The 112,062-nt window shown below is 58.4% G+C and carries 111 protein-coding genes, 6 tRNA genes, 3 rRNA genes and 3 pseudogenes (2 of these 123 cut by a window edge); 36 read left to right on the forward strand and 87 right to left on the reverse strand.

Annotated features, from left to right (window positions below):
• Both ribD and nrdR read right to left on the reverse strand, forming a co-directional pair.
• Positions 1-1,046, reverse strand: partial view of a bifunctional diaminohydroxyphosphoribosylaminopyrimidine deaminase/5-amino-6-(5-phosphoribosylamino)uracil reductase RibD gene (ribD, locus tag AYR47_RS03500; RefSeq protein WP_033897962.1) — the 5' portion only. Its footprint begins 91 nt before the window's first position; only the first 1,046 of its 1,137 coding nucleotides appear in the window; it begins with the start codon at positions 1,044-1,046; the stop codon falls past the left edge of the window.
• The gene (nrdR, locus tag AYR47_RS03505; protein ID WP_010206843.1) at positions 1,043-1,507 is read right to left on the reverse strand and encodes a transcriptional regulator NrdR; all 465 of its coding nucleotides are present in this window, start codon (positions 1,505-1,507) and stop codon (positions 1,043-1,045) included. Before nrdR ends, ribD begins: the two co-directional genes overlap by 4 nt.
• Before the next feature lie 140 nt (positions 1,508-1,647).
• On the opposite strand from nrdR, the gene AYR47_RS03510 reads away from it, so the two are divergent.
• The 3 genes from AYR47_RS03510 (at position 1,648) to trxA (ending at position 3,778) form a co-directional block, all read left to right on the forward strand.
• Positions 1,648-2,103: a YbaY family lipoprotein gene (locus tag AYR47_RS03510; RefSeq protein ID WP_033897963.1), complete on the forward strand. Its 456-nt coding sequence runs from the start codon at positions 1,648-1,650 to the stop codon at positions 2,101-2,103.
• Positions 2,100-2,756 carry a class I SAM-dependent methyltransferase gene (locus tag AYR47_RS03515; protein ID WP_061434328.1) on the forward strand — a complete coding sequence of 219 codons (657 nt, stop codon included), beginning with the start codon at positions 2,100-2,102 and terminating at the stop codon, positions 2,754-2,756. The genes AYR47_RS03510 and AYR47_RS03515 overlap by 4 nt, the downstream gene beginning before the upstream one ends.
• Before the next feature lie 149 nt (positions 2,757-2,905).
• Complete coding sequence (gene trxA / locus AYR47_RS03520; protein WP_061434330.1) at positions 2,906-3,778, forward strand: thioredoxin; 873 nt, start codon at positions 2,906-2,908, stop codon at positions 3,776-3,778.
• On the opposite strand, the gene AYR47_RS03525 is transcribed toward trxA, so the two are convergent.
• Entirely contained in the window at positions 3,775-4,116 is a 342-nt protein-coding gene (locus AYR47_RS03525; protein ID WP_038850113.1) for a hypothetical protein, read from the reverse strand. The genes trxA and AYR47_RS03525 overlap by 4 nt on opposite strands.
• 131 nt (positions 4,117-4,247) lie before the next feature.
• On the opposite strand from AYR47_RS03525, the gene AYR47_RS03530 reads away from it, so the two are divergent.
• From AYR47_RS03530 to AYR47_RS03550, 5 genes are all read left to right on the forward strand, one after another.
• Positions 4,248-4,847: a DUF2796 domain-containing protein gene (locus AYR47_RS03530; protein ID WP_033897968.1), complete on the forward strand. Its 600-nt coding sequence runs from the start codon at positions 4,248-4,250 to the stop codon at positions 4,845-4,847.
• Positions 4,848-4,853: 6 nt separating this feature from the next.
• Positions 4,854-5,564 carry an ABC transporter ATP-binding protein gene (locus AYR47_RS03535; RefSeq protein WP_061434332.1) on the forward strand — a complete coding sequence of 237 codons (711 nt, stop codon included), beginning with the start codon at positions 4,854-4,856 and terminating at the stop codon, positions 5,562-5,564.
• A gap of 1 nt (position 5,565) precedes the next feature.
• The gene (locus tag AYR47_RS03540; RefSeq protein WP_061434334.1) at positions 5,566-6,831 is read left to right on the forward strand and encodes an ABC transporter permease; all 1,266 of its coding nucleotides are present in this window, start codon (positions 5,566-5,568) and stop codon (positions 6,829-6,831) included.
• A gap of 11 nt (positions 6,832-6,842) precedes the next feature.
• Positions 6,843-7,364 (forward strand): DUF3299 domain-containing protein, encoded by a 522-nt coding sequence (locus AYR47_RS03545; RefSeq protein WP_061434336.1) that lies wholly within the window; start codon positions 6,843-6,845, stop codon positions 7,362-7,364.
• Positions 7,365-7,458: 94 nt separating this feature from the next.
• Positions 7,459-8,157 (forward strand): OmpW/AlkL family protein, encoded by a 699-nt coding sequence (locus AYR47_RS03550; RefSeq protein WP_016978527.1) that lies wholly within the window; start codon positions 7,459-7,461, stop codon positions 8,155-8,157.
• Between the two features lie 42 nt (positions 8,158-8,199).
• Here the strand turns inward: AYR47_RS03550 and AYR47_RS03555 are convergent, their stop codons facing one another.
• Complete coding sequence (locus AYR47_RS03555) at positions 8,200-9,087, reverse strand: sugar nucleotide-binding protein (RefSeq protein ID WP_082461511.1); 888 nt, start codon at positions 9,085-9,087, stop codon at positions 8,200-8,202.
• A gap of 86 nt (positions 9,088-9,173) precedes the next feature.
• Complete coding sequence (locus AYR47_RS03560) at positions 9,174-11,258, reverse strand: mechanosensitive ion channel family protein (protein ID WP_061434337.1); 2,085 nt, start codon at positions 11,256-11,258, stop codon at positions 9,174-9,176.
• Positions 11,259-11,428: 170 nt separating this feature from the next.
• Here AYR47_RS03560 and AYR47_RS03565 point away from each other — a divergent pair, with 170 nt between their 5' ends.
• From AYR47_RS03565 to AYR47_RS03575, 3 genes are read left to right on the forward strand one after another with little or no spacing between them, the layout of a single operon-like run.
• Positions 11,429-12,208, forward strand: coding sequence for an endonuclease/exonuclease/phosphatase family protein (locus AYR47_RS03565; RefSeq protein ID WP_033897975.1), 780 nt, complete (start codon positions 11,429-11,431; stop codon positions 12,206-12,208).
• A complete protein-coding gene (clsB, locus tag AYR47_RS03570; protein ID WP_033897976.1) occupies positions 12,205-13,467 on the forward strand; it encodes a cardiolipin synthase ClsB in 1,263 nt (420 codons plus the stop codon). The genes AYR47_RS03565 and clsB overlap by 4 nt, the downstream gene beginning before the upstream one ends.
• Complete coding sequence (locus AYR47_RS03575; protein ID WP_061434338.1) at positions 13,457-14,404, forward strand: lysylphosphatidylglycerol synthase domain-containing protein; 948 nt, start codon at positions 13,457-13,459, stop codon at positions 14,402-14,404. The genes clsB and AYR47_RS03575 overlap by 11 nt, the downstream gene beginning before the upstream one ends.
• A 5-nt stretch (positions 14,405-14,409) precedes the next feature.
• On the opposite strand, the gene AYR47_RS03580 is transcribed toward AYR47_RS03575, so the two are convergent.
• The 3 genes from AYR47_RS03580 to AYR47_RS03590 form a co-directional block, all read right to left on the reverse strand.
• Positions 14,410-15,165: an alpha/beta hydrolase family protein gene (locus AYR47_RS03580; protein WP_033897979.1), complete on the reverse strand. Its 756-nt coding sequence runs from the start codon at positions 15,163-15,165 to the stop codon at positions 14,410-14,412.
• Positions 15,155-16,264 (reverse strand): DUF3182 family protein, encoded by a 1,110-nt coding sequence (locus AYR47_RS03585; RefSeq protein WP_033897980.1) that lies wholly within the window; start codon positions 16,262-16,264, stop codon positions 15,155-15,157. Before AYR47_RS03585 ends, AYR47_RS03580 begins: the two co-directional genes overlap by 11 nt.
• Positions 16,265-16,435: 171 nt before the next feature.
• On the reverse strand, positions 16,436-17,395 hold the full coding sequence (locus AYR47_RS03590; RefSeq protein ID WP_061434339.1) for a GlxA family transcriptional regulator: 960 nt from the start codon (positions 17,393-17,395) through the stop codon (positions 16,436-16,438).
• Positions 17,396-17,491: 96 nt separating this feature from the next.
• On the opposite strand from AYR47_RS03590, the gene AYR47_RS03595 reads away from it, so the two are divergent.
• On the forward strand, positions 17,492-18,052 hold the full coding sequence (locus AYR47_RS03595; RefSeq protein WP_061434340.1) for a cysteine hydrolase family protein: 561 nt from the start codon (positions 17,492-17,494) through the stop codon (positions 18,050-18,052).
• A 21-nt stretch (positions 18,053-18,073) separates the two neighbouring features.
• On the opposite strand, the gene tam is transcribed toward AYR47_RS03595, so the two are convergent.
• Positions 18,074-18,835, reverse strand: coding sequence for a trans-aconitate 2-methyltransferase (tam, locus tag AYR47_RS03600; RefSeq protein WP_061434341.1), 762 nt, complete (start codon positions 18,833-18,835; stop codon positions 18,074-18,076).
• A gap of 101 nt (positions 18,836-18,936) precedes the next feature.
• Between tam and AYR47_RS03605 the strand changes: the two genes are divergently transcribed.
• Positions 18,937-19,857 carry a LysR family transcriptional regulator gene (locus AYR47_RS03605; RefSeq protein WP_033897986.1) on the forward strand — a complete coding sequence of 307 codons (921 nt, stop codon included), beginning with the start codon at positions 18,937-18,939 and terminating at the stop codon, positions 19,855-19,857.
• 54 nt (positions 19,858-19,911) lie between these two features.
• Here the strand turns inward: AYR47_RS03605 and AYR47_RS03610 are convergent, their stop codons facing one another.
• Together AYR47_RS03610 and AYR47_RS03615 are read right to left on the reverse strand one after the other, a co-directional pair.
• A complete protein-coding gene (locus AYR47_RS03610) occupies positions 19,912-20,427 on the reverse strand; it encodes a single-stranded DNA-binding protein (protein WP_017849542.1) in 516 nt (171 codons plus the stop codon).
• Between the two features lie 9 nt (positions 20,428-20,436).
• Positions 20,437-21,831, reverse strand: a complete 1,395-nt coding sequence (locus AYR47_RS03615) for an MFS transporter (RefSeq protein WP_010206876.1) — start codon at positions 21,829-21,831, stop codon at positions 20,437-20,439.
• Between the two features lie 178 nt (positions 21,832-22,009).
• Here AYR47_RS03615 and uvrA point away from each other — a divergent pair, with 178 nt between their 5' ends.
• Entirely contained in the window at positions 22,010-24,844 is a 2,835-nt protein-coding gene (gene uvrA / locus AYR47_RS03620) for an excinuclease ABC subunit UvrA (RefSeq protein ID WP_033900046.1), read from the forward strand.
• 66 nt (positions 24,845-24,910) lie between these two features.
• Here the strand turns inward: uvrA and bfr are convergent, their stop codons facing one another.
• From bfr to tyrS, 55 genes and pseudogenes are all read right to left on the reverse strand, one after another.
• Positions 24,911-25,375 carry a bacterioferritin gene (bfr, locus tag AYR47_RS03625; protein WP_033900044.1) on the reverse strand — a complete coding sequence of 155 codons (465 nt, stop codon included), beginning with the start codon at positions 25,373-25,375 and terminating at the stop codon, positions 24,911-24,913.
• A 155-nt stretch (positions 25,376-25,530) separates the two neighbouring features.
• A complete protein-coding gene (locus tag AYR47_RS03630) occupies positions 25,531-26,979 on the reverse strand; it encodes a catalase (protein WP_061434343.1) in 1,449 nt (482 codons plus the stop codon).
• Positions 26,980-27,218: 239 nt separating this feature from the next.
• Positions 27,219-27,605, reverse strand: coding sequence for a 50S ribosomal protein L17 (gene rplQ / locus AYR47_RS03635; protein WP_003176402.1), 387 nt, complete (start codon positions 27,603-27,605; stop codon positions 27,219-27,221).
• Between the two features lie 41 nt (positions 27,606-27,646).
• Complete coding sequence (locus AYR47_RS03640; RefSeq protein WP_003176403.1) at positions 27,647-28,648, reverse strand: DNA-directed RNA polymerase subunit alpha; 1,002 nt, start codon at positions 28,646-28,648, stop codon at positions 27,647-27,649.
• Between the two features lie 22 nt (positions 28,649-28,670).
• Positions 28,671-29,291, reverse strand: a complete 621-nt coding sequence (gene rpsD / locus AYR47_RS03645; RefSeq protein ID WP_003176404.1) for a 30S ribosomal protein S4 — start codon at positions 29,289-29,291, stop codon at positions 28,671-28,673.
• 18 nt (positions 29,292-29,309) lie between these two features.
• Positions 29,310-29,699 (reverse strand): 30S ribosomal protein S11, encoded by a 390-nt coding sequence (rpsK, locus tag AYR47_RS03650; RefSeq protein WP_002555466.1) that lies wholly within the window; start codon positions 29,697-29,699, stop codon positions 29,310-29,312.
• Between the two features lie 30 nt (positions 29,700-29,729).
• Complete coding sequence (gene rpsM / locus AYR47_RS03655; RefSeq protein WP_003194635.1) at positions 29,730-30,086, reverse strand: 30S ribosomal protein S13; 357 nt, start codon at positions 30,084-30,086, stop codon at positions 29,730-29,732.
• A gap of 129 nt (positions 30,087-30,215) precedes the next feature.
• On the reverse strand, positions 30,216-30,332 hold the full coding sequence (gene rpmJ, locus AYR47_RS31755) for a 50S ribosomal protein L36 (RefSeq protein WP_002555468.1): 117 nt from the start codon (positions 30,330-30,332) through the stop codon (positions 30,216-30,218).
• Positions 30,333-30,360: 28 nt separating this feature from the next.
• Positions 30,361-31,689, reverse strand: coding sequence for a preprotein translocase subunit SecY (secY, locus tag AYR47_RS03660; protein WP_003194637.1), 1,329 nt, complete (start codon positions 31,687-31,689; stop codon positions 30,361-30,363).
• Complete coding sequence (gene rplO, locus AYR47_RS03665) at positions 31,690-32,127, reverse strand: 50S ribosomal protein L15 (protein ID WP_003176407.1); 438 nt, start codon at positions 32,125-32,127, stop codon at positions 31,690-31,692. It lies immediately after the preceding gene.
• A 3-nt stretch (positions 32,128-32,130) separates the two neighbouring features.
• Positions 32,131-32,307, reverse strand: a complete 177-nt coding sequence (gene rpmD / locus AYR47_RS03670; protein WP_003186033.1) for a 50S ribosomal protein L30 — start codon at positions 32,305-32,307, stop codon at positions 32,131-32,133.
• A 2-nt stretch (positions 32,308-32,309) separates the two neighbouring features.
• Entirely contained in the window at positions 32,310-32,810 is a 501-nt protein-coding gene (gene rpsE, locus AYR47_RS03675; protein WP_003176409.1) for a 30S ribosomal protein S5, read from the reverse strand.
• Between the two features lie 3 nt (positions 32,811-32,813).
• The gene (rplR, locus tag AYR47_RS03680; RefSeq protein WP_003186037.1) at positions 32,814-33,164 is read right to left on the reverse strand and encodes a 50S ribosomal protein L18; all 351 of its coding nucleotides are present in this window, start codon (positions 33,162-33,164) and stop codon (positions 32,814-32,816) included.
• Between the two features lie 10 nt (positions 33,165-33,174).
• Positions 33,175-33,708, reverse strand: a complete 534-nt coding sequence (gene rplF / locus AYR47_RS03685; RefSeq protein ID WP_003194640.1) for a 50S ribosomal protein L6 — start codon at positions 33,706-33,708, stop codon at positions 33,175-33,177.
• A 12-nt stretch (positions 33,709-33,720) separates the two neighbouring features.
• The gene (gene rpsH, locus AYR47_RS03690) at positions 33,721-34,113 is read right to left on the reverse strand and encodes a 30S ribosomal protein S8 (protein WP_010206883.1); all 393 of its coding nucleotides are present in this window, start codon (positions 34,111-34,113) and stop codon (positions 33,721-33,723) included.
• 206 nt (positions 34,114-34,319) lie between these two features.
• On the reverse strand, positions 34,320-34,625 hold the full coding sequence (rpsN, locus tag AYR47_RS03695) for a 30S ribosomal protein S14 (protein ID WP_003176414.1): 306 nt from the start codon (positions 34,623-34,625) through the stop codon (positions 34,320-34,322).
• A gap of 13 nt (positions 34,626-34,638) precedes the next feature.
• On the reverse strand, positions 34,639-35,178 hold the full coding sequence (gene rplE / locus AYR47_RS03700; RefSeq protein ID WP_003194642.1) for a 50S ribosomal protein L5: 540 nt from the start codon (positions 35,176-35,178) through the stop codon (positions 34,639-34,641).
• 22 nt (positions 35,179-35,200) lie between these two features.
• Entirely contained in the window at positions 35,201-35,515 is a 315-nt protein-coding gene (gene rplX / locus AYR47_RS03705) for a 50S ribosomal protein L24 (RefSeq protein WP_003176416.1), read from the reverse strand.
• An 11-nt stretch (positions 35,516-35,526) separates the two neighbouring features.
• Positions 35,527-35,895: a 50S ribosomal protein L14 gene (rplN, locus tag AYR47_RS03710; protein WP_002555479.1), complete on the reverse strand. Its 369-nt coding sequence runs from the start codon at positions 35,893-35,895 to the stop codon at positions 35,527-35,529.
• Between the two features lie 23 nt (positions 35,896-35,918).
• A complete protein-coding gene (gene rpsQ, locus AYR47_RS03715; protein WP_003176419.1) occupies positions 35,919-36,185 on the reverse strand; it encodes a 30S ribosomal protein S17 in 267 nt (88 codons plus the stop codon).
• Between the two features lie 2 nt (positions 36,186-36,187).
• Positions 36,188-36,380, reverse strand: a pseudogene (gene rpmC / locus AYR47_RS31760) (50S ribosomal protein L29).
• Entirely contained in the window at positions 36,380-36,793 is a 414-nt protein-coding gene (gene rplP, locus AYR47_RS03720) for a 50S ribosomal protein L16 (RefSeq protein WP_003176421.1), read from the reverse strand. The pseudogene rpmC and the gene rplP overlap by 1 nt, the downstream one beginning before the upstream one ends.
• A gap of 12 nt (positions 36,794-36,805) precedes the next feature.
• On the reverse strand, positions 36,806-37,492 hold the full coding sequence (gene rpsC / locus AYR47_RS03725) for a 30S ribosomal protein S3 (protein ID WP_003176422.1): 687 nt from the start codon (positions 37,490-37,492) through the stop codon (positions 36,806-36,808).
• Positions 37,493-37,505: 13 nt separating this feature from the next.
• Positions 37,506-37,838: a 50S ribosomal protein L22 gene (rplV, locus tag AYR47_RS03730; protein ID WP_003103908.1), complete on the reverse strand. Its 333-nt coding sequence runs from the start codon at positions 37,836-37,838 to the stop codon at positions 37,506-37,508.
• Between the two features lie 11 nt (positions 37,839-37,849).
• A complete protein-coding gene (gene rpsS / locus AYR47_RS03735; RefSeq protein WP_003232420.1) occupies positions 37,850-38,125 on the reverse strand; it encodes a 30S ribosomal protein S19 in 276 nt (91 codons plus the stop codon).
• 16 nt (positions 38,126-38,141) lie between these two features.
• A complete protein-coding gene (gene rplB, locus AYR47_RS03740) occupies positions 38,142-38,966 on the reverse strand; it encodes a 50S ribosomal protein L2 (RefSeq protein ID WP_003186055.1) in 825 nt (274 codons plus the stop codon).
• Between the two features lie 14 nt (positions 38,967-38,980).
• Complete coding sequence (rplW, locus tag AYR47_RS03745) at positions 38,981-39,280, reverse strand: 50S ribosomal protein L23 (RefSeq protein WP_002555488.1); 300 nt, start codon at positions 39,278-39,280, stop codon at positions 38,981-38,983.
• Entirely contained in the window at positions 39,277-39,879 is a 603-nt protein-coding gene (gene rplD, locus AYR47_RS03750; protein WP_003176424.1) for a 50S ribosomal protein L4, read from the reverse strand. Before rplD ends, rplW begins: the two co-directional genes overlap by 4 nt.
• Before the next feature lie 12 nt (positions 39,880-39,891).
• On the reverse strand, positions 39,892-40,527 hold the full coding sequence (rplC, locus tag AYR47_RS03755; protein WP_003194649.1) for a 50S ribosomal protein L3: 636 nt from the start codon (positions 40,525-40,527) through the stop codon (positions 39,892-39,894).
• A gap of 81 nt (positions 40,528-40,608) precedes the next feature.
• Entirely contained in the window at positions 40,609-40,920 is a 312-nt protein-coding gene (gene rpsJ / locus AYR47_RS03760; protein ID WP_003186070.1) for a 30S ribosomal protein S10, read from the reverse strand.
• 158 nt (positions 40,921-41,078) lie between these two features.
• Positions 41,079-42,272 carry an elongation factor Tu gene (tuf, locus tag AYR47_RS03765; RefSeq protein ID WP_003176426.1) on the reverse strand — a complete coding sequence of 398 codons (1,194 nt, stop codon included), beginning with the start codon at positions 42,270-42,272 and terminating at the stop codon, positions 41,079-41,081.
• 30 nt (positions 42,273-42,302) lie between these two features.
• Entirely contained in the window at positions 42,303-44,408 is a 2,106-nt protein-coding gene (fusA, locus tag AYR47_RS03770) for an elongation factor G (protein ID WP_033900034.1), read from the reverse strand.
• A 30-nt stretch (positions 44,409-44,438) separates the two neighbouring features.
• Positions 44,439-44,909 (reverse strand): 30S ribosomal protein S7, encoded by a 471-nt coding sequence (gene rpsG / locus AYR47_RS03775; protein ID WP_002555493.1) that lies wholly within the window; start codon positions 44,907-44,909, stop codon positions 44,439-44,441.
• A gap of 118 nt (positions 44,910-45,027) precedes the next feature.
• Positions 45,028-45,399: a 30S ribosomal protein S12 gene (rpsL, locus tag AYR47_RS03780; protein ID WP_002555494.1), complete on the reverse strand. Its 372-nt coding sequence runs from the start codon at positions 45,397-45,399 to the stop codon at positions 45,028-45,030.
• 216 nt (positions 45,400-45,615) lie between these two features.
• On the reverse strand, positions 45,616-49,815 hold the full coding sequence (gene rpoC / locus AYR47_RS03785; RefSeq protein WP_033900032.1) for a DNA-directed RNA polymerase subunit beta': 4,200 nt from the start codon (positions 49,813-49,815) through the stop codon (positions 45,616-45,618).
• 64 nt (positions 49,816-49,879) lie between these two features.
• Positions 49,880-53,954 (reverse strand): annotated as a pseudogene (gene rpoB / locus AYR47_RS03790) (DNA-directed RNA polymerase subunit beta).
• Positions 53,955-54,173: 219 nt separating this feature from the next.
• Entirely contained in the window at positions 54,174-54,539 is a 366-nt protein-coding gene (gene rplL / locus AYR47_RS03795) for a 50S ribosomal protein L7/L12 (protein ID WP_003210093.1), read from the reverse strand.
• 78 nt (positions 54,540-54,617) lie between these two features.
• Positions 54,618-55,118, reverse strand: coding sequence for a 50S ribosomal protein L10 (gene rplJ / locus AYR47_RS03800; RefSeq protein ID WP_016969477.1), 501 nt, complete (start codon positions 55,116-55,118; stop codon positions 54,618-54,620).
• 199 nt (positions 55,119-55,317) lie between these two features.
• Positions 55,318-56,013 (reverse strand): 50S ribosomal protein L1, encoded by a 696-nt coding sequence (gene rplA, locus AYR47_RS03805; RefSeq protein WP_033900028.1) that lies wholly within the window; start codon positions 56,011-56,013, stop codon positions 55,318-55,320.
• Complete coding sequence (rplK, locus tag AYR47_RS03810) at positions 56,013-56,444, reverse strand: 50S ribosomal protein L11 (protein WP_003176435.1); 432 nt, start codon at positions 56,442-56,444, stop codon at positions 56,013-56,015. The genes rplA and rplK overlap by 1 nt, the downstream gene beginning before the upstream one ends.
• Before the next feature lie 117 nt (positions 56,445-56,561).
• On the reverse strand, positions 56,562-57,095 hold the full coding sequence (gene nusG, locus AYR47_RS03815) for a transcription termination/antitermination protein NusG (protein WP_003176436.1): 534 nt from the start codon (positions 57,093-57,095) through the stop codon (positions 56,562-56,564).
• Between the two features lie 9 nt (positions 57,096-57,104).
• A complete protein-coding gene (gene secE / locus AYR47_RS03820; RefSeq protein WP_003194658.1) occupies positions 57,105-57,473 on the reverse strand; it encodes a preprotein translocase subunit SecE in 369 nt (122 codons plus the stop codon).
• A gap of 45 nt (positions 57,474-57,518) precedes the next feature.
• A tRNA-Trp gene (locus tag AYR47_RS03825) sits at positions 57,519-57,594 on the reverse strand.
• A gap of 161 nt (positions 57,595-57,755) precedes the next feature.
• Positions 57,756-57,831: transfer RNA gene (locus AYR47_RS03830), tRNA-Thr, on the reverse strand.
• A 26-nt stretch (positions 57,832-57,857) separates the two neighbouring features.
• Positions 57,858-57,931, reverse strand: a tRNA-Gly gene (locus tag AYR47_RS03835).
• Positions 57,932-57,955: 24 nt separating this feature from the next.
• Positions 57,956-58,040: transfer RNA gene (locus AYR47_RS03840), tRNA-Tyr, on the reverse strand.
• A 143-nt stretch (positions 58,041-58,183) separates the two neighbouring features.
• Positions 58,184-58,630, reverse strand: coding sequence for a hypothetical protein (locus AYR47_RS03845; protein ID WP_033900026.1), 447 nt, complete (start codon positions 58,628-58,630; stop codon positions 58,184-58,186).
• 7 nt (positions 58,631-58,637) lie between these two features.
• Entirely contained in the window at positions 58,638-59,387 is a 750-nt protein-coding gene (locus tag AYR47_RS03850) for a pantothenate kinase (protein WP_061434345.1), read from the reverse strand.
• The gene (gene birA, locus AYR47_RS03855; protein ID WP_033900022.1) at positions 59,377-60,336 is read right to left on the reverse strand and encodes a bifunctional biotin--[acetyl-CoA-carboxylase] ligase/biotin operon repressor BirA; all 960 of its coding nucleotides are present in this window, start codon (positions 60,334-60,336) and stop codon (positions 59,377-59,379) included. The genes AYR47_RS03850 and birA overlap by 11 nt, the downstream gene beginning before the upstream one ends.
• Before the next feature lie 166 nt (positions 60,337-60,502).
• Positions 60,503-60,618: ribosomal RNA gene (gene rrf, locus AYR47_RS03860) — 5S ribosomal RNA — on the reverse strand.
• A gap of 161 nt (positions 60,619-60,779) precedes the next feature.
• A 23S ribosomal RNA gene (locus AYR47_RS03865) occupies positions 60,780-63,671 on the reverse strand.
• A gap of 249 nt (positions 63,672-63,920) precedes the next feature.
• Positions 63,921-63,996 (reverse strand) — tRNA-Ala (locus AYR47_RS03870).
• 30 nt (positions 63,997-64,026) lie between these two features.
• Positions 64,027-64,103: transfer RNA gene (locus AYR47_RS03875), tRNA-Ile, on the reverse strand.
• An 82-nt stretch (positions 64,104-64,185) separates the two neighbouring features.
• Positions 64,186-65,722: ribosomal RNA gene (locus AYR47_RS03880) — 16S ribosomal RNA — on the reverse strand.
• Together the 16S, 23S and 5S rRNA genes with 2 tRNA genes alongside form the textbook arrangement of a ribosomal RNA operon.
• Before the next feature lie 496 nt (positions 65,723-66,218).
• Positions 66,219-67,418, reverse strand: a complete 1,200-nt coding sequence (tyrS, locus tag AYR47_RS03885; RefSeq protein ID WP_033898150.1) for a tyrosine--tRNA ligase — start codon at positions 67,416-67,418, stop codon at positions 66,219-66,221.
• A 208-nt stretch (positions 67,419-67,626) separates the two neighbouring features.
• Here tyrS and AYR47_RS03890 point away from each other — a divergent pair, with 208 nt between their 5' ends.
• Positions 67,627-69,045 (forward strand): peptidoglycan DD-metalloendopeptidase family protein, encoded by a 1,419-nt coding sequence (locus tag AYR47_RS03890; protein ID WP_033898148.1) that lies wholly within the window; start codon positions 67,627-67,629, stop codon positions 69,043-69,045.
• Positions 69,046-69,048: 3 nt separating this feature from the next.
• Positions 69,049-70,140, forward strand: a complete 1,092-nt coding sequence (locus tag AYR47_RS03895; protein ID WP_033898146.1) for an anhydro-N-acetylmuramic acid kinase — start codon at positions 69,049-69,051, stop codon at positions 70,138-70,140.
• Between the two features lie 68 nt (positions 70,141-70,208).
• Here the strand turns inward: AYR47_RS03895 and erpA are convergent, their stop codons facing one another.
• From erpA to argC, 3 genes are all read right to left on the reverse strand, one after another.
• Positions 70,209-70,559 (reverse strand): iron-sulfur cluster insertion protein ErpA, encoded by a 351-nt coding sequence (erpA, locus tag AYR47_RS03900; RefSeq protein WP_003176443.1) that lies wholly within the window; start codon positions 70,557-70,559, stop codon positions 70,209-70,211.
• Positions 70,560-70,772: 213 nt separating this feature from the next.
• The gene (locus tag AYR47_RS03905; protein ID WP_156487777.1) at positions 70,773-72,155 is read right to left on the reverse strand and encodes a hypothetical protein; all 1,383 of its coding nucleotides are present in this window, start codon (positions 72,153-72,155) and stop codon (positions 70,773-70,775) included.
• Between the two features lie 206 nt (positions 72,156-72,361).
• Positions 72,362-73,396, reverse strand: a complete 1,035-nt coding sequence (gene argC / locus AYR47_RS03910; RefSeq protein WP_010206935.1) for an N-acetyl-gamma-glutamyl-phosphate reductase — start codon at positions 73,394-73,396, stop codon at positions 72,362-72,364.
• Between the two features lie 135 nt (positions 73,397-73,531).
• On the opposite strand from argC, the gene hemJ reads away from it, so the two are divergent.
• The 7 genes from hemJ (at position 73,532) to AYR47_RS03950 (ending at position 79,305) form a co-directional block, all read left to right on the forward strand.
• Positions 73,532-73,960 (forward strand): protoporphyrinogen oxidase HemJ, encoded by a 429-nt coding sequence (hemJ, locus tag AYR47_RS03915; RefSeq protein ID WP_033898145.1) that lies wholly within the window; start codon positions 73,532-73,534, stop codon positions 73,958-73,960.
• A 24-nt stretch (positions 73,961-73,984) separates the two neighbouring features.
• Positions 73,985-74,947, forward strand: coding sequence for an NAD(P)H-dependent flavin oxidoreductase (locus AYR47_RS03920; RefSeq protein WP_061434349.1), 963 nt, complete (start codon positions 73,985-73,987; stop codon positions 74,945-74,947).
• A 70-nt stretch (positions 74,948-75,017) separates the two neighbouring features.
• On the forward strand, positions 75,018-75,974 hold the full coding sequence (locus AYR47_RS03925; protein WP_033898142.1) for a DUF805 domain-containing protein: 957 nt from the start codon (positions 75,018-75,020) through the stop codon (positions 75,972-75,974).
• A 64-nt stretch (positions 75,975-76,038) separates the two neighbouring features.
• Positions 76,039-76,827 (forward strand): SDR family NAD(P)-dependent oxidoreductase, encoded by a 789-nt coding sequence (locus tag AYR47_RS03930; RefSeq protein ID WP_033898141.1) that lies wholly within the window; start codon positions 76,039-76,041, stop codon positions 76,825-76,827.
• A 46-nt stretch (positions 76,828-76,873) separates the two neighbouring features.
• Positions 76,874-77,212 (forward strand): histidine triad nucleotide-binding protein, encoded by a 339-nt coding sequence (locus AYR47_RS03935; protein ID WP_010206940.1) that lies wholly within the window; start codon positions 76,874-76,876, stop codon positions 77,210-77,212.
• 117 nt (positions 77,213-77,329) lie between these two features.
• Complete coding sequence (gene coq7 / locus AYR47_RS03940; protein ID WP_033898140.1) at positions 77,330-77,977, forward strand: 2-polyprenyl-3-methyl-6-methoxy-1,4-benzoquinone monooxygenase; 648 nt, start codon at positions 77,330-77,332, stop codon at positions 77,975-77,977.
• A gap of 105 nt (positions 77,978-78,082) precedes the next feature.
• A protein-coding gene (locus AYR47_RS03950) for an IS3 family transposase (RefSeq protein ID WP_167351249.1) occupies positions 78,083-79,305 on the forward strand; the annotation gives its coding sequence in 2 pieces (ribosomal slippage) (positions 78,083-78,434 and positions 78,434-79,305; 1,224 coding nt in all).
• Between the two features lie 53 nt (positions 79,306-79,358).
• Here AYR47_RS03950 and AYR47_RS03955 read toward each other — a convergent pair.
• Positions 79,359-79,781 carry an OsmC family protein gene (locus tag AYR47_RS03955; protein ID WP_005792019.1) on the reverse strand — a complete coding sequence of 141 codons (423 nt, stop codon included), beginning with the start codon at positions 79,779-79,781 and terminating at the stop codon, positions 79,359-79,361.
• 247 nt (positions 79,782-80,028) lie between these two features.
• On the opposite strand from AYR47_RS03955, the gene crp reads away from it, so the two are divergent.
• Positions 80,029-80,673, forward strand: a complete 645-nt coding sequence (gene crp, locus AYR47_RS03960; RefSeq protein ID WP_033898139.1) for a cAMP-activated global transcriptional regulator CRP — start codon at positions 80,029-80,031, stop codon at positions 80,671-80,673.
• Here crp and AYR47_RS03965 read toward each other — a convergent pair.
• The 10 genes from AYR47_RS03965 to AYR47_RS04010 form a co-directional block, all read right to left on the reverse strand.
• A complete protein-coding gene (locus AYR47_RS03965; RefSeq protein WP_033898137.1) occupies positions 80,670-81,365 on the reverse strand; it encodes a lipoate--protein ligase family protein in 696 nt (231 codons plus the stop codon). The genes crp and AYR47_RS03965 overlap by 4 nt on opposite strands.
• Before the next feature lie 2 nt (positions 81,366-81,367).
• On the reverse strand, positions 81,368-82,204 hold the full coding sequence (gene trpC / locus AYR47_RS03970) for an indole-3-glycerol phosphate synthase TrpC (protein WP_033898136.1): 837 nt from the start codon (positions 82,202-82,204) through the stop codon (positions 81,368-81,370).
• Positions 82,201-83,250: an anthranilate phosphoribosyltransferase gene (trpD, locus tag AYR47_RS03975; RefSeq protein WP_010206948.1), complete on the reverse strand. Its 1,050-nt coding sequence runs from the start codon at positions 83,248-83,250 to the stop codon at positions 82,201-82,203. The genes trpC and trpD overlap by 4 nt, the downstream gene beginning before the upstream one ends.
• A 9-nt stretch (positions 83,251-83,259) precedes the next feature.
• Positions 83,260-83,853: an aminodeoxychorismate/anthranilate synthase component II gene (locus AYR47_RS03980; RefSeq protein ID WP_033898134.1), complete on the reverse strand. Its 594-nt coding sequence runs from the start codon at positions 83,851-83,853 to the stop codon at positions 83,260-83,262.
• 10 nt (positions 83,854-83,863) lie between these two features.
• Positions 83,864-85,345, reverse strand: coding sequence for an anthranilate synthase component I (gene trpE, locus AYR47_RS03985; protein ID WP_025857058.1), 1,482 nt, complete (start codon positions 85,343-85,345; stop codon positions 83,864-83,866).
• A gap of 70 nt (positions 85,346-85,415) precedes the next feature.
• Complete coding sequence (locus AYR47_RS03990) at positions 85,416-86,234, reverse strand: phosphoglycolate phosphatase (protein WP_033898132.1); 819 nt, start codon at positions 86,232-86,234, stop codon at positions 85,416-85,418.
• Positions 86,231-86,905, reverse strand: a complete 675-nt coding sequence (gene rpe, locus AYR47_RS03995) for a ribulose-phosphate 3-epimerase (RefSeq protein WP_010206952.1) — start codon at positions 86,903-86,905, stop codon at positions 86,231-86,233. Before rpe ends, AYR47_RS03990 begins: the two co-directional genes overlap by 4 nt.
• 84 nt (positions 86,906-86,989) lie before the next feature.
• Complete coding sequence (locus AYR47_RS04000; RefSeq protein ID WP_061434351.1) at positions 86,990-88,138, reverse strand: iron-containing alcohol dehydrogenase; 1,149 nt, start codon at positions 88,136-88,138, stop codon at positions 86,990-86,992.
• A gap of 85 nt (positions 88,139-88,223) precedes the next feature.
• On the reverse strand, positions 88,224-89,048 hold the full coding sequence (locus tag AYR47_RS04005; protein WP_017739612.1) for an ABC transporter permease: 825 nt from the start codon (positions 89,046-89,048) through the stop codon (positions 88,224-88,226).
• Between the two features lie 12 nt (positions 89,049-89,060).
• Positions 89,061-90,308, reverse strand: a complete 1,248-nt coding sequence (locus AYR47_RS04010; protein ID WP_061434353.1) for an ABC transporter permease — start codon at positions 90,306-90,308, stop codon at positions 89,061-89,063.
• A 54-nt stretch (positions 90,309-90,362) separates the two neighbouring features.
• On the opposite strand from AYR47_RS04010, the pseudogene AYR47_RS33300 reads away from it, so the two are divergent.
• Positions 90,363-90,458, forward strand: a pseudogene (locus AYR47_RS33300) (N-acetyltransferase); the annotation flags it as partial.
• A gap of 23 nt (positions 90,459-90,481) precedes the next feature.
• Here AYR47_RS33300 and AYR47_RS04015 read toward each other — a convergent pair.
• From AYR47_RS04015 to AYR47_RS04030, 4 genes are all read right to left on the reverse strand, one after another.
• Entirely contained in the window at positions 90,482-91,522 is a 1,041-nt protein-coding gene (locus tag AYR47_RS04015) for an ABC transporter substrate-binding protein (protein ID WP_033898127.1), read from the reverse strand.
• A gap of 43 nt (positions 91,523-91,565) precedes the next feature.
• Positions 91,566-92,678: an ABC transporter ATP-binding protein gene (locus AYR47_RS04020; protein ID WP_028618154.1), complete on the reverse strand. Its 1,113-nt coding sequence runs from the start codon at positions 92,676-92,678 to the stop codon at positions 91,566-91,568.
• A gap of 225 nt (positions 92,679-92,903) precedes the next feature.
• Positions 92,904-93,533: a response regulator gene (locus AYR47_RS04025; RefSeq protein ID WP_016977885.1), complete on the reverse strand. Its 630-nt coding sequence runs from the start codon at positions 93,531-93,533 to the stop codon at positions 92,904-92,906.
• An 18-nt stretch (positions 93,534-93,551) separates the two neighbouring features.
• Positions 93,552-95,942 (reverse strand): PAS domain-containing sensor histidine kinase, encoded by a 2,391-nt coding sequence (locus AYR47_RS04030; protein ID WP_061434355.1) that lies wholly within the window; start codon positions 95,940-95,942, stop codon positions 93,552-93,554.
• Positions 95,943-96,019: 77 nt separating this feature from the next.
• Between AYR47_RS04030 and AYR47_RS04035 the strand changes: the two genes are divergently transcribed.
• The gene (locus AYR47_RS04035; RefSeq protein WP_061434356.1) at positions 96,020-96,994 is read left to right on the forward strand and encodes an alpha/beta hydrolase family protein; all 975 of its coding nucleotides are present in this window, start codon (positions 96,020-96,022) and stop codon (positions 96,992-96,994) included.
• Between the two features lie 3 nt (positions 96,995-96,997).
• Here AYR47_RS04035 and AYR47_RS04040 read toward each other — a convergent pair whose 3' ends face one another.
• From AYR47_RS04040 to AYR47_RS04050, 3 genes are read right to left on the reverse strand one after another with little or no spacing between them, the layout of a single operon-like run.
• Complete coding sequence (locus tag AYR47_RS04040) at positions 96,998-97,765, reverse strand: TerB family tellurite resistance protein (RefSeq protein WP_033898122.1); 768 nt, start codon at positions 97,763-97,765, stop codon at positions 96,998-97,000.
• Between the two features lies 1 nt (position 97,766).
• Entirely contained in the window at positions 97,767-98,441 is a 675-nt protein-coding gene (gene murU, locus AYR47_RS04045; protein ID WP_061434357.1) for an N-acetylmuramate alpha-1-phosphate uridylyltransferase MurU, read from the reverse strand.
• Positions 98,438-99,463, reverse strand: coding sequence for an aminoglycoside phosphotransferase family protein (locus AYR47_RS04050; protein WP_061434358.1), 1,026 nt, complete (start codon positions 99,461-99,463; stop codon positions 98,438-98,440). The genes murU and AYR47_RS04050 overlap by 4 nt, the downstream gene beginning before the upstream one ends.
• A gap of 130 nt (positions 99,464-99,593) precedes the next feature.
• Between AYR47_RS04050 and AYR47_RS04055 the strand changes: the two genes are divergently transcribed.
• From AYR47_RS04055 to AYR47_RS04100, 10 genes are all read left to right on the forward strand, one after another.
• Positions 99,594-102,404 carry an LPS-assembly protein LptD gene (locus AYR47_RS04055; protein WP_033898119.1) on the forward strand — a complete coding sequence of 937 codons (2,811 nt, stop codon included), beginning with the start codon at positions 99,594-99,596 and terminating at the stop codon, positions 102,402-102,404.
• On the forward strand, positions 102,379-103,716 hold the full coding sequence (locus tag AYR47_RS04060) for a peptidylprolyl isomerase (RefSeq protein WP_016977878.1): 1,338 nt from the start codon (positions 102,379-102,381) through the stop codon (positions 103,714-103,716). The genes AYR47_RS04055 and AYR47_RS04060 overlap by 26 nt, the downstream gene beginning before the upstream one ends.
• A complete protein-coding gene (gene pdxA / locus AYR47_RS04065; RefSeq protein ID WP_061434359.1) occupies positions 103,713-104,702 on the forward strand; it encodes a 4-hydroxythreonine-4-phosphate dehydrogenase PdxA in 990 nt (329 codons plus the stop codon). The genes AYR47_RS04060 and pdxA overlap by 4 nt, the downstream gene beginning before the upstream one ends.
• Complete coding sequence (gene rsmA / locus AYR47_RS04070) at positions 104,699-105,511, forward strand: 16S rRNA (adenine(1518)-N(6)/adenine(1519)-N(6))-dimethyltransferase RsmA (RefSeq protein WP_033898116.1); 813 nt, start codon at positions 104,699-104,701, stop codon at positions 105,509-105,511. Before pdxA ends, rsmA begins: the two co-directional genes overlap by 4 nt.
• A gap of 97 nt (positions 105,512-105,608) precedes the next feature.
• On the forward strand, positions 105,609-105,989 hold the full coding sequence (apaG, locus tag AYR47_RS04075) for a Co2+/Mg2+ efflux protein ApaG (protein WP_061434361.1): 381 nt from the start codon (positions 105,609-105,611) through the stop codon (positions 105,987-105,989).
• Positions 105,989-106,840, forward strand: coding sequence for a symmetrical bis(5'-nucleosyl)-tetraphosphatase (locus AYR47_RS04080; RefSeq protein ID WP_061434362.1), 852 nt, complete (start codon positions 105,989-105,991; stop codon positions 106,838-106,840). The genes apaG and AYR47_RS04080 overlap by 1 nt, the downstream gene beginning before the upstream one ends.
• 9 nt (positions 106,841-106,849) lie before the next feature.
• Positions 106,850-107,179, forward strand: coding sequence for a thiosulfate sulfurtransferase GlpE (gene glpE, locus AYR47_RS04085; protein ID WP_033898114.1), 330 nt, complete (start codon positions 106,850-106,852; stop codon positions 107,177-107,179).
• A 285-nt stretch (positions 107,180-107,464) separates the two neighbouring features.
• A complete protein-coding gene (locus AYR47_RS04090) occupies positions 107,465-109,387 on the forward strand; it encodes a PrkA family serine protein kinase (protein WP_016977873.1) in 1,923 nt (640 codons plus the stop codon).
• 113 nt (positions 109,388-109,500) lie between these two features.
• On the forward strand, positions 109,501-110,772 hold the full coding sequence (locus AYR47_RS04095; RefSeq protein ID WP_017138057.1) for a YeaH/YhbH family protein: 1,272 nt from the start codon (positions 109,501-109,503) through the stop codon (positions 110,770-110,772).
• Positions 110,769-112,062, forward strand: the 5' portion of a protein-coding gene (locus tag AYR47_RS04100) for a SpoVR family protein (protein WP_033898111.1). 272 nt of this gene lie beyond the right edge of the window; 1,294 of the gene's 1,566 nt are visible here — the first part of the coding sequence; the start codon lies at positions 110,769-110,771; the stop codon falls past the right edge of the window. Before AYR47_RS04095 ends, AYR47_RS04100 begins: the two co-directional genes overlap by 4 nt.

Genomic DNA, 112,062 nt, shown 5'->3' on the forward strand with positions numbered 1-112,062 from the left:
GCCAGTTTCTCAAGCGGCCAGTCCAACAAAGGCCGGGCGGCGGAGCCGAGGAATTTGCCGGCGATGAAAATCACGTATTCATCCACCAGGCCTTGCTGGGCAAATGCACCGGCCAGGCTTGGGCCGGCTTCCACCAGCACTTCGTTGACGCCACGGGCCGCCAGCGCAACCAGCGCCGAGCGCAGGTCAACCTGGCCGTCTACGCCCGGCACCACCAGGCACTCGGGGCCACGGGGGAACTGGTTTTCCGGGGTCACGCAGGTGATGACCAACGCCGGGCCGGCCTTGAAGAATGGCGCATTGAGCGGCACGCGCAGGCGGCCGTCGATCAGCACGCGCAACGGCGGGCGCGACATGGCCAGGGCCGTGGTGGCTTCATCCAGGCCGAGTTCAGCGGCGCGCACGGTCAGGCGAGCACCGTCGGCCAGCACCGTGTCGGCGCCGGTCAGCACCACACTGGCCTCGGCGCGCAGGCGCTGCACGGCGGCACGGGCAGCCGGGCCGGTGATCCATTGGCTTTCGCCACTGGCCATCGCGGTGCGGCCGTCCAGACTCATTGCCAGCTTGACCCGCACGAAGGGCAGGCCGTGCTCCATGCGTTTGAGGAACCCCGGATTCAACGCGCGAGCTTCTGCTTCCAACACACCGCTGCGCACTTCGATACCGGCTTGAGCCAAGCGCTGCATGCCGCGCCCCGCCACTTCCGGGTTCGGGTCCTGCATGCCGGCGACGACACGAGCCACGCCCGCCGTGACCAACGCATCCGCGCAAGGCGGCGTACGCCCATGGTGACTGCACGGTTCGAGGGTCACATACACCGTGGCGCCACGGGCTTTGGCTCCGGCGGCGCGCAGGGCGTTGGGTTCGGCGTGGGGTTCGCCGGTACGCTCATGCCAGCCTTCGCCGACAATCTGCCCGTCACGCACAATCACGCAACCCACGCGCGGGTTGGGATGGGTGGTGTACAGGCCCTTGCGCGCCAGTTCCAGGGCGCGGGCCATGTAATGAGCATCGAGCACAGCTTGTTCGGCAGACGGTGGGTTCATTCTTTGGCAGGCTCACGGGCCAGGCGGTCGATCTCTTCGCGGAACTCATTGAGGTCCTGGAAGCGTCGATACACCGAGGCGAAACGGATGTAGGCAACTTCGTCGAGCTTTTGCAACTCGCCCATCACCAGTTCTCCAACCACCAGGCTCTTGACCTCGCGCTCGCCGGTCGCACGCAGCTTGTGCTTGATGTGCACCAGCGCCGCCTCCAGCCGCTCGACACTCACCGGGCGTTTTTCCAGGGCGCGCTGCATACCGGCGCGCAGTTTTTCTTCGTCGAAAGGCTGGCGGCTTCCGTCGGATTTGATCAGACGCGGCAATACCAGTTCGGCGGTTTCGAAGGTGGTGAAACGTTCACCGCAGGCCAGGCATTCGCGCCGGCGACGTACTTGATCGCCCTCGGCGACCAGACGCGAGTCAATGACCTTGGTGTCGTTGGCACCGCAGAAGGGACAGTGCATGGTAGGCAGGCAACAAATAAAGGGAGGGCCATGGTAGCGCATCCCCGTGGCAAGACAAGCCATAGCCTTTACGGTATATAGGCTGACTATTATGTTTCATATTTTTCAAGCCACGGATTTTGTCCTTTCTGGAGCCGTACATGCAGTTACGACCACTTGTTTTGCTCACCCTGTTCAGTTTCCTGGTCGCCTGCAGCAGCGAAGCCCCCAAGCCGGCCGCACCTCAGCCCACACCGGCCCAAGAGAAAAAAGTCCCCGGCCTTGAAGACATGGGCCCCCTGCCCGCCTACCAGCGGGAAATCAGCGGCAGCCTGACCAACATTCCGGCGGGCGCCGAAGTCGAGATGGCGTTGCTGGTGATCGATGACCGTTCACGCCCGCAACAACTGCTCGCCAGCAGCGTGTTGAGCGGCAACGGCAAGCCCCTGGCCTTCCGCCTGCGCTTCAACCCCGAGGCGTTCCCTGCCGGTGCGCGGGTTGAACTGCGTGGCCGCGCCAGCCAGTCCGGCCAACTGATCCTGCACCTGCCCGCCGTGCGCATCACCCAGGCGATCACCCAGACCACCGGCCCCCTGCAACTCGTCAAGGCACCATGACGCCACCGCTGGACCTGCAAGCCGCACTGAGCGAACTGATCGGCGACGCGCACCTGGTGCCCTGCCCGCTGCCGGGCACCGCGTTGTCGTTGTGGCTTCTGGATGCAGACAACATGGACCGCGCCTTCAGCCCCGAAGAAACTCGGCGCATCCTGCATGAACCGCCCTACTGGAGCTTTTGCTGGGCCAGTGGCCTGGCGCTGGCGCGGTACCTGGCGGCGAACCCGCAGTGGGTCGCGGGCAAGCGCGTGCTGGATTTTGGCGCGGGCTCCGGCGTGGCCGGGATTGCGGCGGTCAAAGCCGGCGCGCTGGAAGTGGTGGCCTGCGACCTCGACCCGTTGGCGCTGGCATCCTGCCGGGCGAATGCCGAACTCAACGGCGTAGAGCTGGGTTATTCGCAAGACTTCTTCGCCGAGGCCGACCGCTTCGACCTGATTCTGGTGGCGGATGTGCTCTACGACCGGGCGAACCTGCCGCTGCTGGATCAGTTCCTCACGCGAGGCCGCGAAGCGTTGGTAGCGGATTCACGCGTACGGGATTTTCAGCACCCGGATTATCGGCGGCTGGAGATTCTTGATGCGCTGACGTTGCCGGATCTGGCGGAGCCTTGGGAGTTTCGCAAGGTGAGTCTGTACCATTCGCGGCGCTCTTGAGACCTTCGCGAGCAAGCCCGCTCCCACATGTGACCGCATTCCCCTGTGGGAGCGGGCTTGCTCGCGAAAGCGGTGCCGGATCACCGCACTTTCAGCCAGGCTCGCCAGCCCTTATAGTTGCGCCATTCCCGCTTTATTCGAGACGCCCCATGAGTGAGCTCACGCCGTACATCTTCGATGTCACCACCGCCAATTTTGACCAGGCAGTGATCCAGAACTCCTTCGAAAAACCCGTACTGGTGGATTTCTGGGCCGAGTGGTGCGCGCCGTGCAAGGCGTTGATGCCGATGCTCGCGAAAGTTGCCGAGAGTTATCAGGGTGAGTTGCTGCTGGCCAAGGTCGATTGCGAGGCCGAGCAGGATATTGTTGCGCGCTTTGGCATTCAAAGCCTGCCGACGGTGGTGTTGTTCAAGGACGGCCAGCCGGTGGACGGTTTTGCCGGGGCGCAGCCGGAGTCGGCGGTGCGCGCGATGCTGGAGCCGCATGTACAGATGCCACCACCGGCGGCGGCGGATCCGTTGGAGCAGGCCCAAGCGTTGTTTGCCGAGGGTCGCATCAGCGATGCCGAGGCCGTGCTGGTGGCATTGCTGGGCGAGGACAACACCAACGCTGCGGCGTTAATCCTGTACGCGCGCTGCCTGGCTGAGCGTGGTGAGTTGGGCGAAGCCCAGACCGTGCTGGACGCCGTGAAGAGCGACGACCACAAAGCCGCCCTCGCCGGCGCCAAGGCGCAGATCACCTTCCTGCGCCAGGCTGCCGACCTCCCGGACGCCGCCGACCTGAAAAGCCGCCTGGCGCAAAACCCGCAGGATGACGAAGCGGCCTATCAGCTGGCGATCCAGCAACTGGCGCGCCAGCAGTACGACGCAGCGCTGGAAGGTCTGCTCAAGCTATTCATCCGTAACCGCAGCTACAGCGAAGGCCTGCCACACAAGACCTTGCTGCAGGTGTTCGAACTGCTGGGCAATGATCACCCGCTGGTGACCGTGTACCGCCGCAAGTTGTTTGCCGCGCTGTACTAATCGCCGACCCAGCTGTACAGCGGCGTATCGGCGCCGCTGGCCACTTTAACGTTCGAACTGTGGCGCAGGCGCACCAGCAGACGCTTGCCGGAGGCGGCATCACCGGCCAAACCTTCCAACTGATCGAGCAGCTCCAGGCCGCTGAGCTGCCCGGCCTTGCGCAACAGGTCCTGGGCGTTCTGCCACAGGTCGTCATTCTGCTTCACCGGTGTCGCTGTTGCTGCGGCGGGTACAGGCGCCGCCTGCAACTGTGCGCCGAGCCGAGCCCAATCGCCGTCGTCCAGTTCCAGGGTCAAGTCCACCGGCAAGTCGCCGACGGTTCCACGAATTCGCAACATCGTCCTTCCTCCTGCAGTTTTTCTGACAGGCATGCTCCCATGCGGCTTGCGCAACGCCAAGCGGGCGGTCAAACTCAGTGGCAATTGTTATAAGATCACATAACAAAACTTTCATGTTCTGGAGCCTTCTCATGCGCCGTCTGTTGCTTGCTTTGCCCTTCGCCCTGCTGCCATTGGCGGTTGCCCACGCTCATGATGATCACGACCATGAGCACGGCAGCCTTGGCGCCCACGAACATGGCGTCGGTCGCCTCAATGCGGTACTCGACGGCCAGGCGCTGGAGCTGGAGCTGGACAGCCCGGCGATGAACCTGGTGGGTTTCGAACACCTGGCCACCACCCCGTCGGACAAAGCCAAGGTCGCCGCCGTGCGCAAACAGCTGGAAAACCCAGCCGCCCTGTTCAACCTGCCTAAGGGTGCCGGTTGCGTGGTCAGCAGCCAGGAGCTCAATAGCCCGCTGTTTGGCGACAAGCCTGAAGCGGACCACGACGACGATGATGACCACGATCACGACGCCAAAGACGGCGCCCACGAACACCATCACGACCACAGCGAAATTCACGCCCATTACCAGTTCACCTGTGCCACGCCGACGGCCTTGAGCAACCTCGACCTGACCCAGGTCTTCAAGACCTTCCCCGCCACCCAGAAAATTCAGGTACAACTGATCGGCCCGAGCGGCCAGCAAGGCGTTGAAGCGACGGCCACAGCAGCCACCTTGAAGTTCTGAGTTCACATGACCCACGCATTGATCGAACTGTCTGACCTGGGCTTCAACTGGCCCGGTCACCCGCAGTTGCTGGACATCCCCGCGTTCCGCCTGGACGCGGGGGAAACCCTGTTTCTCAAGGGCCCGAGCGGCAGTGGCAAAACCACGCTGCTGGGACTGCTTGGCGGCGTGCAGACACCCAACCAGGGCAGCATCCGCCTGCTCGGCCAGGAGCTGACCGAGCTTTCGGCCGGCGCCCGCGACCGCTTCCGCGTCGACCACACCGGCTACATCTTCCAGCAGTTCAACCTGCTGCCGTTCCTGTCGGTGCGCGAGAACGTCGAGTTGCCCTGCCACTTTTCCAAATTGCGCGCGCAACGGGCGAAACGGCGCCACGGCAGTGTCGACCAGGCCGCCGCCGCTTTGCTCGCACACCTTGGGTTGAAAGACAAAGCCCTGCTGGAGCGCCGCGCCGACTCGCTGTCCATCGGCCAGCAACAACGGGTGGCCGCCGCCCGTGCATTGATCGGCCAACCGGAGCTGGTGATCGCCGACGAGCCCACTTCGGCCCTGGACTACGACGCCCGCGAAGCCTTCCTACAGCTGTTGTTTGCCGAATGCCGTGAAGCTGGCGCCAGCCTGTTGTTTGTCAGCCATGACCAGAGCCTGGCTTCGCTGTTCGACCGCAACCTGTCGCTGGCCGAACTCAATCGCGCCGCCACGCCCGCAGAGGTTTGAGATGTATCTGTTCCGTCTAGCCATGGCCAGCCTGGCTAACCGCCGCTTTACCGCGATCCTCACCGCGTTCGCCATCGCGCTTTCGGTCTGCTTGCTGCTCGCGGTAGAGCGGGTGCGCGTCGAGGCGCGCAACAGTTTCGCCAGCACCATCAGCGGCACCGACCTGATTGTCGGCGCGCGTTCCGGCTCCGTAAACCTGCTGCTGTACTCGGTATTCCGCATCGGCAACGCCACCAACAACATCCGTTGGGACAGCTTCGAGCATTTCGCCGCCAGCCCCCAAGTGAGGTGGGCCATCCCGATTTCCCTGGGTGACTCCCATCGCGGCTACCGCGTGATGGGCACCAACGAATCCTACTTCGAGCACTACCAATACGGCCGCAAGCAAAACCTCGAACTGGCCAGCGGCCGCGCCTTCGCCACCGACCCGTTTGAAGTGGTGCTCGGTGCAGAAGTGGCTGACGCCCTGCATTACAAACTGGGCGACAAACTGGTGCTGGCCCATGGTGTGGCGGTGGTCAGCCTGGTGAAACACGATGACAAACCCTTCACCGTGGTCGGCATTCTCAAGCGCACCGGCACGCCAGTGGACCGCACATTGCACATCAGCCTCGGCGGCATGGAAGCGATCCATATCGACTGGCACAACGGCGTGCCAGCCCAAGGCAAAGGCCGCATCAGTGCCGACCAGGCGCGCAACATGGACCTCACGCCGCAGGCCATCACCGCGTTCATGCTCGGTCTGAACAACAAGATTTCCACCTTCGCCCTGCAACGGGAGATCAACGAATTCCGTGGCGAGCCGATGCTGGCGATCCTGCCCGGCGTGGCGCTGCAAGAGCTGTGGAGCATGATGGGCACCGCCGAGAAAGCGCTGTTCGTGATCTCGCTGTTCGTAGTGCTCACCGGCTTGATCGGCATGCTCACGGCGATCCTCACCAGCCTCAACGAACGGCGTCGCGAAATGGCGATTTTGCGTTCGGTGGGTGCGCGCCCGTGGCATATCGCGACACTGCTGATCTTCGAAGCCTTCGCCCTGGCGTTGTCTGGCGTGGTTGCCGGCGTTGGCTTGCTCTATGTGTGCATCGCCGCCTCGCGCGGGTATCTGCAGGCAAACTACGGCCTGGACCTGCCGATGTCGTGGCCGAGCGAATATGAATGGACGCTGCTCGCCGGTATCCTGGGCGCTGCGCTGTTGATGGGCAGCGTGCCCGCGTGGCGCGCCTATCGGCAATCCCTGGCCGATGGCCTGTCCATACGTTTATGAGGAAGGCTTCGATGCGTCGTGCGCTGTTTGCGTTGTTGCTGCTGGTGGCCGTGCCCGTATGGGCCGATGAGCAGCCCAAGGATTTGTCGTGGCAGGAGATGATTCCGCCGGATGCACCGCCGGAAATCCCCAATATGAAACCGCTGCACGACTTGTCGAACATGGCCGATGCCTTGTCGGTCGAGGCAGCGCCAGCGGCCAAGCAGGACTTGCCCAACGCCCCGGTGGTGCAAAGCCTCGACGGCCAACACATCCGACTGCCGGGCTATATCGTGCCGCTGGAAGTCAGTGAGGAAGGCCGCACGACGGAGTTCTTGCTGGTGCCGTATTTCGGCGCGTGCATCCATGTACCGCCGCCGCCGTCGAACCAGATCGTGCATGTCAAAAGCGAAATCGGCGTGAAGCTCGATGAGCTGTACCAGCCGTATTGGATCGAAGGCGCGATGCAGGTCAAACCGTCCACCAGCGAGCTGGCCGATGCCGGTTACCAGATGGATGCCGAGAAAATTTACATGTACGAACTGCCTGAATAAGGCTGATCGCCCTTTCATTGAGCTGAGTCAAAAGACCGGACGGAACGATCTTTACCATTGGACGTACAACTTTTAAACGTCCTTTGGAGCTCCCATGAACAAGTCTCTGCTCGGCGCGTCCCTCTTCGCGCTCGCCCTCGTCGCCCCCGTTGCACACGCTCACGAAGCGGGCGACATTCTGGTGCGCGCCGGTGCAATCACCGTGAACCCGAAGGCGGACAGCGGCCACGTCAAGGTTGACCAGGGCCCGCTGGCCGGCACCAACCTGGGCGGCAAGGCGACCATGAGCAGTGACACCCAACTGGGCCTGAACTTCGCCTACATGCTGACCAACCACGTCGGTATCGAGCTGCTGGCCGCCACGCCGTTCGAACATGACGTGAAGATCAAGGGCACCGCCCTGAGCCCGGCCAACGGCAAGCTCGGCACTCTGAAACACCTGCCGCCAACCTTGAGCGTCGTGTACTACCCACTCGACAACAAGTCGGCCTTCCAACCGTACGTGGGCGCCGGTATCAACTACACCTGGATCTACGACGAACACGTCGGCAGCCGTGCCCAGGGCGCAGGCTTCAGCAACTTCAAGGCTGAAAACTCCTGGGGCTGGGCCGCACAGATCGGCGCGGACTACATGATCAACGACAAGTGGATGATCAACGCCCAGGCGCGCTACATCGACATCAGCACCAAGGCCACCGTGGAAAACAACGGCGTGGCACCGGGCACTCGCGCCAAGGTGAACGTTGATGTGGACCCGATGGTTTACATGGTGGGTATTGGCTACAAGTTCTAAAACCGCCGCACAAAAAAAGGCGCCTGTTTCAGGCGCCTTTTTTTATTGGCCGTGGCGGTAAAACCGATCCAGCAACGCCGGCAACCCCGCCCGCCATGCCCGTGGCTTGATGCCAAAGGTGTGAAGGATTTTCTTGCAGGCAAGCACCGCGTGTTGCGGTTCTTCACTCGCATCCGGCCGGGCCGCGTGGGCCTGGGCGGTAGGCGATTCGATTGCCAGCGGATGGTAGCTGCGCGCTTCGGTGAGGATCGCCTGGCCCAGCGCCAACGGTGTGGTCGCTTCCTGGCCGGCGTAGTGATAAGTGCCCCACAGCGGCGCCGCACAATCGAGCTGCTTGAGCACCGAGATGATCACCCGCGCCGCATCGTCCACCGGCGTCGGGTTGCCGCGACGGTCGTCCGCCATCAGCAATTCATCCGGTTTCTCGGCCCGAGCCAAAAAGCGCCCGAGGGTGCCGTCGACACTGTCATCCAGCAGCCAGCCAAACCGCAGCAACACATGTTGCGGGCAAGTGGCGCGCACACTCTGCTCGATGCGCCACAACGCCTGGCCGCGCAGGCCCAGGGGCACCGGCTCGTCTTTTTCGCTGTAGGCGGTGGCGCGGGAGCCATCGAACACGCGGTAGCTGGACGGTTGCAGCAGGGTGATGTTGTGGTGCTGGCACAGCTCGGCCAGGCGCTCGATGGCAAATTCCTGGGCAGCCAGGCGGGTTTCGCTGACCGCTTCGGCCTGGAACCAGTCGAAATAGTAGGCGAGGTTGATCAACGCATCGGGACGGGTGTCGTCGAGCAATTGGGTGAGGCTCGCGGCATCCCAGCCGTCTTGGGGCGGTTTGGGTGCGAGGAAACCGATGTCTTCCTCTGCACCGAGGCGAATCAGCGCCTGCCCGAGGGCATTCCCGCCGCCCAGTAACATAAGGCGCATTCGCATAGATTGAGCAGGCCCGGTCTGTTTGGAACGAAGGTTTTCTGGTCTTGGCCAGAATCGTTGCATTTTGCGGGTTTGTAGCGCAACCGTCACGGATTAACTATCTTCGCGCCTGCCTCCGTCGGTTCATGCTCAAGGGCCGCCCGCGCCGGCACCATGACCTGCTGTGGATAAGTCTGAGCGAAATGCACTTCGTCACAGTTATCCACAAGCTTTTTCAGGCGCTGGTTGAACGCGCGGCTCACCGCATATTGCCCGCCCGACACCGTGCGGAACTGCGCCGTGAGTACCACGCCGTTGAGGTCCATCTTGTCGACGCCGAAGACTTCCAGCGGGCCTTGCAGGTTGTATTTGAGGAACACGTCATCCCGGATCGACTGCCCCGCCTCGCGGATCAGCTCCACCGCCTTGTCCACGTCCGTGTCGTAGGTGAACTGCACCGAGAAGAACGCGTAGGCAAATTGCCGCGATTGGTTGGTGACCGCCTTGATCTGCCCGAACGGCACCGAATGCACAAAGCCCTTACCATCGCGCAGGCGCAGGGTGCGGATGGTCAGGCCTTCGACAGTGCCGGCGTGGCCGGAGTCGAGTACCACCCAGTCGCCGATGGACAGCGTGTCTTCGATGATGATGAACAGCCCGGTAATCACATCTTGCACCAACTGCTGCGAGCCAAAACCAATGGCCAGGCCGACCACGCCGGCACCGGCCAGCAGCGGTGCGACGTTGATCCCGAGGTTGGCCATGGTGGTGATCGCGCAGATCACCACCAGGATGATCTTCACCGCATTACGCAGCAGCGGCAGGATGGTTTTCACCCGCGTGCTCGGTTGGCGACTGGAGCGCTTGTTGACCGGCGGTTTCAGCGCTTCCTGGATCGCCGTGTCGAGCACCACCCAGAACAGCCAGGTCATCAGCAGGATCAGGCCGATGCTGCTGAGGGAATCACTGATCGCCCGGCCCACCGAGTTGCGCTGGGCGAACTCGAACAGCGACACGCCCCAGATCCGCCCGAGGATTTCGATAAACGCGATGGCCATGACAATGCGCAGGATCGCGTGCAACAGGCTGAGGAAGCGTTCCTTGTACGCGCTGCTGCGCTGGATCGCCACTTGGCTGCGGGACTTGAACAGGTGTTGCAGCACCGTGCTGAGGAACACCGTGCCGATCAGCAGGATTGTGGTGAACAGCGCGCAACGCAGGACTTTCTGGTTGTCGTCACCAGCACCAATCAGGTTGATCGCCGACACCAGCACCATCAACAGGATCGGCCAATACCACAGGCCAGAAAATATCCGCAGCGATTGTTGCAGCGCCGGATGTTTAAGGCGTTGAGCCAATGGCCGATTGCGGATCAGGTGGGCCACCGGGCGGCGCAGGCGGACCACCAGCATGCCGAAAATCACCGCCGCAAACAGCCCGGTAAACACCGCGATGCTGCTGGTGATATTGCCACCGAGCTGGCGGGCGATCTGTGGGCTGGTCAGCGCGTCGCTGAGGGCGGCGAGGAAGCCGATCAGGAACAACGGCTTGGGGCAGTAGCTGCGAATGATCCGAACCGCCGGGCGCTTGTGTCCCACATTGAACATAACAATCACGCACAGCAGCATCGAGGTGGAAAAGATACCGCTGCTGGTGGCGTAGGCAAAACACAGCGCCAGCGCGCGGCCTACGGAGGTGGGCAGAAAGTGACTGACGTAAAGCGTCAGCGGCAGACAGACAAGCGCGGGAATCGTGTAGGGAATCACATACCCGAGCACCGCCAGCAGGCGTTCGCGCCGCTCGAAGAAGGCACGGCGTCCCAGGCGCTTTACGATAAATCGCCCCAACAACGTCAGCGCCACAAAAGCGCCGACCCACACGCCGGACAGCAGCAGGAAATCCCCCGCCACGCTCCAGGGTGAGCGCGCAGCGGTTTGGTTGACCAGCCGCCCAACCTCGTCGGCCGCTCGGTCCGCGCGCAGGCGCCACTCATCGATCAGGTTCTGATTGAGATCGAGCTTTTGCTGTACGTCATCAATGCTGGAACTGATCGCCCCCAGCAACCCGCCCTCCACCAGCAACTCCGGCTTGGCCGGCGCTTCAGGTTCCGGCGCGGTGGCCGCCGCTTGCAGTGCGCCACTGCCGCAAAACAGCAGCGCGCCGAGCAGTAATGCAGTCTTGAGATTCAGCAAAACACCGAGCTCCTTCAGAAGGGTCTGTAAGGAACTGACGGGTTTGCGCTTTGATCGTTCCCCTTCAGCGGCATCTTTATGCCGTCTGTAGGACGCTGGAAACTTTCCGTTAAAAATCACAGTCAGCCATAAACGGGGGCCAGGCCCCCACTTCTTTCACAGGAGCAATCATGGCTGCGATCCCCGACTGGGTGCCCATCACCCCCAGCGTCGCCATCACTCGCTTCACGGTGCTGACGGTCAATATCCACAAGGGCTTTACCGCCCTGAATCGACGTTTCATCCTGCCCGAACTGCGTGAAGCGGTGCGCAGCGTGGGCGCCGATATGGTGTTCCTGCAGGAAATCCATGGCACCCACGAGCGCCATCCACAGCGCTTCAGCGACTGGCCAAACATGCCGCAGTACGAATTCCTCGCCGACAGCATCTGGCCGCAGTTCGCCTATGGCCGCAACGCGGTCTACCCCCATGGCGACCATGGCAACGCGCTGCTGTCGAAATTCCAGATCGTGCGCTACGACAATCTCGATATCTCCCAAAGCGGCCATGAAAACCGGGGTCTGCTGCATTGCGTGCTGCGCCTGCCAGGCACCGGCCAGGAGATCCATGCGATCTGCATCCATCTGGGCTTGCGCGAAGTGCACCGCCAGCAGCAATTGCGCTTGATTGAGCAGCGCATCGGCGAGATTCCGGCCGACGCCCCGCTGATCGTGGCCGGTGATTTCAACGACTGGCGCCAGAAGGCCGACCTAAGCAAGGCGGGCTTGAAGGAAGTGTTTATTGAATCCATGGGTAAACCCGCGCGTACCTTTCCGGCGCGTTTGCCCTTACTGCCGCTGGACCGGATTTATGTGCGCAATCTGAAAGTGCATAACCCTCGCGTGCTGACCACGCGGCCGTGGTCTCACTTGTCTGACCATGTGCCGCTGTCGGTGGAGGTCGAGCTATGAACGTGGCCGTGGAACATATCTCCACCGACCAGCCGCCGGACGAAGCCAAGCCCCGCGACCTGGATTACGGCTGGCAAAGTGGCAACCAGGTCCAATTGCTGGAAAACGGCGAGGCGTATTTCCCCAAGGTGTTCGAAGCCCTGCGCGCGGCCCGACGGGAGATTCTGCTGGAGACCTTCATTCTTTTCGAAGACAAGGTAGGCCATGAACTGCACAGCATCCTGATCGAGGCTGCGCAGCGTGGTGTGAAGGTGGTGGTGAGCCTGGACGGTTTTGGCTGCGGCGAACTGAGCCCGTCGTTTCTAGGCGAACTGGCGGACGCCGGTGTGACGGTGCAGATGTTCGACCCGGCGTCCAAGACCCTGGGGTTTCGCACCAACTGGTTTCGTCGCCTGCACCGCAAGATTGTGGTGGTGGATGCAGAAGTGGCGTTTATCGGTGGGATCAACTTTTCTGCCGACCACTTGGGCGATTTCGGCCCCGAAGCCAAGCAGGATTACGCGGTGCAGGTGGTGGGCCCGGCGGTGGCGGACCTGCATCATTTCGCCCTGGCGCAAAGTGGTCGCCAGGTGCGCACGCGACGTGGCTGGCGGCGGCGCCAGCAACGGCCTTCGTTGTGGTCCACCGACCAGGGCGATGGCTTGGTGCGCCTGATTTACCGCGACAACGTGCAGCATCGCGATGACATTGAAGAGGCGTACATCCACGCGCTGAGCAAGGCGCAACAGCGCGTGGTGATCGCCAACGCCTACTTCTTCCCCGGCTACCGCCTACTGCGGGAAATCCGCAATGCCGCGCGGCGTGGTGTGCAGGTGCAACTGATCATGCAGGGCCAGCCCGATGTGCTGCTGGCCAAGCTCGCGGCGCGGATGCTCTACGACTATTTGCTCAAGGACGGCGTGGTCATCCACGAATACTGCCAGCGCCCGCTGCATGGCAAGGTGGCGTTGGTGGATGATGAATGGAGCACCGTGGGGTCGAGCAATCTGGACCCGTTGAGCCTGTCGCTGAACCTGGAAGCCAACGTGTTGATTCGTGACCGCGCGTTCAATCAACAGCTGTATGAACGCCTGGAAATACTCGCCCGCGACCACTGCCAGACCATGCCGGAAAACCGCAAGCCGCGCCTGTGGCTCTGGCGATTGACGGTGGGCTTCCTGGTGTTTCATGTGATGCGCCACTTCCCGGCCTTGACCGGTTGGTTACCGGCACACAAGCCACGGTTGAAACCCATCGAGAGCCAGGCCAATGACCGCTGAATCCCGGTTCAAACGCTGGAAGAAACCGCTGACCATCGCCTTTTTCCTGGTGTTGATCGTGCTGTTCACCCTGCTCGCGCGGCGCATCGATTGGAGCGAAGTGGTGCAGACCCTGGGCGACTTCAAAGCCCGCACCCTGGTGATCGCGGGCGCACTGACACTGTGCAGCTTTTTGGTGTACGCCAGCTTCGATTTGATCGGCCGCACCTACATTCGCCAGAACCTGGTGTGGAAGCAGATCCTACCCGTGGGCATCATCAGCTACGCGTTCAACCTCAACCTGAGCGCGTGGGTCGGCGGCATCGCCATGCGTTATCGCCTGTATTCGCGCTTGGGCGTGAGCAACGGCAATATCGCCAAGATCCTCGGCCTGAGCCTGGCCACCAATTGGTTTGGCTACATGGCGATCGCCGGGGTGGTGTTCAGCAGCGGTCTGGTGACGATGCCGCCGGGATGGAAGGTCAGCACCACGGCCTTGCAAGGCATTGGCGCGTTGTTGGTACTGGCCAGCCTCGGCTATCTGGTGGCCTGCCAGTTTTCGAAAAAGCGTGCGTGGACGATTCGCGGCATGGAAATCAACCTGCCGTCCGTGCGTATGGCGTGCTTGCAATTGCTGCTCGGCGCGCTGAACTGGTCGCTGATGGCAGCGGTGATCTTTACCCTGCTGCCGGCCAAGTTGGACTATCCGCTGGTGTTGGGCGTGCTGTTGATCAGCGCGATTGCCGGAGTGCTCACCCATATTCCGGCCGGGCTGGGCGTGCTGGAGGCGGTGTTTATTGCGCTGTTGCAGCATGAGGCGTCGCGGGGCAGCTTGCTTGCCGGGTTGATCGCGTATCGGGCGATTTACTTCATCTTGCCGCTGCTGATCGCGCTGGTGATGTACCTCGGTGTGGAGGCGAAGGCGAAGGCGTTGCGGGTGAAGAAAACACCCGCTTGAACGCTTTACTGGGACTGAATGATGCTCAACCGTTCGCCCACCACCATCTCGGTGATCCAGTCCACCAGGATTGAGGTGTAGGCCTGTTGGGACACCGGATCGCTGAGGGAATGGTCGGCGCCGTCGATGATGCGATGGGTCAGTGAGTGGGTCTGCTGGCACGCCGCGCGGTAGCTCATGATGGTGGCGTGGGGCACGTGGTCATCGGTTTCCGATTCGACGATCAACACATCACCGGTAAACGCCGAACACGCGTGCAAGGCGCGATTGGTTTCGGCGTGGACCAAGGTGCTGCGGTAATCCATCAGGTCGGCCTTATCCAGATCACGCTTGGGTTTGAGCCATTCCTGATCGCGGTACAACGCCGGTACGCGCAGCGCCAGCCAGCGCACCGGGCGCAACGAGGTGAGAATCGCCGCAAGGTAACCGCCGTAACTGGTGCCCACCACCGCCACCGCCGAGGTGTCGATGGCCGGGTGCGACAGCAGACGGTCATAGGCCGCCAGCAGGTCGCGCAGGTTGTCTTCGCGGGTGACGCGGGACAATGGAATGCCCGTGCCGGCGTGCCCGCGCAGGTCGAAGGTCAGGCACACGCAACCCAAGCCGGCGATGCCTTTGGCGCGTTCCAGGTCTCGCTCCTGGCTGCCGCCCCAACCGTGCACAAACAACACGCCGGGGACTTTGGATTTAGGGCTGAGGAAGGTGCCGCTCATCTGTTCGTCGTCGATATCGATCGCAATGCTTTCGCTTTTAGCCGTCATAAGCCTTAACCGTCACGTACTTGAGAAGAAACTCGCTGTTTTCCGCCGGGCCGCGATACACCTCGATGGCATTGGCTGGCAGCGGTTGGTCCACGTAGGTTTCCACCGAGGACACATGGATCGCACGCAGGCCAGGGTTGTTGATAAAACTTTGCAGCGCCGCGACTTCCGCGCTGCTGGCCCCGCCCATGCGCCAGGATTGTTCGAGTACACCGCTGCGGCGTTGGCCGTTGCTGTCCAAGCCCTGAGCGATGTCGTAGTTGCGCCGTGATGCGTAGAAACCGGGGTAGGCCTCATCGGCTGCCGCATCGAAGACCTGGGCTTGTTCGATGGCTTCGCGTACGTCGTCGGGCAGTTCGAGTTGCAACAGGTCATCGTAGTCACCGGGCACTACCAACAAGTTGGAGCCGCCGTAGACCTCTTCGCCCTGCCCGTCTTTCGTCAGGTATTGCTCGCCGCAGTAGCTGAACACGTGATCGCCGATAAAGCTTTGGCCAACGCTGTGGGTGACCACATCGTGCAGGTCCTGCTCCAGCACCACGCCTTCGTTGAAGAGTTTCGCGGCATCCGGTCGCGCCAGCACCGCTTCGAATTCGTCCAGGCTGTGGATAACTTCCTGGCCTCGGCCTGCGCAGGCGTGCACGGGTTTCAAGCGGATGGGGCCGCTGTAGAGCAAGCGCGTGGCGGCGGGCCGCGCGTCTTCCAGTGCAAAGACGCTCAGACCGTCCAGCACGACTTTTCGTACACGCTCGCAAAACAACGCCGACCAACCTTGCGGCGCTTTGGCTTCAGGGCCGAGCAAGCCATGACTGATGGCTTTGGTGCAGATGAAGTCGTGGTCGACATAACCGCCCCACAAATCCTCAGGCCCCTTGATATTCAGCGCTCGGGCCTGGGCCGGGCCGACCAGGGTCTGTGTGGGCAGCAGGTACAACGCCCGCCCCGCGTGCAGATCAGTGTCGTAGCTGCCGCCGAACTTGAGCCCGAGGATCTGCGCCAGCCAGCGCGCCAGAGCGCGGTTGGTTTCGACCTCATGCAGCGGCGCACCCTCACGTGTGGAGTGAGCAACCACCAGCTTCTTGCGTTGAGTCGGGGTCATGCGTCCCCCTTGGCCATCCCGCCATGTGTGTAGACGGAACGTTGCAGAGATCAGGCCAAGGCGCATTCGGACGGGATTGCATTCAAATCAATCGGTTGCCGGAAAACCGATGGCAGATGGCCTGTTTTATTCTGCACGACGACCCGATAACGCGGCGGCGTTCTGCACGATTCACACGCCGAAACGGCTGCGATAATCGCTGGGCGTCAGGCCGGTGATCTTCTTGAAGATGGCGCGAAAGGCACTCGGGTCTTGGTAGCCGACGGTCCAGGCGATATGGTCGATGGTGCCATTAGTGAATTCGAGCATCTGCCGTGCCTTGCCCACACGCAAATGCTGGCAGTACTCGGTGGGTTTCAAGCCGGTGGCGGTGCGAAAGCGCCGTAGGAAGGTACGCTCCTCCAAGCCCGCTTCCCGAGCCATCGCCGCCAAGGACACATCCACCGCGCCGCTGGCCTGCAACCCGTGCTGAACATTGAGGATGGCCGCGTCGCCGTGGCCGAGAATCGGCGCGAAGTTACTGCCACATTGGCTGGCGCTGTCACTGTGCTCGATCACCAGAAAACGCGCGGTATCGGCCGCGATGCTCGGGCCCATCAGGCGGTCGACCAGGCGCAGGCCGAGTTCGGACCAGGCCATCAGGCCGGCGGTGGTGATCAAGTCGCCGTCATCGACGATGGGTTTATCCGCCTCCAGGCGCACTGCCGGGTAACGGGCCGCGAAGGATTTGGCGGAAGACCAATGGGTGGTGGCACTGCGTCCGTCGAGCAACCCGCTGCGCGCCAGCATGATTGAGCCAATGCATACACCGCCCAGCACAGTACCTGCCGCGTGTTGCTGGCGAATCCACTCCAATAGCGCAGGGGGCGCCTGCTCCTCGGTAAACTCACCAATCGACGGTGGCACCAGCACAGCCATCATCGGTTGCTCGGAGCCAGGGTGGCTGCTGAATACACGCGCCGGTTTGCCGGTAACACCCACCTGCCAATGGCTGACCCGCAGCAACGGTAATTGCGCGGACTGATGCTCGGCGGCGATGCGGTTGGCCACGCCGAACAGGTCGGTCAAGCCATGCACGGCCGCCAACTGCGCACCTTGGTAGATCAACACGCCCAACTCGACGACCACCATTGTCAGTTTTCCCCCTGTTATTGTCGGTGCAGCCAATCCCCGGTGAAGGCGCCAGCTAAGATACTGGGCCCATCAACCCATCACGAGGCAACACACATGGCCAAGCAAGCGCTCATCCTAATCGATATCCAGAACGACTACTTCCCTCAGGGCAAGTGGCCACTCGACGGCGTCGACGCCGCGGCAGACAAGGCCGCGCAAGTGCTGCAGGCGTTTCGCCAGGCGGGCGATGCGGTGATTCATGTGCGTCATGAGTTCACCTCCGAGGACGCGCCGTTCTTCACACCGGGCTCCGAGGGTGCGCATCCGCACAGCAAAGTGTTGAACGAAGGCAATGAGCCGGTGGTGCTTAAACACTTTGTGAATGCGTTTCGCGAAACCCGGCTACGCGAACTGCTGGAACAACGCAGCATCACCGACCTGGTGGTGGTGGGCAGCATGAGTCATATGTGTATCGACGCTGTGGTGCGGGCGGCGGCGGATCTGGGCTACAAGGTCACGGTGATTCATGACGCGTGTGCCACGCGGGATCTGGAATTCAATGGGCAGGTGATTCCAGCGGCGCAGGTGCACGGGGCGTACATGGCCTCGCTGGCGTTTGGGTATGCGGGTGTGGTGTCGGCGGATGAGTACTTGAAGGCACAAGCGGCGGCTTGACCGCCACTTGGTTCTTTAACGTTAGCGAGTCGCGATGATGAACAGGCGCGGAAACGGCAGCAACACCGTGCCATCAGCCAAGGCGGGATAGGCCTTAATAATTCGCGCCTGGTATTCCTGTAGGAAAGCGGCTTTTTCGCTGTCGGTCAAAGGCGCGAGGAACGGCCTCAGCGCCGACGCCTTGAACCACTCCACCACCGCCGCGTGATCCGCCAACGGGTGCTGATAGGTGGTGCGCCACACATCGACGGTGCTGCAATGTTTGCTCAGCAGTTCGTAGTAGTAGCTCGCAGTGTGGCGCTCGTTATGTTTGACCGCAGCGATCTTGCCCGCCCACGGCCCCTCGGCCGCCACTTCGCGGGCGAGCCGGTGGGCGGGCTCATCGAGATTGTCCGGGGTTTGCACCGCCAGCGTGCCACCGGGCGTCAGTTGTTGGACCAAGTGCGGATATAGCCTGGCGTGGTCGGGCAACCATTGCAGGGATGCATTGGCCAGGATCACATCGAAGGTTTGTGCAGGTTTCCAGTCACCGATATCCGCCAGTTCAAAGTTCAGCGCCGGCAGCCGTTTGCGGGCGTCCACCAACATGTCATCGGAGCTGTCCATGCCGGTGACGTGTGCCTGCGGGAAGCGCTCGGCGAGCACTTCGGTGGAGTTGCCGGGGCCGCAGCCCAGGTCGACGGCGTTGCGCACCTCGGTATTCGCAATGGCCGCGACCAGGTCACGGACGGGACGAGTGCGCTGCTGTTCGAACATCGTGTATTGCTTGGCTGACCAGGTCATCACGGCTTTCCTTCTTTTTGAGGTTGGCCACAGCCTAAATCTTGTGAGCCATGAGAACAAATGCCAGGATTGAAGCCCTCCCATACCTGAAAAGTATTCCTATGCTGGAGCTTCGCCAACTCAAGGCCTTCGTTGCCATTGCAGAAGAAGGCTACATCACCCGCGCGGCTGAACGCCTGGGCATGCAACAGCCACCGTTGACGCGGATGTTGCAAAGCCTTGAGGCCGAATTGGGCGTGGTGTTGATGGAGCGCCTGCCCCGTGGCGTTCGCCCCACCACCGCCGGGCTCGCGTTACTGGATGAGGCGCGGGAAATCCTCGCACAGGCTGAAGGCGTCGCGGATGTAGTCCGCCGTGCCGCACGCGGTGAACGTGGACGGCTGGCCATCGGCTTTACGAGTTCGGCTGCCTTGCATCCTTTTGTACCGAGTGTGCTGCGGCTGTTTCGCGAAACCTTCGTCGGCGTAACCGTCGTGCTAGAGGAAGCCGGCACCGGCGAGCTGCTGGATGCGTTGGTGCACGAAAAACTCGACGCGGCGTTTATCCGCTCGCCTCTCAGCGGGACACAGTCGCTGCAAGACGAACCCATCCTGGTGGAACCGATGCTGCTGGCGCTGCCCACCGATCACCCGCTGGCGCTTGATGCAGGCTCTCCCCTGCCCTTGAAGGCACTGGCGACCGAATCCTTCGTGCTTTATCGCCGGCGCGTGGGGCTGGGATTGTATGACGCGATCCTGGTGGCGTGCCGCGAAGCTGGGTTCAGCCCGCAAGTGGTGCAGGAAGCCCCGCGCATGACCGCGACCTTGAGCCTGGTGGCGGCGGGACTTGGCGTGTCCATCGTGCCGGCGTCGATGCAGCGGTTGCGCGGGGACGGCATCGTGTATCGGGAATTGACGGAGTGCCGCAGCCTGGTGGCACCGCTGCATTTGGCGACGCGGATTGATGACGGTTCGGCGGTGTTACGCCGGTTCAAGGACATGGTTGTCATCGCCGCGTCGACTGAAGCTGATCACGGCCAATAAAAAACCCCCGAGACCTGAGTCAAACGGGGGTTTGCGTGTTCCGGATTTTAAATCCTAGAACGGGATATCGTCATCAAAGCTGTCGAAATCCGCAGCCGGTTGCGGAGCAGCCTGTTGTGGCGCTGGACGCGACTCACGTTGTGGCTGCTGGCTTGGCTGTGGACGGGACTGCTGTGGACGCGGTGCCGAGTTGGACATGCCGCCCTGGCCCTGTTGGTCGCCCTGTGGACGACCGCCCAGCAGTTGCATGGTGCCTTGCATGTCGACCACGATTTCGGTGGTGTAACGCTTGATGCCGTCTTTTTCCCACTCGCGGGTCTGCAGCTTGCCTTCGATGTAGACCTGCGAACCTTTGCGCAGGTACTCACCGGCGATCTCGGCCACCTTGCCGAACATCGACACGCGGTGCCATTCGGTTTTCTCGACCTTCTGGCCAGTCTGCTTGTCGGTCCACTGTTCGCTGGTCGCCAGACTCAGGTTGGTCACGGCGTTACCGTTAGGCAAGTAGCGAACTTCGGGATCCTGGCCGCACGTACCGACCAATATGACTTTGTTAACCCCACGGGCCATAACGTTCTCCTAGGCTGGGCGCGCTGTCGGCACTGGATTGACCAGTTGCTCGAGCGTCGCGCGATCCAATAATTCGGTGTCCAATTTGATGTAAATGGCCGCTTCTTCCGCGACCACGACTGCATCTGTTACCCCTACGACTGCCTTGAGGCGCTCTACCAGACCGCTTTCGCGGATCGCCTCAGGCGATAGCGGCAAACGCAGACTTGTGACGTAGGGAGGTTCGCGCATGGTAACAGCAAAGGCCAGCCAAAGTGCAGCCAGCCCGGCGCATCCGAGGAAGACAACCGACAAACCGCCATGCTGGAACATCCAGCCCCCCATGATGCCGCCCAGTGCAGAACCGAGGAACTGGCTGGTGGAATACACCCCCATCGCCGTGCCCTTGCCGCCGGCCGGTGAAACTTTACTGATCAGCGAAGGCAATGAAGCCTCCAGCAGGTTGAACGCGGTGAAAAACACCACCGTGCCGATTACCAGCGCCCGCAGGCTGTCGCCGAACTGCCAGAAGAATAGCTCAGTGAGCATCAGCGTCGTGACGGCGCCGAGCAGGATTCGTTTCATTTTGCGTTTTTTCTCGCCATAGATGATGAACGGGATCATGGCGAAGAACGAAATCAACAGCGCAGTGAGGTAGACCCACCAGTGCTGTTCCTTGGGCAGGCCGGCTTTTTCCACCAAGGCCAGGGGCAAGGCGACGAAGCTGCACATCAGCATCGCGTGTAATACGAAGATACCTAAATCCAGGCGCAGCAGGTCCGGATGCTTGAGCGTCGGCAAGAGCGCCTTGCGTGCGACGCCCGACTCGCGATGCTGCAATGTGCCGGTGGAGCGCGGCACCATGAAGGCCACGATCACGATGCCGAACAGCGCCATACCGCCGGTGGCGAGGAATAGTCCATGCAAGCCGAACGCACGGGTCAGCAAGGGACCGACCACCATGGCCACTGCAAACGACAGGCCGATAGTCATGCCGATCATGGCCATGGCCTTGGTGCGGTGTTGTTCGCGGGTCAGGTCCGACAGCAAGGCCATCACCGCCGCGGAAATCGCGCCGGCGCCTTGTAGGATACGTCCGGCAATCACGCCCCAGATGGAATCGGACTGAGCCGCGAGCACACTGCCGAGGGCGAACACGATCAGCCCAAGGTAGATGACCGGACGGCGGCCAATACGGTCGGAAATGATCCCGAAGGGAATCTGGAAAATCGCCTGGGTCAGGCCGTAGGCACCAATAGCCAGGCCAATCAATGCGGGGGTCGCGCCTGCGAGATCCATTCCATAGGTCGCCAACACCGGCAACACCATAAACATGCCCAGCATACGGAAGGCGAACACCAGGGCCAGACCGCTTGCCGCTCGGGTCTCGCCGCTACTCATGCGTTCGCTGTGGGGATCGTGCATGGAAAAACCTCGTGTGAACCGGCGGCGATTCTACCAGTCCCATCGATTGAGAGGGTATATGCGGCGGTTTGCCGCGCAGCTTTCATCTAAGGCTGCAAGCGGCCTTTTGACAGTGTATATTCATCCAGTCTTTAGCCGTATACTCCGGCATTATTTACGCCCGCCGTGCGAGGCCATCTTGGACAAGATCCTGATTCGTGGGGCTAGAACCCACAACCTGAAGAACATCGACCTGACCCTGCCCCGGGACAAACTGATCGTCATCACCGGCTTGTCCGGGTCCGGCAAATCGTCCCTGGCGTTCGACACGCTGTATGCCGAAGGCCAGCGTCGCTATGTGGAGTCGCTGTCGGCCTATGCCCGCCAGTTCCTGTCGATGATGGAAAAACCCGACGTCGACACCATTGAAGGCCTGTCGCCGGCAATCTCCATCGAGCAGAAGTCGACCTCCCATAACCCGCGCTCCACCGTGGGCACAATTACCGAAATCTACGATTACCTGCGCCTGCTGTACGCACGCGTGGGTATTCCGCGTTGCCCGGACCACGACATTCCCCTGGAAGCCCAGACCGTCAGCCAGATGGTCGACCTGGTGCTGGCCCAGCCGGAAGGGGCCAAGCTGATGCTGCTGGCGCCGGTGATCCGCGAGCGCAAGGGTGAACACCTTTCCGTCTTCGAAGAGCTGCGGGCTCAGGGTTTTGTGCGCGCGCGCATCAACGGCAAGCTCTATGAGCTGGACGAAGCGCCGAAGCTCGACAAACAGAAGAAGCACTCGATTGACGTGGTCGTCGACCGCTTCAAGGTGCGCGCCGACCTGCAACAACGCCTGGCGGAATCCTTCGAAACGGCGTTGAAGCTGGCCGACGGCATCGCCTTGGTGGCGCCGATGGACGACGAGCCGGGCGAAGAGATCATCTTCTCCGCGCGCTTTGCCTGCCCGATCTGCGGCCATGCCATCAGCGAACTGGAACCCAAGCTGTTTTCCTTCAACAACCCGGCCGGCGCCTGCCCGACTTGCGATGGCCTGGGCGTGAAGCAGTTCTTCGACATCAAGCGCCTGGTCAACGGTGACCTGACGCTGGCGGAGGGGGCGATACGCGGCTGGGACCGGCGCAACGTCTACTACTTCCAGATGCTCGGGTCGTTGGCGTCGCACTACAAGTTCAGCCTGGAAGTGCCGTTCAACCAACTGCCGGCGGATCAGCAGAAGGTCATCCTGCACGGCAGCGGTTCGCAAAACGTCGACTTCAAATACCTGAACGACCGTGGCGACATCGTCAAGCGCTCCCACCCGTTCGAGGGCATTGTGCCAAACCTGGAGCGCCGCTACCGCGAGACCGAATCGGCCAGCGTGCGTGAAGAGCTGGCGAAATTCCTCAGCACCCAGCCTTGCCCGGATTGCCGCGGCACTCGCCTGCGTCGTGAGGCGCGGCATGTGTGGGTGGGCGAGAAGACCTTGCCGGCGGTGACCAACCTGCCGATCGGGGATGCCTGCGAGTACTTTGGTGTGCTCAAGCTGACCGGGCGCCGTGGGGAGATCGCCGACAAGATTCTCAAGGAAATTCGCGAGCGATTGCAGTTCCTGGTCAACGTGGGCCTGGACTATCTGTCGTTGGATCGCAGTGCCGATACATTGTCCGGCGGTGAAGCCCAGCGGATTCGCCTGGCCAGCCAGATTGGTGCGGGTCTTGTGGGTGTGTTGTACATCCTCGATGAGCCGTCGATTGGCTTACACCAGCGCGACAATGATCGCCTGCTAGGCACGTTGAAACACCTACGGGACATCGGCAACACGGTTATCGTGGTCGAACACGATGAAGATGCAATCCGCCTGGCGGATTATGTGGTCGATATCGGCCCGGGCGCCGGCGTGCATGGCGGGCACATTGTCGCTGAAGGCACGCCGGCTGAAGTCATGGCGCACCCGGATTCGCTGACCGGTAAGTACTTATCTGGCCGTGTGAAGATCGAGGTGCCGGCCAAACGCACACCGCGTAACAAGAAGCTGGCACTGCACCTCAAGGGCGCACGCGGTAACAACTTGCGCAATGTCGACCTGGAAATCCCACTGGGCTTGCTGACCTGTGTGACGGGTGTTTCCGGCTCGGGGAAATCGACGCTGATCAACAACACGCTGTTCCCCTTGAGTGCCACCGCCCTGAACGGCGCGACCACCTTGGAAGCCGCGGCGCACGACAGCATCAAGGGCCTGGAACATCTGGATAAGGTGGTCGATATCGACCAGAGCCCGATTGGCCGGACGCCACGATCCAACCCGGCGACCTACACCGGTTTGTTTACGCCTATTCGCGAGCTGTTTGCGGGTGTTCCGGAATCCCGCTCACGGGGTTACGGGCCAGGCAGGTTCTCGTTCAACGTCAAGGGCGGGCGCTGTGAAGCGTGCCAGGGCGATGGCTTGATCAAGGTTGAAATGCACTTTCTCCCGGACATCTACGTGCCGTGCGATGTGTGCAAGAGCAAGCGCTACAACCGCGAAACCCTGGAGATCAAATACAAGGGCAAGAGCATCCACGAAACCCTGGAGATGACCATCGAGGAAGCACGGGTGTTCTTCGACGCGGTCCCGGCGTTGGCGCGCAAGCTGCAAACACTGATGGACGTGGGCTTGTCCTACATCAAACTGGGCCAGTCAGCGACTACGCTGTCGGGGGGTGAGGCGCAGCGGGTGAAGTTGTCTCGCGAGCTGTCCAAGCGCGATACGGGCAAGACCCTGTATATCCTCGATGAGCCGACCACCGGCCTGCACTTCGCGGATATTCAGCAGCTATTGGACGTGCTGCACCGCCTGCGCGACCACGGCAACACCGTGGTGGTGATCGAGCACAACCTTGATGTGATCAAGACGGCCGATTGGCTGGTGGACCTTGGGCCGGAAGGCGGATCCAAAGGTGGCCAGATCATTGCCGTGGGCACGCCGGAGCAGGTTTCCGAAATGCCGCAGTCGCACACCGGTTACTACTTGAAACCATTGCTGGAACGCGACCGGGCCTGACTTTTTCGGGCCCAATGAAAAGCCCCTGTCACTTTACGGTGACAGGGGCTTTTTTGTAGCCGGGAATCAGAACTGCGATTGCAGGTAGTTTTCCAGACCAATCAGCTTGATCAGGCCCAACTGCTTTTCCAGCCAGTAGGTGTGATCTTCTTCTGTGTCGTTCAACTGCACCCGCAGGATTTCACGGGTGACGAAGTCGCTGTGCTGCTCACAGAGCTCAATGCCCTTGCAGAGCGCGGCACGGACCTTGTACTCGAGGCGCAGGTCGGCAGCGAGCATGTCAGGGACTGTGGTGCCCACATCCAGGTCATCCGGACGCATACGCGGCGTGCCTTCGAGCATGAGGATACGGCGCATCAGTGCGTCGGCGTGCTGTGCCTCTTCTTCCATCTCGTGGTTGATACGTTCGTAGAGCTCGGTAAAGCCCCAGTCTTCGTACATGCGCGAATGGATGAAATATTGGTCACGAGCAGCCAGTTCGCCCGTCAGCAACGTGTTGAGGTAATCGATTACGTCGGGGTGACCTTGCATCGCCCTACATCTCCCTGCTTGAAAGTCTGTAGTTTGAACCATGATGACTTGAAGGTCACGGGACCAACGGCAGAAAAGTGATGTTTTTCGGAGAAAAGTAGCTGAAATAACGCAAAAACCGCCCAAATGAGGGCGGTTCTGCTTATCGTTTAGAGTCAGTTAAGCGATACACCCAGCGCCTTTGCGATTGCTTCTCCATAAGCCGGATCGGCCTTGTAGAAGTGCTGCAGTTGACGTTGAACCACATCACTGGAAACGCCACCCATCGCGCCGGCGATGTTGTTGGTGAGCAAAGCTTTCTGCTCATCGTTCATCAGGCGGAACAGCGCACCGGCGTGGCTGTAGTAATCGGTGTCTTCACGGTGATCGTAACGGTCAGCCGCGCCACTCAGGGCCAATGCAGGCTCCGCATACTGAGGTGCTTGCTTCGGCGCATCGGCGTAACTGTTTGGCTCGTAGTTAGGCGCCGCGCCACCGTTGCTGCCAAAGGCCATCGAACCATCACGCTGGTAGCTATTCACCTGGTTACGCGGCGCATTCACCGGCAGTTGCTGGTGATTGGTGCCAACGCGATAGCGGTGGGCATCGGCGTAAGCGAACACACGACCTTGAAGCATGCGGTCTGGCGACAGGCCGACGCCTGGAACCATGTTGCTTGGGCCAAAGGCAGCTTGCTCGACTTCAGCAAAGTAGTTCTGCGGGTTACGATTCAGTTCCAACTCGCCGACTTCGATCAGCGGGAACTCCTTCTGCGACCAGGTTTTGGTCACGTCGAACGGGTTCTCGTAATGAGCGTTGGCCTGGGCCTCGGTCATGATCTGGATGCAGACGCGCCATTTCGGGAAGTCACCTCGCTCGATCGCGCCAAACAGATCACGCTGGGCGTAATCAGGGTCAGTACCGGCCAAGCGAGCAGCTTCAGCCGGCGCGAGGTTCTTGATGCCCTGCTTGGTCTTGTAGTGCCACTTGACCCAGTGACGCTCGCCTTTGGCGCTGATCAGGCTGTAGGTATGACTGCCGAAGCCGTGCATGTGACGGTAGCCATCAGGGATACCACGGTCCGAAAACAGGATGGTGACCTGATGCAGCGCCTCTGGGGAGTGCGACCAGAAATCCCACATCATTTGTGCGCTTTTCAGGTTGCTTTGCGGCAAGCGCTTCTGAGTGTGGATGAAGTCCGGGAACTTCAAAGGATCGCGAATGAAGAACACCGGTGTGTTGTTACCCACGATGTCCCAGTTGCCTTCTTCGGTGTAGAACTTCAAGGCGAAACCGCGTGGGTCGCGCTCGGTATCAGCCGAACCACGCTCGCCGCCTACGGTGGAAAAACGCAGGAAGGTAGGGGTTTGCTTGCCCACCGACTCGAACAGCTTGGCGCTGGTGTACTGCGTAATGTCTTGGGTGACCGTGAAAGTGCCGTAGGCACCCGAACCCTTGGCGTGCACACGGCGCTCAGGGATATTTTCACGGTTGAAGTGAGCGAGCTTCTCGATCAGATGAAAATCGTCGAGCAGCAACGGGCCGCGTGGGCCGGCGGAACGTGAATTCTGGTTGTCCGCAACGGGGGCGCCGCTGGCGGTGGTAAGGATTTTATTCTGGCTCATGCTCAATTTCCCTCAGGTCGGACTTGGAACTTGCCGGCTAATCGGCTTGGGAGGAGTATTGATCATCAATATGACGTCTACAAATTCATTAAATTGTAGGCATCAATAGATATTTTCTACCGAACACTCCAACCCCCATAGTGCCAAGCACAATCTTTGGAAGCTTGTATCGAACACGCTTTTACTACGGGCACAAAAAACCGGGCACTAGGCCCGGTTCTTCGTTACAGCTTGTCGTCTTACTCGGCGCTTACAGCTTCACCGGCAGTAGCACGATCAACCAACTCGACGTACGCCATAGGCGCGTTGTCGCCAGCGCGGAAACCGCACTTGAGGATGCGCAGGTAGCCACCCTCACGGGTAGCGTAACGCTTGCCCAGGTCGTTGAAGAGCTTACCAACGATAGCTTTCGAACGAGTACGGTCGAAAGCCAGACGGCGGTTAGCCAGGCTGTCTGTCTTGGCCAAAGTGATCAGCGGCTCAGCAACGCGACGCAGTTCTTTAGCTTTCGGCAGTGTAGTTTTGATCAGCTCGTGCTCGAACAGCGACACCGCCATGTTTTGAAACATGGCCTTGCGGTGCGAGCTGGTACGGCTCAGGTGACGACCACTTTTACGATGACGCATGGTTCATTCCTTACCAAACTCACGTTCGGTGATTACGACGATCAGGCAGTCGCCTTGTCGTCCTTCTTAAGACTTGCAGGCGGCCAGTTGTCGAGGCGCATGCCGAGGGACAGACCGCGGGAGGCCAGAACGTCCTTGATTTCAGTCAAGGATTTCTTGCCCAGGTTCGGAGTCTTCAACAGTTCTACTTCGGTACGCTGAATCAGGTCGCCGATGTAGTAAATGTTTTCCGCCTTAAGGCAGTTAGCCGAACGTACAGTCAGTTCCAGATCGTCAACCGGGCGAAGCAGGATCGGATCGATCTCGTCTTCCTGCTCGATTACCACTGGTTCGCTGTCACCTTTGAGGTCGACGAACGCAGCCAACTGCTGTTGCAGAATGGTTGCAGCGCGGCGGATAGCCTCTTCAGGATCCAGAGTACCGTTGGTTTCCAGATCAATAACCAGCTTGTCCAGGTTAGTACGCTGTTCGACACGGGCGTTTTCCACCACGTATGCGATACGGCGAACCGGGCTGAACGAAGAGTCAAGCTGCAAGCGACCAATGCTGCGGCTTTCGTCTTCATCGCTCTGACGCGAGTCGGCCGGTTCATAACCACGACCACGAGCTACGGTGAGCTTCATGTTCAGGGCGCCGTTAGACGCCAGGTTAGCGATTACGTGATCGGGGTTAACGATCTCGACATCATGATCCAGCTGAATATCGGCAGCGGTAACCACCCCCGAACCCTTCTTCGACAAGGTCAGCGTAACTTCGTCACGGCCGTGCAGCTTGATAGCCAGACCTTTAAGGTTCAACAGGATTTCAATTACGTCTTCCTGTACACCTTCGATGGCGCTGTACTCGTGGAGCACACCGTCAATCTCGGCCTCGACTACTGCACAGCCGGGCATTGAGGACAACAGGATGCGGCGCAGCGCGTTGCCCAGGGTGTGGCCAAAACCACGCTCGAGAGGCTCGAGAGTAATTTTGGCGCGGGTTGGACTGACAACCTGCACATCAATGTGGCGGGGTGTCAGGAACTCATTTACCGAAATCTGCATGGATGCACCTATTTTCTAGCCCTTACTTGGAGTAGAGCTCGACAATCAGGCTTTCGTTGATGTCGGCGGACAGATCACTGCGAGCAGGAACGTTCTTGAAAACGCCCGACTTCTTCTCAGTGTCTACTTCTACCCATTCTACGCGGCCACGTTGGGCACACAGATCGAGAGCTTGGACAATGCGAAGTTGGTTTTTTGCTTTCTCGCGAACTGCGACCACGTCACCAGCACGAACCTGGTAGGACGGAACGTTTACGGTCTGACCGTTAACGCTGATCGACTTGTGCGATACCAGCTGACGGGATTCGGCACGAGTCGAACCAAAGCCCATACGGTATACAACGTTGTCCAGACGGCATTCGAGCAGTTGCAGCAGGTTTTCACCGGTTGCACCTTTCTTGCCAGCAGCTTCTTTGTAGTAGCCGCTGAACTGACGCTCGAGAACGCCGTAGATACGACGGACCTTCTGCTTTTCACGCAGTTGGGTGCCGTAATCGGACTGGCGACCGCGGCGTTGGCCGTGGATACCAGGTGCTGCTTCAATGTTGCACTTCGATTCGATCGCGCGCACGCCGCTCTTCAGGAAGAGATCGGTGCCTTCGCGACGAGCGAGTTTGCATTTTGGACCAATGTAACGAGCCATTCTTTACAATCTCCTGGATTACACGCGGCGCTTCTTCGGCGGACGGCACCCGTTGTGCGGGATTGGCGTCACGTCGGTGATGCTGGCGATCTTATAGCCACAGCCGTTCAAAGCACGGACAGCAGACTCACGACCTGGACCTGGACCCTTGACGTTAACGTCGAGGTTTTTCAGGCCGTATTCCAGCGCAGCTTGACCAGCACGTTCAGCAGCTACTTGAGCAGCAAACGGGGTGGACTTGCGGGAACCGCGGAAACCCGAACCACCGGAGGTAGCCCAAGAAAGCGCGTTACCTTGACGGTCGGTGATGGTCACGATTGTGTTGTTAAAAGAAGCATGGATGTGGGCGATGCCATCAACCACTGTCTTTTTAACTTTTTTACGAGGACGAGCAGCAGGTTTTGCCATGATAATTTTCCTGTCGATTCGCTGGGGCGATTACTTGCGGATCGGCTTACGCGGACCTTTACGGGTACGCGCGTTAGTCTTGGTACGCTGACCGCGTACTGGAAGACCACGACGATGACGCAGACCGCGATAGCAACCGAGGTCCATCAAACGCTTGATTTTCATGTTGATTTCGCGACGCAGGTCACCTTCAGTGGTGAACTTCGCCACTTCGCCACGCAGCTGTTCAATCTGCTCGTCGCTCAGATCCTTGATCTTAGCGGCTGGGTTTACCCCAGCAACTGCGCAAATTTTCTGCGCAGTAGTGCGACCAACACCATAGATGTAGGTCAGCGAGATAACAGTGTGCTTGTTATCTGGAATGTTAACGCCTGCAATACGGGCCATTCAGTGGGACTCCAATTGACAGCTACCTACGCCCCGGAAGCCAAGAAATAGGGCGCGAGATAATATCGCTGTAATAACAAATAATCAACCCGGCAGCGCACTAGCTGCCGGGCTTCAAGCGGATCACACTCAGCCTTGGCGCTGTTTGTGACGCGGTTCCGCGCTGCAAATTACTCGAACAACACCTTCGCGGCGAATAATCTTGCAGTTACGGCACAGCTTTTTCACCGATGCACGAACTTTCATCACCAACTCCTCGAACCTTATGGGGTACTCAGCGCAACATGCCGCTGCCGTAGCCCTTCAGGTTGGCTTTCTTCATCAGGGATTCGTACTGGTGCGAAACGAGGTGCGATTGTACTTGGGACATGAAGTCCATCACAACCACGACCACGATCAGCAACGAGGTCCCGCCAAGGTAGAACGGAACGTTTGCTGCAACCACCAGGAACTGGGGCAACAAGCACACGGCCGTCATATATAGAGCACCGAACAGGGTCAAACGAGTCAGAACGCCATCAATGTAGCGTGCAGACTGCTCACCTGGACGGATGCCCGGAATAAAGGCACCGGACTTCTTCAGGTTTTCCGCTACGTCTTTCGGATTGAACATCAACGCCGTATAGAAGAAGCAGAAGAAAATAATCCCTGCACTAAACAGCAGAATATTCAACGGCTGACCAGGAGCGATCGACTGAGAGAGGTCCTGCAGCCAGCCCATATTTTCGGACTGACCAAACCAGGTACCCAACGAAGCCGGAAACAGCAAAATGCTGCTCGCGAAAATTGCCGGAATAACACCGGCCATATTCACTTTCAGCGGCAAGTGGCTGGTCTGCGCAGCAAAGACCTTACGGCCCTGCTGACGCTTGGCGTAGTGAACAGCAATACGACGCTGACCACGCTCAATGAACACCACAAAACCGATAATCGCTACTGCCAGCAAACCGATGGCAACCAAGGCGAAAATGTTGATATCACCCTGACGTGCAGACTCGAAAGACTGCCCAATCGCTCTCGGAAGACCGGCGACGATACCTGCGAAAATCAACATCGAGATACCGTTACCAACACCACGTTCAGTAATCTGCTCACCCAGCCACATCATGAACATCGCACCAGCCACAAATGTGGATACCGCGACGAAATGGAAGCCAAAGTCACCAGTGAACGCAACGCCCTGCCCAGCCAGGCCAACGGACATGCCGATAGCTTGGACGAGGGCGAGGACGACAGTGCCGTAGCGGGTGTACTGGCTAATCTTGCGACGGCCAGCTTCACCTTCCTTCTTCAACTGCTCCAGCTGCGGGCTGACGGCGGTCATCAGTTGCATGATGATCGATGCCGAAATGTACGGCATGATCCCCAGTGCAAAGATGCTCATCCGTTCCAGCGCGCCGCCGGAAAACATGTTGAACAAGCTAAGAATGGTCCCCTCATTCTGTCGAAACAGGTCTGCGAGTCGGTCCGGGTTGATACCTGGAACCGGGATGTGTGCGCCTATTCGGTAGACGATAATCGCCAGGAACAGAAAACGCAGACGAGCCCAAAGTTCAGACATACCGCCTTTGCCGAGCGCTGAGAGAGCACCTTGCTTAGCCATTTATTCCTCGAACTTGCCGCCAGCTGCTTCGATAGCCGAACGCGCACCTTTGGTGGCGCCGATTCCCTTGCCGATAGTGACAGCGCGAGTCACTTCACCGGACAGCATGATTTTCACACGCTGTACGTTGACGTTGATCACGTTGGCATCTTTCAGGGTCTGCACAGTAACGATGTCGCCTTCCACTTTAGCCAGCTCGGACAGACGCACTTCTGCGCGGTCCATGGCTTTCAGGGATACGAAACCGAACTTAGGCAGGCGACGATGCAGCGGCTGTTGACCGCCTTCAAAGCCTGGAGCGATGGTGCCACCGGAGCGGGAGGTTTGACCTTTGTGGCCACGGCCACCAGTCTTACCCAAACCGCTACCGATACCACGGCCCGGACGATGCTTTTCGCGACGGGAACCCGGCGCTGGACTCAGATCATTGAGTTTCATCGATTAACCCTCTACACGCAGCATGTAGTAAGCCTTGTTGATCATCCCGCGATTCTCGGGAGTATCCAGGACTTCTACAGTGTGACCGATGCGACGCAGACCCAGACCTTTAACACACAGTTTGTGGTTAGGGATGCGGCCGGTCATGCTTTTGATCAGCGTTACTTTAACGGTAGCCATGATCAGAAGATCTCCTTGACAGTCAGACCACGCTTGGCAGCGATGGACTCAGGAGATTGCATAGCTTTCAAACCTTTGAAAGTGGCGTGAACCACGTTTACCGGGTTAGTCGAGCCGTAGCACTTGGCCAGAACGTTCTGAACGCCAGCAACTTCGAGGACAGCACGCATAGCGCCGCCAGCGATGATACCGGTACCTTCAGAAGCAGGCTGCATGTACACCTTCGAAGCGCCATGGGCGGACTTCATTGCGTACTGCAGCGTGGTGCCGTTCAGATCAACTTGGATCATGTTGCGACGAGCAGCTTCCATTGCCTTCTGGATCGCAGCAGGCACTTCACGTGACTTGCCACGGCCGAAGCCAACACGGCCTTTACCATCACCTACCACGGTCAACGCGGTGAAGGTGAAGATACGGCCGCCTTTAACGGTTTTGGCTACGCGGTTAACTTGAACCAGCTTCTCAATGTAGCCTTCGTCGCGCTTTTGGTCGTTATTTGACATAACTTAGAACTCCAGCCCAGCTTCACGAGCAGCATCAGCCAGCGCTTTCACGCGACCGTGGTACTTGAAGCCAGAGCGGTCGAAAGCCACTTGCGAGACGCCAGCGGCCTTAGCACGCGTAGCGACCAGCTGGCCAACCTTTGTGGCCGCGTCGATGTTGCCAGTGGCACCATCACGCAGTTCTTTATCCAAAGTCGAGGCGCTTGCCAGGACTTTGTTGCCGTCGGCCGAGATGACCTGGGCGTAGATGTGCTGCGACGAGCGGAACACGCAGAGACGCACGACTTCGAGTTCGTGCATTTTCAGGCGTGCTTTGCGAGCGCGACGCAGTCGAGTAACTTTTTTGTCGGTCATTTGCTATGCCCTACTTCTTCTTGGCTTCTTTACGACGGACGACTTCGTCCGCGTAGCGCACACCTTTGCCTTTGTACGGCTCTGGTGGACGGAAGTCGCGGATCTCAGCGGCCACTTGACCTACCAGCTGCTTATCGATGCCCTTGATCAGGATATCGGTCTGGCTAGGGGTCTCAGCAGTGATGCCCGCTGGCAGTTCGTAATCCACAGGGTGCGAGAAGCCAAGGGCCAGGTTCAAAACCGTGCCTTTTGCTTGCGCTTTGTAACCAACACCGACCAGCTGGAGCTTACGCTCGAAGCCTTGGCTTACGCCTTGGACCATGTTGTTTACCAACGCACGCGTGGTACCGGCCATTGCGCGAGTTTGTTGATCGCCATTGCGAGCAGCGAAACGCAGCTCACCAGCTTCTTCAACGATCTCAACGGACGAATGGATGTTCAGTTCAAGAGTGCCCTTGGCACCCTTCACCGAAAGCTGTTGGCCTGCGAATTTGACTTCGACACCGGCTGGCAGCTTAACGGGGTTCTTAGCGACGCGAGACATGCTTATCCCCCCTTAGAACACAGTGCAAAGAACTTCGCCGCCGACACCGGCAGCGCGCGCAGCACGATCCGTCATCACACCTTTGTTGGTGGAGACGATAGACACGCCCAGACCGCCACGAACTTTCGGCAGATCTTCAGCGGACTTGTACTGACGCAGGCCTGGACGGCTAACGCGCTTCACTTCCTCGATGACCGAACGGCCTTCGAAGTACTTCAGCTCGATGGACAGCAGTGCTTTTACATCGCTGCTGATCTGATAACCCGCAATGTAGCCTTCGTCTTTCAGGACTTTGGCAACAGCTACCTTCAACTTGGAAGATGGCATGCTTACGACGGACTTTTCAGCCATCTGGGCATTACGGATACGAGTTAGCATGTCCGCTAACGGGTCCTGCATACTCATGGGCTAGACGCTCCTAATACAAAAAAATTAGCCTTGCGGCTACATATGTCGCCGAGAATCTCCGGGTAAAAAACACGGGCTCAGGCGAGCCGCGTATTTTAGACACACTCCGGAAATGAAACAAGCCCCAAAAGGGGCTTGTTCCAGATTCAAGGTCACCGGTGGTCAGTATCTTGCGATATTGGCCACCTGGACGCTGAAAGTACTTACCAGCTGGCTTTAACCAGACCTGGTACGTCACCACGCATTGCCGCTTCACGCAGTTTATTACGGCCGAGGCCGAACTTGCGGTAAACGCCGTGTGGACGACCAGTCAGGCGGCAGCGGTTACGCATGCGCGAAGCGCTTGCGTCACGTGGCTGCTTCTGCAGAGCTACTGTAGCTTCCCAACGCGCTTCTGGACTTGCGTTCAGATCAACGATGATTGCTTTCAGTGCTGCACGCTTCTTGGCGTACTTGGCAACCGTGAGCTGACGCTTCAGCTCGCGGTTTTTCATGCTCATCTTGGCCATGGTCCTACTCCAATCAGTTGCGGAACGGGAATTTGAAAGCACGCAACAGGGCGCGACCTTCATCATCGTTCTTGGCAGTGGTGGTCAGGGTGATGTCCAGACCGCGGAGAGCATCGATCTTGTCGTAGTCGATTTCCGGGAAGATGATCTGCTCTTTCACGCCCATGCTGTAGTTACCACGACCATCGAAGGACTTGGCATTCAGGCCGCGGAAGTCGCGGACCCGAGGCAGGGAGATCGACAGCAGACGATCCAGGAATTCGTACATACGCTCACGGCGCAGGGTCACTTTGACGCCGATCGGCCAACCTTCACGGACTTTAAAGCCAGCGATGGATTTCCGAGCGTAGGTCACAACGACTTTCTGGCCGGTGATCTTTTCCAGGTCAGCAACAGCGTGCTCGATGACTTTTTTGTCGCCGATCGCTTCGCCCAGACCCATGTTCAGGGTGATTTTGGTAACGCGCGGAACTTCCATCACGTTCCCAAGCTTAAGTTCTTCCTTAAGCTTAGGGGCGATTTCCTTCCGGTAAATCTCTTGTAGTCGTGCCATGGTCTAATCTACCTAGCAGTGTTCAAGCATCAACCGCTTTTTGGGTCGACTTGAAGACACGAATTTTCTTACCGTCTTCTACTTTGAAACCAACGCGGTCAGCCTTGTTGGTTTCGCCGTTGAAGATGGCGACGTTAGAAGCGTCCAGCGGAGCTTCTTTCTCGACGATACCGCCCTGCACGCCCGACATCGGGTTAGGCTTGGTATGACGCTTGACCAGGTTCAGACCACCGATAACCAGACGGTTATTAGCGAGAACCTTAAGCACCTTACCGCGCTTACCTTTGTCTTTGCCGGCGATCACGATGATCTCGTCGTCACGACGAATCTTTTGCATGTCGGATCTCCTTACAGCACTTCTGGGGCGAGCGAGACGATCTTCATGAACTTCTCAGTACGAAGTTCACGGGTCACTGGCCCAAAGATACGGGTGCCGATCGGCTCTTGCTTGTTGTTCAGAAGAACAGCAGCGTTGCCATCAAAGCGGATAATGGAGCCATCAGCACGACGTACGCCGTGACGAGTGCGGACTACAACAGCAGTCATCACTTGGCCTTTTTTCACTTTACCGCGAGGAATTGCTTCCTTGACGGTAACTTTGATGATGTCACCGATACCAGCGTAACGACGATGGGAGCCACCCAGCACCTTGATGCACATAACACGGCGAGCGCCGCTGTTATCGGCCACATCGAGCATGGATTGAGTCTGAATCATATAATTTCTCCGACCCCTAGTCCTTAGACTTCCACAGCGCGTTCGAGAACATCAACCAGTGCCCAAGACTTGGTCTTGGCCAGCGGACGAGTTTCACGAATAGTGACTTTGTCGCCGATGTGGCACTGATTGGTTTCGTCGTGCGCGTGCAGCTTAGTCGAACGCTTAACATATTTACCGTAGATCGGGTGCTTAACGCGACGCTCGATCAGAACGGTGATGGTTTTGTCCATCTTGTCGCTGACAACACGGCCAGTCAGCGTACGGACAGTCTTTTCGGCTTCAGCCATGATCACTTACCTGCCTGCTGGTTGAGCACAGTCTTCACGCGAGCGATGTCACGCTTAACTTGCGAGAGCAGATGAGACTGCCCCAACTGGCCAGTTGCTTTCTGCATACGCAGATTGAACTGGTCGCGCAGCAGGCCCGAGCAGTTGCTCGTTCAGCTGCTGTGCGGATTTTTCACGAAGTTCATTCGCTTTCATCACATCACCGTCCGTTTAACAAAGGAGGTGGCGAGCGGCAGCTTTGCAGCAGCCAGGGCGAAAGCCTCACGCGCCAGCTCTTCAGAAACACCCTCGATTTCATACAGGACTTTGCCTGGCTGAATCTGGGCTACCCAGTATTCCACGTTACCCTTACCTTTACCCATACGAACCTCGAGAGGTTTTTTGGAGATCGGCTTGTCCGGGAATACACGGATCCAGATCTTGCCGCCACGTTTAACGTGACGGGTCAGAGCACGACGCGCTGACTCGATCTGACGAGCGGTGAGACGACCACGAGCTACAGACTTCAGCGCGAACTCGCCGAAGCTGACTTTGCTACCGCGCTGAGCCAGACCACGGTTGTGGCCTGTCATCTGCTTGCGGAACTTCGTACGCTTAGGTTGCAACATTTGGCGTACCCCTTACTTAGCAGCTTTTTTACGAGGCGCTGGTGCTTGTGGTTTCAGTTCTTCTTGGCGACCACCAATTACTTCGCCTTTGAAGATCCAAACCTTTACACCGATCACACCGTAAGTGGTGTGAGCTTCGTAGTTGGCATAGTCGATGTCGGCACGCAGGGTGTGCAGTGGCACACGACCTTCGCGATACCATTCAGTACGTGCGATTTCAGCACCGCCGAGACGACCGCTCACTTGGATTTTGATGCCTTTGGCACCAATGCGCATGGCGTTCTGTACAGCGCGCTTCATAGCGCGACGGAACATAACGCGACGCTCCAGCTGCTGAGCTACGCTCTGCGCAACCAGCATACCGTCGAGCTCCGGCTTGCGGATCTCTTCGATATTGATGTGCACAGGCACACCCATTTGCTTGGTCAGGTCCTGACGCAGTTTCTCAACATCTTCACCTTTCTTCCCGATAACGATACCTGGACGAGCGGTGTGGATGGTGATACGTGCAGTTTGGGCCGGACGATGGATATCGATACGGCTTACGGACGCGCTTTTTAGTTTGTCTTGGAGATACTCACGCACCTTCAGATCAGCGAACAAATAGTCCGCATAAGTCCGACCGTCTGCGTACCAGACGGAGGTGTGCTCCTTGACGATTCCCAGGCGAATGCCAATGGGATGTACTTTCTGACCCATCTCTTCGACTCCGTTACTTGTCAGCAACCTTGACAGTGATATGGCAAGACCGCTTGACGATGCGATCAGCACGGCCTTTGGCACGTGGCATGATGCGCTTCAGCGAACGCCCTTCGTTGACGAAAACGGTGCTGACCTTCAGGTCATCAACGTCTGCGCCTTCGTTATGCTCGGCGTTGGCTACGGCCGACTCCAGCACTTTCTTCATGATCTCGGCGGCTTTCTTACTGCTGAAAGCCAACAGGTTGAGCGCTTCGCCCACCTTCTTCCCGCGGATCTGGTCGGCGACCAAGCGGGCTTTCTGGGCGGAGATTCGAGCGCCCGACAACTTAGCGGCTACTTCCATTTCCTAACCCCTTAACGCTTGGCTTTCTTGTCTGCCACGTGCCCACGATAAGTGCGGGTACCGGCAAACTCGCCTAGTTTGTGGCCGACCATGTCTTCGTTCACGAGAACTGGGACGTGCAAGCGACCGTTGTGTACAGCGATGGTCAGACCGACCATTTGTGGCAGGATCATCGAACGACGCGACCAGGTCTTAACTGGTTTGCGATCGTTCTTTTCCGCCGCCACTTCGATCTTCTTCAGTAGGTGAAGATCAATAAAAGGACCTTTTTTCAGAGAACGTGGCACTGTCGTATCCCTCTATTTACTTGCGACGACGGACGATCATTTTGTCGGTACGCTTATTACCACGAGTCTTCGCGCCCTTAGTCGGGAAGCCCCATGGCGATACCGGATGACGACCACCAGAGGTACGACCTTCACCACCACCGTGTGGGTGGTCAACCGGGTTCATGGCAACACCACGAACGGTTGGGCGAACGCCACGCCAGCGTTTGGCACCAGCTTTACCCAGCGAACGCAGGCTGTGCTCGGAGTTCGAGACTTCGCCCAGGGTCGCGCGGCATTCAGCCAGCACTTTACGCATCTCACCAGAACGCAGACGCAGGGTCACGTAGACACCTTCACGAGCGATCAGCTGAGCCGAAGCACCAGCGGAACGAGCGATTTGCGCGCCTTTACCTGGCTTCAATTCGATGCCGTGTACGGTGCTACCAACTGGAATGTTGCGCAGTTGCAGAGCGTTGCCCGGCTTGATCGGTGCCAGAGCACCTGCGATCAGCTGGTCGCCAGCGCTCACGCCTTTAGGGGCGATGATGTAGCGACGCTCGCCATCTGCGTACAGCAGCAGAGCGATGTGAGCAGTACGGTTTGGATCGTATTCGATACGCTCGACAGTGGCAGCGATGCCATCTTTGTCGTTGCGACGGAAATCGACCAGACGATAATGCTGCTTATGGCCACCACCGATGTGACGAGTGGTAATACGACCATTGTTGTTACGACCACCAGACTTCGATTTTTTCTCGAGCAGCGGTGCGTGAGGAGCGCCTTTATGCAGCTCCTGGTTGACCACCTTGACCACAAAACGGCGGCCAGGGGAAGTCGGTTTGCATTTAACGATTGCCATGATGCACCCCTTCCTTACTCAGCACTGCTGCTGAAATCGAGATCTTGGCCTGGCTGAAGGGAGATAACTGCCTTCTTCCAGTCATTACGCTTGCCCAGACCGCGAGCAGTGCGCTTGCTCTTACCCAGAACATTCAGGGTAGTAACACGCTCTACTTTCACGCTGAACAGGCTTTCGACGGCCTTCTTGATTTCCAGCTTGGTTGCGTCAGTTGCAACCTTGAAAACGAACTGGCCTTTCTTGTCAGCCAGAACCGTAGCCTTTTCGGAAACGTGCGGGCCAAGCAGAACTTTAAATACGCGTTCCTGGTTCATCCCAGCAGCTCCTCGAATTTCTTCACGGCCGACACGGTGATCAACACCTTGTCGTATGCGATCAGACTAACTGGATCGGAACCTTGCACGTCACGTACATCAACGTGTGGCAGGTTGCGAGCAGCCAGGTACAGGTTCTGATCAACAGCTTCAGACACGATCAAAACATCGGTCAGGCTCATGTTGTTCAGTTTGCCCAGCAGATCTTTGGTTTTCGGGCTTTCAACAGCGAAGTCCTGAACCACGACCAGACGGTCAGTACGCACGAGTTCAGCAAGGATGGAGCGCAGAGCTGCGCGGTACATCTTCTTGTTGAGCTTCTGCGAGTGATCCTGTGGACGAGCTGCGAAAGTGGTACCACCGCCACGCCAGATTGGGCTACGGATAGTACCGGCACGAGCACGGCCAGTACCTTTCTGACGCCAAGGGCGCTTACCGCCACCACGAACGTCGGAACGGGTCTTTTGCTGCTTGCTACCTTGACGGCCGCCGGCCATGTAGGCCACGACTGCTTGGTGAACCAGCGTCTCGTTGAACTCGCCGCCAAACGTCAGTTCGGAAACTTCGATCGCTTGAGCGTCATTTACATTTAATTGCATGTCAGCTTCCCCTTAACCGCGAGCCTTGGCCGCCGGACGTACAACCAGGTTGCCGCCAGTAGCGCCAGGAACAGCACCCTTGACCAACAACAGATTGCGTTCAGCGTCGACGCGCACTACTTCGAGGGACTGCACGGTCACGCGCTCAGCGCCCATATGACCGGACATTTTTTTGCCCTTGAATACACGACCAGGAGTCTGGCACTGGCCAATAGAGCCCGGGACGCGGTGGGAAACGGAGTTACCGTGAGTGTTGTCTTGGCCACGGAAATTCCAACGCTTGATCGTACCCTGGAAGCCTTTACCTTTGGACTGACCGGTTACATCAACCAGTTGACCAGCAGCGAAGATTTCAGCGTTGATCAGATCGCCAGCCTGGTAGTCGCCGTCTTCGAGACGGAACTCCATAACAGTGCGACCAGCTGCAACGTTTGCTTTAGCGAAGTGACCTGCTTGAGCAGCAGTCACGCGCGAAGCACGACGCTCGCCGACAGTGACTTGCACTGCACGATAGCCATCGGTCTCTTCAGTTTTGAACTGGGTGACGCGATTCGGTTCGATCTCAATGACCGTGACCGGAATGGAGACACCTTCTTCGGTGAAAATACGGGTCATACCGCATTTACGACCGACTACACCAATAGTCATGTTGTAAACCTCATGAGTGTACGGGGCTTTCACCCGCTATGGCCGCCCATTTCAGAGCGTTACACGACTAAGACCCAAGTCTTAGCCGAGGCTGATCTGTACTTCCACACCGGCCGCCAGATCAAGCTTCATAAGTGCATCAACGGTTTTATCCGTTGGCTGGACGATGTCCAGTACGCGCTTATGAGTACGGATCTCGTACTGGTCACGCGCGTCTTTGTTGACGTGCGGGGAGACCAGAACGGTGAACCGCTCTTTACGGGTAGGCAGTGGAATTGGACCACGCACTTGAGCACCAGTACGTTTCGCGGTTTCCACGATTTCCTGGGTGGATTGGTCGATCAGGCGATGGTCAAAAGCCTTCAACCTGATACGGATTTGCTGATTTTGCATTGGATTTCAGACTCCGGCTGCTATTCCCAGCGAGCGCAATACGCCCGTTAAAAGGAGGCGCAATTCTATAGACGGCCCTGATAGGTGTCAACCCAATAAAAAAGGCCCCCGCTGAGCGGGGGCCTTTCAAAACATCAGAGCTATCTCAGAAGAGATAATTACTCGATGATTTTAGCTACAACGCCAGCACCAACGGTACGGCCGCCTTCACGGATTGCGAAACGCAGACCGTCTTCCATAGCGATGGTTTTGATCAGGGTGACAACCATTTTGATGTTGTCGCCTGGCATTACCATTTCTACGCCTTCCGGCAGTTCGCAGTTACCAGTTACGTCGGTAGTACGGAAGTAGAACTGTGGACGGTAGCCTTTGAAGAACGGAGTGTGACGACCGCCTTCTTCTTTGCTCAGCACGTACACTTCAGCTTCGAACTTGGTGTGCGGCTTAACCGAACCCGGCTTAACCAGAACCTGGCCACGCTCAACGTCGTCACGCTTGGTACCACGCAGCAGAACGCCGCAGTTCTCGCCAGCACGACCTTCGTCGAGCAGTTTACGGAACATTTCAACACCGGTGCAGGTGGTGACGGTAGTGTCACGCAGACCAACGATTTCCAGTGGATCTTGAACCTTAACGATACCGCGCTCGATACGACCAGTTACAACAGTACCGCGACCGGAGATCGAGAATACGTCTTCGATTGGCATCAGGAACGGCTTGTCGATAACACGGACTGGATCTGGGATGTAGCTGTCCAGAGTCTCAACCAGTTTACGAACGGACGTGGTGCCCATTTCGTTGTCGTCTTTGCCTTCCAGAGCCATACGAGCAGAACCGATGATGATCGGAGTGTCGTCGCCTGGGAAGTCGTAAGTGCTCAGCAGATCGCGCACTTCCATCTCAACCAGTTCCAGCAGCTCAGCGTCGTCTACCAGGTCAGCCTTGTTCAGGTAAACCACGATGTACGGAACGCCTACCTGACGAGACAGCAGGATGTGCTCACGGGTTTGTGGCATCGGACCATCAGCGGCCGAGCAAACCAGGATTGCGCCGTCCATCTGGGCAGCACCGGTGATCATGTTCTTCACATAGTCAGCGTGACCTGGGCAGTCAACGTGAGCGTAGTGACGGATCAGCGAGTTGTATTCAACGTGCGCGGTGTTGATGGTGATACCACGAGCTTTTTCTTCTGGTGCGCTGTCGATTTTATCGAAATCAACGATTGCGGAACCGAAAACTTCGGAGCAAACGCGAGTCAGAGCAGCAGTCAGAGTGGTTTTACCGTGGTCAACGTGACCGATGGTGCCAACGTTGACGTGCGGTAGGGAACGATCAAATTTTTCTTTAGCCACGACAATTAACTCCTTGCCTAAAGGACTGAATCAGCCTTGTTTTTTGGATACAGTTTCAGCGATGTGCGCCGGAGCTGTGTTGTATTTTTTGAATTCCATAGAGTAGCTTGCGCGACCCTGGGACATGGAGCGAACGTCGGTCGCATAACCGAACATCTCACCCAACGGAACCTCGGCGCGAATCACTTTGCCGGAAACCGTGTCTTCCATACCCAAGATCATGCCGCGACGACGGTTAAGGTCGCCCATGACATCACCCATATAGTCTTCAGGTGTAACAACTTCTACCGCCATGATCGGCTCAAGCAACTCACCACCGCCCTTCTGGGCCAGTTGCTTGGTTGCCATGGAGGCAGCCACCTTAAACGCCATCTCGTTGGAGTCGACGTCGTGGTAAGAACCGTCAAAAACGGTTGCTTTCAGGCCGATCAGCGGATAGCCGGCAACAACACCGTTCTTCATCTGCTCTTCGATGCCCTTCTGGATAGCCGGGATGTATTCCTTAGGAACCACACCACCAACTACTTCGTTCACGAATTGCAGACCTTCCTGACCTTCGTCAGCAGGAGCAAAACGGATCCAGCAGTGACCGAACTGACCACGACCGCCGGACTGACGAACGAACTTGCCTTCGATTTCGCAATTCTTCGTGATGCGCTCACGATAGGAAACCTGAGGCTTACCGATGTTGGCTTCGACGTTGAACTCACGGCGCATCCGGTCAACCAGGATGTCCAGGTGCAGCTCGCCCATGCCGGAGATGATCGTTTGACCAGTCTCTTCATCAGTCTTGACGCGGAAAGATGGATCTTCCTGAGCAAGCTTGCCCAGAGCGATACCCATTTTTTCCTGGTCATCCTTGGTCTTAGGCTCTACGGCAACCGAAATAACCGGCTCCGGGAAGTCCATGCGAACCAGGATGATTGGCTTGGCAGCGTCGCACAAAGTCTCACCCGTGGTGACGTCCTTCATGCCGATCAGGGCCGCGATGTCACCAGCGCGTACTTCCTTGATCTCTTCACGGGCGTTTGCGTGCATTTGCACCATACGACCCACGCGCTCTTTCTTGCCTTTAACCGAGTTGATCACGCCGTCGCCGGAGGCCAACACGCCCGAGTAAACGCGGACGAAGGTCAAAGTACCCACGAATGGGTCGGTTGCGATCTTGAACGCCAGAGCCGAGAACGGCTCGCTATCATCGGCGTGACGCTCCATTTCTTCTTCCTCGTTATCAGGGTTGGTACCCTTGATAGCAGGAATGTCGGTTGGAGCCGGCAGGTAGTCGATAACGGCGTCGAGAACCAGGGGAACACCCTTGTTCTTGAAGGAGGAACCGCAAACAGCCAAGACGATCTCGCCAGCGATAGTACGCTGACGCAGAGCAGCCTTGATTTCCACGTTGGTGAGTTCTTCACCTTCGAGGTACTTGTTCATCAGCTCTTCGTTGGCTTCGGCAGCAGCCTCAACCATGTTGTTGCGCCACTCGTCAGCCAGCTCCTGCAGTTCTGCAGGGATAGGCTTACGAACAGGAACCATACCTTTGTCGGAATCATTCCAGTAAACAGCTTCCATGTTGATCAGATCGATCTGACCCTGGAAGTTGTCTTCGGAACCGATAGCCAATTGGATTGGCACCGGGGTGTGACCCAGACGCTGCTTGATCTGACCGATCACGCGCAGGAAGTTGGCACCAGCACGGTCCATCTTGTTTACATAAACAAGACGTGGAACGCCGTACTTGTTGGCTTGACGCCATACGGTTTCCGACTGAGGCTCAACACCCGAGGTACCGCAGAACACAACGACGGCGCCGTCGAGTACGCGCAGGGAACGCTCAACTTCGATGGTGAAGTCTACGTGGCCTGGGGTATCGATTACGTTAAAACGGTGCTCGTCTTTGTACTGCTTCTCGGAACCTTTCCAGAAGGCGGTAATAGCAGCAGAAGTAATGGTAATACCACGCTCCTGCTCCTGAACCATCCAGTCTGTGGTCGCGGCGCCGTCATGCACCTCGCCCATTTTGTGACTTTTGCCGGTGTAAAACAGTACGCGCTCGGTGGTGGTGGTTTTACCAGCATCCACGTGAGCAACAATACCGATGTTACGGTAGCGGCTAATCGGAGTAGTACGAGCCATAAAGCCCTCGCAAAATTAGTGAAGCTAAGATTAGAAGCGGTAGTGCGAGAAAGCTTTGTTAGCTTCAGCCATACGGTGCACGTCTTCACGCTTCTTAACAGCAGCACCTTTACCTTCAGCAGCGTCCAACAGCTCGCCGGCCAAACGCAGAGCCATAGACTTCTCGCCGCGCTTACGGGCGAAGTCTACCAACCAGCGCATTGCCAGAGCGTTACGACGGGACGGACGAACTTCAACCGGAACCTGGTAAGTAGCACCGCCTACACGGCGCGACTTCACTTCGACCAGCGGAGCGATGGCGTCGAGAGCTTTCTCGAAGATTTCCAGGGGGTCGCTGTTCTTGCGTTCTTTAACCTTTTCCAGCGCGCCATAAACGATACGCTCGGCAACGGCTTTCTTGCCGCTTTCCATCACGTGGTTCATGAACTTGGCCAGGATCTGGCTTCCGTATTTTGGATCGTCAAGCACTTCGCGCTTGGCTGCTACGCGTCTTCTTGGCATGGATAAGCCCTCAAACGGTCTTCAGGTTCGTTCGGAATCGGTGCCCTTGCGGGACGCCTCCGACCTTACTCTTATCGACTCAGAAAATAAGATGATTCAGTTTTACAAAAAGCCGCTACTACTTAGGCTTCTTGGTACCGTACTTCGAACGACCCTGGTTACGACCTTTAACGCCGGAAGTATCCAAGGAGCCGCGTACGGTGTGGTAACGAACACCTGGCAAGTCTTTTACACGACCGCCGCGGATTAGTACCACGCTGTGCTCTTGCAGGTTGTGACCTTCACCACCGATGTACGAGGAAACCTCGAAACCGTTGGTCAGGCGCACACGGCATACTTTACGCAGTGCCGAGTTAGGTTTTTTCGGCGTGGTGGTATACACACGGGTGCATACGCCACGACGTTGCGGGCAGTTCTGCAGCGCAGGTACGTCGGATTTCTCGACGATACGCTTACGCGGCTGACGTACCAGCTGGTTGATAGTTGCCATCTACTAGCTCCACTGTTGTCTTGCGACGCTATTGTCTTGCAAGAAAAGCAAAATGGCAGGAACGAATTCCCGCCAAATTTAGGGGTACAAGAGTCTAAAGAGGATCTTGCCCCCAGTCAAGGCAAGGCCCCGACATCCCCACTCACCGAACCGGGGCAAAAAAGCCTCGATCCGACGAATGGGGCTGCCGGGGCCCAGACTTATCTAGTGCAGAACTCAGTTACCGCTAGAGTTCAGCGCTTCGGTCAGTGCAGCTTCCACTTCACTGGCGCTTACGCGCAGCGGCTTGTCAGCATCACGGCGACGCTTACGCTCGCTGTGGTAAGCCAAACCGGTACCGGCTGGGATCAAACGACCCACAACCACGTTTTCTTTCAGGCCGCGCAGGTAATCGCGCTTGCCGGTTACCGCTGCTTCGGTCAGTACACGAGTGGTCTCCTGGAAGGAGGCCGCCGAGATGAACGACTCAGTGGACAACGACGCCTTGGTGATACCCAGCAGCACGCGGGTGAACTTGGAGACAAACTTGTCTTCCGCGCCCAGACGCTCGTTCTCTACCAGTACGTGAGTCAGTTCCATCTGGTCGCCCTTGATGAAACTGGAATCGCCGGATTCAGCGATTTCAACTTTACGCAACATCTGACGCAGGATGGTCTCGATGTGCTTATCGTTGATCTTCACGCCTTGCAGGCGGTAAACGTCCTGGATCTCGTTAACGATGTACTTGGCCAGCGCACTCACACCCAGCAGACGCAGGATGTCGTGTGGATCGCTCGGGCCGTCGGAGATAACTTCGCCGCGGTTTACCTGTTCGCCTTCGAAGACGTTCAGGTGACGCCACTTCGGAATCAGCTCTTCGTACGGATCGGTACCGTCGTTCGGGGTAATGACCAGACGGCGCTTGCCCTTGGTCTCTTTACCGAACGCGATGGTGCCGCTGACTTCAGCCAGAATCGACGCTTCTTTCGGACGACGAGCTTCGAACAAGTCGGCAACACGCGGCAGACCACCGGTGATGTCACGGGTCTTCGAAGTTTCTTGCGGGATACGCGCGATAACATCACCGATCGCGATCTTCGCACCATCCGCTACACCGACCAGGGCGTTGGCTGGCAGGAAGTACTGAGCGATTACGTCAGTGCCTGGCAGCAACAAGTCCTTGCCGTTGTCATCGACCATCTTCACGGCAGGACGGATGTCTTTACCGGCAGCTGGACGATCTTTCGCGTCGAGTACTTCAATGTTGGTCATACCGGTCAATTCGTCAGTCTGACGCTTGATCGTGATGCCTTCTTCCATGCCCACGTAGGTCACGGTACCTTTCATTTCGGTAACGATTGGGTGAGTGTGCGGATCCCACTTGGCCACGATTGCGCCAGCGTCGACCTTGTCACCTTCTTTAACCGAAATCACAGCACCGTACGGCAGCTTGTAACGCTCGCGCTCACGACCGTAGTCATCAGCGATTGCCAGCTCACCGGAACGGGACACAGCAACCAGGTGGCCATCCACTCGCTCAACGTGTTTCAGGTTGTGCAGACGGACAGTACCGCCATTCTTCACCTGAACGCTGTCGGCTGCGGAGGTCCGGCTTGCCGCACCACCGATGTGGAACGTACGCATGGTCAGCTGGGTACCCGGCTCACCAATGGACTGGGCAGCGATAACGCCGACCGCTTCACCGATGTTCACCTGATGACCACGAGCCAAGTCACGGCCGTAGCACTTGGCACAAATGCCGTAGCGGGTTTCGCAGCTGATCGGCGAGCGAACGATCACTTCGTCGATGCTGTTGAGTTCGATGAACTCGACCCACTTCTCATCTACCAGGGTGCCGGCAGGAACGATAACTTCCTCGGTGCCTGGCTTGAATACGTCACGGGCAATAACACGACCCAATACGCGCTCACCCAGTGGCTCTACAACGTCACCGCCTTCAATGTGCGGCGTCATCAGCAGGCCGTGCTCGGTGCCGCAATCGATCTCGGTTACAACCAGATCTTGTGCAACGTCTACCAGACGACGCGTCAGGTAACCGGAGTTAGCGGTTTTCAACGCGGTATCCGCAAGACCTTTACGAGCACCGTGAGTCGAGATGAAGTACTGAAGTACGCTCAAACCTTCACGGAAGTTCGCGGTAATCGGCGTTTCGATGATGGAGCCGTCCGGCTTGGCCATCAGGCCACGCATACCGGCGAGCTGACGGATCTGCGCAGCAGAACCCCGTGCGCCCGAGTCGGCCATCATGTACATCGAGTTGAAGGACTCTTGGTCAACTTCGTCGCCGTGACGGTCGATGACTTTCTCTTTCGAGAGGTTGGCCATCATCGCCTTGGAAACTTCGTCGTTTGCCTTCGACCAAAGGTCGATCACCTTGTTGTACTTCTCGCCCTGGGTTACCAGGCCGGAGGCGTACTGGCTTTCGATCTCTTTCACTTCATCGGTTGCAGCCGCGATGATGCGAGCTTTTTCATCCGGGATAACGAAGTCGTTAACACCGATGGAAACGCCGGAAATGGTCGAATAGGCAAAACCGGTGTACATCAACTGGTCAGCGAAGATCACGGTCTCTTTCAAACCAACCACGCGGTAGCACTGGTTGATCAGCTTGGAGATCGCCTTTTTCTTCATCGGCAGGTTGACGACGTCGTACGACAGACCTTTTGGCACAACTTGATACAGCAGCGCACGGCCGACAGTAGTGTCGACGATACGGGTGCCGCTCACGCTGCCGCCATCACGGTCGTTGACGGTTTCGTTGATCCGCACTTTGACCTTGGCGTGCAGTGCGGCTTCGCCGGCACGGAACACACGGTCAACTTCTTGCAGGTCAGCGAATACACGACCTTCGCCCTTGGCGTTGATCGCTTCACGGGTCATGTAGTACAGACCCAATACAACGTCCTGCGACGGAACGATGATTGGCTCACCGTTGGCTGGCGACAGAATGTTGTTGGTCGACATCATCAACGCGCGCGCTTCCAACTGGGCTTCCAGTGTCAGCGGTACGTGCACGGCCATTTGGTCGCCGTCGAAGTCGGCGTTGTACGCAGCACAGACCAGAGGGTGCAGCTGGATAGCCTTACCTTCGATCAGTACCGGTTCAAACGCCTGGATACCCAGACGGTGAAGGGTCGGTGCACGGTTGAGGAGAACCGGGTGTTCGCGGATCACTTCAGCGAGAACGTCCCAAACCTCTGGCAGTTCGCGCTCGACCATTTTCTTGGCCGCTTTGATGGTGGTCGCGAGACCGCGCATTTCCAGCTTGCCGAAGATGAATGGCTTGAATAGCTCAAGTGCCATCTTCTTAGGCAGACCGCACTGGTGCAGACGCAGGGTCGGGCCTACGGTAATTACCGAACGACCGGAGTAGTCAACACGCTTACCGAGCAAGTTCTGACGGAAACGACCTTGCTTACCCTTGATCATGTCAGCCAGGGATTTCAGAGGGCGCTTGTTCGAACCGGTGATAGCGCGGCCACGACGACCGTTGTCGAGCAGGGCATCGACAGCTTCTTGCAACATACGCTTTTCGTTGCGCACGATGATGTCCGGAGCGGACAGATCAAGCAGGCGCTTCAAGCGGTTGTTACGGTTGATCACGCGGCGGTACAGGTCGTTGAGGTCGGACGTCGCGAAACGACCACCGTCCAACGGTACCAGCGGACGCAGGTCTGGCGGCAGAACCGGCAGAACGGTCAGCACCATCCACTCTGGCAAGTTACCGGAACCTTGGAAGGCTTCCATCAACTTCAGACGCTTGGACAGCTTCTTGATCTTGGTTTCGGAGTTGGTTTGCGGAATCTCTTCACGCAGACGGCCAATCTCGTGTTCCAGGTCGATAGCGTGCAGCAGTTCGCGGACAGCTTCGGCACCCATGCGGGCATCGAAATCGTCGCCGAACTCTTCCAGCGCTTCGAAGTACTGCTCGTCGTTCAGCAGCTGACCTTTTTCAAGAGTGGTCATGCCTGGATCGATAACGACATAGCTCTCGAAGTAGAGAACACGTTCGATATCACGCAGGGTCATGTCCATCAGCAAGCCGATACGGGACGGCAGCGATTTCAGGAACCAGATGTGGGCAACCGGCGAAGCCAGTTCGATGTGCGCCATGCGCTCACGACGAACCTTGGCCAGTGCAACTTCAACGCCGCACTTCTCGCAGATCACACCACGGTGCTTCAAGCGCTTGTACTTACCGCACAGGCACTCGTAATCCTTTACCGGGCCAAAGATCTTGGCGCAGAACAGGCCGTCACGCTCAGGTTTGAACGTACGGTAGTTGATGGTTTCCGGCTTTTTAACTTCACCGAACGACCACGAACGGATCATCTCAGGCGATGCCAATCCAATACGGATGGCGTCGAACTCTTCGACTTGACCCTGGTTTTTCAGCAAATTCAGTAGGTCTTTCAAGGCCTTTCCTCCTGGCGGAGCAGAGAGCGGGCTAAACAGCCCCGCTCTCGATTCGCGTCACGTGTTATTCGGTTTCCAGATCGATATCGATGCCGAGGGAACGAATTTCTTTGATCAACACGTTGAAGGACTCGGGCATGCCCGGCTCCATACGGTGATCGCCGTCCACGATGTTTTTGTACATCTTGGTACGACCGTTCACATCGTCCGACTTCACTGTGAGCATTTCTTGCAGAGTGTAAGCAGCACCGTATGCTTCCAGTGCCCAGACCTCCATCTCCCCGAAACGCTGACCACCGAACTGAGCCTTACCACCCAGCGGTTGCTGGGTAACCAGGCTGTACGAACCGGTAGAACGAGCGTGCATCTTGTCGTCTACCAAGTGGTTCAGCTTCAGCATGTACATGTAGCCAACAGTAACCGGGCGCTCGAACTTGTTGCCGGTACGGCCGTCGAACAGCTGCATCTGGCCGCTTTCTGGCAGGTCTGCCAGTTTCAGCATGGCCTTGATTTCGCTTTCCTTGGCACCGTCGAACACCGGGGTAGCCATTGGAACGCCGCCGCGCAGGTTCTTCGCCAGATCCAGGATTTCCTGGTCGGAGAAGGTGTCCAGCTCTTCGTTGCGACCGCCGATCTCGTTGTAGATCTCGTGCAGGAACTTACGCAGGTCTGCGACCTTGCGCTGCTCTTCGATCATACGGTTGATCTTCTCGCCCAGACCTTTGGCCGCGAGGCCCAGGTGGGTTTCAAGGATCTGACCAACGTTCATACGCGAAGGTACGCCCAACGGGTTGAGGACGACGTCGACCGGGGTGCCATTGGCATCGTGCGGCATGTCTTCAACCGGCATGATCACGGAGACCACACCTTTGTTACCGTGACGACCGGCCATCTTGTCGCCCGGCTGGATGCGGCGACGGATTGCCAGGTAAACCTTGACGATTTTCAGCACGCCTGGAGCCAGGTCATCGCCCTGCTGCAGTTTGCGCTTCTTGTCTTCAAACTTGTCGTCCAGCAGACGGCGACGATCAACGATGTAGGCCTGGGCCTTCTCGAGCTGCTCGTTCAGAGCATCTTCAGCCATGCGCAGTTTGAACCACTGGCCGTGCTCAAGACCGTCGAGGATTTCGTCGGTGATGTCCTGACCTTTCTTCAGACCCGCGCCGCCTTCAGCCTTGTGGCCTACCAGGGCGGAACGCAGACGTTCGAAGGTCGCGCCTTCAACGATACGGAACTCTTCGTTCAGGTCCTTGCGGATCTCGTCGAGCTGGGTCTTCTCGATGGACAGTGCACGAGCATCACGCTCAACGCCGTCACGGGTGAAGACCTGTACGTCGATGACAGTACCTTTGGTACCGGTCGGTACACGCAGGGAAGTGTCTTTAACGTCGCTGGCTTTTTCACCGAAGATGGCACGCAACAGCTTCTCTTCCGGAGTCAGTTGGGTCTCGCCTTTCGGAGTGACCTTACCGACCAGGATGTCGCCTGCGCCTACTTCAGCACCTACATAAACGATACCGGCTTCGTCCAGCTTGTTCAGTGCAGCCTCACCCACGTTCGGGATGTCTGCAGTGATTTCCTCTGGCCCAAGCTTGGTGTCACGTGCCACACAGGTCAGTTCCTGAATGTGGATCGTGGTGAAACGGTCTTCTTGAACAACACGCTCGGACAGGCAGATGGAGTCTTCGAAGTTGAAGCCGTTCCATGCCATGAACGCGATGCGCATGTTCTGACCCAGTGCCAGTTCACCCATGTCGGTGGACGGGCCGTCGGCCATGATGTCGCTACGCTGGACGCGATCACCCTTGCTCACCAGCGGACGCTGGTTGATGCAGGTGTTCTGGTTCGAGCGGGTGTATTTGGTCAGGTTGTAGATGTCGACACCGGCCTCGCCAGTTTCTACTTCGTCATCGGCAACACGAACCACGATACGGCTGGCGTCAACAGAGTCGATCACGCCACCACGACGAGCCACGACGCAAACGCCGGAGTCACGGGCTACGTTACGCTCCATGCCGGTACCTACCAGCGGCTTGTCAGCGCGCAGGGTCGGTACAGCTTGACGCTGCATGTTGGAACCCATCAACGCACGGTTGGCGTCATCGTGCTCCAGGAACGGGATCAGCGACGCAGCAACCGAAACTACCTGCTTCGGCGATACGTCCATCAAGGTGACGTCTTCCGGCGCCTTGACGGTGAACTCGTTCAAGTGACGAACAGCTACCAGCTCGTCGATCAGGACTTTCTTGTCGTTCATCGTGGCCGAGGCCTGAGCGATCACGTGATCAGCTTCTTCGATGGCGGACAGGAACACGATCTCGTCGGTGACCAGAGCGTCTTTCACTACACGGTACGGGCTCTCGAGGAAGCCGTACTGGTTGGTGCGCGCATAAGCGGCCAGGGAGTTGATCAGACCGATGTTCGGACCTTCCGGCGTTTCGATCGGGCAAACACGACCGTAGTGCGTCGGGTGTACGTCACGAACCTCAAAGCCAGCACGCTCACGGGTCAGACCGCCCGGGCCCAGTGCAGAAACACGGCGCTTGTGGGTGATCTCGGAGAGCGGGTTGTTCTGGTCCATGAACTGCGAGAGCTGGCTGGAACCGAAGAACTCTTTCACCGCCGCAGCCACAGGCTTGGCGTTGATCAGGTCTTGCGGCATCAGGCCTTCGCTTTCTGCCATCGACAGACGCTCTTTGACCGCACGCTCAACACGTACCAGGCCAACGCGGAACTGGTTCTCGGCCATTTCGCCTACGCAACGAACACGACGGTTACCCAGGTGGTCGATGTCATCGACGATGCCTTTGCCGTTACGGATGTCGACCAGGGTCTTCAGTACCGCGACGATGTCTTCCTTGCACAGCACGCCCGAACCTTCGATCTCGGTACGACCGATACGACGGTTGAACTTCATCCGGGCCGACCGCAGACAGGTCATAGCGCTCAGGGCTGAAGAACAGGTTGTTGAACAGGGTCTCGGCAGCGTCTTTGGTAGGTGGCTCACCAGGACGCATCATGCGATAGATCTCGACCAGCGCTTCCAATTGGTTGCTGGTGGAGTCGATCTTCAGCGTGTCGGAGATGAACGGACCGCAGTCGATGTCGTTGGTATACAGGGTCTCGATGCGAACGACCTGAGCCTTGGCGATCTTGGCCAGGATCTCGGTGTTCAGCTCGGTGTTGCACTCAGCCAGGATTTCGCCTGTAGCCGGGTGAACGATGACCTTGGCGGTCGTGCGGCCCAGGACGTAGTCCAGAGGCACTTCCAGCTCTTTGATACCGGCTTTTTCGATCTGGTTGATGTGGCGCGCAGTGATACGACGGCCAGCTTCAACAATGACCTTGCCTTTTTCATCCTGGATGTCCAGGACGGCAATTTCACCACGCAGACGCGAAGCGATCAGCTCCAGCTTGAGGGTTTCATCCTTCAGGCTGAATACGTTGGTGGTGTAGAAGGCATCCAGCACTTGCTCAGTGGTGTAACCGAGCGCGCGCAGCAGTACCGAGGCCGGCAGCTTACGACGACGGTCGATACGCACGAACACGCAGTCTTTCGGATCGAACTCGAAGTCCAACCACGAACCGCGGTACGGAATGATCCGCGCGGAGTACAGGAGTTTGCCGGAGCTGTGCGTCTTGCCGCGGTCGTGGTCGAAGAACACGCCCGGGGAACGGTGCAGCTGGGAAACGATCACACGCTCGGTACCGTTGATAACGAAGGTACCGTTCTCGGTCATCAATGGGATTTCGCCCATGTAGACTTCTTGCTCTTTGATGTCCTTGATCGCTTTGTTCGACGATTCTTTGTCGAAAATGATCAGGCGCACTTTTACCCGCAAAGGTACGGCGTAAGTAACACCGCGCAACACGCATTCTTTGACATCAAATGCCGGTTCGCCCAGGCGATAACCGACGTACTCCAGCGCAGCATTGCCGGAGTAGCTGATGATCGGGAAAACGGATTTGAAGGCCGCATGCAGGCCCACGTCGCGGAACTGATCTTTGGTCGCTCCCGCCTGCAAGAATTCACGATACGAATCCAGCTGGATAGCCAGAAGGTACGGGACATCCATGACGTCCGGCAACTTGCTAAAGTCCTTGCGGATACGTTTTTTCTCAGTATATGAGTAAGCCATCAGCGTTCCCCAGCTTGGTCACCTGCTTGTTTGGCCCTCCCGACGGGAGCAGCCAGAAAATCTTGCAAACCCCATGGTTTGCACCACCGCATCGGGTGGCTACAGCGCGTTAATGGCGGCGACCGAGTCGACAGCCAAGAACGGAAAAAGGCCGGTGGCAAGAGCCACCAGCCATCAGCCTTCAGCTTAACGCTTGGGCTGGAGACGCAAGGTCGATGCTTACTTCAGCTCGACTTTAGCGCCTGCTTCTTCCAGTACTGCTTTGGCTTTGTCAGCTGCGTCTTTCGACACTGCTTCCAGAACCTGGGCAGGAGCGCCGTCAACTACAGCCTTGGCTTCTTTCAGGCCCAGACCGGTCAGTTCACGTACTGCCTTGATCACGTTTACTTTCTTCTCGCCAGCTTCCAGCAGCATGACGTTGAATTCGGTTTGCTCTTCAGCAGCAACAGCAGCAACAGCTGGGCCAGCGGAAGCAGCGGCAGCGGAAACGCCGAATTTTTCTTCGAAAGCTTTGATCAGCTCAACAACCTGCAGAACCGACATTTCAGCTACGGCGTTGAGGATATCGTCTTGGGAGATAGACATTGCTGTATTTCCTGAATTGGGGGACGGCCTACGCGGCCATCGAAATAAACAAAAATACGCGAGAGAAGTTGCTCAGCCTTAGGCTGCGGCAGCTTCTTTTTGCTCGCGAACTGCAGCCAGAGTACGAGCCAGCTTGCTGGTAGCGCCTTGAATCACGCTCATCAGCTGCGAAATGGCTTCGTCGCGGGTCGGCAGTGTTGCCAGTACGTCGATTTGGTTAGCTGCGAGGAACTTGCCCTCGAACGCAGCTGCCTTGATCTCGAACTTATCCTGACTCTTGGCGAATTCTTTGAACAAACGGGCAGCAGCGCCTGGATGTTCTTTGGAGAACGCGATCAGAGTCGGGCCAGTGAACACGTCGTTGAGGACACTGTATTCAGTGTCAGCAACAGCGCGCTTGAGCAGGGTGTTACGTACAACACGTACGTATACGCCAGCTTCACGAGCCTCTTTACGGAGTCCGGTCATAGCGCCTACTGTCACACCACGGGCATCAGCCACGACAGCGGACAGAGCAGCTTTGGCAGCCTCGTTGACTTCAGCGACGATGGCCTTCTTGTCTTCGAGATTAATTGCCACGGGTTTAACTCCTGCTTGTTACCGTTTCATCTGGCCGGAGCCGGATGTCGTTTTGGTGTCTGATTCGGTAAGGAACCGGGAGCACCATCTGCGTAGGCTTGTGGTTTAAGACTTGCGTCGCCTACGGTCTTGGATAGCCCCCGCCAGGCAGGGACCCCAATTTTTTCAATCGGCGCGATCGCTCGCGCCGATCTGTGTCTTATACGTCCAGCGAGCCTTGGTCGATGACCAGACCTGGGCCCATAGTGGTGCTCAGGGTAACGCGCTTGACGTAGATACCTTTCGAGGAAGCTGGCTTGATACGCTTCAGATCAGCGATCAGGGCTTCAACGTTTTCCTTCAGCTTGACGGCATCGAAGCCGACTTTGCCAACGGAGGTATGAATGATGCCGTTTTTGTCAGTGCGATAACGAACCTGACCCGCCTTGGCGTTTTTAACCGCGGTGGCTACGTCTGGGGTTACGGTGCCGACTTTAGGGTTAGGCATCAGACCACGTGGACCGAGGATCTGACCCAACTGACCTACAACGCGCATTGCATCCGGGGAAGCAATAACTACGTCATAGTTCAGGTCGCCGCCTTTCATTTCGGCAGCCAGGTCGTCCATGCCAACGCGATCAGCACCAGCGGCCAGAGCAGCTTCAGCTGCTGGGCCTTGGGTGAAGACAGCTACACGTACAGTCTTGCCAGTACCGTGTGGCAGCACAGTTGCGCTACGAACGACCTGGTCGGATTTACGTGGGTCAACACCCAGGTTTACAGCAACGTCTACGGACTCGCTGAACTTGACAGTCGACAGCTCAGCCAGCAGGGCAGCGGCGTCTACAAAGTTGTAGGCCTTGCCTGCTTCGATTTTGCCGGCGATAGCCTTTTGACGCTTGGTCAGCTTAGCCATTACACACCCTCCACGTTAAGGCCCATGCTACGAGCAGAACCGGCGATGGTACGCACGGCTGCATCCATATCAGCTGCAGTCAGATCCGCGTTTTTGGTTTTCGCGATTTCTTCCAGCTGAGCACGAGTTACGGTGCCAACCTTAACGGTGTTCGGACGAGCGGAACCGCTAGTCAGACCAGCAGCTTTCTTCAACAGAACCGAAGCCGGGGTCGACTTGGTTTCGAAGGTGAAGCTACGGTCGCTGTATACAGTGATGATCACTGGAGTCGGCAGACCTGGCTCAAGACCCTGAGTACGGGCGTTGAAGGCCTTGCAGAATTCCATGATGTTCACGCCGTGCTGACCCAGAGCTGGACCGACGGGTGGGCTAGGGTTGGCCTGAGCGGCCTTCACTTGCAGCTTGATGTAAGCGGTAATCTTCTTGGCCATGAGGCACTCCAATTACGGGTTCAAACGCCTCGAAAGGCTCCCCGGTTACTTGCGCGTTTATCCCAGTGACGACAAAACCCCACAGCCTAAGGCTGCGGGGTTGGGATGCTTGCTCAGCTAGACCTTCTCGACCTGGCTGAACTCCAACTCTACCGGAGTAGAGCGACCGAAAATGAGCACTGCCACTTGGATCCGGCTCTTTTCGTAGTTAACTTCTTCGACAGTACCGTTGAAATCAGCAAACGGACCATCTGTGACACGAACAACCTCACCCGGCTCGAACAACGTCTTCGGCTTAGGCTTGTCGCTACCATCGGCAACGCGGCGCAGAATCGCTTCTGCTTCTTTGTCAGTGATAGGAGCAGGCTTATCAGCAGTACCGCCAATGAAGCCCATGACACGAGGGGTATCCTTGACCAAGTGCCAAGTACCTTCATTCATGTCCATCTGAACCAGCACATAGCCAGGGAAGAACTTGCGTTCGCTTTTGCGCTTCTGGCCATTCCGCATTTCAACCACTTCTTCAGTGGGAACCAGAATTTCGCCGAAGCCATCTTCCATGCCTGCCAGCTTTACGCGCTCTAGCAAAGAGCGCATAACATGCTTCTCGTAACCCGAGTAAGCATGCACAACGTACCAACGCTTAGCCACGGGACACCCTTAGCCAACAATCAAGGAAACAAGCCAGCCGAGCAGGGAATCAAGCCCCCACAACAGCAACGCCATAACCAGAACAACAGCCACAACGATCAACGTGGTCTGCGTGGTTTCTTGGCGAGTCGGCCAAACGACTTTACGGATTTCGGTGCGAGCTTCCTTTACCAGGACCGCGAAAGACTTGCCTTTAGCAGTCTGCAGGCCTACAAAGGCAGCTACAGCAGCAAGGGCAAGCAAAGCGAGGACACGGTACAGGATCGGCGAAGCAGAATAGTACTGATTGCCAACAACGCCTACGACCACCAAGGCAACTACAGCGAGCCACTTGACCAGATCGAAACGAGAGCTTTGAGCTTCAGCCTTAGGAGTCATCTATGAAGATCCTGTGAAAAGAAAGCCAGATACACCACGTGAATCTGGCAGGTCAGGAGGGAATCGAACCCCCAACCTACGGTTTTGGAGACCGTCGCTCTGCCAATTGAGCTACTGACCTAAAACAAAATCAGGCCGACCATTATGCAGGCCTGAAAAAGACTTTACAACAACCAACCCCACTAGACTTGAAATCACCCGACGATAAAGCCAGACGCAACACTAACAAGCCGAGGCAGCTGTTAAAACAAAGGCAGATATTTTCATATCTGCCTTGTTATATGGAGCTCTTGAGCGGATTTGAACCGCTGACCTCACCCTTACCAAGGGTGTGCTCTACCAACTGAGCTACAAGAGCAAAACACCTTGCACAACCTGCAAACTTGGAGCGGGTAGCGGGAATCGAACCCGCATCATCAGCTTGGAAGGCTGAGGTTCTACCACTAAACTATACCCGCGGAGCTTGCAGCTCACGCTAAAAATGGTGGAGGGGGAAGGATTCGAACCTTCGAAGTCGTAGACGTCAGATTTACAGTCTGATCCCTTTGGCCGCTCGGGAACCCCTCCTAAGCGAGCCGGCATTTTACATTACGCCGACCTTCTGTCAAGCATTTTCTCATTTAAAAATATGAGGTTAGCTGCGTTGACCTTCGCTTCACACTGTAGGCCTTAAAGGTCTTCACTGCGAAGCGGGCGCCATTCTATGCAAACTATTCGAGAGATGCAACGCCTTCGCACAACATTATTTTATGTTTTAACTCATTGAATTCCTTAGCAAGGTTTTCAAATGGCAGATCCTCAGCCAGGCGTCGGCTTTCAGGGGCTACGCGCAGCCAATAGCCAGAGGCTTCAGCAGTATTGAGCAATTGGACCGTGACCCTTATATCCAGGCTTGTGAGGCGCTGCTCAACAGACTGCGCCTGCCGCTGGTCCGCAAAACCACCGATGTACAAACACATATTCTGCGCCTCAGATGCTTTTGCACGATCTCTGCGCGTCACCGCATCAGACGACTCACTGAGCAAGCGAATGTCCTGTTGCGACCCCTTGTAAAGACTCAGAGGCGTGACATCTTTGGCGCGCAACGGTGCTTCTTGCTGATGCCAGATGTAGTAGAAGGCGTTGAGGACAAGTAAAAGCAAAAACAACCAACGCATATTCACCTCAAGACAAAGGACAAGCCATCGCCAAACCGACAAAAACCAAATCTGGAACGAGTCGGGCCTGTGGCACCGCATCTGCCACCAAATCGGCGTCCCCTCCCGTAAGGAACACAGTGAAGTCATCACCCCAGTAGCTTCGCGCCAGCTCTAACTGAGTGAGTACAAACCCTCGAAGCATAAGCGTACAACCTCGCTCCACTGCCTCTACGGTCGTACGACCTGGAGAGAGGCGCTCCAGCGCCCTTTCAGCAGCAGCGTCGTCGTACCGTATCTTGCGTGTATGAGTTCGCAGTTGGTTGCGCATGAGCGGCATACCTGGACAGATGAATCCACCGAGGTGCTCACCATCCGCTGCGATGAAATCCGCCGTGGCTGCGGTGCCGAAATCGAGCACCAGGCAAGCACCGCGCGCCAACTTGAACCCACCCAGCATTGCCAGCCAACGATCAAGGCCCAAACGCTCAAAATCTTCGTAGCCGTTACGCACTCCGGCCATCGCGCGCGCGGGAGCCGCACAGGAGACAGCAACTCCGAAAGCCTCATGCAGGGCCGCAACCAGCTTGCTTGTTTCTTCCAGGGCACGAACGCTCACCAGCCGGCAACGCGTCAGCAACAAACCGGGAAGCGCCATGAGGCTATCAATCAAAGCCAGATCCGAACCAACAATCCCTTCCGAAGAGGCGTGAGCACTGTCGGCATCAAGTACACGCCATTTGATAAAGCTATTCCCACAGTCGAGCTCAAGAATCATCACGCAACCTCAGGCTTAACTCACCGCCATTGTATATTTTCTCAACACCATCGACGCTCAAGCGCAGCGCCCCCTGGTGGTCTACACCCAGTACAACGCCATCGACTTGGCTGATACCCGCGATAAGCGACACCGGCCTTCCTTGCCAGGCGTGATTCTGCTCCCACTCATCTTTGAGTGCGACAAAACCACCCTCCCGGTGCCGTTCAAGGTAGCGCTGCAGCTGCAACCCCAACTGCGCCACCATCGCATTGCGATTCGCCGGAGAACCTGTCTGCAACTGAACCGAAGTCCATTGCTGGTCCACCTCGTCAGCCCTCTGCATATTCACGTTGATGCCTATTCCGAGGACAACGTGGCAAATATCAGCGGGGTCTCCTACCAACTCCAGCAAAATCCCGGCAATTTTCTTCTGCCCTACCAGAACGTCGTTTGGCCACTTCAGAGTAACGTTCTGCACACCCGACTCGCGCAAGGTCTGCATGACCGCCAAGCCCACCACCAGGCTCAGTCCCTCCAACTGCCGAAGGCCCGACTCGATGCGCAATACGAGGCTGTAATACATATTTTGTGCGAACGGGCTTACCCACTTCCGCCCCCTCCTACCCCGGCCGGCCGTTTGCTGCTCCGCAAGCACCAGGAGCGGCGCCGCGCAACCGCCATCAACAAGGCGCAAGGCTTCGGCATTAGTGGAGTCAACGGAGTCAGAGATATGAATGGGCCACGCCAGGGAGGGCGCATTCAAGGCAATATCTTCAGCAGTCAAGAACACCAACGGTGACGCCAACTGATACCCCTTACCTCGCACCTTATGGAGGGGCAGATTGAGTTCTGCTTCCAGGTGCTGGAGCTGCTTCCAGACAGCACTGCGGCTGACACCCAGGGCGGCGCCAAGCGCTTCACCCGAGTGGAATCGGCCATCTTTCAGAAGTTTTAACAGCGTCAGCATGCAAATATCGCCTCACAATGAGGCACGCATGATAGCCATGCGCAGAGTCATTGCATAGAAACGCAGGACCTTAGCACTGAAGGTCGTCGAAATGGCCGCCTTTGTGTTTTTCGACCGCCCAAAACAAAACCCCATCTGCTTTCGCAAATGGGGTTTCGGAATTTAATCTTGACGATGACCTACTCTCACATGGGGAAACCCCACACTACCATCGGCGATGCATCGTTTCACTGCTGAGTTCGGGATGGGATCAGGTGGTTCCAATGCTCTATGGTCGTCAAGAAATTCGGGTACTGAGTCGTGGCATAGGCCTCGCTTCAGCAAATTGGGTATGTGACAGCTTTCGGTGTTTTGTGAGATTCGAACTTTCGGTTCTATCGTCTTCACACACCGCAATCTGATGCTCTTTATTAGAGAGTCGACTCAAATTGCTTGGGTGTTATATGGTCAAGCCTCACGGGCAATTAGTATTGGTTAGCTCAACGCCTCACAGCGCTTACACACCCAACCTATCAACGTCGTAGTCTTCGACGGCCCTTCAGGGAACTCAAGGTTCCAGTGAGATCTCATCTTGAGGCTAGTTTCCCGCTTAGATGCTTTCAGCGGTTATCTATTCCGAACATAGCTACCCGGCAATGCCACTGGCGTGACAACCGGAACACCAGAGGTTCGTCCACTCCGGTCCTCTCGTACTAGGAGCAGCCCCTCTCAAATCTCAAACGTCCACGGCAGATAGGGACCGAACTGTCTCACGACGTTCTAAACCCAGCTCGCGTACCACTTTAAATGGCGAACAGCCATACCCTTGGGACCGGCTTCAGCCCCAGGATGTGATGAGCCGACATCGAGGTGCCAAACACCGCCGTCGATATGAACTCTTGGGCGGTATCAGCCTGTTATCCCCGGAGTACCTTTTATCCGTTGAGCGATGGCCCTTCCATACAGAACCACCGGATCACTAAGACCTACTTTCGTACCTGCTCGACGTGTCTGTCTCGCAGTCAAGCGCGCTTTTGCCTTTATACTCTACGACCGATTTCCGACCGGTCTGAGCGCACCTTCGTACTCCTCCGTTACTCTTTAGGAGGAGACCGCCCCAGTCAAACTACCCACCATACACTGTCCTCGATCCGGATAACGGACCTGAGTTAGAACCTCAAAGTTGCCAGGGTGGTATTTCAAGGTTGGCTCCACGCAGACTGGCGTCCACGCTTCAAAGCCTCCCACCTATCCTACACAAGCAAATTCAAAGTCCAGTGCAAAGCTATAGTAAAGGTTCACGGGGTCTTTCCGTCTAGCCGCGGATACACTGCATCTTCACAGCGATTTCAATTTCACTGAGTCTCGGGTGGAGACAGCGCCGCCATCGTTACGCCATTCGTGCAGGTCGGAACTTACCCGACAAGGAATTTCGCTACCTTAGGACCGTTATAGTTACGGCCGCCGTTTACCGGGGCTTCGATCAAGAGCTTCGCGTTAGCTAACCCCATCAATTAACCTTCCGGCACCGGGCAGGCGTCACACCCTATACGTCCACTTTCGTGTTTGCAGAGTGCTGTGTTTTTAATAAACAGTCGCAGCGGCCTGGTATCTTCGACCGGCATGAGCTTACGGAGCAAGTCCTTCACCCTCACCGGCGCACCTTCTCCCGAAGTTACGGTGCCATTTTGCCTAGTTCCTTCACCCGAGTTCTCTCAAGCGCCTTGGTATTCTCTACCCAACCACCTGTGTCGGTTTGGGGTACGGTTCCTGGTTACCTGAAGCTTAGAAGCTTTTCTTGGAAGCATGGCATCAACCACTTCGCTAACTAAAAGTTAGCTCGTCATCAGCTCTCGGCCTTAGAATCCCGGATTTACCTAAGATTCCAGCCTACCACCTTAAACTTGGACAACCAACGCCAAGCTGGCCTAGCCTTCTCCGTCCCTCCATCGCAATAACCAGAAGTACAGGAATATTAACCTGTTTTCCATCGACTACGCTTTTCAGCCTCGCCTTAGGGACCGACTAACCCTGCGTCGATTAACGTTGCGCAGGAAACCTTGGTCTTTCGGCGTGGGTGTTTTTCACACCCATTGTCGTTACTCATGTCAGCATTCGCACTTCTGATACCTCCAGCAAGCTTCTCAACTCACCTTCACAGGCTTACAGAACGCTCCTCTACCGCATCACTTACGTGATACCCGTAGCTTCGGTGTATGGTTTGAGCCCCGTTACATCTTCCGCGCAGGCCGACTCGACTAGTGAGCTATTACGCTTTCTTTAAAGGGTGGCTGCTTCTAAGCCAACCTCCTAGCTGTCTAAGCCTTCCCACATCGTTTCCCACTTAACCATAACTTTGGGACCTTAGCTGACGGTCTGGGTTGTTTCCCTTTTCACGACGGACGTTAGCACCCGCCGTGTGTCTCCCATGCTCGGCACTTGTAGGTATTCGGAGTTTGCATCGGTTTGGTAAGTCGGGATGACCCCCTAGCCGAAACAGTGCTCTACCCCCTACAGTGATACATGAGGCGCTACCTAAATAGCTTTCGAGGAGAACCAGCTATCTCCGAGCTTGATTAGCCTTTCACTCCGATCCACAGGTCATCCGCTAACTTTTCAACGGTAGTCGGTTCGGTCCTCCAGTTAGTGTTACCCAACCTTCAACCTGCCCATGGATAGATCGCCCGGTTTCGGGTCTATTCCCAGCGACTAGACGCCCTATTAAGACTCGCTTTCGCTACGCCTCCCCTATTCGGTTAAGCTCGCCACTGAAAATAAGTCGCTGACCCATTATACAAAAGGTACGCAGTCACCCAACAAAGTGGGCTCCCACTGCTTGTACGCATACGGTTTCAGGATCTATTTCACTCCCCTCTCCGGGGTTCTTTTCGCCTTTCCCTCACGGTACTAGTTCACTATCGGTCAGTCAGTAGTATTTAGCCTTGGAGGATGGTCCCCCCATATTCAGACAAAGTTTCTCGTGCTCCGTCCTACTCGATTTCATGACTAAGAGATTTTCGCGTACAGGGCTATCACCCACTATGGCCGCACTTTCCAGAGCGTTCCGCTAATCTCAAAGCCACTTAAGGGCTAGTCCCCGTTCGCTCGCCACTACTAAGGGAATCTCGGTTGATTTCTTTTCCTCAGGGTACTTAGATGTTTCAGTTCCCCTGGTTCGCCTCTTACGCCTATGTATTCAGCGTAAGATAACCATCTTATGATGGCTGGGTTCCCCCATTCAGACATCTCCGGATCAAAGTCTGTTTGCCGACTCCCCGAAGCTTTTCGCAGGCTACCACGTCTTTCATCGCCTCTGACTGCCAAGGCATCCACCGTATGCGCTTCTTCACTTGACCATATAACCCCAAGCAATCTGGTTATACTGTGAAGACAACATTCGCCGAAAATTCGATAATACTCAAAACTGAGTAACTCACAAATTTTACCTTAGCCTGATCCGTTACCAGTGAAAGTAACGTTCAGTCTATCTTTCTATCACATACCCAAATTTTTAAAGAACGATCTAATCAAAGACTAGAAATCAACATTCACCATCATCTTGATGGAATGCTCATTTCTAAGCTTTCAACTTCTAGAAGCAGTAGTGGTGGAGCCAAACGGGATCGAACCGTTGACCTCCTGCGTGCAAGGCAGGCGCTCTCCCAGCTGAGCTATGGCCCCGTATTTCTACAGGCGTTTCCCACACAAAATTGGTGGGTCTGGGCAGATTCGAACTGCCGACCTCACCCTTATCAGGGGTGCGCTCTAACCAACTGAGCTACAGACCCAATTTCGGGCTGCTTCTTATCGTCTTCTTCAATGAATCAAGCAATTCGTGTGGGAACTTATGGAGCAGCTGATGTCGTCGATTAAGGAGGTGATCCAGCCGCAGGTTCCCCTACGGCTACCTTGTTACGACTTCACCCCAGTCATGAATCACACCGTGGTAACCGTCCTCCCGAAGGTTAGACTAGCTACTTCTGGTGCAACCCACTCCCATGGTGTGACGGGCGGTGTGTACAAGGCCCGGGAACGTATTCACCGCGACATTCTGATTCGCGATTACTAGCGATTCCGACTTCACGCAGTCGAGTTGCAGACTGCGATCCGGACTACGATCGGTTTTATGGGATTAGCTCCACCTCGCGGCTTGGCAACCCTCTGTACCGACCATTGTAGCACGTGTGTAGCCCAGGCCGTAAGGGCCATGATGACTTGACGTCATCCCCACCTTCCTCCGGTTTGTCACCGGCAGTCTCCTTAGAGTGCCCACCATTACGTGCTGGTAACTAAGGACAAGGGTTGCGCTCGTTACGGGACTTAACCCAACATCTCACGACACGAGCTGACGACAGCCATGCAGCACCTGTCTCAATGTTCCCGAAGGCACCAATCTATCTCTAGAAAGTTCATTGGATGTCAAGGCCTGGTAAGGTTCTTCGCGTTGCTTCGAATTAAACCACATGCTCCACCGCTTGTGCGGGCCCCCGTCAATTCATTTGAGTTTTAACCTTGCGGCCGTACTCCCCAGGCGGTCAACTTAATGCGTTAGCTGCGCCACTAAAAGCTCAAGGCTTCCAACGGCTAGTTGACATCGTTTACGGCGTGGACTACCAGGGTATCTAATCCTGTTTGCTCCCCACGCTTTCGCACCTCAGTGTCAGTATTAGTCCAGGTGGTCGCCTTCGCCACTGGTGTTCCTTCCTATATCTACGCATTTCACCGCTACACAGGAAATTCCACCACCCTCTACCATACTCTAGTCAGTCAGTTTTGAATGCAGTTCCCAGGTTGAGCCCGGGGATTTCACATCCAACTTAACAAACCACCTACGCGCGCTTTACGCCCAGTAATTCCGATTAACGCTTGCACCCTCTGTATTACCGCGGCTGCTGGCACAGAGTTAGCCGGTGCTTATTCTGTCGGTAACGTCAAAATTGCAGAGTATTAATCTACAACCCTTCCTCCCAACTTAAAGTGCTTTACAATCCGAAGACCTTCTTCACACACGCGGCATGGCTGGATCAGGCTTTCGCCCATTGTCCAATATTCCCCACTGCTGCCTCCCGTAGGAGTCTGGACCGTGTCTCAGTTCCAGTGTGACTGATCATCCTCTCAGACCAGTTACGGATCGTCGCCTTGGTGAGCCATTACCTCACCAACTAGCTAATCCGACCTAGGCTCATCTGATAGCGCAAGGCCCGAAGGTCCCCTGCTTTCTCCCGTAGGACGTATGCGGTATTAGCGTCCGTTTCCGAACGTTATCCCCCACTACCAGGCAGATTCCTAGGCATTACTCACCCGTCCGCCGCTCTCAAGAGAAGCAAGCTTCTCTCTACCGCTCGACTTGCATGTGTTAGGCCTGCCGCCAGCGTTCAATCTGAGCCATGATCAAACTCTTCAGTTCAAACATCTTTGGGTTTTTAAGAAACCCTAAACTTGGCTCAGCAATCGTTGGTTACATCTTTGATTTCTCGCGGAGTAACTTGTGATGCTGATAATCTTGTTGACTATCAGTCTGACTCCACAAGCACCCACACGAATTGCTTGATTCAGTTGTTAAAGAGCGGCTGGTTAAGATCTTTCGTCTCAACCGAGGCGCGCATTCTACAGCAGCCTCATTTGCTGTCAAGTGATTATTTTCAGAAGCTTTCGAAGATTTCTTCAACAACTTCAACCACTTGCGCTTCCGATCTCTCGTCAGCGGGAGGCGAATTCTACAGCGTTACACACTGCTGTCAACACCTCTTTTTCAACTTCCTTTTGGCTTCGATGAACTGAAGCAACCTACTGCCGAAACCTACATAACTCATTGTTTACCAAGGAGTTTTACGTTTCGACTGCGCCGGAAGTGGGGCGAATTATAGACAGTTACAATTCGCCGTCAACACCTAATTTCAGTTTTATTCGGATTTGAGCGTAATGCGCGCAAAGGCCTTCTTGCCAGCCTGGCAAACGTGGGTAGCGCCCAGCTCGTATATAAAGGTGCGATCCACAACCTCACCATCTATACGCACACCACCGGAACCCAAGAGGTCGCGTGCAACGGCCGAGTTCTTAACCAGGCCAGCCTTATTGAGCACAGCCGCGATCGGCATTGCCTCGGCAGCAGACAACTCAATCTCCGGCAGATCATCCGGCAGCTCGCCATCCTTCATGCGATTACCCGCGGCGCGGTGAGCATTGGCAGCAGCCTCTTCACCATGGAAACGCGCAACAATCTCTTCGGCCAGCTTGATCTTCACGTCACGAGGATTGGCGCCCGCCTCTACTTCAGCACGCAGCGCATTGATCTCATCCATCGAGCGGAAGCTCAACAACTCGAAGTAACGCCACATCAGCGCATCCGGAATGGAGACCAGCTTGCCGTACATCACACCCGGCGCTTCCTGGATACCGACATAGTTGCCCAAGGACTTGGACATCTTCTTGACGCCATCCAACCCTTCGAGCAACGGCATGGTCAGAATGCATTGAGCTTCCTGCCCATACGCGCGCTGCAGCTCACGCCCCATCAACAGGTTGAATTTCTGATCGGTGCCACCCAACTCAACGTCCGCACGCAACGCTACCGAGTCATAACCCTGAACCAGCGGATAGAGGAACTCATGTATAGCGATCGGCTGATTGGTGGAGTAGCGCTTGTCGAAGTCATCACGCTCAAGCATGCGCGCAACGGTGTATTGGGACGTCAGACGAATGAAGTCCGCCGGCCCCATCTTGTCCATCCAAGTGGAGTTGAATGCCACTTCGGTCTTGGCCGGGTCGAGAATCTTGAACACCTGGGTCTTGTAAGTCTCGGCGTTATCGAGCACCTGCTCACGCGTCAGCGGCGGGCGCGTCGCGCTCTTGCCGCTCGGATCACCGATCATCCCGGTGAAGTCACCTATAAGGAAGATGACCTGATGCCCCAGCTCCTGGAACTGGCGCAGCTTATTAATAAGCACGGTATGGCCCAGGTGCAGATCCGGCGCAGTCGGATCAAAGCCAGCCTTAATACGCAGGGGCTGGCCACGCTTGAGCTTTTCGATCAGCTCAGCTTCGACCAACAGTTCTTCCGCACCACGTTTTATCAGCGCTAGCTGCTCTTCAACCGACTTCATAACAGACCCGCAAGGCTCAGATTCAAAAGGGAACCAACCATACAAGATCAGGGACTAATTACAAGTTTTGCCCTGCGAACGGACACCGTTCAGCAAGCCCAGCGTTCGCGAGCTTGCGCCACAGATGATTTGGTTATATTTTATACAGTTATTTCATCTTCATCATGTCATTCATCTTTTCCATTTCATCTTCAAAGTCAAATTACCTATGACCACTGAACCGTCTAAAGCGCCGCCGCTTTACCCGAAGACCCACCTGCTCGCCGCAAGTGGTATCGCCGCCCTTCTCAGCCTGGCACTCCTGGTATTCCCTTCCAGTGACGTAGAAGCCAAACGAACATCCCTGAGCCTTGACCTGGAAAGTCCAGTTGAACAACTGACACAAGATCAAGACGCTTCCGACGCGCAACAAGCCACAAATGCACCGACCGAATCGCCGTTCGCCCAGATAGAAAGCAGCCCGGAAGACACCCAGCAAGCCGCCCAAGAGCCGTCTGCGCCGGTCGCCGATACAGCCAAGAACCCACAACACCGCGAAGTGATCGTGGCCAAGGGCGACACATTGTCGACCCTGTTTGAGAAAGTCGGCCTCCCTGCTGCCACCGTCAATGAAGTATTGGCCAGCGACAAGCAGGCCAAGCAATTTACCCAGCTCAAACACGGCCAGAAACTTGAATTCGAGCTGACACCTGACGGCCAACTGCACAACCTGCACAGCAATGTCAGCGACCTCGAAAGCATCACCCTGACCAAAGGTGCCAAGGGCTTTGCCTTCAATCGCATCACCACCAAACCCGTGATGCGCTCCGCCTACGTACACGGCGTTATCAACAGCTCGCTATCGCAATCCGCAGCCCGCGCCGGTTTGTCCCACAGCATGACCATGGACATGGCCAGCGTGTTCGGCTACGACATCGACTTCGCTCAGGACATCCGCCAAGGCGACGAATTTGACGTGATCTACGAGCAGAAAGTCGCCAACGGCAAGGTCGTCGGCACTGGCAATATCCTCTCCGCCCGCTTTACCAACCGCGGCAAGACCTACACCGCCGTGCGCTACACCAACAAACAAGGCAACAGCAGCTACTACACCGCCGACGGCAATAGCATGCGCAAGGCCTTTATCCGCACCCCGGTGGACTTCGCTCGTATTAGCTCGCGTTTCTCCATGGGTCGCAAGCATCCAATTCTGAACAAAATCCGCGCCCACAAAGGTGTGGACTATGCGGCCCCGCGTGGCACGCCAATCAAGGCTGCCGGCGACGGCAAGGTACTGTTGGCAGGTCGTCGCGGCGGTTACGGCAATACCGTGATCATCCAGCATGGCAACACCTACCGTACGCTGTACGGCCACATGCAAGGTTTCGCCAAGGGTGTGCAAACCGGCGGTACCGTGAAGCAAGGCCAAGTGATCGGCTATATCGGCACTACCGGCCTGTCCACTGGACCGCACTTGCACTATGAGTTCCAGGTCAATGGCGTCCACGTCGACCCACTGGGCCAGAAGTTGCCGATGGCCGACCCGATCGCCAAGGCAGAGCGCGCCCGCTTCATGCAACAAAGCCAGCCGTTGATGGTGCGCATGGATCAAGAGCGCTCCACCCTGCTGGCTTCGGCGAAGCGTTAAGGCATGCCGCTCTATGTAGGCGTGATGTCCGGGACCAGCCTCGATGGCCTGGACATTGCCTTGATCGAGCAATACCCGGCGATCAAGTTGATCGCCACGCACTACATCCCAATGCCAGATACCTTGCGCGCCGAGTTGCTTGCCCTATGCGCCAGCGGGCCGGATGAAATCGCCCGCTCCGCCATTGCCCAACAGAAATGGGTGACCTTGGCCGCACAAGGTATTCACGCTCTACTCGATCAACAAAACCTCAAGCCCCGGGACATTCGTGCGATAGGCAGCCATGGCCAGACCATCCGCCATGAGCCCGCCCGAGGCTTTACCGTACAAATCGGTAATCCGGCTTTGCTCACCGAGCTGACGGATATCACCGTGGTCAGCGATTTCCGCAGCCGCGATGTGGCCGCCGGTGGCCAGGGCGCCCCGCTGGTGCCCGCCTTCCACGAAGCGTTGTTTGGTGAGCACACTGGTAACCGTGCAGTATTGAATGTGGGAGGTTTCAGTAACCTCAGCCTGATCGAGACCGGCAAGCCTGTCGCCGGCTTCGACTGCGGCCCGGGCAACGTCCTATTGGATGCGTGGATTCACCAACAACGCGGCGAACACTTTGATCGCGATGGCCAGTGGGCAGCCAGCGGCAAGGTCGAGCCAACGTTGCTCAACGCCCTGCTCAGCGACCCCTTCTTCGTGACCAAAGGCCCAAAGAGTACTGGCCGCGAAGTGTTCAACCTGCAATGGCTGCACCAACACCTTGGCCGCTTGCCTGTATTTGAGCCTCAGAATGTGCAGGCAACGCTGCTTGAGCTGACCGCCCTGACGATCGTTGAGTCACTACAGTCGGCCCAATCCCAGACAGAAACATTGCTGGTATGTGGTGGCGGCGCTCACAACGCCACACTAATGAATCGCTTGGCCGCTCTACTACCGTCAACCCACGTCAGCAGCACCGCCACTTACGGCGTGGACCCCGACTGGGTCGAAGCCATGGCCTTCGCCTGGCTGGCGCATTGCTGCCTCGAAGGCATCGCCGCCAACCGCCCTAGCGTCACCGGCGCACGCGGGCTTCGGGTACTGGGCGCGATCTACCCCGCCTAAAAATACCCGGACAGCAAAACGCCGCTTGGCCTATCACAGCCAAGCGGCGTTTTTGTATGCGCTACAGATCAGATCGAGAACGAAGACCCGCAACCACAGGTCGTGGTGGCATTAGGGTTCTTGATCACGAAACGCGAACCTTCCAGACCTTCCTGGTAATCCACCTCGGCACCTGCCAGGTATTGGAAGCTCATCGGATCCACGACCAGGCTCACGCCCTCGCGCTCAACGATAGTGTCATCATCGGCCACATCTTCATCGAAGGTAAAACCGTACTGAAACCCTGAACAACCGCCGCCCGTAACGAATACGCGCAGCTTCAAGCGATCATTACCCTCTTCATCGACCAGGCTCTTCACCTTGTGCGCAGCACCGTGGGTGAATTGCAAAGCCGTGGGGGTGAAGGATTCAACGCTCATGCTGATAATCTCCCGGCGTACCGCCGCCATATGCGTAATGGCGGCATTATCCGCTTCTCCTAGAAAAGCGGTCAACTATTGTTACGGTATATCAAACGCATCATCGGTATGAAAGGCACTTGGGGCTCACCTGACGGCAGGTTTGCTCGTGCTCAACACAGAATCCGGCCGGCGCCATGCAGGGTGAGTCCAGATGCGAGGCTGATTCGTCGATCACAGCCGCGACTCTGACGCCAGCCGCAAAATAATACGCTCGACGATGCAGGCAGCAGCTGTATACGAGTCAACGCTGGGGTGAGCTGAAACCCACCCATTACCTACGAATTTTGACATCAGACTATCAAGCGTCATGCTCTCTCCCTCGAACGCGACCAGCGTGTTTTTTTCCGCCTCAAAGAGCGCCTTTAACGTCTGGACACGCCCCTCGCTCCAATAAGTGTTAGGCACGTCCGGCGGACCTTTGAGCTCTTTCTTTATAATTTTCTCCTGAACCTGCGCTGTATTACGGCCCTCTTTGCTTAAGCCAAGTTTTTTACTCATGAGCATGTCTTCGCCCCCCGCCACCATATAGGGGTCATAAATACCATCGCCTCTATTCCTACGATAAGGCGCGCGGAGGGAAACAAACTGTTCGGCGGGCCCGTCCCAATCCGACGGTTTCGGCTGCTCAGTATCTCTAAACGGGAGGGGTGGCGTTTGTCGTGTCGGGTAGCCGACACCGAATCCAACTACAGGCTGGTTGGTCGCTTGATGCAGGTTTTCGACTCTACGGCGTACCGCAGGATTTGAATGCCTGGTTTGCTCTGTCGTCACCACATCCTGATCAATCATCATTAAGCGCTCAGGCCTCCATGGTAATGAGTCAGCAAACCCAAGTGCCGCAGCACGCGCAGCGCCAAACCCAGTCAACTTTCCTCCGTCCCAACCGATGATTCTCAGGTTTGGATAAGACTCCAATGCATCGCTCAATACTGATGTATAAGTCGGGTAATCCAACTTATGGACGATGAGAAAGACCGGATCGGAACGACCATCCAACCCAACCCGCATGTTCTTGGGATGCCATGCCAGGCTGTACTCGTTGCGCAAATCCGCCGCAAGCTTATTTGCGCTACCGCCACTGATGACGAGCGCGGGAACAGTATCTTGATTGAAATGAGCCTCTTTTAACTGAGGGCCTCTAATGAAGGAAAGCCAATTGCTGTTATCCCCCGAGAAACTCCGCTCCCCGGCAAGAGTTCTACAGGTTTCGATTCGGTTATGAAGCACCGTCCGCATGCTTTGGCTGACGCCTTCATGGGCCGGTTCAGGCACCTTGACCGGGGAGTATTTACACGCAAGCCTGGTCTCTGGGTTGATCCAGAGAGGATTGGGTTTCAAACGAATGGGGACACTATTCAACGCACGCGGCACAGATCCTGATGCTACGACGACATTTTCATTCTCATCCAGATTGGCCCCTTTAGTCCCGGAAGGGTTATAGGAAAACACTGCGGCGACCGCCTGCAGCCTATTGTCTGAAAGTTTAACTTTCGACAAATCAATAGCAGTTTCATGGGTATTAATATTAGGTAGGGAGTGACTGCGAATCAGCATATTAGCCTCTCAAGTGCCAAGTGCGTCTTTTAAAGACATCATCAGCACCATGCTCTATCACCGAATCCATGGTTGTTAGTGAAGAACAGCACAATATGAGTGGCGAAGGCGGGAAAGAGGTTCCCGTGAAGTGTTGTGAGAGACTATGAGCGGTGGCTGAACAAGGCGCCTACTAACGCGAGGCGCCTTGTTCGATTTTTATAGGCTTATGGCAACATGCCTGCATGCGACAAGCCCAGCTTCTCATCCAGGCCAAACAGGATGTTCATGTTCTGCACCGCCTGGCCCGACGCGCCCTTGACCAGGTTGTCGATCACCGACAGCACGACCACCAAGTCGCCATCCTGTGGACGGTGCACCGCAATCCGGCACACATTGGCACCGCGCACGCTACGGGTTTCCGGATGACTGCCGGCCGGCATCACGTCGACGAACGGCTCATTGGCGTAACGCTTTTCAAACAACGCCTGCAGGTCTACCGAGCGATCAACCACGGTTGCGTACAACGTCGAGTGAATACCGCGGATCATCGGCGTCAGGTGCGGCACGAAGGTCAGGCCCACGTCCTTGCCCGCCGCGCGACGCAGCCCCTGGCGGATTTCCGGCAAATGACGATGCCCTTTTACTGCATAGGCCTTCATGCTTTCCGACGTCTCGGAGTACAGCGATCCGACTGCGGCACCACGACCGGCGCCACTGACGCCCGACTTGCAATCTGCGATCAAGCGCGAAGCGTCCGCCAACCCAGCTTCCAGCAACGGCAGGAAACCCAGCTGAGTCGCGGTCGGATAGCAACCCGGCACCGCAATCAGGCGCGCTTGCTTGATTTGCTCACGATTGACTTCCGGCAGGCCATACACCGCCTCTTCCAACAGTTCCGGCGCACCGTGAGGCTGGCCGTACCACTTGGCCCATTCATCAGCGTCCTGCAGACGGAAATCCGCCGACAGATCGATCACCTTGGTGCCCGCCGCCAGCAGTTCACCGGCCAATGCGTGGGCAACACCGTGCGGGGTGGCGAAGAACACCACGTCGCAGGCGCCCAGGGTCTTGATGTCCGGAACGCTGAACGCCAGACCGTCGTAGTGGCCTCGCAGGTTCGGGTACATATCGGCCACGGCCAGCCCGGCCTCGGATCGGGAAGTGATGACCACCACCTCTGCTTGCGGATGCTGTGCCAACAGACGCAGCAATTCGACACCGGTGTAACCCGTGCCGCCGACGATACCGACCTTGACCATAAACCTGCCCTCAACGAACCCACTGGAAAGCCGTCGATAATAGGGGCCGTATCGTCCTGCGACAACCGTCAACGTGACGTACGGGCGCATGAGCCACTACTATCTCGGCTACCGTGAACCTGGGAATAACTAAAAATGCTTTATCTATGGGTCAAAGCCTTCCATATCATCAGCATCGTCTGCTGGTTTGCCGGGCTGTTCTACCTGCCACGCCTGTTCGTCTATCACGCCCAAAGCGAGGACACCGTCAGCAAGGAGCGTTTCAGCGTCATGGAGCGCAAGTTGTACCGCGGCATCATGGGGCCTGCGATGGTTGCCGCGCTGATCTTCGGCGGCTGGCTGATCTACCTGAACCCGAGCATCTTTCATTCGGGCGGCTGGATCCACGCCAAGCTGACACTCGTCGTACTGCTCATCGGCTACCACCATATGTGCGGCGCGCAGGTAAAACGCTTCGCCCGTGGCGAAAACACCCGCAGCCATGTCTTTTATCGCTGGTTCAATGAAGTGCCCGTTCTGATATTGCTGGCTATCGTAATTTTGGTCGTGGTCAAACCGTTCTAATTTCAATTACTCGGGGTACCTCCAATGTCATTGCCCGCTCTGCTTGAACAACGCCTGCGCCTGCCCGTCGTGGCGGCGCCGATGTTCCTGATTTCCAACCCGCAACTGGTCCTGGCGTGCTGCCGCAATGGGGTGGTCGGGAGTTTCCCGGCGCTCAACCAACGCGAAAGCAGCGGGTTCAAGGCCTGGCTGGAGGAAATCGAAGCGGGCCTGGCACAGTTGGATAACCCCGCTCCCTACGCCGTCAACCTGATCGTGCACCACAGCAACCCACGGCTGGAGGCGGACCTGGCGATCTGCGTCGAGCACAAAGTGCCGATCGTCATTACCAGCCTGGGCGCCGTGAAGGAATTGGTCGACGCCGTACACAGCTACGGCGGCCTGGTGTTCCATGACGTCACCACCCGACGTCATGCCGAGAAGGCTGCCGAAGCCGGCGTCGATGGACTGATCGCCGTCGCGGCCGGTGCCGGTGGCCATGCTGGCACCTGGAGTCCGTTTTCGCTGATTGCGGAGATTCGCCAGTTCTTTGACAAAACCTTGCTGTTGGCTGGCTGCCTCAACCACGGGCACGAAATTCTCGCCGCCCAGTTGCTCGGCGCAGACCTTGCCTATTTCGGCACGCGCTTTATCGGCACCACCGAAAGCCACGCCCCGGATGCCTATAAAGAGATGCTGCTCACATCGCGCGCCGCCGACATCGTGCACACTCCCGCTGTCTCCGGCGTGCCCGCCAGCTTCATGCGCCAGAGCCTGGAAAACGCCGGTTTCGACCTCGCCGCCCTGCAAGGCAAAGGCGAGGTCAACTTCGGTTCCAAGCTCAAGCCGTTGAGCGACGAAGCCAAGGCATGGAAGACTGTATGGTCCGCCGGCCAAGGTGTCGGTGAAATTGATGATTTGCCCAGCGTCGATGAACTGGTTGCCCGTCTGGATGCCGAATACCGCAAGGCCCGCGAACAGGCCGCTCAATTGCGCTGGCCGCGCTGACCCAACCGCAAGGCCTGCCATTTGAGCCGGCCTGCCCTACCTCCCTGAATCAAGTGACAAGGAAGCCCGCATGAGCGACAACCGTTTCAAGATCGTGTTTGATGGAGCATTGCTCCCGGGTGTCGAAAGCACCACGGCCAAGCTGAACCTGGCCGAGCTGTTCAAGAGCGACGTCGAAGCCATCGAGAAGCTCTTCACCGGTCGCCCGGTCGCGCTCAAACGTGACCTGTCGCGCCCGGATGCGGAAACCTACCTCACCGCACTGAAAAACGCCGGGGTCGATGCGCGCATTGAACCCGAACAGCCCGTGGCCTTCAGCCTGGACGAAACTCACGAAACGGACTCTGGCAACTTCTCGCGCCCTGCAGCTTCACCTTACGCACCACCACGTTCCGCCGTGGGTGATGACCTGCCGGAATACGCCACCCTCAAGGTGTTCACTATCCACGGGCGCATCGGTCGACTGCGATACCTCGCCTGGACCCTGGTGTTGACCCTCACACTGCTGGTTGCGGGCGGCATCATCAGCACCGTCAGCTTTGCCGTTGCCACCGCTTCGCCAACGGCGGGGACCATTCTTGGTGTACTGCTAGGCCTCGGGCTGTTTGTTGCGCTGGTCTGGGTCAGTGTGCAAATCGGTGTGCAGCGCCTGCACGACCTGGGCTGGTCTGGCTGGTTGTACTTCCTCAACCTGGTTCCGCTGGTGAACAGTGTCTTCCCGATCCTGCTGCTGGTATTGCCGGGCAATGCAGGCGCCAACCAGTATGGCGCGCCACCACCACGCAACTCCACGGCGGTAAAAGTCCTGGCCACCCTGTGGCTGGCGTTTATCCCGGTCATGCTTGCCATCGTGGTAACCCTGGGCATGAACGGCTACCTGAACCAGCTCGAAGCCAACATGGACAGCAGCTACGAAAGCAGCTCCATCACCTCCGATGAAGATGCCGACCAAGCCACCACCGTCGAAGAAGACGAAGCGCAGAGTGCTGACGAAGCGGGCGAACCTGTAGACTCTCCAGAACAGTGAAGAAACGCCCCCCGGCCTGTGATGCCTTTGTCACAGGCGCGGTGGCGTTGCGATGGAGAAAGGCATGACCCGTTACGCTCTGATCACCGGCGCCTCCAGCGGCATCGGCCTGGCCATGGCCGAAGCCCTGGCCCGTCGCGGCCGCAGCTTGATTCTGGTGGCCCGCCAGCGTGATCAGTTGGAAAGCATTGCAATCGAGTTGACCCAACGCTTTGGCGTCGAGGTGCTGTTCCGGGCCTGCGACCTCGGCGAGCCGTTGCGCTTGTCCGGGTTCCTGCTGGAGCTTGAGGAAGGCGAGCGGCAGATCGACCTGCTGGTGAACTGCGCCGGCATCGGCACCAGCGGGCCATTCCTCGCCCAGGATTGGATGACCGAACAAGACCTCATGGAGGTCAACATCCTCGCCTTGACCCGTATGTGCCACGCCCTTGGCAACACCATGGCGCTGCACGGCGGCGGGCAGATTCTCAATGTGGCGTCCATCGCGGCGTTCCAGCCCGGCCCGTGGATGAGCACTTACTACGCCAGCAAAGCCTATGTATTGCACTTTTCCGAAGGCTTGCGTGAGGAATTGAAGACCTGCGGCATCAAGGTCTCGGTGCTCTGCCCCGGCCCTACTCGCACCGCGTTCTTCGGCACCGCGCAGATGGACACCGCCAAGCTCGACCGCAGCCAACAGCTGATGAGCCCCGAAGAAGTGGCGCTCTACACCGTGCGCGCCCTGGATAAAAACAAAGCCATCATCATCCCTGGCCGCCGTAACCGCTGGATCGCCTTCAGCCCGCGCTTCAGCCCACGCTGGCTGACCCGCAAGATCGCCGGCGCCATCAACAAGGCCTATTGCCCACGTTGATTGGCTGAGTACACTCACCCTGCACATTCATAATGGAGAAACAGCTGTGGATACTCTGTTCACCAAGATCATCAACAGAGAAATACCCGCGGATATCATCTACGAAGATGATCAAGTCCTGGCGTTCAAGGACATCCACCCGGCGGCGCCTGTGCATTTCCTGGTCATTCCCAAGAAACACATCCCGACCCTTAATGACCTGACCGAAGAAGATAAAGCCCTGGCCGGTCATATTCTGTTCACCGCCCAGCGCCTGGCCGTGGAACAAGGCTGTGAAGAAGGTTTCCGGGTGGTGATGAACTGCAACCCGAAAGGTGGGCAGACCGTCTATCACATCCATATGCATGTGCTGGGTCAGCGCCAGATGAACTGGCCGCCGGGCTGATCTGCCCTTCAGCAAAGGTCGCGGCCCCAGGCTGCGACCCCATGCCCTTGACGCAGCGCAAACGCTTCCCCCTCTCTTGCGGTAAACTGGCCGCCGAGATTCTTCCCGGAGGTCAGCATGACTACCCAACGTCACTACTCGCCGATTGACCGTCTGTTGCTGCAAGCCGACATGGCCATGCGTACGCTGCTGCCGTTCAGTGGTCAGCCGTACCGCCCTTCGCCCGCGATTGTGCAGCCCGACGCCCAGATGAGCGAGACCGAGACCCGCCACGTCGCCGGCCTGATGCGCATCAACCATACCGGCGAAGTCTGCGCCCAGGCGCTGTACCAGGGCCAGGCCCTGACCGCCAAGCTGCCGCAGGTCCGTGCCGCCATGGAACATGCCGCCGAGGAAGAAATCGACCACTTGGCCTGGTGCGAGCAACGCATTCGCCAACTGGGCAGTCACCCGAGCGTGCTGAACCCGCTGTTTTATGGTTTGTCGTTCGGGATTGGCGCCGCTGCCGGCCTGATCAGCGACAAAGTCAGCCTGGGTTTTGTCGCCGCCACCGAACATCAAGTGTGCAAACACCTGGATGAGCATCTGGAACAACTGCCGGTCGAGGACGAAAAGTCCCGGGCGATTCTTGAGCAGATGCGCATCGATGAAGAACACCACGCCGAAAGCGCGTTGGATGCGGGCGGTTTCCGCTTCCCCGCGCCGGTGCGGTTCGGTATGAGTCTCTTGGCCAAAGTCATGACCAAAAGCACCTATAGAATTTGAATGCATCGAACCGAAAAAAAGGGCGCTATCACAGTGCCCTTTCTTTTTGCCTTGTCCCGTCCTGAATAAGGTTTACGCCTTCTGACCTATCTTCAGGAGGAGTCAATGGATTCGGGCAAAAGGCGGAGCCAGCGTGACTACACGCTAGCCTTTAAATTATCGGTCGTAGACCAGGTCGAAAAGGGCGAGTTGAGTTATAAAGAGGCTCAACGGCGCTACGGCATTCAGGGCCGGTCCACAGTACTGGTCTGGCTACGCAAGCACGGCCGGCAGGACTGGAGCCAAGGCGCGTCAATTCGAGAGCCGAGGAGCAGGTCCATGACCGAGCCAACCCTCCCGCTGACCCCCGAGCAGCGGATCAAAGAGCTCGAAGAACAGCTGGCGCTAAGCAATCAGAAAGCGCAATTCTTCGAAGCCGTCGTGAATGTTCTGAAAAATGACTACGGTGTTTCCGTCGTAAAAAAGCGACCCGGCAAGTCCTCTCGCAAGGGCAAATCCAAGGCCTGAGCATCACGAGGGCTTGCCTGTTTATGAGCATTTCGCGCCAAGCGTATTACCAACGCAATCGGGTTTTCGACGAGAGGGCTCGTCAAGATCAAGAGGTCATGGACTTTGTTCTTGAAAAGCGCCGCCGTCAGCCACGGATAGGCACGCGCAAGCTGCATTACCTGATGAGCGTTGAAGTTGGTGCATCAGTTCGGGTCGGCAGAGACCGCCTGTTTAGCATCCTGCGCAACGCTCGAGAACTGGTTGTACGCAAACGGGCATACCACAAAACGACGGACAGCCATCACCGTTTTCGCCGACACCCTAACCTGCTCAAAGCAGGTCATGAGCAGATAGTGGCCAATAGGCCAGAGCAGGTCTGGGTTGCAGACATCACCTACCTGCCGACACAGGAAAGCGTGGCTTATGTGAGCCTGGTGACAGACGCCTACTCGCGCAAGATCGTAGGCCATCATGTGCATGAGAGCTTGCATACCGAGTCGGTAATCAAGGCGATGGAAAAGGCAGTTGGTGAGCGCCGAAGCACGCTGCCACTGATCCATCACTCAGACCGTGGAGCCCAATACTGCTCTGAGCTTTATCAACGCTTGCACGCTAGTCATGGCGTCAGGTGCTCAATGACCGACGGCTATGACTGCTACCAGAATGCTCTGGCGGAGAGGATAAACGGCATTTTGAAGACCGAGTTCCTGCTGTATCGCCCTAAAAATCTGGCGGACGCAGTGAAAATGGTGGATGAGTCGGTGCTGATCTACAACGGGGAACGGCCACACCTGTCCCTGAAATACAAAACGCCCGATGCGGTGCATCGGGCGTTTTGAGACTGAAACAGGTGTAAACCTATTTCAGGACTAGACACCTTCCGATTGAGCGATCAACCCAACTCGATGATTTCGTAATCATGGGTGATGGCCACACCGGCCGCGCCAAGCATGATCGACGCCGAGCAATACTTCTCGGCTGACAGCTCGATAGCACGCTTGACCTGGGCTTCTTTCAGCGCCCGGCCCTTCACCACGAAATGCATGTGGATCTTGGTGAACACCTTGGGGTCTTCAGTGGCGCGCTCGGCTTCCAGGAAGGCTTCGCAGCTTTCCACGGCCTGGCGGGACTTTTTCAGGATGCTGACCACGTCGAAATTGCTGCAACCGCCTACGCCCAGCAGGAGCATTTCCATCGGGCGTACGCCCAGGTTACGGCCACCGGCTTCCGGCGGGCCATCCATGACCACCACATGGCCACTGCCCGACTCACCGAGGAACATGGCTTCGCCCGCCCATTGGATGCGTGCCTTCATCGCCCAGACTCCACTGCTAAAAAAGGGTCGCCAGCTTAGCACAGGGCCCGCCTGCGTCAGCGTTTCCAACAAAAGCGATCAATAGCAGGGTTTGCACGGAAAATTGGCTAATCGAGTCAGAATGTGTCTGTTAAGCTGACGCCAAATCGATGGCGTAATGCCACCCTTTATACAGCGCGTATCAGTGCCGATACCCGATGAATACAACAACTCAAACTATTTAGCGCAGTCTTTTCGGGATACAACCATGGTTGCCCTTACTCCCATACCCAAGATCAAGAATCTCGACAAATTGTTGATGCATTGCCAGCGACGCCGCTACCCGGCCAAGCACAACATCATCTGCGCGGGTGAACGCTCCGAAACGCTGTTCTTCATCATCAAAGGCTCGGTCACCATCTTGATCGAGGATGAAGACGGCCGCGAAATGATCATCGCCTACCTGAACACCGGGGATTTCTTTGGGGAGTTGGGGCTATTCGAACAAGCTGGCAAGGAACAGGAGCGCAGCGCCTGGGTGCGCGCCAAGGTCGAATGCGAAGTGGCCGAGATCAGCTACGCCAAGTTCCGCGAGCTTTCCCAGCACGATCCCGACATTCTCTATGCCCTGAGCGGCCAGATTGCCCAGCGTCTGCGCGACACCACGCGCAAGGTCGGCGACCTGGCATTTTTTGATGTAACGGGACGAGTCGCCCGTTGCCTGCTGGATTTGTGCAAGCAGCCCGACGCCATGACGCATCCCGACGGAATGCAGATCAAAGTCACGCGTCAGGAAATCGGGCGCATTGTCGGCTGTTCACGGGAGATGGTCGGTCGCGTGCTCAAGGACCTGGAAGAGCGCAACCTGGTACACGTCAAAGGCAAGACGATGGTGGTGTTTGGCACCCGCTAAACCGGCAGGAAACTGGCCAGCATTTTGCGGTACAGGGTGTCCAGCCGGCTGATCGCATCCGGCGCGGGGAAGGCTTCGTGCAAGGCAATGTGGCTGTCGGCGCGCACCCGCTGGTCGAGGCCGCAGGCTTCATTGAAGCGATTGACCGCCGCGATCAGCTCGTCGCGATCGTTTTCCAGCAACAGCGCACCGTGCACCAACCCCACCGGGCGCCCACCACTTTGCCGCCAACGCTGGGCGGTGCCGACCATTTTGCGGCCGTTGAGGTTGACGTTGTAGCGGCCGTCGCAAAACGCGCCGTCGATTTCACCGACGGACGCATCGCCTCCCAACTCGATCAGCAAATCGCAGATCGGTTGGCACAAACGCAAGTAACCCGTTTCGATACGGTTCTGATCGCCTTCGCTGCGCGGCGGAGCATAGACCAGGGCGATGTTGACCGTGGCACTCGACTGCGGCACCGGTTCTCCACCGGTTTCACGCAGCAATACCGGCCAACCGGCATCCGCGGAAACCTGGCTGGCGGTCTCAAAAGCCGGCAAGCGGCTCAAACGACGTGGCATGACCAAGGCTTGGTCGCTGGGTTGCCAGAACAGCAACCCATATTCCCGCTCACCCGCGCAAACCGCCGCCATCAGGTCTTGTTCGGCGGCAAGCCCTGCTTCGACAGTCATCGCCACCGGCTGAGTCATCATCAATCCAGGGTCGAACCGCTGACCGCCACGCCACGCTCCGGGAAGAACAGGCGCTGCAATTCGGCCCCTGGGTTCTCGGCACGCATGAAGGTCTCGCCCACCAGGAACGAATAAACACCGCTGATCTCCATCAGCTCCACATCGGCACGGTTGACGATACCACTCTCGGTAATCACCAGACGGTCGCGTGGAATGCGCGGCAGCAGGTCGAGGGTGTTTTCCAGGCTGACTTCGAAGGTGTGCAGGTTACGGTTGTTAACCCCCACCAGCGGTGTGTCGAGGGTTTTGAGGGCGCGTTCCAGTTCGTCACCGTCGTGCACTTCTACCAGCACATCCAGGCCAACGCTTTTCGCCACGGCCGCCAGTTCCGCCATCTTCACGTCATCCAGGGCGGAGACGATCAACAGCACACAGTCGGCGCCCAGGGCACGAGCTTCGACAATCTGATACGGGTCGACCATGAAATCCTTGCGGATCACCGGCAACTTGCACGCGGCGCGGGCCTGCTGCAGGAACAGGTCGGAACCCTGGAAATAGTCGATATCAGTCAGTACGGACAGGCAGGTCGCACCGCCCTTCTCATAGCTCTTGGCGATCTCTTCAGGAATGAAGATCTCACGAATCACGCCCTTGCTCGGCGAAGCTTTCTTGATTTCAGCAATGACGGCCGGCTGCTTTTCCTTGGCCTGCTTGATCAACGCATTGGCAAAGCCACGCGGAGCATCAGCGATCTTCGCCTGGGCTTCCAGCTCGGCCAGGGTCACGCGGGCACGACGCTCAGCCACTTCTTCGGCCTTGCGGGCCAGGATCTTTTCCAGAACGGTCGGCACACTCATCCTTCATTCTCCATCTTGAATACTGCGGTGAATGCTCCCAGCTCTTCGAGCTTTTCGCGAGCCAGACCGGTGTGCAGCGCATCGTGGGCCAAGGCGACACCTTCTTTAAGACTATAGGCGTGGTCGGCCGCATACAGCGCAGCACCCGCATTCAACACTATCATCTCGGCAGCTTTTTGACCGTTCTCAGTCTTGCGACGCCCCAGGGCATCGCGAATCAACTCCAGTGAGGCCGCCGGGCTTTCCACCGCCAGGCCGTGCAGGCTCTGGCTCTTCATGCCCAGATCTTCCGGCTCGACCCAATACTCGGTGACCTGGTCATTCTTCAGCTCCGCCACAAAGGTCGGTGCCGCCAGGCTGAATTCGTCCAGGCCGTCCTTGGAATGCACCACCAGCACATGCTTGCTGCCCAGGCGTTGCAGTACTTCGGCCAATGGCCGGCACAGTGCCTGGCTGAACACGCCCACCACCTGGTGTTTCACACCGGCCGGATTCGTAAGCGGGCCGAGCATGTTGAACAGGGTGCGCAGGCCGAGGTCCTTGCGCGGGCCTGCGGCGTGCTTCATCGCACCATGGTGGGATTGGGCAAACATGAAGCCGATGCCGACGCTGTCGATGCAGCGCGCCACTTGGACCGGCGTCAGGTTCAGGTAGATCCCGGCCGCCTCCAGCAGGTCGGCGCTGCCGCTCTTGCCGGACACCGCGCGGTTACCGTGCTTGGCCACGGTGCAACCCGCCGCCGCGACCACAAACGAAGAAGCCGTCGACACGTTGAAGATGTTCGCACCGTCACCACCGGTACCGACCACATCGACCACGCCGTCGAGGGTCTTGAGTTCGACTTTGTCCGCCAGCTCGCGCATCACCGACACGGCGCCGACGATCTCGTCGATGCTCTCGCTCTTCATGCGCATGGCCATCATGAACGCGCCGATCTGCGCGTCGGTGCATTGACCGGTCATGATTTCGCGCATCACATCGCTCATTTCAGCGGTGCTCAGGTCCAGGTGGCCGACGATACGGCTCAGGGCAGTCTTGATATCCATGGAAAGTCCTTAGCGCGTGCCGCCGCTCTGCTTGAGAAAGTTGGCGAACAGCTCGTAGCCCTGCTCGGTCAGGATCGACTCGGGGTGAAATTGCACCCCTTCGATATTCAGTGTCTTGTGGCGCAGGCCCATGATCTCATCGACCGAGCCGTCTTCCAGCTGGGTCCAGGCGGTCAACTCCAGGCATTCCGGCAGGGTTTCGCGCTTGACCACCAGCGAGTGATAGCGGGTCACGGTCACCGGCAGGTTGAGGCCATGAAACACGCCGACATCATTATGGAACACCGGGCTGGTTTTGCCGTGCATCACCTGGCGCGCACGCACCACGTCACCACCAAAGGCCTGGCCGATGGATTGGTGGCCCAGGCACACGCCCAGGATCGGCAGCTTGCCGGCGAAATACTGGATCGCTTCGAGGGAAATGCCTGCCTCGGTCGGCGTGCACGGGCCTGGCGAAACCACGATGCGCTCCGGGTTCAGGGCGGCGATTTCGGCCACGGTCAGTTCGTCGTTGCGCACCACCTTGACCTCGGCACCCAGCTCACCCAGGTACTGCACAACGTTGTAGGTAAAGGAGTCGTAGTTATCAATCATCAGCAACATGGGGGAAACCTCAGGAATTGGGGGTCTGTTCAGCCAGCGCAACGGCGCGGAACATCGCGCGGCGCTTGTTCAGGGTTTCTTCCCATTCGAGGGCCGGCACCGAGTCGGCGACGATCCCGCCACCGGCCTGCACGTGCAGTTCCCCGTCCTTGATCACGGCGGTGCGAATCGCAATGGCCGTGTCCATGTTGCCGTTCCAGGCGAAGTAACCCACGGCACCGCCATAGACACCACGCTTGACCGGCTCCAGCTCGTCGATGATTTCCATCGCGCGAATTTTCGGCGCACCCGACAAGGTGCCCGCCGGCAGAATCGCGCGCAGTGCGTCCATCGCCGTCAGGCCGGCTTTCAGCTCGCCGGTGACGTTGGACACAATGTGCATCACATTCGAATAACGCTCGATGACCATCTTCTCGGTGAGCTTCACCGAACCGATTTCCGAGACACGCCCGGTATCGTTGCGACCCAGGTCGATGAGCATCAGGTGCTCGGCGATTTCCTTGTCGTCGCTCAACAGGTCTTCTTCGAGCGCCAGGTCGGCCTCTTCGGTCGCACCGCGTGGGCGGGTGCCGGCAATCGGGCGCACGGTGATCAGGTTGTCTTCGACGCGCACCAGCACTTCCGGCGAACTGCCCACCACGTGGAAGTCACCAAAGTTGAAGAAGTACATATACGGCGTTGGGTTGAAGCAACGCAGGGCGCGGTACAGATCGATTGGCGCGGCCTTGAAGTCGATGGACATACGCTGCGACGGCACCACCTGCATGCAGTCACCGGCGAGGATGTACTCCTTGATGGTGTCGACGGCGCGCTCGTAGTCATCCTGGGTAAAGCTGGAGCGGAACACCGGGTCGGCCGCCGGCGGACGGCTGAGGTCCAGGCCGCGACGCGGAGTGATTGGCTGGCGCAGTTTTTCCAACAGGGCTTCGAGGCTGGCGCGGCCTTGTTCGAACGCGTCCGCCTGGGATGGGTCGGCGAGCACAATCGCGTGCATCTTGCCGGCGAGGTTGTCGAACACCACCACGGCATCGGAAACCATCAGCAGAATGTCCGGCACGCCCAGCGGATCCGGGTTCGGGCATTTGCCCAAGCGTTTTTCCACATAACGCACGCAGTCGTAACCGAAGTAACCCACCAGGCCGCCGTTGAAACGCGGCAGGCCAGCAATGGTCGGCACGTTGTAACGCGCCTTGAACGCTTCGACGAACGCCAGTGGATCTTCTACGTCGTGGCTTTCGATCTCGACGCCATCATGGGTGATGCTCACATGATGGTCGTGTACCCGCAGCACTGTGCGGCACGGCAGGCCGATGATCGAGTAACGCCCCCACTTCTCGCCGCCCTGTACGGACTCGAGCAGGTAGGAATTGGGCTCGTCGGCCAGTTTCAGGTAGATCGACAGCGGCGTGTCGAAGTCGGCCAGGGTTTCGCAGGCCAGGGGGATGCGGTTATAGCCGGCAGCGGCCAAACGCAGGAATTCTTCGCGGGTCATGATATGCCTCGTGGCTTGAGGGTCTAACAGTCAGGTATGCAAACGCGCCGCAGAGTGCGGCCAGGATCAGTCAGGCGCGCCAACGCCAGCGGGCCAGGGCCTTGATGACTTTCATCCAGAGTTTGCGAGTGACCACCACGATGGAATTTCCAGAAGGGGACGGATCGGTATCGGGCAACGTTATCTCAGCGCCAGCTCCCAAGCAACCGGGGATTAACAGACGCAGGTCATCAATCACCAGTGAAGGCGACTCTTCGGCGATTGGCCGACCATGGTTATAGCCGTAACTGAGGGCCACGCACTGCACGCCCGCCGCCTTTGCCGCCAGCACATCACTGCGTGAATCGCCGACGAACAACGACTGCGAGGCCGGGATATTGGCCATTTTCATCACGAAAAACAGGGCCGCCGGATCGGGTTTTTTCTGCGGCAGGGTATCGCCACCGATGATCCAGCGGAAATACCGGCCGATTTTCATCTGGTCCAATAGCGGTGCGACGAAGCGTTCCGGCTTGTTGGTGATCAGGGCCATTTCCACGCCCTGCTTGCTCAGCCACTTGAGCGTGTCGCGCACGCCGGGGTAAACCACGGTCAGTTCATGGCCATCTTCGTAGGCGGCGTTGAACAGTTCCAGGGCATGCTCGGCCTCCACATCATCCACGCCTTCGGCATCAATGTTGTTGGCCAAGGCCCGGCGCACCAGCATCTGCACGCCGTTGCCGACCCATTCGCGCACCGACTCGATCCCTGCCGGCTTACGTCCCAGCTTGAGCAGCATGTCGTCCACCGCCGCCGCCAGGTCGGGCACCGAGTCGATCAAGGTGCCGTCCAGATCGAACATCACCAGCCGTGGCAATTTGCCGGGGAACAGCTGCTCAAAGCCGCTCATGGACGCGCCAGCGCCAACTCGGCACGCATCTTGTCGATGACTTCCTGATAGTCCGGCGCATTGAAGATCGCCGAGCCAGCCACAAAGGTGTCGGCACCAGCGGCGGCGATTTCGCGGATATTGTTGACGTTGACCCCACCGTCGATTTCCAGGCGGATGTCACGGCCGGACGCATCGATCAGCGCACGGGCTTCACGCAGCTTGTTCAGCGTGCCGGGGATGAACTTCTGGCCGCCGAAGCCTGGGTTGACGCTCATCAACAGAATCATGTCGACCTTGTCCATCACGTACTCAAGCACACTCAGCGGAGTGGCCGGGTTGAACACCAGGCCCGCCTTGCAACCGCCTTCGTGGATCAACTGCAAGGTGCGGTCGACGTGCAGCGAGGCCTCCGGGTGGAAGGTGATGTAGGTGGCGCCGGCTTCGACGAAGTCGCCGATGATGCGATCCACCGGGCTGACCATCAAGTGTGCATCAATCGGCGCAGTGATGCCGTACTTGCGCAGCGCAGCACAGACCATCGGGCCGATGGTCAGGTTGGGCACGTAGTGGTTGTCCATGACGTCGAAGTGCACGAAGTCGGCACCAGCGGCCAATACCTTGTCCACTTCCTCACCCAGGCGGGCGAAGTCGGCGGAGAGAATCGATGGAGCAATAACGAAGGGCTGCATGACGCACCTTTTTTGAGCTAAATCACGATGGCGCGCATTGTATACCTCATGCTTTGCCGCGCGCACCGTGACCTAACTCAACGGTTAGTAAGCGGCCCGGTAGATTTTCTCGATATCGGCCGCGCTGAGCTTGCGCGGATTGTTGCGCATCAGCCGCTCAATGCCCGCCGCTTCCACGGCCATGGCGGGGATTGCATCTTCGGGAACCCCGAAACTGTGCAGTCCTGCCGGGATCTCGACGGCGGCGCACAATCGCGTCATCGCCTCCACGGCCTGGTCGGCGGCATCGTTGACGCTCAAGCCGGTGATATTCACGCCCATGGCCTGGGCAATCTCCTGCATGCGCTCCACGCAGGCCAGCTTGTTCCAGTGCATCACATAGGGCAGCAACAGCGCATTGCTCACACCATGGGCGATATTGAAACGCCCACCCAACGGATAAGCCAACGCGTGCACCGCGCCGACCCCGGCATTGCCGAATGCCATGCCGGCCATCAGGCTGGCGGTGGCCATGTCGTCGCGAGCCTGCAGGTTGGCCGGGTTGGCGTAGGCCTTGGGCAATGCCTGGGCGATCAGCTTGATGGCGCCGATAGCCAAGGCGTCGGTGATCGGCGAGGCGTTCAGCGACAGGTAGGATTCGATGGCATGTACCAGCGCGTCCACGCCGCTGGCGGCAGTGACACTGCGTGGACAGGTCAGGGTCATTTGCGGGCTGATCAGCGCGACGTCCGGCAACAGATAATCGCTGACAATGCCTTTTTTCAGCTGCACAGCCTTGTCGGAGAGAATCGCCACATTGGTCACTTCCGAACCGGTACCGGCGGTGGTGGGGATAGCGATCAGCGGCGGGCCCTTGCGTGGCACCTGGTCGACGCCGAACAAATCCGCCAGCGCGCCGTGGTAGCCGGCATACGCCGCAACACTTTTGGCAATGTCGATGGCGCTGCCGCCGCCCACGCCGATCAGGCCGTCGTGCCCGCCCTCGCGGTAGACCCGCATGCAGTCTTCGACAATGGCGATTTCCGGATCGGGCAACACCCGGTCAAAAATCTCGTAGGTGCGCTCGCCCAAGTGTTCGAGCGCCAGCGCCACGGTGCCGGATTTGACCAGCGCGGCATCGGTGACGATCAGCGGGTTGTCCACATCCAGGCGCGTGAGTTCAAAGGCCAGCTGTTCGATGGCGCCAGCGCCAGTCAGCAGTTTGTGGGCGATCTTGAATGAGGAGGTACTCATGTGCGCGGCCTCTTATTAAGTGATGGGCTGGCACAAGAGTAGCTCCCTATGGCGTGTTGTCAGCCATTCATCAGGCGAATGGTCGTTACACCTGGGCGGTGCGCAGTTTCTCGCTGCGGCCGCGCAGCCATTCCAGGGTCAGCAACAGCAACACCGAGAACGCAATCAGCAGGGTTGCCGCCGCCGCAATCGTCGGACTGAGGTTTTCCCGGATACCGCTGAACATCTGGCGCGGCAGCGTGGCTTGCTCGGGGCCGGCGAGGAACAGCGTCACCACCACTTCATCGAACGACGTTGCGAACGCAAACAACGCCCCGGAAATCACCCCCGGCGCGATCAACGGCAAGGTCACCCGGCGGAATGCGGTCAATGGCGAAGCACCCAGGCTGGCCGCCGCCCGCACCAGGTTGTGATTGAACCCCTGCAATGTGGCCGACACGGTGATGATCACAAACGGCACACCCAGCACCGCATGCACCACGATCAGCGAGAAGAAGCTATTGCCCAGCCCCAACGGTGCAAAGAACAGGTAGCTGGCCACGCCGATGATCACCACCGGCACCACCATCGGTGAAATCACCAGCGCCATCACCAGCGCCTTGCCTGGGAAGTTGCCGCGAGTCAGGCCAATCGCTGCCAAGGTGCCGAATACCATCGCCAGCACCGTGGCCGCCGGGGCGACGATGATGCTGTTCTTCAGCGCCCGCATCCACTCGGCGGAGGCGAAGAAGTCCTGATACCAATGCAGCGAGAAGCCCTGCAACGGGTACACCAGGAAACTGCCGCTGTTGAACGACAGCGGGATGATCACCAGCACCGGCAAAATCAAAAACAACAGGATCAAGCCGCAGAGAATCCGCAAGCTGTAGAACCACACCCGTTCGACGGGCGACATATAAGGGCTCAGCATCGCAAGGTCTCCTCAGCTCAGGCGCAGGCGGCTGGCGCCGACCAGGCGGTTATAGATCAGGTACAGCAACACGGTGGCCAACAGCAGCAAGCCGCCCAACGCCGTGGCCATGCCCCAGTTGATGCTGGTATTGGTGTAGAACGCCACGAAGTAACTGACCATCTGGTCGTTCGGGCTGCCCAGCAGAGCCGGGGTGATGTAGTAACCAATCGCCAGGATGAACACCAACAGGCAACCGGCTCCGACACCAGCGTAGGTCTGGGGGAAGTACACGCGCCAGAAACTGGTAAACGGGTGACAGCCCAGTGAAATCGCCGCGCGCATGTAGGTGGGCGAGATACCCTTCATCACGCTGTAGATCGGCAGGATCATGAACGGCAGCAAGATGTGCACCATGGAGATGTAGACGCCGGTCCGGTTGAACACCAACTCCAGCGGCTTATCGATCAGGCCCATGCCCAGCAGTGCGCTGTTAATCAGGCCGCCGGATTGCAGCAGCACGATCCACGCGGCGACTCGCACCAGGATCGAGGTCCAGAACGGCAGCAACACCAGGATCATCAGCAGGTTGCTTTTGCGGGCTGGCAGGTTGGCCAGCAGGTAGGCCAGCGGATAGGCCAGCAGCAGGCAAACCGCCGTGATCACCAGGCCCATCCAGAAGGTCCGGGCGAAGATGTCCAGGTAGATCGCCTGGTCCGGCGTGGCGGGCGCCACTTCACCGAGGTCATCGATGCGGTGATCGACGGCCGCCAGCAGATAGAACGGCGTCAGGCTGCTGGTATTGCGCCGGATCGCCTGCCAGTACGCCGGGTCGCCCCAGCGTTCATCAAGGTTTTCCAGCGCTTCTTTATAGGAGGCAGGCGCTTCACTGAACGGCAGCGCCCGCGCGGTTTTGGTCAGCAGGCTGCGATAGCCGGCCAGTTCCATGTTCAAGCGCTTGGACAGATCGCCCAAGGTCTGATTTTGACGGGCCTCGCCCAAGTCCTCACTGAGGGCCTGGTACACCGGCTCGCCCGGCAACCCGCGGCCATCCCAGGCCGTCACCGCCACCACGGTACGCGGCAAGCCGCCCACCACTTCCGGGTTGCCGACGCTTTTGAACAGCAGCGCCACGATCGGCACCAGGAACACCAACAGCAAGAACAGCACCAGCGGCGCAATCAAGGCCTGGGCCTTCCAGCGATTGAGCCGCTCGGCACGCGCCAGGCGCTGCTTGAGGGTGGGGCTGTTGACCTCGTTCGAGGGAACGGCGATGGCCATGGCTGACTCCGATTTCTTAAACATCAATGCAAAACGGTGGGTGTGGCACTTGTTCTGTGGCGAGGGAGCTTGCTCCCGCTGGGGCGCGAAGCGGCCCCAAAAGAGGGGACTGCTGCGCAGTCCAACGGGAGCAAGCTCCCTCGCCACAGATTCGATCTCACAGCTCTAGAGAGTTACTTGGCAGCCCACGAGTTGAAGCGCTGCTCCAACTGCTCACCGTTATCCGCCCAGAAGCTCACGTCGATCTGCACCTGGTTGGCGATGTTTTCCGGGGTGGTCGGCATGTCCTTGAGGATGTCCTTGGCCAGCAGCGGCACGGCCTGGGTGTTGGCCGGGCCGTAGGCGATGTTTTCCGAGTAGGTCTTCTGTTGCTGTGGCTGCACCGAGAAGGCGATGAATTTCTTCGCCGCTTCAGCACGGTCTTTCGCCAGGCCCTTAGGAATTGCCCACGCGTCGAAGTCGTAGATGCCGCCGTTCCACACCACTTTCAGGTTGCTTTCTTTCTGCACGGCGGCGATGCGGCCGTTGTAGGCCGAACTCATCACCACGTCACCCGAAGCCAGGTATTGCGGCGGCTGTGCGCCCGCTTCCCACCACTGGATCGATGGCTTGAGTTCGTCGAGCTTCTTGAACGCACGGTCCTGGCCATCTTTGCCGGCCAGCACTTTGTAGACGTCCTTCGGCGCGACGCCGTCGGCCATCAGTGCGAATTCCAGGGTGTACTTGGCGCCTTTACGCAGGCCGCGCTTGCCCGGGAATTTCTTGGTGTCCCAGAAATCCGCCCAACTGGTCGGTGCGCTGGCCAACTTGTCGGCGTTGTAGGCGAGCACGGTGGACCAGACGAAGAAGCCCACGCCGCACGGCTGGATCGCGCCCTTCACGTAGTCGGCGCTGTTGCCGAACAGTTTCGGGTCGAGGGGCTCGAACATGTCCTCATCGCAGCCACGGGACAGCTCCGGCGACTCCACTTCCACCAGGTCCCAGGACACGCTCTTGGTGTCGACCATGGCTTTGACCTTGGCCATCTCACCGTTGTACTCGCCAGCGATGATCTTGCCGTTGCCCGCGCTTTCCCACGGTGCGTAAAAGGCCTTGACCTGGGCCGCCTTGTTCGCGCCGCCAAAGGACACGACCGTCAGGTCCGGGCCTGCCATGGCCTGTGTCGCGCCCATCAAGCCCAAAGCCAGGGCGGAATACTTCAGGGATCTCAACATTGTTGTTCTCTCCACGTGCAGGGTTGGTGAAGCCAGGGGGCGATCAATTCGCCTCTAGAAGTGGGTCGAGTGCGCGAACGTGCTCGACTTGCCAGCCAATCGGTACCACGTCGCCGACCGCCAGGGCTGGGTCCAGCTCGGCAATCGGTTGTTTCACAAAAAAATCGGCCTTGCCGCAGACTTCCAGGCGCACGCGCACGTGGTCGCCCAGGTAGATGAATTCGGCCACGCGCCCAGAGAAGCGGTTGACGCAGCTTTCGCTGGAGCCATTGAGGCTGACGCGCTCCGGGCGCACCGACAGGGTCACCGGACCGCCGACCTGGCCGACATTCACGGCCAGCGCCTCGACCTTCTCGCCGCGCGCCAGCTCCACCACGCAGCGCTCGCCGGTATGGCTGTGCAAGCGGCCGTTGAGGCGGTTGTTCTCGCCGATGAAGTTGGCGACGAAGGTGTTCTTCGGTTCTTCGTAAAGGGTGCGCGGCGCGGCGATCTGCTGGATCTCGCCCTGGTGGAATACCGCCACACGGTCAGACATGGTCAGCGCCTCGCCCTGGTCGTGAGTCACATACACCACCGTCACGCCGAGGCGCTGGTGCAGGTGTTTGATCTCCATCTGCATGTGTTCGCGCAGTTGCTTGTCGAGGGCACCGAGGGGTTCGTCCATCAGCACCAGTTGCGGTTCGAACACCAGCGCGCGGGCCAATGCCACGCGCTGTTGCTGGCCGCCGGAGAGTTGCGCCGGGTAGCGCTGGGCGAACGCATCAAGCTGGACCATGCTCAATACGCGTTTGACCCGCTCGCTGATATCGGTCTTGCTCAAGCCCCGCACCGACAGCGGGAACGCCAGGTTCTCGGCCACGGTCATGTGCGGAAACAGCGCGTAGTTCTGGAACACCATGCCGATGTCGCGCTTATGCGGCGGCACGTTGTTGATGGAGCGCCCGGCCAGCTGGATTTCGCCGGCGGTCGGCGTTTCAAAGCCGGCGAGCATCATCAGGCTGGTGGTTTTGCCGGACCCGGAAGGCCCGAGCAGGGTAAGGAACTCGCCCTTGCGAATCTCCAGGTTGAGGTCTTTGACGATCAGGTTCTCGCCGTCGTAGCTCTTCTGCACGCCACGAAAGCTGACCAGCACATCATTTGAATCCACCTCGCTCATACCCGCACCTTTTTGTTTTGGACTGCTGTGAGACAAGCGTAGTCCAGGCGCAAGGCCCCGGAAATCGGGGGCCAGGAGAGAATTGCATCAGTCGGATGGAAGGTTCGGGGTAGGGATTGCCCTACACGGATGGCGCGCACGGGACGGTGCAGCGACAGGGGGCGAGCTGCAAGCAGCAAGAATGGGCTCGGCGGGGTTTTCGCGGTGTCGTTATCAGGTATGCGGCTAGAGCAGCTTGTGCTCCATGGCGTATTTCACCAACTCCGCCAGGGACGTGATATTGAGCTTTTGCATCAGCCGCGCCTTGTGGGTGCTGATGGTCTTGCTGCTCAGCGCCAACTGTTGAGCGATGTCGTTGACGTTGGCGCCCTGGGCCAGGCGCTCGAACACCGAGAACTCGCGCTCCGACAGTAATGAATGCAGCGGTCGCGTATCGGTGAGGCCGACTTCGAAGACCATCCGGTCGGCCAGGTCCGGGTCGATATATCGCCCACCTGCCGCCACCTTGCGAATCGCCGTGAGCAACAGCGCCGGGTCGCTGTCCTTGGTGGCGTAACCGGCGGCACCGACCTTCAAGGCGCGGGCGGCCATTTGCGCTTCGTCGTGCATCGACAGCACCAGGATGGCCGGCGGATTGTTCAGCGCACGGATCCGCGCAATCGCTTCCAGGCCGTTGACGCCGGGCATCGAAATGTCCAGCAACACCACCTCGCAGGCAACGTGGCGCAAGGTTTCCAGTAATTGCTCGCCATTGCTGGCCTCCCCCACCACCAACAGGTCTTTGGCCAAGCCGATCAATTGCTTGATGCCTTCACGAACGATGGTGTGGTCTTCGGCTACCAGTACGCGGATCACAGGGATTTCCTCATGGTGTTATGCATCCAATGGCACCGTGACACTCAGGGTGGTGCCCTCCCCCAACTCGCTGTCCAGGCTCAACTGCCCACCCATGATCAGCACGCGCTCGCGCATGCCCACCAGGCCAAACGACACTGGGCGGCCCTGGGCCTGGACGAAACCGACGCCATCGTCGCTGATGGTCAGACGCAAATCCGTGCCCTCCAGGGCCAGGGTCAGTTCAACAGTATGTGCCTGGGCATGGCGCATCACATTGGTCAGCGCCTCCTGCAGGATGCGGAACAAGCCAATGGCCTTGGCATCGCTGAGGGTCGGCAGGTTATCCGGAACCTGCACCAAACAGGGAATTTGCGTGCGCGCTTCAAAGCGCCGCGCCTGCCATTCAATGGCCGAGGCGATCCCTGCATCCAGAATCGGCGGGCGCAGTGCCGTCGCCACATCGCGCACCAACTGGAACAGCTGGGCGATCAAGCGTTTCATGCTGTTCAAGCGTTCATGCAAACCGGGATCCAGCTGCGCATAGGCCAGCTCGCACATGGAGGTTTCGAGCTTGAGCACGGTGAGCATTTGCCCGAGTTCGTCGTGCACTTCACGGGCGATACGGGCCTTTTCTTCTTCGCGTACGGTTTCCAGGTGGGCGGACAGTTCGCGAAGTTGCGCACGGGAGGCATCCAGTTCCAGCTCGATGCGCTTGCTTTCGCTGATGTCCCACACAATCCCATCCCACACCACCGAGCCGTCTTCCAGACGTCGGGTGACCGCCTTGATCTCGGCCCAGCGCTGTTCGCCCTGGCGTGGAAGAATTCGACCTTGCCAGAACCAGTTGCTCTCAGTGTCGGTAGCCTGATCCAGCGTACCGAGGTAACTGGCGCGGTCGTCTGGATGCACCACACTGCGAATCCCCACTTCCGGTCGGCTCAGCACAGCAGGCGCGTAGCCCACCAGGCTTTCGCTGCCCTCACTGATGTAGGCGAATTCGATTTCGTCGCTCAACGGCAAACGCTCCAGGCGGAACACCAGCCCCGGCACGTTCGCCGCGATGCCCTGCAGGCGCGCCTCACTTTCCTGCAAGGCCGCCAACGCGCGACGACGCTCGGTGACGTCATTCAGATAAACCACCAGGTATTCGCCGTCGGCAAACCGCAGGAAGCTCAAGGACACATCCGCAGGCAACACGCTGCCATCCGCCCGCAGGCAGTCAGTGGCAAAACTCTGCGGTCCCTCCTCACTGGCGCGGGCGCGTCGCCACAGGTTCAGCCAGCGGTCCATGGTGAGGGTGGGATCGAACTCGACCAGCGGTCGCTCGATCAGCGCACCGGGGCCGTAGCCGAGCATGCTTTCGGCCGCGTGATTGGCATAGCGCACGTGGCTGTCCCAGTTGACCCAGAGGATGCCGACGGTGCTTTGGTCGATGGAAAACTGTGTCAGCCTTAAGGCCTCGGCACCCGCGGCGCGGGCAGCGCTTTCTTCCCGCGCGGCCAACAGGCCGTGTTCGAGCACCCGTTGCTGGCGGCGTTGCCAGAACACTACGGCGAGGCTGGCGAGCAGCAACAGGCCCAACAATAGACTGAGGTTTTGCCACAGACCAGGGGACTCCGTCAGCCGTGGGTATTTGGGTTGCAGCCAGCGGTTGTGCAGTTGATCAAGGTCGCGGGCAGGAATCGCACGCAAGGCACTTTGCATGATGCCGGCCAGTTCCGGCCATTCTCGTCGCGTGGCCACCCGCAGCAATTGCGGCAGGCCGATATCGCCCACCACTGCCAGCCCGGCAAACTCCGCCTCGCCGGACAAACGGCTCAACTGCGCTTCATCCACCACCGCATAACGCGCTTGCTGGCTCACCAACAATTGAAGGGCCTGGCGCTCCATCGGTACGCCCTGCAGGTTGAGGCCGGGGTAGGTGCTGCGCAGGTAATCAGCCACGGCGCTGGGCATGCGCACGGCGACGCGGGATTGCTCATCGAGCTTCTCCAGCTCCACGGCGCCGCCGCCCTCACGGATGCCGACGATGTGTTGCGGCACGCGCATATAAGGGTCGGTGAACAACCACAGGCGCAAACCCGCCGGGGTTTGTTGCAGGCCCGGGGCGATGTCCACTTCGCCCTCACGCACGGCGGCTTCCAGTTGTTCCTGATTGGGGAAATTGCGCCAAGTCAGCTCGATATTCAGCGCCTTGGCCAGCCATTGCATCAACTCGACATTAGCCCCGGACAGCCGCTGCAAACGCCGATCGTATTGCGCGTAGGGCGCCTGCAACACAAGGCCCACCCGCAGCTCCGGGTGCTGGGCCAGCCATTCGCGTTGCTGCGCATTGAGTTGTGCCTGGGGCGCGACGGGCGCAGGGGCTGCATTTGCCATCAAGGCAAGGCACAAACAGCCGATAACCAGCAGACAGCGAAAACCCATGATCCACGTCTCACATCACTGACAAATACTGACCAACCCATTAGGCTGCTGGAATCACTTCTGGCCGGGAATTTACGATGCCCTTTCTTCACCGTTCAGCATTGCCAGCATTGTGCCTGTCGCTGCTTTTTACCAGCGCCTTTTCTGTACAGGCCGCTGACGCACCCGCACCTGCCGCGGAAAGACCGGTCGAGCGCCAGCCCTTGCCCGAGCGCAGCCAGGCAGAAGCCAGCGCCCTCGAACGCAAGATCCCGCAACAAGAACAGCAGCAATTGCAGGCCGGTAGCGATTCATTCCTCGCCCTCTGGAAACCCGCCAACAGCGCCGAGCCTGAAGGCGTGGTGATTATCGTCCCCGGCGCCGGCGAAAATGCTGACTGGCCGCAAGCAATCAGCCCGCTGCGGCACAAATTGCCGGACGCCAACTGGGGCAGCCTCAGCCTATCGTTACCGGATGTAAGCGTGGATACGTTGCCACCGCGTGTGATGGAGGCGCCCAAGGCGACTGTCGACACCAGCAGCAAGGAAGCGAGTACCGCTGACAAACCCATCGAGCAGGCCGCCAGCGCCGAAGCCGAAGGCACCGACCCGGCGGTGGTGCCGGGCGCCGATGAGCAGGACAAGACCGACGCCTCGCGCATCTTCGACCGCATCGACGCCGCCGTGGCCTTCGCACAGACCCAGAGCGCACGCAGCGTGGTGCTACTCGGCCATGGCACCGGTGCCTGGTGGGCCGCACGCTATTTGAGCGAGAAACAACCGTCCCAAGTGCAGAAGTTTGTGATGGTGGGCGCGCAGACGCCCAACGGACGGCATCCAGATGTGCAGCAACTGGCCCCCGGCCTGAAGTTGCCGACCGCCGATGTCTTCTATCAGGACAACGCCCAATCACGCAAAAACGCCGTGGCCCGCGCCCAGGCAGCCAAGCGTTTAAAGAATGACGGTTACAAGCAGGTGTCGTTGAAAGCCTTGCCCGGCAACAGTGCTGCCGAGCAGGAGCAGTTATATCGCAGGGTTCGCGGCTGGTTGAGCCCACAGGCCAACGCCGACTGAAACCTACCGGAAGTCCCGGCGCTCGCGAATCAACGTATAGGCAGTGTGCAATTCGCGAGTGCGCTCGGTGGCCTCACGCACTTGCGCGGGGCTGGCGCCGGTGCCGGCGATCTTGTCCGGGTGATGGCGACTGAGCAGGCGACGATAAGCCCGCTTGATCACAGACGGCTCGGTGGTGGCCGTCACCCCCAGCAAGCGCAACGCGTCCTGATAAGTGGGGCCACGACTGACCAGCGGCTTGCGCTCCGGTGTGTAGTCGGCCGCCAGCGCCTGCAACTGTTGCGGCGTCCACCCCAGCCATTTGCCCCATTGGTCGATCAGGTCACGTTCGGCGTCATCCGCCTTGCCGTCCGCCCAGACCATGCGCCAGCACGCGCGCAATACGCCTTCCGCCGCATGGGGCTGAGCCTTGAGCACGCGCAGGTAACTGCGCACCCGGTCGGAGCCGGACTTGCCGCGATTGAACGCCGCAATCGCGCGGCGCTGGGCCGAGTCGGTCATGTCGAGCGAGCGCATCTCCTGACGCGCCTGCTGGATATGCCCATCCACCACCCGACCATTGCTCTTGGCCAACCGCCCCAGCAACACAAACAACAGCTCGTCATTGCGCAACGCCGGGCGCCCACCCAGGCGCTCGCGCAACTGCGCCCAACTGTGCAGTTGCAGACGACGATCCAGCGCCTGCCCCAACAGTGCCCCCAACATGGCCCCCGGAATACTGGCAATGGCAAAGCCAGCCCCGGCGCCGATCAGCGTCCCTGGCCACAGCATGTTACTGCCCCGCTGTCAGCAGGGTTTCGACCTGCGCTAGGCGCTCCAGCGTGCCGACATCAATCCAGCGTCCCGCCATGTGTTCCCCCGTTACCAGCCCTTTGGCCATGGCGGTCCGCAGCAGCGGCGCCAGCTTGAAGGCACCCGCGCTGCAACCCGCGAACAGCTTGGGGTCGAGCACTGAAATGCCACTGAAGGTCAGGTTATCGGCACCGGGCGCTGCATCATGAAGCAAACCTTGATCAAGGTAGAAATCACCGCCCGAAGGGTGATGGGCCGGGTTATCAACCATCACCAGATGGGCCAGGCCGTTGAGCGGCTGCTTGAGCTGGGTGAAGTCGTAGTCGGTCCAGATATCGCCATTGACCACCAGGAAAGGTTCATCCCCCAGCAACGGCAACGCCTGGAAAATCCCACCGCCGGTTTCCAACGGCTCACCTTCGGGGGAGTAACGGATGCGCAGGGCGAATTGCGCCCCATCCCCCAGGTAGCTTTCGATCTGCTGGCCGAGCCAGGCATGGTTGATCACGATTTCGGTGAAGCCGGCCTTGGCCAGCGCCTCCAAGTGATACTCGATCAGGCGCTTGCCGCCGGCCTGTACCAGCGGCTTGGGCGTATGCAAGGTCAGCGGACGCATCCGCTCGCCCTTGCCGGCCGCCAGGATCATCGCCTTCATACACTCGCCTCGGCGGGTTGGCGCAGGCTGGCCAGCAGTTCACCCAACTCGCTCAACTCGGGACGATCTGCCAGCACCGCTTCTATATAAGCAAAGAAGCGCGGCACGTCGGCCAGGTAGCGAGGCTTGCCGTCACGATGGCAAATGCGCGCGAAGATACCGATGACCTTGAGGTGGCGTTGCACACCCATCAGGTCGCTGGCGCGCAGGAAATCATCGAAATCCGCCTGCACCGGAATGCCCAGTTGCCCCGCACGTTCCCAATACCCACGCTGCCAGTCCCGCACGCGGGCCTTGGGCCAGCTGAGGAAGGCGTCCTTGAACAGGCAGGTGATGTCGTAGGTGACTGGCCCGTAGACCGCATCCTGGAAATCCAGCACGCCGGGGTTAGGCTCGCTGATCATCAGGTTGCGCGGCATATAGTCGCGGTGCACCAAGACTTTCGGCTGCGCCAGGGCGCTGTCGATCAGGTGATCACTGACCCGCTGCCAAAGCGCTTGTTGTTGCGCATCCAGTTCGATACCCAGGTGACGGCGCACGTACCACTCCGGAAACAACTCCAGCTCGCGGCGCAGCAAGGCGACGTCATAGCTGGGCAGCGGTGCGTCCATCGGCAATTGCTGGAAGGCCAACAAGGCGTCGATGGCATCGGCAAACAATGCATCGGCGTTTTTGTCGTCAATCACGTCCAGATAGGTTTTTCTGCCCAGGTCATTGAGCAAAAGAAAGCCACGCGGCAAATCTTCTGCATAAATTTTTGGAACATTTATTCCTGACTTTGCCAGCAAATGTGCGATATCGACGAAAGGTTTGCAGTTTTCCTGGGGGGGTGGGGCGTCCATGACCACGAAGGTCCGGCCACCGCCTTCCCAACGGAAGTAGCGCCTGAAACTCGCGTCGCTGCTGGCCGCGGTCAATGTAGCCGGGGGTACGGCACCCCAGTCTTGAGCATTGAAAAGGATCGGTAATTGCTCATCCAGCCAGACTTCCAGCTGTTGTAAACGTAGATCTTGCTCGGGCATTACAAGGGTCTCCGACGGCGCTAGCCGTCAAGCGGGGCATGCTTTATTATCACGCATCTTTTTCAGACCATCGAGAGGCGTGCGGCCCAAACCGCGGGCAGATGGCACGCAGGAAGCCCGGACTAATAAGATGGCATTGAAATCCCCCGCGTTTCGTAGAAAATTTCCGTTGCTGGTAACCGGCAGTCTGCTGGCCTTGCAACCCTTCGCCACCTCATTCGTGGTCGCCGCGGAACAGTATGACTGCTCAGTCTCTGCTTCGGGTGCCTGGGATTGCGCGCCGAAAACCGCCGCAGCCCCGCTACCACCACGCCCGGTGCATGATGGCGCTGCCATCAGCTCCGCCAACAGCACGGCGCAGGCCGATGCTGGCGGCAAAGCCGAGGCCGAGCCCAAGACCGCACTGGTCACCGAATCCAAGGGCCGTGGCCTGCGCTCGCGCAGCGCCGACTACAGCCACCTGGACTGGGTCCCACGCGAGAAGCTGACCGCAGCGCAGCTGGCCGAAACCGGCCCGTACTGCGGCGGTGCGTACATCGAGCCGATTCGTCCTGGCATGAACGACAAGACGAACAAGAGCGATGCGCCCACCTTCATCGGCGCCAAGGCTTCGCGTTACGAGCAGGAACAACAAGTCGCCACCCTGGCCGGTGACGTCGTCATGCGCCAGGGCAGCATGCAGTTGGAATCTGAAGAAGCCAGCCTGTACCAGGCCGAGAACCGTGGCGAGCTGAACGGCAAGGTCCGTCTGCGCGACAACGGTGCACTGATCGTCGGCGACCATGCCGAAGTGCAACTCGATACCGGCGCGGCCCAGATCGACAACGCCGAATACGTGCTGCACAAATCGCGCATCCGCGGTAACGCGCTGTACGCCAAGCGTGCTGAAAACGCGATCATCCGTCTCAAGGACGGTACGTACACCACCTGCGAGCCAGACAGCAACGCCTGGCAGCTCAGGGGCAACAACATCACGTTGAACCCGGCCACCGGTTTCGGTACCGCCACCAACGCGACGTTGCGGATCAAGAACATCCCGATCCTGTACACCCCTTACATCTATTTCCCGATCGACGACCGTCGTCAATCCGGCTTCCTGCCGCCGAGCTTCAGCACCGGCAGCGAAACCGGCTTCACCCTGGTGACGCCGTACTACTTCAACCTGGCGCCCAACTACGACGCCACGTTGTACCCGCAATACATGACCAAGCGCGGCATGATGATGGAAGGCGAATTCCGCTACCTCACCAAGTCCAGCGAAGGCCAGTTCGGCGGCGCGTACCTGAACGACGACAACGACGAGCGCAAGCGCCAGACCGACTACGAAAAAACCCGCTACATGCTCAATTGGCAGCACAAGGGCGGGTTGGATTCGCGCGTCCTGACCCAGGTCGACTACACCACGATCAGCGATCCTTACTACTTCCAGGACCTCAAGTCCTACCAGGAAGGTGTCGAGAGCCGCGACTACGTTAACCAGCAGGGTTCCGTGACTTATCGCGGCGACAGCTTCCAGGCTCGCTTGAACCTGCAGGCTTACCAGTTGGCGACAATTTCCCAGGTCACGCCGTATGACCGTCTGCCGCAGATCACCTTCAACGGTACGCTGCCGTACCATCCGGGTGGCCTGAACTTCAGCTACGAGACCGAAGCCGTGCGCTTTGATCGCGACCTGGAAAACGGCTTCTTCAAAGATCAGGACGGCGTGGCAACCCGTCGCCTGGACACCTACGTCACTGGCCTGACTCGCGCAAACGGTACCCGCCTGAACGTAGCGCCAGCCGTCGAGTACCCGATGAACTGGACCTACGGCTTTGTCACACCGAAGCTCAAGTACGTGTACACCAAGTACGACCTGGACCTGGACAACATCGGCAAGAACCAGATCATTGCTGAACAAGCCGCTGCTACCCCGGCCAACCCGTACGCAGGCGGCACGTTCAAGAGCTCCCAGGATCGTGCGGTTCCGGTGGCAAGCGTCGACAGCGGCCTGTACTTCGACCGAAATACCAACTGGTTCGGTAAGGATTATCGCCAGACCCTTGAACCGCGTGCGTTCTACCTGTACGTGCCGAACAAGGACCAGGCTGATATCCCGGTGTTCGACACCAGCGAGTACTCGTTCAGCTACGCGTCGCTGTTCCGCGACAACCGCTTCAGCGGCTCTGACCGTATCGGCGACGAGAACAAGCTGTCCCTGGGCTTGACCAGCCGCTGGATCGAAGAAAACGGCTTCGAGCGTCAGCGCGTATCCGTGGGCCAGGCGCTGTACTTCAAGGATCGTGAAGTTCAACTGCCGGGCATCCTGGCGGCAGACCGTGCCGACGCACGGTCCGATGTCTCGCCCGTTGCACTGGACTATGAGTTCCGCTTCAACCGCGACTGGCGCGCCACTGCGGATTACAACTGGGACACCGAGGAACACAGTCCCCGTTCCGGCAGCGCAATGCTCCACTACCAGCCGGAAGACAACCCGAACAAGATCATCAACGTCGGTTATCGCTATCGTAACGACCAGGTCGTCTACAACCAGTTGACCGGCAAATGGCAGTTCGGTGGTGACTACGGCCAGCCAGGCGATCCGAACTTCGTGAAGGATTACTACAAAATCCAACAACACGACTTCTCGATGATGTGGCCGATCATTCCCCAGTGGAACCTGATCACCCGCTGGCAGTATGACTACGCCCGCAACCGTACCCTGGAAGCCTTCGGTGGTTTCGAGTACGACAACTGCTGCTGGAAACTGCGCGTCATCAACCGTTACTGGGTTTCCAACGACGAATACAGCCAGATCGCCCCGCTTAACGAAAAGGGTGACCACGGGCTCTTCTTCCAGATCGTCCTCAAAGGACTCGGCGGCCTGACCGGCGCCAAGGTAGAGAGCTTCCTCGACAAAGGCATTGAAGGTTATCGTGAACGTGAAAACCAAGCTTTCTGATTGTCTGCGCCCGCTAGTGCTGGGCGCACTGTTCCTGGGCACCGCATCGGCACACGCTGCGGTTCAAGAACTGGATAAGGTAGTGGCCATCGTCGATAACGACGTGATCATGCAGAGCCAACTGGACCAGCGCGTCAAGGAAGTCCAGCAAACCATCGCCAAACGTGGCGGTGGCGTGCCACCGACCAGCGTCCTGGACCAGCAGGTACTGGAGCGCCTGATCGTCGAGAACCTGCAACTGCAGATCGGTGACCGTTCCGGCATCCGTATTTCAGACGAAGAACTGAACCAGGCCGTGGGCACCATTGCCCAGCGCAACAACATGAGCATTGACCAGTTCCGTGCTGCCCTGGCCCACGACGGTTTGTCCTATGAGGACGCCCGTGACCAGATCCGCCGCGAAATGATCATCAGCCGTGTGCGTCAGCGCCGTGTGGCCGAGCGGGTTCAGGTGTCCGAGCAGGAAGTGAAGAACTTCCTGGCGTCGGACCTGGGCAAGATGCAGCTTTCCGAAGAACTGCACCTGGCCAACATCCTGATCCCGACACCGGACAGCGCCAACTCCGAGCAGCTCAATGCAGCGGCCGCCAAAACCCAGGCTATCTATGATCGCTTGAAGGCCGGTGCCGATTTCGCCCAAATGGCGATCGCCCAGTCTGGCAGCGACAACGCACTGGAAGGCGGCGACATGGGCTGGCGTAAAGCGGCTCAATTGCCTCCTCCGTTCGACCGCGAGCTGAGTGCAATGGAAGTGGGTGGCATCACCCAACCTGCGCGTACACCGGGCGGTTTCATTATCCTGAAGCTCCTGGAAAAACGCGGCGGCGAAACATCGCTCAAGGATGAGGTGCACGTTCGCCACATCCTGGTCAAACCAAGCGAAATCCGCACCGAAGCCCAAACCAAGGAACTGGCCCAGAAGATCTATGACCGCATCCAGAGCGGTGAAGACTTCGCCACCCTGGCCAAGAGCTTCTCGGAAGACCCGGGTTCTGCCCTCAACGGCGGCGATCTGAACTGGATCGATCCGAAAGCCCTGGTGCCGGAGTTCCAGCAGGTGATGGCCGACACCCCGCAAGGCGTGCTGTCCAAGCCGTTCAAGACCCAATATGGCTGGCATGTGCTGGAAGTCCTTGGCCGTCGCGCCACCGACAACACCAACCAAGCCCGCGAGCAACAAGCGCTGAACGTATTGCGTAACCGCAAATACGACGAAGAGCTGCAAACCTGGCTGCGTCAGATCCGCGACGAAGCCTATGTTGAGAACAAGCTGCCAGGCGCCCAGACAGGCACCGACCAGGCAGCGCAGTGAAACCCCAGCGTTTCGCGGTGACACCCGGCGAGCCGGCCGGCATTGGTCCTGACCTGTGCCTGCTGCTCGCCTCGCAACCCCAGCCACACCCCCTGATTGCCATTACCAGCCGCGACCTGCTCCTTGAGCGGGCCGCGCAGCTGGGTGTGGCTGTCACACTGCTGGACACAGCGCCTGGCAACTGGCCCGACCTGCCCGCCCCAGCTGGCAGCCTGTATGTGTGGGACACCCCGCTACAGGCCAAGGTGGTCGCCGGGCAACTGAACAAAGCCAACGCAGCGTTCGTGCTGGAAACCCTGACTCGCGCCGGGCAAGGCTGCATCGATGGCGACTTCGCCGGCATGATCACTGCGCCGGTGCATAAGGGCGTGATCAACGAATCCGGTATCGCCTTTTCCGGCCACACCGAATTCCTCGCCGAGCTGACCCACACCGAACAAGTCGTGATGATGCTGGCCACACGCGGCCTACGGGTCGCCTTGGTGACCACGCACCTGCCGCTGCGCGAGATTGCCGATGCCATTACCGCGGAGCGGGTGGAACGCGTCACGCGCATCCTGCACGGCGACCTGCAACAGAAATTCGGCATCGCCCAACCGCGCATCCTGGTCTGTGGGCTCAACCCCCACGCCGGCGAAGGCGGCCACTTGGGCCATGAAGAAATCGACATCATCGAACCCACCCTGGAGCGTCTGCGCCAAGAAGGCATGGACCTGCGCGGCCCGTTGCCTGCGGACACTCTGTTTACCCCCAAATATCTGGAGCACTGCGATGCAGTGCTGGCGATGTACCATGACCAGGGGCTGCCGGTGCTTAAATACAAAGGCTTCGGCGCCGCAGTCAACGTGACACTGGGCCTGCCGATCATCCGCACCTCCGTCGACCATGGCACCGCCCTGGACCTGGCGGGTAGCGGCAAGATCGATACCGGCAGCCTGCACGTGGCCCTGGAAACCGCCTATCAGATGGCCGAGACCCGCATATGACTGAGCATTACCAACACCGGGCGCGCAAGCGCTTCGGGCAAAACTTCCTGCACGACGCTGGCGTGATCGACCGCATCCTGCGCTCCATCCATGCCAAGCCTGAAGATCGCCTGCTGGAAATCGGCCCGGGCCAGGGCGCGCTGACCCAAGGCCTGCTGGCCAGCGGCGGCCAACTGGACGTGGTGGAGTTGGACAAGGACCTGATCCCGATCCTCAACCAACAGTTCGCCGGCATGCCCAACTTCAATCTGCATCAGGGTGATGCGCTGAAGTTCGACTTCAACACCCTCAACGCTGCGCCGAACAGCCTGCGTGTGGTGGGTAACCTGCCGTACAACATCTCTACGCCGCTGATATTCCACCTGCTGAACAACGCAGGCATCATCCGCGACATGCACTTCATGCTGCAAAAGGAAGTGGTAGAACGCCTGGCTGCTGGCCCTGGTGGTGGTGATTGGGGCCGTCTGTCGATCATGGTTCAGTACCACTGTCGCGTCGAACACCTGTTCAACGTGGGCCCTGGCGCGTTCAACCCGCCGCCGAAGGTCGACTCGGCCATCGTGCGCCTGGTGCCCCACGCCGTGTTGCCCCATCCGGCCAAGGACCATAAATTGCTGGAGCGAGTGGTGCGCGAGGCGTTCAACCAACGCCGCAAGACCCTGCGCAACACGCTCAAGGCCCTGCTGAGCAACGCCGAGATCGAAGCCGCCGGCGTCGATGGCAGCTTGCGTCCTGAGCAACTCGACCTGGCTGCCTTCGTGCGCCTGGCCGACCAGTTGGCTATCCAGCCTGCGCCAACCGCAGACTGACAGCGCCGGGCAAGGCCAGACACATGTCTGGCCTAGTGCCCTCCTCTTGGCCTAGACTGACCCGCATCTGCTGTCCTCCGCTTTTAAGGCCTCTTGCATGTCCGATCCTCGCTACCAGATCGACGTCAGCGTCGTCACCCGCTTCCTGGCGGACCAATCCCAACCTGAACACAACCGCTTCGCCTTTGCCTACACCATCACGGTGAAAAACAACGGGCTGGTGCCGGCCAAGCTGCTGTCGCGCCACTGGGTGATCACCGACGGTGACGGTCAGGTCGAAGAAGTTCGCGGGGCTGGCGTGGTGGGTCAGCAACCGTTGATCGACAGTGGCGCCAGCCATACCTACAGCAGCGGCACGGTAATGACCTCCAAAGTCGGCACCATGCAAGGCTCGTATCAAATGAAAGCCACCGATGGCCAACTGTTCGACGCCATCATCGCGCCCTTCCGCCTCGCCGTGCCGGGAGCCCTGCACTGATGGCGACGTACGCGGTCGGCGACCTGCAAGGCTGCCTGGAGCCGCTCAAGTGCCTGCTTGAACGCGTGGCCTTCGACCCGGCCAACGATCGCCTGTGGCTGGTGGGTGACCTGGTCAATCGCGGCCCGCAATCCCTGGAAACGCTGCGCTATTTATATAGTCTGCGCGACTCTTTGGTCTGCGTATTGGGCAACCACGACCTGCACCTGCTGGCTGCCGGCAATAACATCGAGCGCCTGAAAAAGGGCGACACCCTGCGGGAAATTCTCGAAGCGCCGGATCGCGCCGAACTGCTCGACTGGTTGCGCCGGCAAAAAATCCTGCATTACGACCAAGCCCGCAACATGGCCTTGGTCCATGCGGGCATCCCGCCCCAGTGGACACTGAAGAAAGCCCTCAAGTACGCCGCCGAAGTCGAAAGTGCCCTGGCCGATGACAACCTCTATACCGCCTACCTCGATGGCATGTACGGCAATGAGCCCGTGAAGTGGGACAACGACCTCAGCGGCGTCACGCGCCTGCGGGTCATCACCAACTACTTCACGCGCATGCGCTTCTGTACCGCCGAGGGCAAGCTCGACCTCAAGAGCAAGGAAGGCGCGGACACCGCGCTGCCGGGCTACAAGCCGTGGTTCGCTCACAAAGAGCGCAAGACCCGTGACACCCAGATCATTTTTGGCCATTGGGCGGCCCTTGAGGGCAAGTGCAATGAGCCCGGCGTATTCGCCCTCGACACCGGTTGCGTGTGGGGCGGCGCCATGACCCTGATGAACATCGACACCGGCGAGCGTTATAGCTGCCAGTGCGAACCCCCTCTTCCCGTTACACTGCCGGCTACTGCCAAGCCATAGGAGCCCGCCATGAGCGAATTCAAACGTATCCCTCCCGAACAAGCCCAGGCCCTGCGCGAGCAAGGCGCGGTGGTGGTCGATATCCGTGATCAACCGACCTACGCAGCCGCCCACATCACCGGCGCCCAGCACCTGGACAACGTCAACATCGCCGATTTCATCCGTGCCGCCGACCTCGACGCGCCGGTGATCGTGGCCTGTTACCACGGCAATTCCAGCCAGAGCGCAGCAGCCTATCTGATCAGCCAGGGCTTCTCCGACGTCTATAGCCTGGACGGCGGCTTTGAACTGTGGCGTACGACTTATCCTGCGGAAATTTCTTCAGGCAATTCGCAATAATTTTTTTCACACCCCGCTACCCCGCGTGACGCTTGGGCTCGCGCCGTTTCTGACGAACGGCGCAGCCAAACTAATTGCGCATCGCGCCTTGACCTCTCCGATTCCGAACTATCCTTAAGCGCAGGCCATCCGAATCAGGGGAGAGCCGGTACACCGGCGTGCGGGTCATCGGTAGCGTTTCAGGGTGTTCTGGGGGGAAAACGGCCATTGGCGTCTGCCAATGTCTGCCAGCATCGACTGATTGATCCGGCGTCGGCTCCACGTATCGAGCGAGGTGACGACGTCATGAGTATATTCAGCCACTTCCAACAACGCTTCGCGTCCACACAGCAGGAAGAACTCACGCTGCAAGAGTATCTCGAGCTGTGCAAACAGGACCGCAGCACCTACGCGTCTGCCGCCGAACGCCTGCTGCTGGCAATTGGCGAGCCGGAGCTGATAGACACCTCGAACAATTCGCGCCTGTCGCGAATATTTTCCAACAAGGTGATCCGCCGCTATCCGGCCTTTGAAGACTTCCACGGGATGGAAGAATGCATCGACCAGATCGTCTCCTACTTCCGCCATGCCGCTCAAGGCCTGGAAGAGAAGAAACAGATCCTCTACCTGCTTGGCCCCGTCGGCGGTGGTAAATCGTCCCTGGCCGAAAAGCTCAAACAACTGATCGAGAAGGTGCCCTTCTACGCCATCAAGGGCTCACCGGTCTTCGAATCGCCCCTGGGCCTGTTCAACGCCACGGAAGATGGCGCGATCCTCGAAGAAGACTTCGGTATCCCACGCCGCTACCTCAACACCATCATGTCGCCCTGGGCCACCAAGCGCCTGGCCGAGTTCGGCGGTGACATCAGCCAATTCCGTGTGGTGAAACTCTACCCGTCCATCCTCAACCAGATCGGCGTGGCCAAGACCGAGCCTGGCGACGAGAACAACCAGGACATCTCGGCGCTGGTGGGCAAGGTCGATATCCGCAAACTGGAAGAGTTCCCACAGAACGACGCCGACGCCTACAGCTATTCGGGCGCGCTGTGCCGGGCCAACCAGGGCCTGATGGAGTTCGTGGAGATGTTCAAGGCACCGATCAAGGTGCTGCACCCACTGCTTACCGCGACCCAGGAAGGTAACTACAACAGTACCGAAGGCCTGGGGGCGATTCCGTTCACCGGGATCCTGCTGGCGCACTCCAACGAGTCGGAGTGGCACACCTTCCGCAACAACAAGAACAACGAAGCCTTCATCGACCGGATCTATATCGTCAAGGTGCCGTACTGCCTGCGGGTCAGCGATGAAATCAAGATCTACGACAAGCTGCTGTTCAACAGCTCCCTGGCCAAGGCCCATTGCGCACCCGACACCCTGAAGATGCTCGCCCAGTTCACCGTGTTGTCGCGCCTCAAGGAGCCGGAGAACTCGAACATCTATTCGAAGATGCGCGTGTACGACGGCGAAAACCTCAAGGACACCGACCCCAAGGCCAAGTCGATCCAGGAATATCGCGACACCGCCGGTGTGGATGAGGGCATGAACGGCCTGTCGACGCGCTTCGCGTTCAAGATCCTGTCCAAGGTCTTCAACTTCGACCCTCACGAAATTGCCGCCAACCCGGTGCACCTGCTCTACGTGCTGGAACAGCAGATCGAACAGGAACAATTCCAGGCCGAGACCCGCGAACGCTACCTGCGTTTCCTCAAGGAATACCTGGCACCGCGCTACATCGAGTTCATCGGCAAGGAAATCCAGACGGCGTACTTGGAGTCCTACAGCGAATACGGCCAGAACATTTTCGACCGCTACGTGCTGTACGCCGACTTCTGGATCCAGGACCAGGAATACCGCGACCCGGAAACCGGCGAGATTCTCAACCGCGTGGCCCTCAACGAGGAACTCGAAAAAATCGAGAAACCGGCCGGTATCAGCAATCCGAAGGATTTCCGCAACGAAATCGTCAACTTCGTGCTGCGCGCCCGTGCCAACAACAATGGCAAAAACCCGACCTGGCTCAGCTACGAGAAACTGCGGGTGGTCATCGAGAAGAAAATGTTCTCCAACACCGAGGATCTGCTGCCGGTCATCAGCTTCAACGCCAAGGCCAGCAAGGAGGATCAGCAAAAACACAACGACTTTGTCACACGCATGGTCGAGCGCGGCTACACCGACAAACAGGTACGGCTGCTCTCCGAGTGGTATCTGCGGGTTCGCAAATCGCAGTAAGGCAGCGACAGGCGTGAACTGCCAGGCCTCTGGCCTGGCAGCTGACCGCTTGTCTCTAAGCTTCCAGCTCGCGGCTTGAAGCTTGTAACGTGAAGCTGCCCGGAGGGCTCCCCATGAGCTATGTGATCGACCGACGCCTCAATGGCAAGAACAAGAGCACGGTAAACCGCCAGCGTTTCCTGCGGCGTTACCGTGACCACATCAAAAAGGCCGTCGAAGAGGCCGTCAGCCGCCGCTCCATCACGGACATGGAGCATGGCGAACAAATCAGCATTCCGGGGCGGGACATTGACGAACCGGTGCTGCACCACGGCCGGGGCGGCAAACAGACCGTCGTTCATCCAGGCAATAAAGAATTCACCACCGGCGAACATATCCAGCGCCCCCAAGGCGGTGGCGGCGGTAAAGGGCCGGGCAAGGCGGGCAATTCCGGCGAAGGCATGGATGAGTTCGTGTTCCAGATCACCCAGGAAGAATTCCTCGAGTTCATGTTCGAAGACCTGGAACTGCCCAACCTGGTCAAACGCAACCTGACCGGCACCGACACCTTCAAGACGGTGCGCGCAGGGATCAGCAACGAGGGCAACCCGTCCCGTATCAACATCATCCGCACCCTGCGCTCGGCCCATGCCCGGCGTATCGCCCTATCGGGCAGCAGCCGCGCCAAGCTGAAGGAAGCCAAGGAAGAGTTGGCGCGCCTGAAGCGTGAAGAACCGGACAACTTCGGCGATATCCAGCAAATCGAGGCGGAAATCGAGAAACTCAGCGCGCGCATTCACCGCGTGCCGTTTCTCGACACCTTTGACTTGAAGTACAACTTGCTGGTCAAACAACCCAACCCCAGCTCCAAGGCAGTGATGTTCTGCCTGATGGACGTCTCCGGCTCCATGACCCAGGCCACCAAGGACATCGCCAAACGCTTCTTCATCCTGCTGTACCTGTTTCTCAAGCGGAACTACGACAAGATCGACGTGGTGTTCATCCGCCATCACACCAGCGCACGCGAAGTTGACGAAGAAGAGTTCTTCTACTCCCGGGAAACCGGCGGCACCATAGTGTCCAGCGCACTGAAGCTGATGCAGGAGATCATGGCCGAGCGCTATCCGGCCAACGAATGGAATATCTACGCCGCCCAGGCCTCGGACGGCGACAACTGGAACGACGACTCGCCGATCTGCCGCGACATCCTGATCAACCAGATCATGCCGTTCGTGCAGTACTACACTTACGTTGAAATCACCCCCCGTGAGCACCAGGCCCTTTGGTTCGAATACGAGCGCATCGGCGAAGCCTTTGCCGACACGTTCGCCCAGCAGCAACTGGTCTCGGCCGGCGATATCTATCCGGTCTTCCGTGAACTCTTCCAGCGCAGGTTAGTGACATGACCGCCAAAAAAGAGCAAAGACGCCAACCGATCTCCACGGGTTCCGAGTGGACCTTTGAACTGATCCAGGCCTATGACCGGGAAATCAGCCGCATTGCGGCGGGTTACGCCCTGGACACCTACCCCAACCAGATCGAAGTGATCACCGCCGAACAGATGATGGATGCCTACGCTTCGGTAGGCATGCCACTGGGTTATCACCATTGGTCCTACGGCAAACACTTCCTCAGCACCGAGAAGTCCTACACCCGCGGTCAGATGGGCCTGGCCTACGAGATCGTGATCAACTCCGACCCGTGCATCGCCTACCTGATGGAAGAGAACACCATCTGCATGCAGGCATTGGTGGTGGCGCATGCCTGCTATGGGCATAACAGCTTCTTCAAGGGTAACTACCTGTTCCGCACCTGGACCGACGCCAGTTCGATCATCGATTACCTGGTGTTCGCCAAGCAGTACATCATGCAATGCGAGGAGCGCCACGGCATCGATGCGGTAGAGGATCTGCTCGATTCCTGCCATGCGCTGATGAACTACGGCGTCGACCGCTACAAACGCCCGTATCCGATCTCCGCCGAGGAAGAACGCCTGCGCCAGAAGGAGCGCGAGGAGCACCTGCAGAAACAGATCAACGACCTGTGGCGCACCATTCCGAAAAAAGCCGGAAAGAACAGCGACAAAGACAATGCGCGCTTCCCCGCCGAACCGCAGGAGAACATCCTCTATTTCCTGGAAAAACACGCACCGCTGCTGGAACCCTGGCAGCGGGAAATCGTGCGTATCGTGCGCAAGATCGCCCAATACTTTTATCCACAGCGCCAGACCCAGGTGATGAACGAAGGCTGGGCCACGTTCTGGCACTACACGCTGATGAACGACCTGTACGACGAAGGTCTGGTCACCGACGGCTTCATGATGGAGTTCCTCACCTCCCACACCAGCGTGGTATTCCAGCCCGGCTTCGACAGCCCTTACTACAACGGCATCAACCCCTATGCCCTGGGCTTTGCCATGTACCGCGATATCCGGCGCATGTGTGAACACCCCACCGAGGAAGACCGCCGCTGGTTCCCGGAAATCGCCGGCAGTGATTGGTTGTCCACCATCAAGTTCGCCATGAGCAGCTTCAAGGATGAGAGTTTTATCCTGCAGTACCTGTCACCGCAGGTCATTAGGGACCTGAAACTGTTCAGCATCCTGGATGACGACCTCAAGGATGACTTGGTGGTGCCGGCCATCCACGACGAACCCGGCTACCGCACCATCCGCGAAACCCTGGCGGCCCAGTACA

The sequence above is a fragment of the Pseudomonas azotoformans genome (assembly GCF_001579805.1).
In the GTDB taxonomy this organism is placed as follows: Bacteria; Pseudomonadota; Gammaproteobacteria; order Pseudomonadales; family Pseudomonadaceae; genus Aquipseudomonas; species Aquipseudomonas azotoformans_A.

What these genes read in the sequence shown, in the direction of transcription:
- rplE (WP_003194642.1), bottom strand. Translation starts at nt 35,178, where the DNA reads ATGGCACGACTACAAGAGATTTACCGGAAGGAAATCGCCCCTAAGCTT.
- tyrS (WP_033898150.1), bottom strand. Translation starts at nt 67,418, where the DNA reads ATGAAGTCGGTTGAAGAGCAGCTAGCGCTGATAAAACGTGGTGCGGAA.
- rplW (WP_002555488.1), bottom strand. Translation starts at nt 39,280, where the DNA reads ATGAACCAGGAACGCGTATTTAAAGTTCTGCTTGGCCCGCACGTTTCC.
- rpsM (WP_003194635.1), bottom strand. Translation starts at nt 30,086, where the DNA reads ATGGCCCGTATTGCAGGCGTTAACATTCCAGATAACAAGCACACTGTT.
- AYR47_RS03850 (WP_061434345.1), bottom strand. Translation starts at nt 59,387, where the DNA reads ATGATTCTTGAGCTCGACTGTGGGAATAGCTTTATCAAATGGCGTGTA.
- glpE (WP_033898114.1), top strand. Translation starts at nt 106,850, where the DNA reads ATGAGCGAATTCAAACGTATCCCTCCCGAACAAGCCCAGGCCCTGCGC.
- rplV (WP_003103908.1), bottom strand. Translation starts at nt 37,838, where the DNA reads ATGGAAGTAGCCGCTAAGTTGTCGGGCGCTCGAATCTCCGCCCAGAAA.
- AYR47_RS03590 (WP_061434339.1), bottom strand. Translation starts at nt 17,395, where the DNA reads ATGGTGGTCGTCGAGTTGGGCGTGTTGATCTACCAAGGTGCGCAGTTG.
- rplO (WP_003176407.1), bottom strand. Translation starts at nt 32,127, where the DNA reads ATGAAACTCAATGATCTGAGTCCAGCGCCGGGTTCCCGTCGCGAAAAG.
- rpsG (WP_002555493.1), bottom strand. Translation starts at nt 44,909, where the DNA reads ATGCCAAGAAGACGCGTAGCAGCCAAGCGCGAAGTGCTTGACGATCCA.
- rpsD (WP_003176404.1), bottom strand. Translation starts at nt 29,291, where the DNA reads ATGGCTCGTTACATTGGTCCAAAATGCAAACTCGCTCGTCGCGAAGGC.
- AYR47_RS03920 (WP_061434349.1), top strand. Translation starts at nt 73,985, where the DNA reads ATGTCATTGCCCGCTCTGCTTGAACAACGCCTGCGCCTGCCCGTCGTG.
- AYR47_RS04090 (WP_016977873.1), top strand. Translation starts at nt 107,465, where the DNA reads ATGAGTATATTCAGCCACTTCCAACAACGCTTCGCGTCCACACAGCAG.
- rpsE (WP_003176409.1), bottom strand. Translation starts at nt 32,810, where the DNA reads ATGTCAAATAACGACCAAAAGCGCGACGAAGGCTACATTGAGAAGCTG.
- AYR47_RS03510 (WP_033897963.1), top strand. Translation starts at nt 1,648, where the DNA reads ATGCAGTTACGACCACTTGTTTTGCTCACCCTGTTCAGTTTCCTGGTC.
- AYR47_RS04000 (WP_061434351.1), bottom strand. Translation starts at nt 88,138, where the DNA reads ATGAGTACCTCCTCATTCAAGATCGCCCACAAACTGCTGACTGGCGCT.
- rplL (WP_003210093.1), bottom strand. Translation starts at nt 54,539, where the DNA reads ATGTCTATCTCCCAAGACGATATCCTCAACGCCGTAGCTGAAATGTCG.
- AYR47_RS04035 (WP_061434356.1), top strand. Translation starts at nt 96,020, where the DNA reads ATGCCCTTTCTTCACCGTTCAGCATTGCCAGCATTGTGCCTGTCGCTG.
- AYR47_RS04030 (WP_061434355.1), bottom strand. Translation starts at nt 95,942, where the DNA reads ATGGGTTTTCGCTGTCTGCTGGTTATCGGCTGTTTGTGCCTTGCCTTG.
- AYR47_RS04040 (WP_033898122.1), bottom strand. Translation starts at nt 97,765, where the DNA reads ATGCTGTGGCCAGGGACGCTGATCGGCGCCGGGGCTGGCTTTGCCATT.
- birA (WP_033900022.1), bottom strand. Translation starts at nt 60,336, where the DNA reads ATGCTGACGCTGTTAAAACTTCTGAAAGATGGCCGATTCCACTCGGGT.
- clsB (WP_033897976.1), top strand. Translation starts at nt 12,205, where the DNA reads ATGAACGTGGCCGTGGAACATATCTCCACCGACCAGCCGCCGGACGAA.
- rpsN (WP_003176414.1), bottom strand. Translation starts at nt 34,625, where the DNA reads ATGGCCAAGATGAGCATGAAAAACCGCGAGCTGAAGCGTCAGCTCACG.
- rplP (WP_003176421.1), bottom strand. Translation starts at nt 36,793, where the DNA reads ATGTTGCAACCTAAGCGTACGAAGTTCCGCAAGCAGATGACAGGCCAC.
- nrdR (WP_010206843.1), bottom strand. Translation starts at nt 1,507, where the DNA reads ATGCACTGTCCCTTCTGCGGTGCCAACGACACCAAGGTCATTGACTCG.
- AYR47_RS04010 (WP_061434353.1), bottom strand. Translation starts at nt 90,308, where the DNA reads ATGGCCATCGCCGTTCCCTCGAACGAGGTCAACAGCCCCACCCTCAAG.
- AYR47_RS03530 (WP_033897968.1), top strand. Translation starts at nt 4,248, where the DNA reads ATGCGCCGTCTGTTGCTTGCTTTGCCCTTCGCCCTGCTGCCATTGGCG.
- AYR47_RS03930 (WP_033898141.1), top strand. Translation starts at nt 76,039, where the DNA reads ATGACCCGTTACGCTCTGATCACCGGCGCCTCCAGCGGCATCGGCCTG.
- rpsQ (WP_003176419.1), bottom strand. Translation starts at nt 36,185, where the DNA reads ATGGCTGAAGCCGAAAAGACTGTCCGTACGCTGACTGGCCGTGTTGTC.
- AYR47_RS03640 (WP_003176403.1), bottom strand. Translation starts at nt 28,648, where the DNA reads ATGCAGATTTCGGTAAATGAGTTCCTGACACCCCGCCACATTGATGTG.
- AYR47_RS03925 (WP_033898142.1), top strand. Translation starts at nt 75,018, where the DNA reads ATGAGCGACAACCGTTTCAAGATCGTGTTTGATGGAGCATTGCTCCCG.
- rpsJ (WP_003186070.1), bottom strand. Translation starts at nt 40,920, where the DNA reads ATGCAAAATCAGCAAATCCGTATCAGGTTGAAGGCTTTTGACCATCGC.
- argC (WP_010206935.1), bottom strand. Translation starts at nt 73,396, where the DNA reads ATGGTCAAGGTCGGTATCGTCGGCGGCACGGGTTACACCGGTGTCGAA.
- rsmA (WP_033898116.1), top strand. Translation starts at nt 104,699, where the DNA reads ATGACTGAGCATTACCAACACCGGGCGCGCAAGCGCTTCGGGCAAAAC.
- trpD (WP_010206948.1), bottom strand. Translation starts at nt 83,250, where the DNA reads ATGGATATCAAGACTGCCCTGAGCCGTATCGTCGGCCACCTGGACCTG.
- AYR47_RS03990 (WP_033898132.1), bottom strand. Translation starts at nt 86,234, where the DNA reads ATGAGCGGCTTTGAGCAGCTGTTCCCCGGCAAATTGCCACGGCTGGTG.
- secY (WP_003194637.1), bottom strand. Translation starts at nt 31,689, where the DNA reads ATGGCTAAGCAAGGTGCTCTCTCAGCGCTCGGCAAAGGCGGTATGTCT.
- AYR47_RS03540 (WP_061434334.1), top strand. Translation starts at nt 5,566, where the DNA reads ATGTATCTGTTCCGTCTAGCCATGGCCAGCCTGGCTAACCGCCGCTTT.
- AYR47_RS03605 (WP_033897986.1), top strand. Translation starts at nt 18,937, where the DNA reads ATGCTGGAGCTTCGCCAACTCAAGGCCTTCGTTGCCATTGCAGAAGAA.
- rpsH (WP_010206883.1), bottom strand. Translation starts at nt 34,113, where the DNA reads ATGAGTATGCAGGACCCGTTAGCGGACATGCTAACTCGTATCCGTAAT.
- AYR47_RS03980 (WP_033898134.1), bottom strand. Translation starts at nt 83,853, where the DNA reads ATGTTGCTGATGATTGATAACTACGACTCCTTTACCTACAACGTTGTG.
- murU (WP_061434357.1), bottom strand. Translation starts at nt 98,441, where the DNA reads ATGAAGGCGATGATCCTGGCGGCCGGCAAGGGCGAGCGGATGCGTCCG.
- AYR47_RS03545 (WP_061434336.1), top strand. Translation starts at nt 6,843, where the DNA reads ATGCGTCGTGCGCTGTTTGCGTTGTTGCTGCTGGTGGCCGTGCCCGTA.
- AYR47_RS03565 (WP_033897975.1), top strand. Translation starts at nt 11,429, where the DNA reads ATGGCTGCGATCCCCGACTGGGTGCCCATCACCCCCAGCGTCGCCATC.
- rpsK (WP_002555466.1), bottom strand. Translation starts at nt 29,699, where the DNA reads ATGGCAAAACCTGCTGCTCGTCCTCGTAAAAAAGTTAAAAAGACAGTG.
- rplK (WP_003176435.1), bottom strand. Translation starts at nt 56,444, where the DNA reads ATGGCCAAGAAGATTACCGCTTACATCAAGCTGCAAGTGAAGGCCGCT.
- rplF (WP_003194640.1), bottom strand. Translation starts at nt 33,708, where the DNA reads ATGTCTCGCGTCGCTAAGAACCCCGTTAAGCTGCCAGCCGGTGTCGAA.
- coq7 (WP_033898140.1), top strand. Translation starts at nt 77,330, where the DNA reads ATGACTACCCAACGTCACTACTCGCCGATTGACCGTCTGTTGCTGCAA.
- AYR47_RS03895 (WP_033898146.1), top strand. Translation starts at nt 69,049, where the DNA reads ATGCCGCTCTATGTAGGCGTGATGTCCGGGACCAGCCTCGATGGCCTG.
- rplN (WP_002555479.1), bottom strand. Translation starts at nt 35,895, where the DNA reads ATGATTCAGACTCAATCCATGCTCGATGTGGCCGATAACAGCGGCGCT.
- AYR47_RS03965 (WP_033898137.1), bottom strand. Translation starts at nt 81,365, where the DNA reads ATGACTCAGCCGGTGGCGATGACTGTCGAAGCAGGGCTTGCCGCCGAA.
- rpsL (WP_002555494.1), bottom strand. Translation starts at nt 45,399, where the DNA reads ATGGCAACTATCAACCAGCTGGTACGTCAGCCGCGTAAGCGTATCGTC.
- AYR47_RS03585 (WP_033897980.1), bottom strand. Translation starts at nt 16,264, where the DNA reads ATGACCCCGACTCAACGCAAGAAGCTGGTGGTTGCTCACTCCACACGT.
- AYR47_RS03525 (WP_038850113.1), bottom strand. Translation starts at nt 4,116, where the DNA reads ATGTTGCGAATTCGTGGAACCGTCGGCGACTTGCCGGTGGACTTGACC.
- rplX (WP_003176416.1), bottom strand. Translation starts at nt 35,515, where the DNA reads ATGCAAAAGATTCGTCGTGACGACGAGATCATCGTGATCGCCGGCAAA.
- rpmJ (WP_002555468.1), bottom strand. Translation starts at nt 30,332, where the DNA reads ATGAAAGTTCGTGCATCGGTGAAAAAGCTGTGCCGTAACTGCAAGATT.
- AYR47_RS04015 (WP_033898127.1), bottom strand. Translation starts at nt 91,522, where the DNA reads ATGTTGAGATCCCTGAAGTATTCCGCCCTGGCTTTGGGCTTGATGGGC.
- hemJ (WP_033898145.1), top strand. Translation starts at nt 73,532, where the DNA reads ATGCTTTATCTATGGGTCAAAGCCTTCCATATCATCAGCATCGTCTGC.
- trpC (WP_033898136.1), bottom strand. Translation starts at nt 82,204, where the DNA reads ATGAGTGTGCCGACCGTTCTGGAAAAGATCCTGGCCCGCAAGGCCGAA.
- AYR47_RS03905 (WP_156487777.1), bottom strand. Translation starts at nt 72,155, where the DNA reads ATGCTGATTCGCAGTCACTCCCTACCTAATATTAATACCCATGAAACT.
- AYR47_RS04055 (WP_033898119.1), top strand. Translation starts at nt 99,594, where the DNA reads ATGGCATTGAAATCCCCCGCGTTTCGTAGAAAATTTCCGTTGCTGGTA.
- apaG (WP_061434361.1), top strand. Translation starts at nt 105,609, where the DNA reads ATGTCCGATCCTCGCTACCAGATCGACGTCAGCGTCGTCACCCGCTTC.
- rpmD (WP_003186033.1), bottom strand. Translation starts at nt 32,307, where the DNA reads ATGGCTACCGTTAAAGTAACGCTGATCAAAAGCATGACCGGCCGCATC.
- rplB (WP_003186055.1), bottom strand. Translation starts at nt 38,966, where the DNA reads ATGGCAATCGTTAAATGCAAACCGACTTCCCCTGGCCGCCGTTTTGTG.
- erpA (WP_003176443.1), bottom strand. Translation starts at nt 70,559, where the DNA reads ATGAGCGTTGAATCCTTCACCCCCACGGCTTTGCAATTCACCCACGGT.
- AYR47_RS03615 (WP_010206876.1), bottom strand. Translation starts at nt 21,831, where the DNA reads ATGCACGATCCCCACAGCGAACGCATGAGTAGCGGCGAGACCCGAGCG.
- AYR47_RS03515 (WP_061434328.1), top strand. Translation starts at nt 2,100, where the DNA reads ATGACGCCACCGCTGGACCTGCAAGCCGCACTGAGCGAACTGATCGGC.
- rplR (WP_003186037.1), bottom strand. Translation starts at nt 33,164, where the DNA reads ATGACCGACAAAAAAGTTACTCGACTGCGTCGCGCTCGCAAAGCACGC.
- rplC (WP_003194649.1), bottom strand. Translation starts at nt 40,527, where the DNA reads ATGACTATTGGTGTAGTCGGTCGTAAATGCGGTATGACCCGTATTTTC.
- AYR47_RS03580 (WP_033897979.1), bottom strand. Translation starts at nt 15,165, where the DNA reads ATGACGGCTAAAAGCGAAAGCATTGCGATCGATATCGACGACGAACAG.
- AYR47_RS03890 (WP_033898148.1), top strand. Translation starts at nt 67,627, where the DNA reads ATGACCACTGAACCGTCTAAAGCGCCGCCGCTTTACCCGAAGACCCAC.
- rplQ (WP_003176402.1), bottom strand. Translation starts at nt 27,605, where the DNA reads ATGCGTCATCGTAAAAGTGGTCGTCACCTGAGCCGTACCAGCTCGCAC.
- crp (WP_033898139.1), top strand. Translation starts at nt 80,029, where the DNA reads ATGGTTGCCCTTACTCCCATACCCAAGATCAAGAATCTCGACAAATTG.
- AYR47_RS03845 (WP_033900026.1), bottom strand. Translation starts at nt 58,630, where the DNA reads ATGCGTTGGTTGTTTTTGCTTTTACTTGTCCTCAACGCCTTCTACTAC.
- rpsC (WP_003176422.1), bottom strand. Translation starts at nt 37,492, where the DNA reads ATGGGTCAGAAAGTACATCCCATTGGCATTCGCCTGGGAATCGTCAAG.
- AYR47_RS03550 (WP_016978527.1), top strand. Translation starts at nt 7,459, where the DNA reads ATGAACAAGTCTCTGCTCGGCGCGTCCCTCTTCGCGCTCGCCCTCGTC.
- AYR47_RS03555 (WP_082461511.1), bottom strand. Translation starts at nt 9,087, where the DNA reads ATGCGAATGCGCCTTATGTTACTGGGCGGCGGGAATGCCCTCGGGCAG.
- trxA (WP_061434330.1), top strand. Translation starts at nt 2,906, where the DNA reads ATGAGTGAGCTCACGCCGTACATCTTCGATGTCACCACCGCCAATTTT.
- secE (WP_003194658.1), bottom strand. Translation starts at nt 57,473, where the DNA reads ATGACTCCTAAGGCTGAAGCTCAAAGCTCTCGTTTCGATCTGGTCAAG.
- AYR47_RS04020 (WP_028618154.1), bottom strand. Translation starts at nt 92,678, where the DNA reads ATGAGCGAGGTGGATTCAAATGATGTGCTGGTCAGCTTTCGTGGCGTG.
- fusA (WP_033900034.1), bottom strand. Translation starts at nt 44,408, where the DNA reads ATGGCTCGTACTACTCCGATTAGCCGCTACCGTAACATCGGTATTGTT.
- AYR47_RS03575 (WP_061434338.1), top strand. Translation starts at nt 13,457, where the DNA reads ATGACCGCTGAATCCCGGTTCAAACGCTGGAAGAAACCGCTGACCATC.
- AYR47_RS04050 (WP_061434358.1), bottom strand. Translation starts at nt 99,463, where the DNA reads ATGCCCGAGCAAGATCTACGTTTACAACAGCTGGAAGTCTGGCTGGAT.
- rplA (WP_033900028.1), bottom strand. Translation starts at nt 56,013, where the DNA reads ATGGCTAAGCTGACCAAGCGTCAAAAGGCTATCGCCGGCAAAATCGAA.
- AYR47_RS03535 (WP_061434332.1), top strand. Translation starts at nt 4,854, where the DNA reads ATGACCCACGCATTGATCGAACTGTCTGACCTGGGCTTCAACTGGCCC.
- rpe (WP_010206952.1), bottom strand. Translation starts at nt 86,905, where the DNA reads ATGCAGCCCTTCGTTATTGCTCCATCGATTCTCTCCGCCGACTTCGCC.
- trpE (WP_025857058.1), bottom strand. Translation starts at nt 85,345, where the DNA reads ATGACCCGCGAAGAATTCCTGCGTTTGGCCGCTGCCGGCTATAACCGC.
- AYR47_RS04080 (WP_061434362.1), top strand. Translation starts at nt 105,989, where the DNA reads ATGGCGACGTACGCGGTCGGCGACCTGCAAGGCTGCCTGGAGCCGCTC.
- rplD (WP_003176424.1), bottom strand. Translation starts at nt 39,879, where the DNA reads ATGCAATTAAATGTAAATGACGCTCAAGCGATCGAAGTTTCCGAACTG.
- AYR47_RS04095 (WP_017138057.1), top strand. Translation starts at nt 109,501, where the DNA reads ATGAGCTATGTGATCGACCGACGCCTCAATGGCAAGAACAAGAGCACG.
- AYR47_RS04005 (WP_017739612.1), bottom strand. Translation starts at nt 89,048, where the DNA reads ATGCTGAGCCCTTATATGTCGCCCGTCGAACGGGTGTGGTTCTACAGC.
- AYR47_RS03630 (WP_061434343.1), bottom strand. Translation starts at nt 26,979, where the DNA reads ATGAGCCAGAATAAAATCCTTACCACCGCCAGCGGCGCCCCCGTTGCG.
- AYR47_RS03610 (WP_017849542.1), bottom strand. Translation starts at nt 20,427, where the DNA reads ATGGCCCGTGGGGTTAACAAAGTCATATTGGTCGGTACGTGCGGCCAG.
- bfr (WP_033900044.1), bottom strand. Translation starts at nt 25,375, where the DNA reads ATGCAAGGTCACCCCGACGTAATCGATTACCTCAACACGTTGCTGACG.
- AYR47_RS03595 (WP_061434340.1), top strand. Translation starts at nt 17,492, where the DNA reads ATGGCCAAGCAAGCGCTCATCCTAATCGATATCCAGAACGACTACTTC.
- tam (WP_061434341.1), bottom strand. Translation starts at nt 18,835, where the DNA reads ATGACCTGGTCAGCCAAGCAATACACGATGTTCGAACAGCAGCGCACT.
- AYR47_RS03955 (WP_005792019.1), bottom strand. Translation starts at nt 79,781, where the DNA reads ATGAAGGCACGCATCCAATGGGCGGGCGAAGCCATGTTCCTCGGTGAG.